Source organism: Sphingobium sp. KCTC 72723, assembly GCF_014280435.1.
Classification (GTDB): Bacteria; Pseudomonadota; Alphaproteobacteria; order Sphingomonadales; family Sphingomonadaceae; genus Sphingobium.
In genome coordinates, this window is the sequence record NZ_CP060388.1 from 2,258,678 (window position 1) to 2,369,630 (window position 110,953).

Genomic DNA, 110,953 nt, shown 5'->3' on the forward strand with positions numbered 1-110,953 from the left:
CGGTCACGGTGATGCCATGATGGGTGAAGCTGTGCGGACGGCGGGCGGCGACGGGCGGCTGGGAAAAATCGGTCATTCAGTGTCCATATATCATCTGGTCTGCGAGCGCTGGCATAAGCGCCTTTGCCTGCTTATGTTGTCGCCTTTGCGGCCTGCGCAAGGGCCGATAGACAAGGAAGCATGAATGTCCACCTATGAAGACCGGCTGAAAGCGCTGCGCGCGCAGTTGGTGCGGGACCGGCTCGATGGTTTCGTCGTGCCGCTGACCGACGAGCATATGAGCGAATATGTCGGTGCCTATGCACAACGGCTCGCCTGGCTGACGGGTTTTCAGGGGTCGGCGGGCAGCGCGGTTGTGCTGCCGGAACAGGCGGCGATCTTTACCGACGGACGCTATACGCTGCAAGTGCGTGAGCAGGTGGACGGCGCGCACTGGGCCTATGAAAGCGTGCCGCAGACGTCGATCGCCGACTGGCTGGGCGTCCATGCGCCGCAAGGCGGGCGGATCGGCTACGACCCGTGGCTGCACACCAGCGCATGGGTGAAGGCAGCGAGCGCGGCGCTGGCAGCCAAGGGCGCGCGCCTGATCGCCGTGGACACCAATCCGGTCGATGCCGTGTGGCCGGACCGTCCCGCGCCAAGCGCCGCGCGGCTGGTGGTGCATGAAGACCGCTTTGCCGGGCGCAATGCGGCGGACAAACGGCAGGCGATTGCCGACTGGCTGGTGGAAAAGCGCGCCGACGCCGCTGTGCTGTCCGCGCTCGATTCGATTGCCTGGGCGTTCAACATTCGGGGCAAGGATGTGGACCGGACCCCGGTGGCGCTGGCCTATGCCATCGTTCATGCCGATGCGACCGCCGACCTCTATGTCGCGCCGGAGAAGATGGACGAGGCCGTGACCCAGCATCTGGGCAATGCGGTGCGGGTCAGGGACGGTGTGAACTTCGCCGCAGCCCTTGCGGATTTCGCCGGAAAAACCGTCGTCGCCGACCCCGAACGGGCAGTCGCGGCAATTTTCGACGCACTGGAGCAGGGCGGCGCGACCGTGCTGCCGCTGCGCGACCCCGTCGTGCTGCCCAAGGCGATCAAGAATGCGGTCGAGATTGCCGGGCATAAGGCCGCGCAGGCGCGCGACGGCGCAGCGCTCAGCCGCTTCCTGCACTGGGTATCGGTCGAAGCGCCCAAGGGGGGCCAGACCGAAATGTCCGCCGCCAATCGGCTGGAAGCGTTCCGCAAGGATACCGGCCTGCTGGAGGATCTGTCGTTCGATACGATCAGCGGCGCGGGGCCGAACGGTGCGGTGGTGCATTACCGGGTCGAGGACAAGACCAACCGGCCGATCAAGACGGGTTCGCTTTATCTGGTCGATTCGGGCGGGCAATATCGCGATGGCACGACCGACGTGACGCGCACGCTGGCGATCGGCACGCCGACGCGCGAGATGCAGGAGCGGTTTACGCTGGTGTTGAAGGGCCATGTCGCTTTGGCGCGGGCCGTGTTCCCGGTCGGAACGCGCGGCGGCCAGCTCGACATATTGGCGCGGCAATATCTGTGGCGCGAAGGTCTGGATTATGCCCATGGCACGGGCCATGGCGTGGGCAGTTTCCTGTCGGTGCATGAAGGGCCGCAGCGGATCGCGACATTCGGCGGCGGCGACGAACCGTTGCAGGCAGGCATGATCCTGTCCAACGAGCCGGGCTATTACAAGACCGGCGAATATGGCATCCGCATCGAAAATCTGGTGCTGGTGGAGGAGCGCGCGGTGCCGGGCGCGGAGAAGGCGATGCTGGGCTTCCAGACGCTGACCTTCGCGCCGATCGACCGGGCGCTGATCGCCACCGACCTGCTGGACGCGGGTGAGCGGGCGTGGATCGACGCCTATCATGCGCAAGTGCTGGGCGTGGTCGGGCCGCAGCTGGAGGGCGAGGCGCTGGCCTGGCTGGAGGCGGCCTGCGCGCCGCTATAGGGCGTTAATCCTTGGGCGATTCGGGCGCGGGGGCAGGTTCACTGTCCCGCGTCGTTTCGCGCGACTGGGCCTTGCGACGGCGCAGATTGTCGCGCAGCGCCTGCGCCAGCCGCGCCTTTCGTTCGTCCTGTGTTTCGCTCATGGAACAGGCCATAAGCAAATTGCATCATCCGCCGCAACCCGCCTTGACAAGGCGAACGCGCGCGGCCATAGGCCCGGCTCCCAGCGCGACGAGTGCTTGTGGACGAGAAACAGAGTGCTGCTGTAGCTCAGTGGTAGAGCGCGTCATTGGTAATGACGAGGTCGGGAGTTCAATCCTCCCTAGCAGCACCATTTCCTCCCCCTCCTGCGATTGCAAACCGGATCGACACGCCGAAAGGCGGCGCAGGACCATCGCCCGCGCCGTCTTTTTATTTTGGAATGGCGCGGGGTGTCAGCGCGGCGGGCGGTTGCCGACCAGTTCGTAGCGATAGCCGTCGGGATCGCTCAGCATCAATATCGCCGGTCCCTGCGCGGTTTGATGCACCGCTTCGACAGGATAGCCCGCCGCTTTCAGCCGGGTAGCGACCGCCGCGACATCGGGCACGCGCAGGACGATCTTGGCCAGCCCATCGCCATGCACGACCGGCGGTGCCTTTCCGGCGCTATCGTCGTGCAGCAGGATGAGGATGAGCGGACCGCGCGGCGTGTCGGCACTCAGCATCACTTCGGTCAGCGGTCCATGGTGCAGCCGCGTCGCCTCCACCAGCCCCAGCGCGGTGCGGTAGAAAGCGATCGCCCGGTCCAGATCCGTGACGCGCAGGCCCGGCGCCATCAGCGTGGTGCCGATGGCGGGCGGCGGCGGCACCTGTGCCAGCACGGGCGTGGGGGCGGCCAGCAAAAGGGCAGCGATAGCGTAGCGGCAGGACATGGTTCTGGCTCCTGTATCAGGCATTTTCGCGCACCGCATCGGCAGGGGTTCCGGTCCCCTTGCCCGACCGCGCCTTCACCTTGTCGAAATCCGCCTCGAACCGGGGGCGCATCGTGCCGCACAGTCGATCCCAGACCGTGGTGTAGCCGCCGAAATTGCCCGTGAAATAACGATGATGCTGGTCATGGAAAGTGGCGGAGATGAACCATTTCGTCGCCCAGCTGCGGTTCCACCAGCGCGGCAGAAATTCATGCCCTGAATGGACATAAAGGCCCATGACGATGTTGGTCGGCACGATCAGCGCGACAGTTGCGTCATGAACCGTGAATATGGCCAGAAACAAAGGCACGAAACCGCCATTGACCAGCGATTCGAGCGGACTGACCGACAGGGTGGTCAGCAGGTTTGGCGATGTGGATTTATGATGGATCTTGTGGACCCAGCTATAGACCGGCTCCTTGTGCATCCAGCGGTGGAGCCAGTAGAAATAGGTGTCGAACAGAATGAAGTAGAGGGCATATTCAAGGCCGATCTGCCACCATGCGGCAGGCGATTGGGCAAAACGGATCGCCCCTGCCGCCTCCAGCGCCGTGCGCAGCGTGCCGAGCAGCAGCCCGGTAATGGCCAGGTTGAGGATGGCGAAGCCCGCTTCATTGCGGAAGACCGTCCATTTGAAACCTTTAGGCTGGATTTTGCGTGCCTTGAAGAAGCCGCTGATGATCCCCGCCGCAATGCCGCTGGCAACGAACAGGCCCAGCCAGAGCGAGAGGAGATGATGGCCGTTGAGCAGTGATGCAAACATGAAAGACTTGTCCCGTCCTGCGCGCCACGCGGCGCAGGACGGGTGCTATCAGATGGCAGGGCGGGGAATTTGTCAGCGGTGACACGAATGCCAATATCGCCGCCCGCTTCCCTTATCGCGCGAAGCTGATGCCGATCCACAGGGTGCGCGGCGTGCCAAGGTCCATCGATCCGCCCGCATTGCGAGTGACGACCGCCTTGTCGAACAGGTTTTCGCCGCGTGCGACGACCGTGACGCCATGGCCGAGCGGCAGGCGCGCGATCGCGTCCAGCGTCAGTGCGTCGGGCAGGACGTCGCTTTGCAGGTCGTCCTCATATTGTTTGGCGACATAGCGCAGCGTGGTGGACAGGGTCGGTCCCTGCGCCGGGCTGTAGGCGATGGTCGCGCTGGCGGCGTGGCGCGGGCTTTGCGCCGGGGTCAGGCCGTCAAATGCCGCGCCGGGCGCGCGCACGCTGCTATGGCTATAGGCGTAGGAGGCCGACAGGCGCAGGTCGCCCAGCGCAGCTGCGGCGGTCAGTTCCACCCCCTTGGCGACGACAGCCTGCACATTGCGGCGCTGGCGCGTGGTGGCGGTGAGCGTCACATTGGCAATGGCGTCGTCCAGCCGATTGTAGAAGGTCGTTGCCGACAAAGTGACGCCGGGCGCAGGCGTCAGGTCGATGCCGATTTCCGCGCCTTTCAGCTTTTCGGGCGTCAGCGCATCATTCGCCTGAGTCGTGATGGGGAACACCACGAAGGGGCGGTAGAGTTCGTTGAGCGTGGGCAGGCGGAAGCCGCTATAGGCCGCGCCGCGCAGGGCAATGGCGTCGCTGGCGCGATAGAGCGCGCCGACCCGGCCCGACACTTCCCAGTCCGCACGATCGGCAAAGGCGCTGGCGGTGGCCGCGCCGGTGGTGGCATTGACCTGCCGATAGAAGCCGTCGCGGATCGACCAGCGATCGGCCCGGACGCCGCCGGTCAGAACAAGATTGCCCAGCGTCCAGTCATCCTCGGCAAAAATGCCGGTGGTCGTCTGCTCGCCGCCTGCATGGCGGCGGAAGGCCACGGGATTGGCGGCGATATTGGCGTTATAGGCGTCCTCAAACATGTCGCCGCTGGCAAAGCGCGTGTCGACGCCGATGCGCAGTAGATGATCCGCGCCGACCGGCGGGCGCAGCTCGATCTTGCCGCCAAGGCCGGTCGAGGGCGTGTTGCGCTGGTCCAGCGACTTGCGGAAAGTGGAGGAGGACATGACCATATTGGCGAAATTGCGCGCCTGAATATAGGCCAGTGCATCCACCTGCCACCGCCCGCGATTGATGTAGCGGATGCTGGCATCCTGTCCCTGACTCATGCTGTCGGCCCCGGCGAAACGCAGCGTCCGGTCATCCTGAAACAGGGTGGCGCGAAATTGCAGTTCGGACGTGGCGGAAATGGGGGCTACCGCGCGCAGGCTGGTGGACCAGCCTTCATAGGCGGCAGGTACGGTGGCGGCGACCCGCTGCGCCTTTGGCGTGGTCTGGAACCCGTCCCCCTTGTCCCACCGGCCCGACAGCGAAACATAGCCGCTGCCAAGGTCGGGCGTGATGCTGGCGGACAATTCGGTGGATTCGCGGCTGCCGTAAAAGGCGCTGGCGGCAAAACCGGGCAACTGGTCGCGGGTAGCGCTGGCCAGTTCAATCGTCCCTGCCACTGCGCCCGCGCCGAACGCACCGATGCCGCCGCCGCGCGTCACCCGGACGACCGACAGGCGATCAGGGACCAGAGCGCTGAAGGGGATATAGCCGAAAAAGGGATCGGCCAGCGGCACCCCGTCCAGCAACAACAGCGTGCGGCTGGACGCATTGCCGCCCAGCGCGCGCAACGTCGCGCCCTGCGCCGAGGGGTTGGCCGATCGGCTGTCGGAACGGCGGAACTGCTGGAACCCGGCGACATCGCCCAGCACGCTTTCGATCCGGCCCGACGCACTGTCCTGCAACCGCTGACGATCGATCACCACCGAACCATAAGCGGGTGTGCCGGGGGGAAGCGACAGACCGGTGCCAGTGACGATGATCGATGGTCCATCGCCCGGCGCTTCTGCCAAGGCAGCGGTGGGTGCGGACAATAATATGGCAGGCAGGATGATATGTTTCATGGCGATCCCCTCAGCGCCCCTCTCTTTATTTTCCACCGCATTTGCAAACGGAAAGGGCTTGTGTCCCTTGTAGGACAGGGCCGCCCCGCCATGACATTGACCCTTGGGTCGAACGCGCGATGGCCAAGAGGATATTCCGGTCCGATCCGATGGGGACGACAGGGTGCAACTGCTGTGCCGGGGCGAAAACCGGCATTGCCTTCTCCTCCCTTGGAACAAGGGGAGCGCGTTGCGGAAGGTCGGCTCCGCCCGCTTCAGTGGCTGATAAGGCCCACCAGCCGCACCAGTTGCGATTCCCGGCTGCACCCGGTTTTTTCGTAGATGCTGCGCAGTTGCACCTTGAGCGTTTCGGTCGACACGCTGCGGGCGGCCGCGATGTCGGGCCGGGTCTGACCCGCTGCCAGCCGGATAGCGATGTCTGCTTCCGCCGGGGTCAGGTTGAATGTCCGCATAAGCAGTTGAACATGGCGGTCGGTCGGCGCGCCGACCCGCGCGATCGCAATGGCGCGCGGCGCGAACGGCAAAGACCATGACTTGGCGGGCAAAGGGTAGAATTCCAGCATGATGCCGACCCCGCCTGCTTCATCACCCAGAGCGACCGGATCAGCCGCACGGCCCGGCGGGTCGATGATCATGCGGATCGCCCGCGTGATCGCACGGCTTTCCTCCGCCCGCTCGCTGGCCAACGCGCCGTCGCGCACGCGCAACCGGCTGCTCGACAGCAGCGCCTGGGCGCGCGGGGTCATGCCCCCGACCCGACCCGCCCCGTCCAACAGCCAGCAGGCGCGGTCCATCGCTTCGAACGTGCCGGACAACAGGGCAAACCCCTGATGCTCGATCGCGCGCTGAAGCCGCACCGCATTGCGGACATGGCCTGAAATATGGCCGAACAGGTCGCGCTGTTCCTGCGTACTGCGCCCGTCCTTGCTATCGCGCAGCAGCGCAAGGCCGATCATCCCCTCCTGCCCGGCGAGAATGCGGGTCTGGCAACCATCGAAAATGTCGAAATCGGCGCAAAGGTCGAGATAGTCCTGACTGCGCAATCCCTGCCGCGCCACGTCATAATGGGCCTCATGGACTATGGCCGGATTGTCGGCCAGCCCGTCGGCGGCGACGCGGAAATTCAAGTCGGGGCTGGACTGATCGATCGTCGCTGTCTTGGCGACGATGCTATCGTCGATATCGCTGATCCAGTTGAAGGCCGCAGCACCGGGGCCAAAGCCGATCAATTGCCCATGACGCGACCCCGTGGCCGCTGCCATCGTCCTGATCGCGCTTTCCCAATTTGCCGGTTCCAATGCAGCGGAAAGAAACAATTCCGCCCAGTCATCGCTATTCTTCGCGAGTGACGCCATGCTCGCAACCCCCAATGCCCCGAACATAGTTCGTTGCGGAAGTTGCTGGGGAAGTCAAATGGTAGGTCGTGGCAACAATTTGAAAATAATGATCCAGATCAGGATTCAGGCTGCTTTTGCCAAAGCCTGTTCGCGCACGGCGCGGAACATGCGGCAAGGCGGAATATTGCGCCATTCCCGGTCGTCATGTACTTCGCCAAACAACGGGTTCAACAAACGCAGCACATAGCGCGAATATTGATAGACCAGAAATGCACCGCCCGGTGTCAAAGCCGCATGGGTTTCGGCGCAAATCGCTTCGCCCACCCCGGCAGGCAGAGTCGAAAAAGGCAGACCCGACAGAATATAGTCGGCATGGGCATGGCCCGCTTCCTTGATGAAGCGGCGAACGTCGGCGGCCGATCCATGCACGACCTTCAATCGCGGGTCGGCGGATTGCGCCTCCAGATAAGCGACGAAATCGAGATTGAGGTCGATCGCCAGCAAGGTCGCGTCGGGATGCAGCCGGTCCAGCACGGCATGGGTGAAGGTGCCGACACCCGGCCCATATTCCACGAACAGCCGGCATTTTTGCCAATCGACCTGATCCAGCATTCGGTTCACCACGGTTGCCGACGTCGGGATGACCGAACCGACCATGCCGGGATGCTTGATGAACTGACGAAAGAACATGCCCCACTGGCCCAGGAAGGGGGTTTTGCCTCCCACCCGACCCGGATTATTTTTCTTTTTCGAGGGAATGGAAGCCATCGTCATCCGTCTGTCTATATGCGTCGATCCGCGTCGCAAATAACGGCGCTGCTGGCAAGACGCTTTACCTGCCAAGACACAAGAATGCGCGGGCCGCCCGTTGGTTCAGGCGACCCGTGCTTTTCCTTCAGAGCCGTTCGCGGCCACGCAACATGCCCGGCGACACGAAACCGATCGGATCGACCTGCATCGCGCTCTGTTTCAGGGTCGCCTGAATCTGCTCATATTCGCGTTCCACTTCCGGTGTGACCGATGCGCGCGTTTCTTCCAGCGCGGCTTCGAAATGGGCCATCGTCACCTTTTCCACCGCCAATGACTGACGCAGCGCGAACAGGCCGGCACGCCGGGCCAGATCCTCCAGATCCGCGCCAGTGAACCGTTCGGTGCGCATGGCCAATATGTCGAGGTCGACATCCTCCGCCAGCGGCATCTTGCCTGTGTGGATCGTCAGGATACGCCGACGCCCCGCTTCATCCGGCACCGGAACATAGATCAGCTCATCGAAACGCCCCGGTCGCAACAGCGCCGGATCGACCAGCGTCGGGCGATTGGTCGCGCCGATCACCACGACCGATTGCAACTCCTCCAGCCCGTCCATCTCGGCCAGAATCGTGTTCACCACCCGCTCCGTCACCGCCGGTTCGCCCAGCCCGCCGCCGCGCGCAGGCACCAGGCTGTCCAGTTCGTCGATGAAGATGACCGTGGGCGCCACCTGCCGCGCGCGGGCGAACAGCCGGGCAATCTGCTGTTCGCTTTCACCATACCATTTGGACAGCAGGTCGCTCGATTTGGTGGCGATGAAATTGGCCTGCGCTTCGCGCGCCACGGCCTTGGCCAGCAAAGTCTTGCCCGTGCCGGGCGGGCCATAGAGCAAAAAGCCCTTGGCCGGGCGGATGCCCAGCCGACGGAAAGCGTCGGGATTTTTGAGCGGCAGTTCGACTCCTTCTTTCAGCCGCATTTGCGCATCGTCCAGCCCGCCAATGTCGGACCAGCCGATATTGGGCGCCTGCACCATGACCTCGCGCATGGCGGACGGCTGGACCCGCTTGATCGCGGACATGAAATCTTCCCGCGTGACGCACAACTCCTCCAGCACATCGGGCGGAATCGTGCCGTCCTCCAGATTGAGGCGCGGCATGAAGCGGCGCACCGTCTCGATCGCGGCTTCGCGGGTCAGCGCCGCCATATCCGCGCCGACAAAGCCGTATGTCATGCGGGCCAGTTCGGACAGGTCGACCTTGTCGCCCAGCGGCATCCCGCGCGTGTGGATGCCCAATATCTCGCGCCGCCCGCGCTCGTCAGGCACGCCCACCACGATTTCGCGGTCGAAACGCCCCGGACGCCGCAGCGCCTCGTCAATCGCTTCAGGCCGGTTGGTGGCCGCAATCACGACCAAATTGGTGCGCGGTTCCAGCCCGTCCATCAGCGTCAACAATTGCGCGACGAGGCGCTTTTCCGTCTCCCCTGTCACCTGCCCCCGTTTCGGCGCGATCGAATCGATTTCGTCGATGAACAGGATCGATGGCGACGCCTTGGCTGCCGCCTCGAATATCTCACGTAGCTTCTTTTCGGATTCGCCATAAGCGGACCCCATGATTTCCGGGCCGTTGATCAGGAAAAATTCCGCTTCCGATTCATTGGCGACGGCGCGGGCCAGCCGCGTCTTTCCCGTCCCCGGCGGGCCGTGCAGCAACACGCCCTTGGGCGGATCGACGCCCAGCCGTTCGAACAATTCGGGGTAGCGCAGCGGCAGTTCCACCATCTCGCGCAACTGGTCGATGGTGTCGGCCATGCCGCCGACATCGTCATAAGTCACATCGGCGCGGCGCGATTCGCGCGGCTCCTCATATTCGGCGCGCAATTCGACTTCGGTTTCGGCGTCGATCACCACGACACCCTTTGGCACGGTCGATACGACCATCAGCCGGATTTCCTGCAACGCATAGGCGGGCGCGGCCAGCATCTGGCGCAATTGGGGCGGCATGTCGCCGGGCGGCACCTGTTGCTGCGCGGCGGTTGCGACGACATCACCCGCTGCCACCGGCCGTTGAAAGAATACGCGCTTCAACGCTTCGGGATTCCCCTGAAGCCGCAAATTATTTTGTGCAGGCGCGAACACGACTCGCTGGGCTGGGCGCGGTTCGATCTTTTCGATCTGGACGAAGTCGCCCGAACCCGCCCCGGCATTGGCCCGTTGCAACCCGTCCAGGCGCAGCACGTTCAGCCCTTCGTCTTCCTTATAGGGTCGCACCACGCGCGCGGATGTCGACCGCTTGCCCACGATCGCGACGACATCCCCTTCTGCCAGCAGCAATTGCGCCATAACGTCGAGCGGCAGCCGCGCCAGACCGCGTCCGGCATCCTCCGGCCGCGCATTGGCGACCTGAATCCTGCGCCCGCTGCTTTCCTGATCGGCCATATCCTGTCCCCACAAATTGTCGCTCCGTAACGAGATAGGGAACGCAGGCGCCGGGAAAAAGGGGGCCGTGCCAACTAGGCGCAAGACAAAAAAAGGGCCGACCCAAAGGTCAGCCCGGAAAGTTTTAGGAGAGGATGCCTGAAAGGCACCTCCTATGTGCAGTGCAGCGGGAAATATTGCAAGTGCGAAAAGAACCACGCAGTTGCATAAAATGCATCTTGCCATTTCCACGAATTTCCTGCTCATAGCGAAGAGGATGCTTGAACCCGGTTTATGTTGCGATCGACAATAAGGTATGACGCGGCGCAGCGCACCGGCACTGGAATTGTGACGAATTATGCGGAGATTACCGCCCCTTACGGCCCTGGAGGCCTTCGTTCAGGTTGCCCGCCTTGGCTCGGTCAAGGCGGCGGCAGAAGAACTCGCGCTCTCCACCCCCGCGCTTAGCCGCCGGGTGCAGGCGCTGGAGCGATTCATCGGCCGCCCGTTGTTCGACCGCAAGCATCAGGCGCTGGAAATCAATGCCGAGGGGCAGAGGCTGCTGGACGACATAGCCCCTGCACTGGATTCCCTTGCTCAGGCGCTGGAAAATATCCAGAGCGGCGGCAACCAACTGCGCTTGCGCCTCGCCGTGATGCCATTGTTCGCGACCCAGCGCCTGTTCCCCCATCTGGGCGCGCTGCGCACGCTGCATCCCCAATTGCATATCGACATCGAAACCACCCCCCATGCCGTCGCACGGCTGGGCGAAGGGCTGGACGCGGCGATCGTGCTGGCCAAGGATATCGACGCAGCGCTTTATGCGCATGAACTCGACCATGACGAAGTCTATGTCATCGGCGCGCGCTCGCTGCTCGCCCCCCCCCATGCGCTGACATCGCCGGAGGAACTGGCGCAGCATACCGTCCTGCTCCACCGCGACATGGCGCTGGCGTTCGACGCCTGGAAGGATGCCGTTGGCCTGCCCGACCTGCAACCGCTGGCGATCGACAATTATGATTCGGGCCAGCTGATGCTGGAAGCCGCAGCGCAGGGGCTGGGCGTGGCATTCATGCACGCCAGCCATTTCAAGGAATCGGGCGATACCCGCCTGGTCCGCCTGTTCCCGACAAAGGTCGAAAGCCCCTATCGCTATTATTTCGTCTGCCGCCCCCGCGCGCTTCAGACCCGTGCCGTGCGGATCTTCCGCGACTGGCTGGTAGCTGCCGATATCTAAGCATTTTTGCGGTCTGCGATTCTTTTCGGCCGCGCTCTTAACCTTGTTTCCTCGCCGCCGTTATAGCGAACATGACCGGGGCCACTTCCTCTTCCGCTAGTCCGCAACACGGACTGACCGACCGTCTGGCACGATGGGCAAAAGGCCTGTCTGGCAAGCCTGAGGAGGAGGAGAACGAACCCGAGCAGCGCCCGCGCGCAGGCACTGCGTCGAGCCGCGAAGTGACACGCCGCCGTCAGCTTTACGACGAAATCGGCAGCTTCCTGTTCGCTCACGACCTGGACCTCACGCCCATCAATTTTTCCGTGGCGCTCGATTATCTGACCGGCGCGAATATCGGCGTGGAAAAGGCGATCAAGGCCGTGCTGATGGAGCGTGGCAAGATTACCAACGGCTGGATGGAAACCGTCGCGGCCGAACAGCGCGCCGACGAAGTGACGCCCGAATCGCTGGCCAACATGCTGGACAAGGTCGAGGAAAATCTGACCCAGTTCACGGGTTTGATGCATGAATCGCGCAATTCGGCCAAGGATTATGGCGCTGCATTGCAGGAACAGGCCAAGGGGCTGATCGAAGGCAGCGAAAATGATCCCGTGCTGGCCCGACTGGTCGGGCTGACCCGGTCGATGGTCGAAAAGACCCGGCAGGTCGAAAACCAGCTGCGCGAAAACCAGAAGCAGACCAAGGCTTTGAAATCGAGCCTGGAAACGGCCCGCCGCGCTGCTGAACATGACCATCTGACTGGCCTGCCCAACCGGCGCGCCTTTGAAGGCGTGCTGCGTGAAGAAGTGAAGGTCGCCAGGGAACAGGGCGAAATGCTCTCGGTCGCCTTTTGCGATATCGACCATTTCAAGAATATCAACGACACCCATGGCCATGACACGGGTGACCGGGTGCTGAAATTCATCGCCGGGCTGCTGACGAAAGCATCCAACGACCGCTGCCATGTGGCACGGCATGGGGGGGAGGAATTCGTCATGCTGTTCCGGGGCAAGACTGCCGCCGAAGCGTGCGAAGCGGTGGACAGCGTGCGCGAGGATCTGGCCACCCGCAGCCTGGTCAATCGTACCAATGGCGAACGCATGGAACGGGTCAGTTTTTCAGCCGGTGTCGCCAATGTGCTGGCGTTCGACGATCCCAGCCGTGCGCTCAAAGCAGCCGACCGCGCGCTTTATCTGGCTAAGGAACATGGCCGCAACCGGGTTTACCTGGCAGCGGAAACGGATTGAGGTTTTTTCGGTTCTGCCGCACCGCACCTGCCCGCTCCCCCACCCGGCCTCCCACAGAATATCCTGAATGGGAGGCCGGGTGGGGGAGCGGGCAGGTGCCGCATCAACGATAGCGCAAAAGTGCCTCAGAAATCCGGTTTCTCATAATGGGCAGGTGGCGTGATGACTTCCATTCGCTCCGACAATAAGGGCCGGAAGGACGGCCGCGATTTGAAGCCGGCATACCAGCGGCGAACCGGCTCATGCCCGGCCCAGTCGATGCCGCCCAGATAATCGGCCACCGACAGATGCGCCGCCGCGGTTATATCGGCCAGGCTAAGCGTGCCGCCCGCCATCCAGCTGCGATGGTCGAGCAGATAGTCCATATAATCCATATGCACATTTGCACGCTTCATCGCCTCGCGCAGGATGCGCGCGTCCGGCGGCGTTCGTTCGATCAGCCGCTTCTTCATCCGTTCGTGCAGCAATGGGCCGACCACGTCGCCATAGAAATTCTGGTCGAAAAAGGCAGTCAGGCGGCGCACTTCCGCCCGTCCGGCGGCAGTACCGGAAATCAACGGAACCTTCTCCACCGTTTCCTCGAAATATTCGCAGATTGCCTGACTGTCGATCAGGGTGATGCCCTTGTCCTGCTCCACCATGACAGGCGTCGTGCCAGCCGGGTTCAGATCCAGAAATTCGTCGCGCATCGCCCAGGGCGATTCGCGCACCAGATCATAACCCACGCCTTTTTCGCCCAGCAGTAGCCGGACCTTGCGGGAGAAGGGACAGAGCGGAAATTGATAGAGAAGCCACATAAGCAATCCCTGTTAGGCGCGCGGGGCCACGGGGGAAAGCGGCAAAATACAGGAAATATTGCCGCACATTTCAGTCATATTGGCCAAAAGGATGGCGACAAACGGCATGATGCGGCCTTTCGGTCCCGCCATAGGGACAGTAGAAGAGACGATAATAATGGTTTCGTGATGGAAAGGATGCCCGATGTCTGACGATTTCTTCCCGGTGCCGGGCGGATGGGCAAAACAGGCGCTGATGGACCGAATCGCGCGCGAGGCGGACTATGACCGCTCGATCGGCGACGCTCATGCCTATTGGCTGGAACGCGCCGCGCGGCTGGACTGGATCACTCCGCCCACGCTGACCAACGAAAGCAGTTTTGCGGAGGCCGATTTCGGCATCAGTTGGTTCGCCAACGGGGTGCTGAACGTCAGCGCCAACTGCATCGACCGCCATCTGGGCGATCGGGCGGACCAGACCGCGATCCTGTGGGAACCCGATTCGCCCGATGCGCAGCCGCGTAGCTTCACCTACGCGCAAGTGCATGAGCAGGTATGCCGCTTTGCCAATGTGCTGAAAGGCGCAGGCGCGAAAAAGGGCGATCGCATCACCGTCTATATGCCGATGGTCCCCGAAGCCGCCTTTGCCCTGCTCGCCTGCGCGCGGATCGGCGCGGTGCATAGCGTCGTATTCGGCGGCTTTTCACCCGAAGCGTTGGCCGGCCGCATCATTGATTGCGATTCTACCTTGGTCATTACCGCCGACGAAGGGCGTCGCGCGGGCAAAGCCGTGCCGCTCAAGGCCAATGTCGATGCGGCGCTGAAGGACTGTCCCGGCGTTACCAAAGTGATCGTGGTACAGGCGACCGGCGGCGCAGTGACGATGGCGCCGGGCCGCGACCTGTGGCTGCATGAAGAAGCCGCGAAGGTCGATGCCGATTGCCCCGCCGAACCGATGAATGCCGAAGACCCGCTGTTCATTCTCTACACGTCGGGATCGACCGGCAAGCCCAAGGGCGTGCTGCATACGACCGGCGGCTATCTGCTGTGGGCGGCGCTGACTCATGAACTGTGCTTCGACTATCGGCCAGGCGAGATTTACTGGTGCGCGGCGGACATCGGCTGGGTCACCGGGCATAGCTATATCGTCTACGGCCCGCTGGCGAACGGGGCGACGACGTTGATGTATGAAGGGGTGCCGAACTATCCGACGCCCAGCCGCATCTGGGAAGTGGTCGACCGGCATCAGGTGCAGACCCTGTTCACCGCGCCCACCGCGCTGCGCGCGCTGATGAAGGAGGGCGATGATTATGTGCGCGCATCCAGTCGCGCCTCGCTGCGCCTGCTCGGCACGGTGGGCGAACCGATCAATCCCGAAGCCTGGCGCTGGTATCACCATGTCGTCGGCGAAGATCGCTGCCCGATCATCGATACCTGGTGGCAGACGGAGACGGGTGCCGCGATGATCGCCCCCATGCCCGGTGCCACTGACCTGAAACCGGGTTCCGCTACCTTCCCCATGCCCGGCGTGGTGCCGCAGATCGTGGATACAGAAGGCACGGTGCTGGACGGCGCGGCGGAGGGGAACCTTGTCATAGCGCAAAGCTGGCCGGGGCAGATGCGCACCGTGTGGGGCGATCATGAACGGTTCTTCCAGACCTATTTCACCACCTTTCCCGGCAAATACACCACTGGCGACGGCGCGCGGCGCGACGCGGATGGCTATTATTGGATCACCGGCCGGGTGGACGATGTCATCAACGTGTCGGGCCACCGCATGGGCACGGCAGAGGTAGAAAGCGCGCTGGTGCTGCACGAAGCCGTCGCCGAAGCCGCTGTCGTCGGCTTCCCCCATGATATCAAAGGGCAGGGCATCTATGCCTATGTGACGCTGAACGCAGGCATTGAGGGCGATGACGATCTGCGCAAGACGCTGGTCAAATGGGTCCGCACCGAAATCGGGCCGATCGCTACCCCGGACGCGATCCAGTTCGCTCCCGGTTTGCCCAAGACCCGGTCGGGCAAGATCATGCGCCGCATCCTGCGCAAGATTGCGGAGGGCGAAGTGTCGGCACAGGCACTGGGCGACACCAGCACGCTGGCCGATCCGTCGGTGGTGGACAATCTGGTCACCAATCGTCAGGCTTGATGCCCAGCCGCGCCAAAGGAACCGTCATGGAACGCTATACCGCCGTCGCCCGCGCCCTGCACTGGACCATCGCGGTCATGATCCTCATCAACCTGTGGCTTGGCTTTGCCCATGATGCGCTGCCCAAGGATTGGGCGGTGATGCCGGTCCACAAATCGATAGGACTGACCATATTGGCGCTGACGATCGTGCGGCTGGTCTGGCGCTTCACCCATCGCCCTCCGGCGCTGCCGATGGCGATGCCGGGGTGGGAGAAGGCAGCGGCACATGCCACGCATCTCGTTTTCTACGCCTTCATGATCCTGGTCCCGCTCACCGGTTGGATAATGACGTCGGCTGGAACGCGGCCGCTCAACTGGTTCTTCCTGTTCGATATTCCCAAATTCGCCGTGACCAAGGGCGACATGATCGTCGGCCTGTCAGGCGAGGGGCATGAGATTATGGGCTTTGCCTGGGCGGCGCTGATCATCGTCCATGTCGGCGCCGCGTTGCGCCACCATTTCGTGCTGAAGGACAGCGTGCTGCGGCGGATGCTGTGACTGCTACGGATGGGAAGCGGATTTTTCGAACACCGTCATGCTGAACTGTTTCAGCATCCATCAAGCCTCACGAAGCCCTGCCCAATCTGGAGAAATGGACCCTGAAACCAGTTCAGGGTGACAGAGAAGATTAGGTCTGATTTTGCTCGACACCGGCCCCTACACCATCTCACCCGTCAGCAGCTTCGGCAGCGCGCCCGATTGCCCGCGTGCTTCGGCCATGAAGCGACCCTTGAGTAATGACGTGCGTTGCACTGCCGCCAGCCCTGCACGCCGCGCCAGTGCAGGCAGGCGGCCGGGAATGTCGAACAGGCGCACCAGTCCGTCCATCGCCACACTGACCGACAGCGAATCCAGCCCGCGCCACCGTTGGTAACGGGCCAATAGCTGCGCGTCGCCGGGGTCGAGGCCCAGACGCTTGCCTTCCACCAGCACTTCGACCAGCGCGGCGACATCGCGGAAGCCCAGGTTCAGCCCCTGTCCCGCGATCGGATGGATGGCGTGGGCGCTGTCGCCGACCAGCGCCAGCCGCGTGTCGGTGATCTGCGCGGCATGGTGGAAGCCCAGCGGGTAGGAAGATCGCGGCCCGGCCAGCGTGATCTCGCCCAGAAAGCCGCCAATGCGCTTCTGCGCTTCGGCCAGGAAGGCGCGTTCCGACAATTTCAGCATCGCCGGTGCCTGATCGGTCGGCACGGTCCACACCACCGCCGATCGCGTGCCGGGCTGCATCGGCAGCAGCGCGAAAGGACCGCCGACATAGAAAATCTCGTAAGCCGTGTTGGCGTGCGGCACAGCATGGTCGAGCGCAGTGACAATGGCGGTATGTTTATATTGCCAGCGGGTGGTGCGGATGCCCGCCGCTTCGCGCGTTGGGCTGTTGCGCCCTTCCGCTGCGACCAGCAGCGCGCCGTCGATCGTAGCGCCGCTTTCCAGCGTCAGTGTGACGCCATCGGCATTGCGATCGACATGGACCGCGCGGTCGGGCTGAAAGCGGGTGAGGTGAGTCGCCGCCTGCGCCGCCTGTTCCAGCGCGAAGCGCAGGTCGCGATTGGGGAACATGGTCCCCATCACGCCATCATCGGCATCCGGCACGAAATCGAGCGCGCCTGGCGCCAGCCCGTCGCTAACCCAGATACGATCGATCGGGCAGCCCTTCCCTTCAAGAAAGGGCGCGACGCCGATCGCCGACAGCATAGCGAAGCTGGTCGAACTGATCGCCGACACGCGCCCGTCGAAACCGGGCGCGCTGCTGTCCACGACATTGGCGGGGTCGATCACGGCACAGCGCAGGCCATGGCCGGAAAGGGCGATGCCAAGGGTCAGGCCGACAAGGCCCGCGCCCAATATCACGACGTCGAAGCGTTCCATGAGCGACTATCTAGGCGTTTGGAAGAGGATTGGGAAGCGGCGGTACGCGCTCACGCCCGAAAGGGCAGGTGCTTTACAGTACCCGCACCCAACCGGCCGGATCGGCGACTGTCCCGCGTTGGATACCCGTCAGCTCGCCGCGCAGCTTTTCCGTCACCAGCCCGCCATCGCCATTGCCAATGGTGAAATCGCCACCGCTGCTCTTGACCGTGCCGATCGCGGTAACGACCGCCGCCGTGCCGCAGGCGAATGCCTCGCGCAGCGTGCCGCTGGCCGCGTCGGCGCGCCATTGGGCAAAGCTGTAGGGTTCTTCGCGCACCTCATGCCCCTGCGCGCGGGCAAGGGCGATAATCGAATTGCGGGTGATACCGGGCAGGATCGTGCCGGTGAGCGGGGGCGTGACGATCGACCCGTCGTCCATCACGAAAAAGACGTTCATGCCGCCCAATTCCTCGACCCACTTATTTTCGGCAGCATCGAGAAACACGACCTGATCGCAGCCATGGCCGATCGCTTCCTTTTGCGCGACAAGGCTGGCGGCATAATTGCCACCGCATTTGGCCGCGCCCGTGCCACCGCGCGCGGCGCGGGTATAATGTTCCGAAACCCACAGGGTTACGGCCTTCTTGCCGCCCTTGAAATAGGCACCGGCGGGCGAAGCAATGACGCAGAAGATATATTCGTTGGATGGGCGCACGCCCAGAAACGTCTCGCTGGCGAACAGGAAGGGGCGCAGATAGAGGCTGCCCTCCCCGGTCGGAATCCAGTCCGCGTCGATCTTCACCAGTTGTTCGACCGCTTCCAGAAACACGTCCTCCGGCAGCGCGGGCATCGCCATGCGTTCGGCCGACTGGGCGAAGCGGCGGGCATTTTCTTCGGGGCGGAACATGGCGATGCTGCCATCTTCCAGCCGATATGCCTTCATCCCTTCAAAGATTTCCTGCGCATAATGCAGCACGGCGCAGGCCGGGTCGATCTGAAACGCTTCGCGCGGGCCGACCGCATGGCTGTGCCACCCCTGCCCCTCGGTATAGCGAATCGTCACCATATGGTCAGTGAACAGGCGTCCGAAACCGGGATCCTCCAGCAGTACCGCGCGCTCGTCCGCCGATAGCGCCTTCTGGCTGCGATTGACGGTAAAACGCGATGTCTGCTCGACGTCCATGATATAGGCTCCTTGGGGATGAGGGCGAGCCTATGTCACAAAAGGACGGGCAAAACAACGTCAACTATACTGTCCCATCAGGCCAGTGCGCCGCCGCTGGCCCCTTGGCGCTGCGATGCCGTCCCGCTATCGCGATGCGATGCACTATTTTTCCGACAATGCGACCCCTGTCTGCCCGCCGGTCATGGCCGCCATCGCCGCTGCCGACCATGCCGACCATGGCTATGACGGCGACCAGTGGAGCGCGCGGGTCGACGGCGCTTTCTCCGACCTGTTCGACACGCCGGTCAGCGCAATATGGGTGGCCAGCGGCACGGCGGCGAACAGCATCGCGCTGGCCTGCCTCTGCCCGCCCTATGGCGGCATCCTGTGTCATGAGGAAGCGCATATCGTCGTCGACGAATGTGGCGCGCCCGGCTTCTTCACCCATGGGGCCAGTTTGATGCCGTTGCCAGGCGAGGGCGCGAAACTGTCGCCGGATGTGGTCGCGCAGCGGCTGGCGGCGATCCGCCCCGACGTGCATCAGGTGCCAGCCCGCGCGATCAGCATCACCCAGGCCAGCGAATATGGCCGCGTCTATACGTCCGATGAAGTCGCGGCGCTGGGCAACATGGCGCGCGCCCACGGCCTTGGCCTTCACATGGACGGCGCGCGCTTTGCCAATGCGGTGGCGCATCTGGGCTGTGCGCCCGCCGATGTGACATGGCGCGCGGGCGTGGATGCGCTGTCGTTTGGCTGCGTCAAAAATGGCGGAATGATTGGCGAGGCGTTGCTGTTCTTCGGCCCGGACCGGCAGGCCCGCGCCGCAGAGGCCGCACGCTGGCGCAAGCGGTCGGGCCATCTGTTCTCCAAGGGTCGCTATCTGGCCGCGCAGATATTGGCGATGATCGAGGGCGATCTGTGGCTGAACAATGCGCGCGCAGCCAATGATGCCGCGCAGGCATTGGCGCAGGCGGTGCCGGACCGGCTGCTGCACCCGGTGGAGGCTAACGAGTTGTTCGTGCGCCTGTCCGCCGTCGACGCCGCGACATTGCGGGCGCAGGGGTTCGACTTTTACGACTGGGGCGAAGGGGCGGCGCGGATCGTCACCAACTGGTCGCAGGATGGCGCCAGCGTCGCCCCGTTCGCAGCGGCGTTGCGGGCGCTCGACCATGAATGAATCCGCCGCGAAGGGCGGGATCATCCTGCCCTTCCTGCTCGTTACGCTGATCTGGAGTTCGACCTGGATCGTCATTCGCGACCAGATCGGCAGCGTGCCGGCAAGCTGGTCGGTCTGCTATCGCTTCGCGCTGGCAGGCGTCGCCATGGCCGCGTTCGCGCACATGCGGGGCGTGTCGCTGCGGATCGGGGGCGCGGGCCTTGTCTATGCCGCGTTGCTGGGAATTGCGCAGTTCGTCCTCAATTTCAATTTCGTCTATCGCGCCGAGCTGACCCTGACCTCCGGGGTCGTCGCGGTCATCTATGCGATGTTGCTGATCCCCAATTCGATCCTGGCTTTCCTGATCTTTCGCCAGCCGGTCAGCCGTGCCTTCATCGCCGGGTCGGCGGTGGCGATGACCGGCATCGCGCTGATGCTGGCCCATGAATATCGTGCGGCCAGCGTTGCGCCGGGCGATGTGCTGACGGGTGTCGCTTTCGCTGTCGCCGGTTTGATGAGCGCGTCCGCCGCGAACGTCATGCAGGGGATGGAGATTGCGCGCCGCCTGCCGATGATCGCGGTGCTGGCCTGGGCCATGCTGATCGGCGCAGGGGTGGATGCGGCCTATGCCCTCGCCACGGTCGGGCCACCGGTGGCGGAGGGTCGGATGGGCTATTGGCTGGGCATAGGCTGGCTGGGCATTGCCGGGTCGGTCGTCACCTTCCCGCTCTACTTCCGGCTGATCCAGCGTGTGGGTGCGGGCCGTGCCGCCTATACCAGCGTGCTGATCCCGGTGATCGCGATGCTGATTTCCACGCTGGTGGAGGGCTATCGCTGGACCGGGCTGGCCGTCGGCGGTGCGTTGCTCGCCGTTGCGGGCATGGCCATCGCGCTGCGGGCAAAGGCAGGATAGACACCCATCCTCCCCTTTAAGGGGAGGCGTCGACGCGAAGCGTTGACGGAGGGGGTCGCCCTCTCGATAGCGGGACACCCCTCCGTCTGACCGGCGGCCATCCACCTCCCCTTTATAGGGGAGGAATGGGAACCGCGGCCCTAACCCCGCAACACGCCACCCAGCTTCTGCGCCGCCTTCACGATGGCTGCGCTGATGCCGTCCAGTTCTTCCTGCGTGAAGCTCTTCTCGCCCGGCTGGAGCGTGACCTCAATCGCCAGCGACTTGCTCCCAGCCTCCACGCCCGGTCCGGTGAATACGTCGAACAGGCGCACGTCGACGATCGCCTTCTTGTCCGCGCCCTTCACCGCCCGCACCAGCGCATCGGCCTCTTGTTGTTCCGGCACGACGAAGGCGAAGTCGCGCTTTACCGCCTGCAAGGCGGGCGGCGCATAGGGCGCGCGCATGAAGCCGGATTTGCGCTTGGCCGGGATCGCGTCGAGGAAGATTTCGCCTGCGACGACCATGCCGGTCAGGCCGAACTGTTTGGCGAGGCTGGGGTGCAGCACGCCATATTCGGCCAGCACCACCTTGGGACCGAGGCGCAACGTACCCGACTGGCCGGGATGATAAGCACCCGATGCTTCCCCGAAGCTCTGGAGATTGGCGACCGGCGCACCAGCGGCGGCCAGCAGCGCCATCACTTCGGCTTTGGCATCGAAGGCGGAAAAGGCCTGCGCCTTGCCCGTTTGCCAGCCGCGCGGGGCTTTTTCGCCCGCCAGCACGAAGCCGACCGTGGCCCGCTCGCCCTGCTTGAAATAGCGACGGCCCAGTTCGAACAATCGCGCCGACGACGCGCCACGATCCATGTTGCGGCGCGTGGCCGACAGCAGGCCGGGCAGCAGCGAAGGCCGCATGACCTTCAAATCCTCGGAAATCGGATTGGCCAGCGTCCAGTCGCCGCCGCCGACGGACGCGGCTTCCTTTTCCGAGAGGAAGGACCAGTTGATCGCTTCGGCCAGACCACGCGCAGCGGCTGTGCGGCGGACGCGGCGTTCGACCAGTTGCTCCGCCGTCGCGGTGGGACGCGCTACGCCCGGCACCCGCGGCAAGGGGGTGGAGGGCACATGATCCAGCCCGACGATGCGCACCACTTCCTCGACCAGATCGGGCCAGCCATCGACATCGCGCCGCCAGCTTGGCACCGTGACGGTCCAGTGGCCCGGCACATGGACGGGCATACCGTCCTGATAATCATAGCGTTCGGCTTCCCCGCTGACGCCGAAGCCCAGGCTTTGCAGGATGCGCTGCTGTTCGTCGGCAGGCACATCGACTCCGGCCAGCGTCAGGCATTGTTCGGGGCGATAATCGAGCAGCCTGGGCTCCAGCGGCGGGCTGCCCGCGCGCGTCGCCTCGCTGGGGGTGCCGCCACACAGATGCGTGACCAGGAAGGTGGCGATTGACAGACCATCGTCAAGGAAGGCCGGGTCCACCCCCCGTTCGAACCGACCACGCGCATCGGACGTCAGGGTCAGCTTCTGCCCCGTCATCGCGATCCGTTCCGGCGTGAAATAGGCACATTCGATCAGCACGTCGGTGGTGCCGTCCTGCGCCCCCGAATGTTCGCCGCCCATGATGCCGCCAATGTCGTGGACGGCTTCATCGTCGGCGATCACGGTCATCGTCTCATCGACCGTGTAGGTCTTGCCATTGAGCGCCAGCACCTGCTCACCAGCCTTGCCCTTGCGTGCGACAAGGCCACCTTTCAGGGTCGCCATGTCATAGACGTGCAGCGGACGGCCCAGATCGATCATGATATAGTTGGTGATGTCGACCAGCGTGCTGATCGGTTTCTGGCCGATGGCCTTCAACTGCTTGGCCATCCAGTCGGGCGACTGGCCATTCTTAACGCCGCGCACAGTGCGCGCATAGAAAGCCGGGCAGCCTTCCGCATCGTCGGTACGCACGTCCGGACCGGGACCGACGCCTTCGATGGTCGGCACGATGATCGCGTTCAGCGTGCCAAGACCCGCCGCCGCCAGATCCCGCGCGATCCCGCGCACGCCCATGCAATCCTGCCGGTTGGGCGTGATCGACACGTCGATGACCGGATCGTTCAGGCCCGCCCAGTCGGCATAGACCTGCCCCACCGGCGCATCTTCGGTCAGTTCGATGATGCCGTCATGATCGTCGCCCAGTTCCAGTTCGCGCGTCGAACACATCATCCCGTTGGATTCGACGCCCCGGATCGCGGTCTTTTTCAGGACCATGCCATTGGCCGGCACCACCGCGCCCTCGACCCCGAACACGCCGATCAGGCCCGCGCGCGCATTGGGCGCGCCGCACACGACCTGCAACGGGTTTCCGTCGCCATGATCCACGGTCAGTATTTGCAGCTTGTCCGCCTGCGGATGACGCTCGGCCGTCAGCACTTTGGCGATCTTGAACGCGCCCAGCTTTTCGGCCGGATTGTCCACGCCTTCGACCTCCAGCCCAATGGCGTTGAGCGTCTTGAGGATCGTGGGCAGGTCGGCATCGGTCGCCAGATGCGTCTTGAGCCAGCTCAGGGTGAACTTCATGCGCCTACGCCTCCGCTCAGCGTGGGCACATCCAGCGCCGAAAAACCATAATGTTTCAGCCAGCGCTGGTCGCCGTCGAAGAAGGCCCGCAAGTCGTTCATCCCATATTTGAGCATCGCGAGGCGATCGACCCCGGTGCCAAAGGCAAAGCCCTGCCACTCGTCCGGGTCCAGCCCGCACGCTTCGATCACCTTGCGGTTGACCATGCCGCTACCCAGCACTTCGAGCCAGCCGCCGTTGGCCGCATCGCCGTCCCCGCCGATGACCCGCTGGCCATTGGTCAGCGTATAGCCGACATCGACTTCGACCGAAGGTTCGGTGAAGGGGAAATAGCTGGGGCGCAGGCGCAGGACGATATCCTCACGCTCGAAAAACGCCTTGAGGAAGGTTTCCAGCGTCCATTTCAGGTGACCGAGCGTAATGCCCTTGTCGATCACCAGCCCCTCGATCTGGTGGAACATGGGCGTGTGCGTGGCGTCGCTGTCGCTGCGATAGACGCGGCCCGGCGCAATGATGCGAATCGGCGGGGGCGTGCCATTCATCATCGTGCGGATCTGGACGGGCGAGGTGTGGGTGCGCAGCAGCATCTTCTGGCCCGCATCGTTCAGGTCGGGGAAATAGAAAGTGTCATGCATCGCCCGCGCGGGGTGGGTTTCGGGAATGTTGAGCGCGGTGAAATTATGCCAGTCGTCCTCAATCTCCGGCCCGGTGGCGACCGAGAATCCTAAGTCCGCGAAGATTTCGGTCAGTTCGTCCATCACCTGACTGACCGGATGCACGCTGCCCTGCGGGCCAAGGTCGACGGGCAGAGTCATGTCGATCCGTTCGGACGCCAGCCGGGCGTCGAGTGCGGCCTGTTCCAGCGCGGCTTTTTTGTCCGCGATGGCAACGGTCACGGCTTCGCGCAAATCCTGAATCGGCGGGCCTTTTTCCAGCCGCTCGTCCGGCGACATCCCGCCCAGCGTCTTGAGCAGGCCAGTCACGACCCCATTTTTGCCCAACGCCCCCACGCGCAGCGCTTCGACGCTATCGAGCGTGTCGGCGGCGGCAATGTCGGCGATCAGCGCGGCTTTCAGATCGGCAATTTCACTCATTGATCGTCATTCCTGAGAAAGCGGCAATATGTGCGGGCCTTAGCGAGGCACGGCGCGCAAGGAAAGGGCTACGCCCGTGCGCCCAGCAACGCTCCGCCAAAGCCAATGAACATCACGCCGGTCCCCCGGTTGAACAGGCGCTGGCGGTTGGCCGGTGCCAGCCAGCGGGCCAGTTTGATCCCGCCCAGCGCATAGACGCACTGCCAGCCCAGTTCGATCACCACGAAGCTGATCACGAGGATGGCAAGCTGCATCCCGAACGGGCGGCTGGGGTCGATGAACTGGGGAAACAGCGCAGCGGCAAAAATGATGAGCTTGGGGTTCGACAGGCCCGTCAACAGCCCGGTCAGATACAGCGCGCGGTCCGACCGCTTGGGAGCTGCACTATCCGCGCCAACCACTGGCGCGCGCCAGGCCTTGATGCCCAGCCAGACGAGATAGGCAACGCCGGCATAGCGCAGCACGTCGAACAGGCGCGGCGATGCTTTGAGGAGTGCGCCCAGCCCCAGCGCCGACGCGATCAGGCACAGCAATATCGCGCTCATCAGGCCCGCCATCGTCGCTGTCGCCTTGCGCGGTCCATGGGCAATGCTCTGCGTCATCACGTGCAGCATGTTCGGGCCGGGCGTGGCGGAAATCAGGAACACGGCAGTGACATAGAGCCACCAGAGATGCAGCGACATGGGACAATCTCCAAGGTCAGCGGAAAACAAAAAGGGCGCCGGAAGCATCTGCCCCGGCGCCCTTTTGACGATCATGCGATCGATCGGGTCAGGCTGCGGGCAGCGCAGCCTTCGCCTGGGCGATGATGGCGCTGAACGCCTCGCCTTCGTGCATCGCAATGTCGGCCAGAACCTTGCGGTCCAGCTGAACACCGGCCAGCTTGAGGCCGTGCATGAACTGCGAATAGGTCAGGCCTTCAGCGCGGACACCCGCGTTGATGCGCTGAATCCACAGGCCACGGAAGCTGCGCTTCTTAACCTTGCGATCGCGGTAAGCGTACTGGCCAGCCTTTTCGACAGCCTGACGGGCGACACGGATCGTATTCTTGCGACGGCCATAATAGCCCTTCGCCTGAACCAAAAGCCGCTTATGCTTGGCGCGGGTGGTTACACCCCGTTTTACGCGTGCCATTGTCCGTTACTCCTTACTTAAGGCCGTAGGGTGCCCAGAGGCGGACGTGAGCCACGTCGGCACTGGACAGCACGGACGTGCCACGGTTCTGGCGAATATATTTCGCGTTGTGGCTCATCAGCCGGTGACGCTTGCCAGCGAAACCATGCTTGACCTTGCCGGTAGCGGTGAACTTAAAGCGCTTTTTTACACCGCTCTTGGTCTTCATCTTGGGCATTTTCGTCTCCTTTTTCAGCGCGACGATTACAGACAGCCCCGGCAGCCCTAGTTAGCCGGGCGGTCCCACTGAATATCGCGAACGGCGCGCATAGGCGGACGCCGACAGAAAGGCAAGCGATTCGGTTTTTTGGGGCGAACCGCACCGGCCCGCACCCCCATCCGGCCACCCACAGCATATCCTGAATGGGCGGCCGGATGGGGGTGCGGGCCGGTGCGGCGCTTCCAATCAGTGGTTGTGATCCGCCACCGCCGCAAGCGCCTCCAGCACATCTTCCAGCCGCGCCGGATCGCCCAGCGCCAGCACATGGCCGTCGCTGTCGGCGTTCAGCGGATCGCCTTTCCAGTCGCACATCAGGCCACCGGCCCCCTCGACCACTGGCACCAGCGCCGCGAAATCATAGCTTTGCAGGCCCGATTCGATGACGATGTCGAGGAAGCCCGACGCCAGCAGGCCATAATTATAGCAATCCCCGCCATAGACCGGACCCTGGCGGGGTGCGCCGCCGGATACCGCCGCGACCAGCGCCATATAGTGCGGCACATCGCCGTCGGCGAACAGATGCGGGCTGGTGGTGGCAATCCCTGCGCCCTCCAGCGCGCGGCATATGCGGGTGCGCACCGGCTGGCCATTGAAAGTCGTGGGCTTGCCCGTCATCCCGGCCCAGCGTTCCCGTGCGATCGGCTGATCGATCACGCCGATGGTCGGCCATCCCCCTTGCGTCAGCGCGATCAGCGTGCCGAAAATCGGCCGCCCGGCGATGAAACTGCGCGTGCCGTCGATAGGGTCGAGAATCCACACCCGCTCGGCGTCTTCACGCACCGACCCATATTCTTCGCCGATGATGCCGTCATCGGGCCGTTCCTTTTCCAGGATCGTGCGGATCGCCGCTTCGGCGGCGCGGTCGGCCTCCGTCACCGGGGACTTGTCCGCCTTGATCTCCATATCGTAGCGGGCGCGGAAAAAGGGGCGGATGGCCGCGCCGGCGGCATCGGCAAGGCGGTTGGCAAGGGCCAGATCGTCACGGGTCGTCATGGCGCTTCGCCTAGCGGTTCTGGCGATGATGCGCCAGCATTGGCATTAAATCTTCGGCAACCTCGACGCGCTAAAGTGGCGGGCGAAGGGAACGCAGATGGCGTTGATCGGCTGGATCGTCAGTTTCATCGGCCTGTTTGCAGGCCTCGCGCTGCGGCAGGACATGCCGATCGGCGGGTCGGATATGATCGCCACGCTGCTGATCGCCCTGTCCGTGCTGGCCTGCCCCATGGTGTGGCGCGGCAAGCCGCTGGGCATCTCACGCGGCCAGCGGATCGTGGCCGCGCTCATCATGATCGTCGCGCTGCCGCTGGTCTTGTTGCCAGCGGGGTAGGCCCACAGTCGAACAGGCTGGACACCGAGAAAGCCCGGTTCGGACGATCCCACGGATCGTCCACCAGCCCATTCTCCTTTCAGTCGAACAGGCTGGACACCGAGCTTTCGTCGGCGATGCGCTTGATCGCTTCGCCCAGCAGCGGGGCGATGGGCAAGTGGCGGATATGCTTGGCGGTATTGACTGCGTCGGTACCCTGGATCGTGTCGGTGATGACCAGTTCCAGCAGTTCGGACGCATCGACCCGCGCGACTGCGCCGCCCGACAGCACGCCATGGCTGACATAGGCGACGACTTCCTCGGCCCCGGCGGCTTTCAGCGCGGCAGCCGCATTGCACAGCGTGCCAGCCGAATCGACGATGTCGTCGATCAGGATGCAGAAGCGGCCTTTCACGTCGCCGATGATGTTCATCACTTCCGATTCGCCCGCCCGCTCGCGACGCTTGTCGACGATGGCCAGGGGGGCGTTGTCGAGGCGCTTGGCCAGCGCGCGGGCGCGCACCACGCCGCCGACGTCGGGCGACACGACCATGACGTTGCGGTCGCCAAAGCGCGCCTGAATATCCGCCGACATGACCGGCGCACCGAACAGATTATCGGTCGGAATGTCGAAAAAGCCCTGAATCTGCCCGGCGTGCAGATCGACCGACAGGACGCGGTCGGCCCCGGCCTTGGTAATCAGGTTGGCGACCAGCTTGGCGCTGATCGGAGTGCGGGGTCCAGGTTTCCGGTCCTGCCGGGCATAGCCGAAATAGGGGACGACGGCAGTGATACGCTTGGCCGACGCGCGTTTCAGCGCATCAATCATGATCAGCAATTCCATCAGATTGTCATTGGTGGGATAGCTGGTTGATTGCAGCACGAACACATCCTCACCCCGGACATTTTCGTGGATTTCCACGAACACTTCCTCATCGGCGAAGCGGCGGACGCTGGCGTCCGTCAGGGGAATTTCAATATAATCGGCGATGGCGGCCGCGAGCGGCTTGTTCGAATTGCCGGTCATAAGCTTCATGGCCAAAACCCCCTGTTGTAAAGCGGCGTGACGAATTGATGACGCTGCCTGGAAAACGCCGTCCCTTTAGCCCCGCATGTCGCCGCTGGAAAGGCGCTTTTGCGCCAGCCGGTAAAATCGACTAGGGGCGCGTCCATGACCGACAAACTCGTGATCGCCCTTGCCCAGATGACCCAGTCTGTGGGCGACCTTGCCGCCAATGCAGACGCGATGCTGCTATGGCGAACGCGGGCCATGGATGCGGACCTGATCGTCTATCCCGAATTGCAGCTGATCGGCTATCCACCCGAAGATCTGGTGCTGAAACCCGCGCTGGTCGATCGCGCCAATAAAGAACTGGACCGGCTGGCGCAGGCGACGGCCGATGGCGGCCCGGCGATGCTGGTCGGCACCGTGGTTGCCGCGCAAGGCGTGTTGTTCAACGTCGTCGCCCTGCTGGAAAATGGGGCCGTGACGCATATCCGGCAGAAGCGCGAATTGCCCAATTATGGCACGTTCGATGAAAAGCGGCTGTTCGCGCCCGGCCCGCTGCCTGCGCCGATCGATTTTCGGGGCGTGAAGATCGGCGTGCCGATCTGCGAGGATATCTGGTTCCCGTTCGTAACCGCGCATTTGAAGGCGCAGGGTGCCGAAATCCTGATCAGCCCCAATGGCAGCCCCTATGAGGTGGACAAGGACGATCGCCGCCTGAACGGCGTGGCGGGGACGCGGGTGCGCGAAACCGGCCTGCCGCTGGTCTATCTCAACCGCGTCGGCGGGCAGGACGAACTGGTGTTCGACGGCGCGTCCTTCGTGATGAACGGCGACCTGTCTATCGCCGCGCAGATGCCCGACTGGGACGAAGCGCTGGTGCTGACCCATTGGGAGAAGCGCGCGGGGCAATGGGTCTGCCTGCCCGGCGATGTCCATATGCTGGATGAGCGGCCCGCCGACATCTACAACGCCATGGTGCTGGGCCTGCGCGACTATGTGAACCGCAACCGCTTCCCCGGCGTGGTGCTGGGCCTGTCGGGCGGGATCGACAGCGCATTGTCCGCCGCCGTCGCGGTCGATGCGCTGGGAGCGGACCGGGTGTGGTGCGTGATGATGCCGTCGCGCTTCACCAGCCAGGACAGTCTGGACGATGCGGTGGAATGCGCGCGATTGCTGGGCGTGCGTTATGACAGCATCCCGATCGAACCGGCGGTCGGGGCGTTCGACACGATGCTGGGCGATGTATTTGCCGAGCGTCAGCGCGACCTGACGGAGGAGAATATCCAGTCGCGTATTCGTGGGCTGACGTTGATGGCGCTGTCCAACAAGTTCGGCCATATGCTGCTGACCACGGGCAACAAGAGCGAGATGTCGGTGGGTTATGCCACCATCTATGGCGACATGGCGGGCGGCTATTCGGTGTTGAAGGACGCCTATAAGACGACCGTGTTCGACCTGTGCCGCTGGCGCAACGAGAATGTCCCGTCGCTCGGCGAAGGCTTTGGCCCCGCTGGCCCGGTCATGCCGGAGCGAGTCATCACCAAGCCGCCCAGCGCCGAATTGCGCGATGACCAGCGCGACGATGACAGCCTGCCACCCTATGAAGTGCTGGACCCGATCCTATATGGACTGGTCGAGGAGGAATTGTCGGTCGAGCAACTGGTCGCGCGCGGCTTCGTGCATGAGACGGTCGCCCGGATCGAGCGATTGCTTTATGTCGCCGAATATAAACGCCGCCAGTCGCCGCCCGGCGTGAAGCTGGGCAGCCGCAATTTCGGCCGCGATCGGCGCTATCCGATCACCAATGCCTTTCGCACGCTGTAAGGGCCGCCATGACTGTCATCACTCGCTTCGCCCCTTCGCCGACCGGCCATCTGCATGTCGGCAATATCCGTGCGGCGCTCCACAACTGGCTTTGGGCGCGCAAGAGCCACGGGCGCTTCCTGCTGCGGCTGGACGATACAGACATTGAGCGGTCGCGTGCTGAATATGCCGATTCGATCCGCGCCGACCTGGCTTGGCTGGGGCTGGAATGGGACGGGGAGGAGAAACAGTCGGAGCGCTTTGCCCTTTACCAAACACGGTTCGAGCAGTTGCGCGCGTCCGGCCATGTCTATCCAGCCTATGAGACGCAACAGGAACTGGAGTTGCGGCGCAAGATACTGCTGGGGCGTGGGTTGCCGCCAGTCTATGATCGCGGCGCACTGGAACTCACGGCGCATCAGGTCGCAGATTATGAGGCCGAAGGGCGCACCCCGCACTGGCGGTTCAAACTGGATCATGACCAGCCGATCGTCTGGACCGACCTGATCAGGGGCGAGCAGCGGTTCGACCCGAAATTGCTGTCCGACCCAGTGATTCGTCGCGCCGATGGGTCATGGCTCTACATGCTGCCGTCAGTGATTGACGACAGCGAGATGGACATATCCCACGTTTTGCGCGGGGAGGATCATGTGTCCAATACAGCGACGCAAATTCAGATGTTTACGGCATTAGGCGCGCCCCTGCCCGCCTTTGCCCATGAAGCATTGCTGACCGGGAGCGAGGGCAAGCTGTCCAAGCGTCTGGGGTCGCTGGGCGTTGCCCATTTCCGCGAGGCAGGGCTGGAACCGGCGGCGATATGGTCCTTGCTGGCGCGGCTGGGCAGTTCCATGCCGATCGAGCCGTTCGCCGATGTCGCGCCGCTGATCGACAGTTTCGACTTTGGCCATTTCGGCCGCGCGCCCGCCCGGTTCGACGAAGGGGAGTTGGCGGCGCTCAACCAGAAGATCGTCCACGCTTTGCCGTTCGATACGGTATCGAAGCGATTGCCCGATGGCATGGATGCCACGGCATGGGACGCGATCCGGCCCAATCTGGAAACGGTCGCGCAGGCGGCGGCGTGGTGGCAGGTCGTGACCGGGCCGATCGACAGGCCCGATAGCGTGGATGAGGATCGGGATTTTCTCGCGGCGGCGCACCAGGCCTTGTCGCAACTGCCGTTCGACGACGGCATCTGGCGGGCGCTGACCGGGCAATTGAAGGACGAAACCGGGCGCAAGGGCAAGACGCTGTTCCTGCCGCTGCGCCGGGCGCTCACGGGGCTGGATCACGGGCCGGACATGGGGCAATTGCTGCCGCTGATCGGGCAGGAAGAAGCGCTCAGGCGGCTTTCAGCGTCGGCATAGTCGCCAGAGCGCGGCCGACCGCCGCTATGCCTTCGGGCGCGGCGGCAAAGCCCATATGGGTGCAATCGACTTCCATCGCCGCATCGCGCTCGCCCGTGCGCCCCTTGGCACATTCGGGCAGGATCACGCCGTCGCGCCGCGACCATAGGGCCATGGTCGGCACAGGCGGCTTTTCTTCGCGGATGCAGGGGAAAGGCGGACGATCGACCGGGCTGCCCGATATCAGTTGATAAAGACGCCAAGCGTGATTGGCGCGCGGATCGCCGGAAAAAGGCGTGCCGAGCGTGATGACGCCGCGGACCTTGGCCGACGCGAACTTGGCATATTCGCGCGCATATAGCCCGCCAAGGCTCCAGCCGACCAGCGTGACCGGCCCGCCATTTTTCTGGGCAATGGCATCGACCCGCTGGTCGATGCGGTGCAGGCTGTCGGCCTTCGGCCCGAAATTGCGGCCCATGCCCCATTCATGCGCATCATAGCCCGCCGCGTTGAGGACGTGGCGCATGGCCTCCATCCGCTGTTCCGACGCCAGCAGGCCGGGGATGAGCAGGACGGCGCGCCCGTCACCGCGCATCTGCCGCGCCAGCGCTCCGGCCTGGGCGCGGGTGCGCGCGGTGTCGAAGGGCAAGGAGAGATTGCCGATCAGATGCTGAAATGTCGGCAATGTTGTCGCACGGGGACCGGCCGCCAGACGACCTTTCCAGAAAGCAGAGACGGATTGCGAATAAGACAGCACGACGAATATATTCCCGGCCCGCAGGCGAAGATGACATTGTCGTGACAAACGCCGGGCGCGTCCATCGGTTTCGTCCTATGCGATGAACAGTTCGTCGCAGGTGCGGCAATCAGGGCGCGAGCGGGGAAGTCTGGACCACGGCAGCGCCCTCGCCCCCGCGCAGGGTGCGGGATTCCAGTATCGCAGCGGTTTCGATAAGGTCGAGCGCGCGGCGCGCCTCCAGATAGCGGCGGGCCAGCTGCATCCAGCGGTCGGCATAGGCACGACCCGGCATCCGTTCCATTTCCGCCAGCGCCGCCGAAACCCGTCCGCCGTCAAGATAATGGACGGCGCGGTCGAAGGCGACTTCCGGGCGGGGCGAGGGCGTGGAGGCGCGGCGGATGGTGACCAGTTCGCGCGCCTCATGTTCCAGCGCCGTCCACCAGCTGGCGTCGGCAGGCGGGGTCGTGACCCGATCGCCCACCTCGACCAACCCGGCGCGCAGGTCCGACAGCGTCACCGGCTCCCGCGCGGCGTTGATGATGGTGGCGACGGCGCGCGGTTGCGCCTGACCGAAACGCAGCCGCAATTGCCCTTCGACATAACCGAGCGGCGATCCGCTATCGAGCGCGCGGCGCGCGGCGAAGGCGACCAGCAGCCCTTCGGCGCGCGCGGCATTGGCCGATGCGGCCTGCGCCTCCACGGTGATGCGGGTCAGCCGTTCTTCCAGTTGAACGACGCGCGCGTCCATCATCTGCGCGGAATCGGCGCTCAGTGCGGGCTGCGCGATCCGGGGGGCGGCCATGGCGGGCAGCGGAGCGGGCGTGGTGGGCAAGGGTTGCGCATCGCCCCAGCGCCGCTGAATTTGCGGCCAGGCCCAGATCGTGATCGCAACGCCAATGGCAAAGGCCAGCAGCATCAGCACAATCAGCGGCAGGATGGAGCGGCGGCGCGCCGGGGGTGGAGCCATGGTCATTGTGCCAGCCCCGTCCTCGTCGCGCATTGTGACCCTTTCGTCCGTCATTGTCCCGTCATTCGCACAAACGAAGGGCAAGGGCCAGCATGTCGTCATCGTCGGGCCGTGCAGGCGCGTGGCGGCTGGCCCAGCCATCGCCGCAGGCCGCCATTGCCGCCGGGCTGATCGCCACGATATGCAGCGCGGCGCGGGCGTGCGCCGGGATATGCTGCGCCAGCCGAACCCCCGCATTGGCGGAGTGGACCAGCAGCACCGTTCCGGGCGTGGCATCGCGCTGCAACGCCGGGCCGGGCGGCAGGCTGGCCATGGTATAGACGGCGATCCGCGCGATATGGAGCGGCCCTGCGTCCATCGGCGCGACGGTGGTGCCGGCAAGGTGCAGGACGGTGCGATGGCCCTGCGCAGCGATGGCGGCGGCGATCGTGCTGCCATCGCCTGCGCCCGCAATAACAGCGACGAAGCCCTGATCCCTTAGCGCCGCTGCCGTTGCCTGCCCCACAGCAAAGGCGGGCAAGGCGCGATATTGCGCCAGCGCAGGACCGGCCAGCCGGGCGGCATTGGCGCTGGTCAGCAGCAGCGCGTCGAAATCATCCGGGGGGGGTGGGGTCCAGTCGACCGGCTGCGGCACGAACAGCGGGTGGAGGCGCACGTCGAAGCCCAGCTGCGCGGCCTTATACGCGGTCCGCCCCGCTCCCGGTTCGGGGCGCAGGATGATGAGGCGCTTCACCCCGGAACCCTCAGCCTTCGAACAGCGACCGCAGCGCCGGGCTGGCCCGGTCGAGCAGGGCGTGGCCCAATGCCTGCGCGGCGTGCGTGTCATGGCGGGCGATGCGGGCTTCCTCCCGCACGGTTTCCTGCCCGTCGGGGCTGATGATTTCGGCGCGCAGGTAGATCTGGTCGCCCTCGATCAGCGCCAGCGCGGCGATGGGCGAATGGCAGGTGCCGCCAAGGGCCATCAGGACGTTGCGTTCCGCCATCACCGCGTCGAAAGTATCGGCATGGCCGATCGCCGCCAGCGCTTCCAGCACGGGCGCATTGTCCGCGAGCGTCTCTATCCCCACCGCGCCCTGCGACGGGGCGGGCAGCATCCTATCGACCGGCACCAGCACGCCCACATCGCCCTGCCCCAGCCGGTCCAGCCCCGCCGCCGCCAGCAGCGTGGCATGGACCTCGCCCGACGCCAGCTTGGCGAGGCGGGTGGCGACATTGCCCCGGAACAGCGTGATCGTGGCGTCGGGGCGCAACCGCATCACCTGCGCCGCGCGGCGCGGCGAGCTGGTGCCGACGACCGGATTGGCGGGCAGCGCGTCGAAACTGTCCGCCCCGACCAGCTTGTCGCGCACGTCGGCACGCGGCAGCATGGCGGCGATACGGAATATATCCGGGCGCAGCGTCTCTACGTCCTTCATGCTGTGGACCGCAAAATCTATCGTGCCATCGACCAGCGCCCGGTCCAGTTCCTTGGTCCACAGCGCCTTGCCCCCGATGTCGGCCAGCGCCCGGTCCTGTATCCGGTCGCCGCTGGTCAGGACAGTGACGACCTCCACCGCGCTGTCGGGCCAGCCATGGGTGGCGCACAAAGCGCGGGCGGTCATGCGGGCCTGCGCCAGTGCCAGCGGCGATCCTCTGGTGCCAAGGCGCAACGGTCGTTGAGACAAAATCATATGCAGCTTGCTCTAATGACCACGGGCATTAGATGGAAGCGGGAATGACGATCATCCTTGGCCTGGAATCAAGTTGCGATGAAACCGCAGCGGCGCTGGTTACGGCCGACGGGCGCATCCTTGCGCATCGGCTGGCCACGCAGGAGGAAGCGCATCGCCCCTATGGCGGCGTCGTGCCGGAAATCGCGGCGCGTGCGCATGTCGAGGCGCTCAGCCCGCTGATCGAAGCGGCGCTGGCCGACGCGAAGATGACATTGGCCGATGTCGATGTGATCGCCGCGACCGCCGGGCCGGGGCTGATCGGCGGCGTCATGGTGGGGTTGGTCACGGGCAAGGCGCTGGCCCATGCGGCGGGCAAGCCGTTGATTGCGGTCAACCATCTGGAAGGCCATGCGCTTTCCCCGCGTCTGGCCGATCCGACCCTGCAATTCCCTTACATGCTGCTGCTGGTGTCGGGTGGCCATTGCCAGATACTGCTGGTGCGCGGGCCGGGCGATTATGCGCGGCTGGCCACCACGATCGACGATGCGGCGGGCGAGGCATTCGACAAGACCGCCAAGCTGCTGGGGCTGGGCTATCCCGGCGGGCCGCAGGTGGAGAAGGCAGCGGCATCGGGCGATGCCAAGGCCGTGCCTTTGCCGCGCCCATTGGTCGGCACGGCGGAACCGCATTTTTCCTTTGCGGGCCTGAAAAGCGCGGTGATGCGCGCGGTCCAGTCCGGCAAATACAGCACGCCCGATATTGCCGCCAGTTTCCAGCAGGCCGTGATCGACTGTCTGGTCGACCGTACCCGCCGAGCGCTGGCTTCCGGCGAGCGCGCAACCGCGCTGGTCGTAGCGGGCGGGGTCGCGGCCAATGGCCCGATTCGCACCGCTCTGGAGCGGCTGGCGGGCGAGCATGACCTGCCCTTCGTCGCGCCGCCCTTGTGGCTTTGCACCGACAATGCGGCGATGATCGCCTGGGCCGGGGCGGAACGCTATGGCGCGGGACTGATCGACGACCTGACATTCCCTGCCCGGCCGCGCTGGCCGCTCGACCCGGCGGCGGAAAAGGCGCGCGGCGCAGGAGTGAAGGCATGAGGGCGGGAGTCATCGGGGCAGGCGCATGGGGGACGGCGCTGGCGCAGTTGCTGGCCGCCGACGGGCGCGCCGTGGCGCTGTGGGCGCTGGAGGCCGATGTGGTCGATGCGATCAATGGCGCGCGGGAAAATCCGCTCTATCTGCCCGGCCTCAAGCTGGCCCCGTCGATCCGCGCGACCTGCGCGATGGCTGACCTTGGCGATTGCGAGATGCTGTTGGTGGTCAGCCCGGCGCAGCATCTGCGCAGCGTCGTGGCACAAGCCCCTGCTGGCGTGCCGCTGATCCTATGTTCCAAGGGGATAGAGGCCGGCACTGGCCTGCTGATGGGCGAAGTGGCCCGGGAAGCGCAGCCTATGTCGCCCATTGCCGTCCTGTCCGGCCCGACCTTCGCCCATGAAGTGGCCAAGGGATTGCCGACCGCCATCACGCTGGCGTGTGAGGATGCCGCGCTGGGCGCGCAACTCGCGGCGCGGATCGCCCGGCCCGCTTTCCGTCCCTATCTGTCCGACGATGTGACTGGCGCGGAAATTGGTGGCGCGGTCAAGAATGTGCTGGCGATCGCGTGCGGGGTTGCCGACGGCGCGGGGCTGGGCCTGAACGCCCGTGCGGCGCTGATCAGCCGGGGCTTTGCCGAAATGACGCGCTTTGGCCTAGCGCGGGGCGCGCGGGCGGAAACGCTGGGCGGGCTGTCCGGGCTGGGCGATCTGGTGCTGACCTGTTCGTCCACCAACTCCCGCAACTTCTCATTGGGCAAGGGGCTGGGCGAGGGGCGCAGCGCCGCCGACCTGCTGTCCAACCGCCGCACCGTGGCCGAAGGCGCGTTTACCGCGCCCGTGCTGCGCGACGCTGCGCGCGCGGCGGGCGTGGAAATGCCCGTGGTCGAAGCGGTATGCGCGCTGCTGGCCGATGCCGCCCCGCTCGGTGCCGTAATCGACGCGCTGCTCGCGCGTCCGTTGCGGCCCGAATAAAGCCGTCGCGCGCCCGCACCATCATGGCTACATTCCAGACAACAGACGGGACGACAGAGGGGAGTCGATTGGCCGCGCAGGTTCCTGCGTCGAAGGACGAGGACGACATCGCCGCCCTGGCCAAGGGCGGGCGGACCAATATATTCGGTTTCCTGCTGCGGCTGGCCGCGCGCCTGCCCTTCCTGTTCATCGCCGGGCGCTGGTATGGCGCAGATGTGCTGGGGCGTTTCGCCTATGCGGTACTGGTGGTCGAATTTGTCGCGCAGCTGGCGACGCTGGGCCTGAAACGTGGGCTGGCGGGCGCATTGAGCCAGACCGAGCGACCCCATGCCCATGTCGTGACCGACGCCATGCTGGTGACGATGGCGGCGGCGATGCTGGGCGCGGGGCTGCTGATCGTCTTTCCGCAGGCGATGTTCCCCAACAGCCCTATCAATGGGCTGGACCGGCTGCTGGCGCTGATCGTCATCGCGGTGGCGGGGTCGGACGTGGCACTGGCGGCGTGCGCCTATAAATTCGATGTCGGCGCGACGGTGCGGGCGCGATCCATTATCGAACCCTGGGCGATCAGCATCGGGGCGTTCGCTTTTTCCTTCTACTCGACGCGCGACGGGCTGATCCTGTCCTATGCCGTGTCGATGATCGCCGCCTTCGTCGCCTCGATCATTCCGATGGTGCGCCATTATGGGCGACCGCGCGGCTGGCGACCCAATCGCGGGCGGTTGTGGCGGCTGGCGCGGCGCAACCTGCCGCTCGCCGCTGCCGATGGCGTGGAATGGGGATCGCGGCGGCTGGACATGGCGATCCTGGGCCTGTTCGTCAGCCCGGCGGTGATCGGCATCTATTATGTCGCGCAACAGGTCGCGTCGCTGCCGCAAAAGCTCAAGACCAGTTTCGACCCCATCCTTGGCCCGGTCATCACCCGCAATCTGGCCGAAGGCAATCTGGCCGGGATCGCCCGGCAGGTCAGCCAGGTCGGTTTCTGGATCATCGCGGCGCAGGCAGGCATCGCGCTGGCGCTGGGCATACCGGGCGAAGCGGTGATGGGGCTGGTCGGGCCGCATTTCGTCGGCGGCACCGGGGCGCTTGCTTTCCTGCTAATGGCCGAAGTGGTGGCCGCGACCGCCGTGGTCAGCGAATCCGCGCTGGTCTATATCGCCCGCCACCGCAACCTGATGATCTCGCTGGGGATGATCGCGTGCCAGGCCGGTTTCAGCTTTGCGCTGATCCTGATCGCGCGCCGGTTCGCCATGCCGCCGATGTGGATCGCCGCCGCGCCTGCGCTGGCGCTATGCCTGGCCCTGGGGATCGGTGCCTTCGTCAAGGCCCGGCTGCTGGCGCGGTTGCTGGATGCGCCGATCAATGCGTGGCGCTGGCCATTGCTGAGCGCGGCCGGGGTCGGCTGCATCGTCGGCGCGGCCTTCGTGGCGTTGCCGCCCCGGCTGGAATGGGTCGAGCTGGTCGTTGGCGTATGGGCGATATTGGGCGCTTATGGCTGCGTCATCTGGCGCTGGGGCTTTGGTTCCGACGACCGCGCGCTGTTCCGCAAGCAGAAGGCGGAATGAGCGCTTCATCCTCCCCCTGTGGGGGAGGTGGCAGCACGCAGTGCTGACGGAGGGGTGTCACCCTATCGAGAGCATGACACCCCTCCGTCTGGCCTGCGGCCAGCCACCTCCCCTGCAAGGGGAGGATCCAAGTCAGGCGAACAGCTTGTCGCGGATCACGCCCAGATCTTCCTCCGGGCGTGCGCCCCAGTGGGCAATGACTTCGGCGGCGGCTGCCGCGCCCAGCGCCAGGGCGTCCTCTACGCTGCGCCCGTCGATATGGGCGGCGAGGAATCCGGCAGCGAAAAGGTCGCCTGCGCCGGTGGTGTCGATGATTTTATCGACCGGCACGCAGGGGGCTTCGTGGCGGATGCCATCGACAATGGCGACAGCGCCGCGTTCACCGCGCGTCGACACCAGCACCGGCACCTTGTCGGCGAAACGGGCCAGCGCCTTTTCGAAATCATCGATCTGGGCGAGCGACTGGATTTCGCCTTCGTTGGAAAAGAGAATGTCGATCTGGCCCTGCTCGATCAATTCGATGAAATCGGCGCGATGACGGTCGATCACGAAATTGTCGGACAGAGTGAAAGCCACCCGGCGACCTGCGCCACGCGCGGCTTCGATCGCGGCGCGCATCGCGGCGCGCGGCTGCTGCGGATCCCACAGATAGCCTTCGAGATAGAGGATGCCCGCCGAACGGATGAGGTCGAGGTCGAGCGCTTCTTCCGGCAGGAATTGCGACGCGCCGAGAAAAGTGTTCATCGTGCGCTGCGCGTCGGGGGTGACGAGGATGAGGCAGCGGGCGGTGGGAATGTCGCCGCTGATCGCCGGGGTGTCGAACCGGATGCCCAGCGCGCGCACGTCATGCGCGAACACGTCGCCAAGCTGGTCGGCATTGACTTGCCCTATGAAACCGCATTTTTTGCCCAGCGCGGCCAGCCCCGCCAGCGTGTTGGCGGCCGATCCGCCGCTGATTTCCTTCGCCTGCCCCATGTCGGCATAGAGGCTTTCCGCCATGGCCGCGTCGATGAGCTGCATCCCCCCCTTGGTCAGGGCATGTTCGGCGAGGAAAGCGTCATCGCTGCGGGCGAGAACGTCGACGATGGCGTTGCCGATGGCGACGACATCGAGCGTAGGGGCAGAAGCGGTCACGCAATATCCTTGTATCTGTAAAAGGCGGGAAGGCGAAAAATTGGCCCGTGTCTATAGGCGTGCGGCAGCGGGTGCAACGGGCCTGATTGACGCGACCAACTGGCGGGTCGATAGTGACGGGATGGTCCTGATCGCTGCCCTGCGTGCCTTTCCGTCGATCTTTCACCGTGCCGCGCTGCGGTTGCTGGTCAAGACGCTGACGCTGACATTGCTGATCTTCGTGGCGCTGGCAGCGGGGGCATGGGCGGGTTTCCATGCGCTGGCGCTGCATTATGGCTGGGGCGGTGGTGGCTTTGCCGAAGCGAGCGCCACGGCGTTGCTGATGGTGGGGGCAGGCTGGCTGCTGTTCCGGGCGACGGCAATGGCAGTGATGGGTCTGTTTGCCGACGACATCATCGAAGCGGTCGAGCGGGATCGCTATCCCCAGGCGGCGCTGGCCGCGCGCCCGGTCGGCTGGGGGCGCAGCGGGCGTTTCGCGCTGGCGTCGCTTACCCGGACCCTGGGCTGGAACCTCATTGCCCTGCCCGGCTATCTGGCGCTGCTGGTGACGGGGGTCGGGACCATCGGACTGTTCCTGATCGTCAACGCCTATCTGCTGGGGCGGGACATGGCCGACATGGTCGAACCGCGCCACCCTGCCCTCCCGCCGCTGTCGCGTGGCAGTCGGTGGCTCATGGGCCTCGCTTCGGCGCTTATGTTCCTGATTCCCTTCGTCAACCTGCTTGCGCCGGTGTGGAGCGCGGCTATGGCGGTGCATATGTTGCTGGGTCGATCGAGGAATATCGCATGACGGTTGGGCGTTGCATGATGGCGGCGCTGATGGCGTTACCACTCGCCGCGTGCGGCGCGGGGACAGTGGTGCCGCGCGCTGGCTATGCGCCTGCGCCCGCCGGTCCGCCGGCCAGCGCCTTCCTGAAGCAGGGACCGCTGATGGGGTCGGACGCGGGCGCGCTGACCAGGATGTTCGGCACGCCCCGACTGGACATTCGCGAAACCACGGTGCGCAAGCTGCAATTTGCCAATGGCCGCTGCGTGCTGGACACTTATCTCTACGCCCCCGCGCGGGGTAAGGAGCCGGTCGTGACGCATGTGGATGCGCGCACCCCGGCGGGCGCGGATGTCGACCCCGCAGCCTGCGCCACGGCGCTTCAGGCCCGGTGAGCCGACAGCTTTTCGATCGCCCATAGCGCCGCTTCGGCGACGACCGGGTCAGCGTCCGCCAGCAACGGTTGCAACCGGGCAATCAGGCGCGGGTCGGCGCTGTTGCCCGCGGCGATGGCGGCGTTGCGGACCATGCGATTGCGGCCGATCCGCTTGATCGGCGAGCCGGAGAAAATCTCGCGAAAGCCCGCATCGTCCAGCGCCAGCAGGTCGGCGATTTCCGGCGCGGCCAGTTCCGCCCGGCCGACAAAGGCGCGGTTGGCGGCGGCAACATCGGCAAATTTGTTCCACGGGCAGGCCGCCAGGCAATCGTCGCAGCCATAGACGCGGTTGCCGATTCCGGCGCGCAGGTCGTGGGGGATCGGCCCTTTATGTTCGATGGTGAGGTAAGAGATGCAACGCCGCGCATCGACCATATAAGGCGCGGGGAACGCATCGGTCGGGCAGGCCGTCTGGCAGGCGGTGCAGGTTCCACAATGGTCGCGTTCGGGCGCGTCGGGGGTCAGCGGGATTTCCGTATAGATCGCGCCCAGGAACAGCCAGCTGCCATGGTCGCGGCTGACCAGATTGCTGTGCTTGCCCTGCCAGCCCAGCCCCGCGCCAGCGGCAAGCGGCTTTTCCATCACCGGGGCGGTATCGACAAAGACCTTGAGCGCGCCGGGTTGCTGTTCCACCAGCCAGCGGGCGAGTGCCTTTAGCGCCTTTTTGACGACGTCATGATAATCCTTGCCCTGCGCATAGACCGAGAAGCGCGCCCGGTCGCCCACGTCCGCCAGCGCCAGCGGATCGCGCCCCGGCGCATAGCTCATGCCCAGCATGATGACGCTGCGCACCTCGGGCCACAGCCCCTGTGGCGAGGCGCGTTCATCCGCGCGGTCGGCCATCCACAGCATGTCGCCATGATGGCCCGCGTCCAGCCATTCGCGTAACCGTGCGCCTGCCTGTGGCGCGACATCGGCGGGCGCGATGCGGCAGGCGGCAAAGCCCAATGTCGCAGCCTGCCCTTTCAGCCGTAGTTCCAAGGTTTCTGTAGGCACGGCCATGGGTCCAGACTATCAGGAGGGCATGAACGGCGACATTCCGGGCCTTGCGCCCGTCCCTGCCTATGCGCTCGAAGGCCATGGGCTTGTCAAGACATTCGGCGATTTTCGCGCGGTGGACGGCGTGGACATCGCCGTGCCTGCCGGGACGATCTACGGCATTCTTGGTCCCAATGGCGCGGGCAAGACCACGCTGTTGCGCACCTTGCTGGGCATCATCGACCCGGACGAGGGGCAGCGCCAGTTGCTGGGCGAGGCGCAACCGCTGCGCATGGCGCGGCAGGTGGGCTATCTGCCGGAGGAGCGCGGGCTGTATCCGTCGATGAAATCGTTCGAGGCGATTGCGTTTATGGGGGCGTTGCGGGGCTTGCCGTTGAAGATCGGACGGCAGCGGGCGCGCGCGATGCTGGAGGGGCATGGCATGGGCGCGGCGGCGGACAAGCCGATTCGCCAGCTGTCCAAGGGCATGGCCCAGACGGTGCAATTGTTCGGCACCATCGTCCACGAACCCCGCCTGATCGTGCTGGATGAGCCGTTTTCAGGGCTGGACGCGATCAATCAGGAAAAGCTGGAGGTGCTGATCCGCGAACAGGCGCAGCGCGGCGTCACCATCGTTTTTTCCACTCATGTCATCGCCCATGCCGAACGGCTGTGCGAACGCATCGCCATTATCGCGAGCGGGCGCATCCGGTTCGAGGGGACGCCCGGCGACGCGCGCGACCGATTGCCGCCGCAGGTGCGGCTGCGCACGCGGGCAAGCGAGGGGCCGTGGCGCGGCGCTCTGCCCGCCGATACGGTGGCGCTGGACGGGGCGTGGCATTTCGCGCTGCCCGATGGCGGGATAGAGCCGTTGCTGCGCGCCCTGCTGGACGGGAACGCAGGGATTGAGAGCCTGTCGATTGAGCGACCCGGCCTGCACGATGCTTTCGTGGCGATTGCGGGCGCAGCCGCTGCGCGCCAGATGGACGCTAAAGTAGACAGCGAGATGGACATATGAACGAGATTTTGCGCGCTGCGCTGGTCATCGCCCGGCGGGACTTTACCGCCGTCGTCCTGTCCCGCACGTTCATCCTGTTTCTGCTGGGTCCGTTGCTGCCGATCGTCATCGGCATGGTGTTTGCCGGCTTCACCGAAAAGATTTCCAGCACCGACCTGCGCCCGTCGGTCGGCATCGCCATGCCCGCCAGCGAGGCCGCACGGCTGGAGGCGGCGCACGCGCGGCTGACCGACCGGATGGGACCGCAGGCGCTGCCCCGGTTGCGGCGGGTGGAGACCACGCCGTCGCCGCGCGCGTTGCTGGCGCAGCCGCGATCGAGCGTGGTGGCGATCCTGTCGGGATCGGTCGCCCATCCCGTGCTGACCGGCAAGGCGGAGGATCTGGACAGGTTGCAGGGCGACCTCAGCCTGATCGCCAGCGCGGCGCAGGCGGAAAGGACGCTGCGGCTGGTGCAGGTGCAGCGGCAGGAAGTCGCCACCAGCCTTGGCGCGCAGTCGCAGGCACGCCTTCAGATCGGGCGGGTGGCGCAGATTGTCATGTTCTTTCTCACCATATTGCTGGCGGGGATGATCCTGTCCAATTTGGTGGAAGAAAAAACTAATAAAATCATAGAGATACTTGCCGCCGCCGTGCCGATCGACGCGATATTCCTGGGTAAGCTGATGGCCATGCTGGCGATGAGTTTCGTGGGCATCGCCTTTTGGGGCGGGACGGCCTTTGCGATATTTCTGGTGCTGAACGGCGGTGCCGCGTCGGCCATGCCTGCGCCCGCAGTCGGCTGGCCGGTCTTTTTCCTGCTGGCTACCGTCTATTTCGCCATGGCCTACACGCTGCTGGGATCGCTGTTCCTGGGCATCGGCGCGCAGGCGGCGACCGTGCGCGAAGTGCAGACGCTCAACATGCCCGTCACCATGGGGCAAATGCTGATCTTCTTCTTCGCCAGCTATGCCGTCGACCATATGGGCAAGGCGCCGGAAATTGCCGCCGCGATCTTTCCGTTCAGTTCGCCCTTCACCATGATCGCGCGCGCGGCGCAGGACGGGGCGATCTGGCCGCATCTGCTGGCCATCGTCTGGCAGGGGGCGTTCGTGGCGATCATCATTCGCGTGGGCGTGCTGCTGTTCCGCCGCCATGTGATGCAGTCGGGCGGGCGCTGGTGGAAAAACCTGTTCAGGACGACGACAGGATAGAAGGAGGAAAAGGGCGCATGAACAGACGACAAGTCCTTGGCGGCGTCCTGACCGGCGTTGCATGTGCAGGTGTGTGGCGGCTTGGCCTTGGCACGGCGGACGCGGCCTATCCCTATGTCCTGACCGATGCGGAATGGCGCAAGAAACTGTCGCCGCTGGCCTATAATGTGCTGCGCAAGCAGGCGACCGAGCATCCCTTCACCAGTCCGTTGAACAAGGAAAAGCGCGCGGGGACATTTGCCTGCGCCGGGTGCGCGCAAAATCTGTTCGACGCCAAGACCAAGTTCGAGAGCGGCACCGGCTGGCCGAGTTTCTATGCCCCGTTGCGCGGGGGCGTGGGGACGAGCCGCGATTTCGATCTGGGCTATCCGCGCACCGAAGTGCATTGCGCGCGATGCGGCGGGCATCTGGGCCATGTGTTCGACGACGGGCCACGGCCCACGGGCAAGCGTTATTGCATGAACGGCGTGGCGATGACGTTCAAGGCCGCCTGATCCGATAGATTTTAAGCGGGCCTTTGGTCGGCAGCGGGTCGAGCCAGCCGGGCGCGTTCCCGCTGGCCAATTGTGCTGCCAGGCCATGGGTGCTGGCTTGTCCATAAAGGCGATATTCGTTCAGGCCGTCACAGGTGACGAGGAAGGTTGCGCTGGTGCGGGTGATGACGTTGCGCGCGCGATCCGGCGAATCGGTGAAGCCTGCGATCACCGCCGTAATGCCCGCTACGTTGCGATGATGGGCAGTGCCGATCACGCCATGGCGCGTCTGCACCAATATGTCGGGACCGATGTCGAGCGGGGCGAACACAGTGGCGGGCGGCAGCGCCCGGAGCGGCGCCAGGACGGCGGCGCTGCGACAGTCGGCACTGGGCTTTTTTGCCGGTTCGGGCGTGGCGGCCCCCGCCACCCATAGCGCCGACAGGCCAGCGGGCGTCAGCAGCACCAGCATGACCGATCCCACGATCCGCACCAGCGCGAAGCCGGACGCCTGCACCCGCGCGAACAGTGTAGCGAGCAGCCAGGCGATGCCCGGCAGGGCAAAGAGATGGGCGACCGACAATGCGCGCATGACCATGACGGCGACGAGGATTGCGCCGGTCAGCAGCAGCGCCAGCGTCAGCCACCGCGCGCGCGCGCTATCCCGCGTGCGCCACGCCGCCAGCAGAGTCGCGCCAAGGCCGAGCAGCGGCGTCAGCAGGATGACGCCACGCATAGACAGGCTCTGTTCCCAGAGCGGGCGGCCTTCCATCACCTGAAGATACCAGAGTTTATAGGCGAGCGGGCCAAGCGAGGCGAAGGGATCCCCCGACAGGCAGGGTCCGCCGGTGACGAGGAACGTCGCCATGGCCGCGCCGCCGCCGATCGCCGCGACAAGGCAGCGACGGGTAGCAGTGTGCGATCCGATCAGCCGGGCCGCTGCGGCAGTGGCCAGCGCAAGGGCGACGAGCGGCCAGAGATAGACGAAGGACAGCGCGTCGCAATAGGCGGCGAACAGCGCCGATGGCCCGCGCAGCAATGCGAGCAACGGCAGCGCCGCACCGCCAAGCATGAGCGCGAAGGCGATGAAGCGGGGCGTCTGATCCTGCGCGATCCAGTGGCGCAGGGCGAAGGTCGCGGCGAACAGCGCGGCATAGGGCAGCGCTTCGCTGGAAATGTTGAGCCAGAGCGCCAGTGCCACGCCCGCAACGACGCCGCCACGCATAACGCGCGGGTCCATCGCGCCGCACAGCGCCAGCGCGGCGAGCAGGATCTGCCAGCCATGATGGTCGATCCGCAACGGCGTGAACTGGACGAGGATGGAGGGCGCGGTGAGCAGGAGGATGACGCCGAGCAGCGCGACGCCCGCCCCTCCCATGCGGCGGGTCGCGGTGAACAGCGTCACGGTCAGGCCGCCGAGCAACAGGAGCGGCGCGAGGATGCAAGCGAGCCGTTCCGCGCCAGCCGCACCGACCAAAGGCCGTAGCAGCAGAGCGAGCGCCGCGACTGGCATATCGACGATCCGCGACCAGTGCATCGGGCCGCCGATGGGCGGGTTCACGCGGTGCTGGCTAACGTCCCAAAAGGCCTGCCCGCCGATCCAGTCGCGAATTTGCGCCAGCCGCATCGCGTCGTCGGGATCGCGGAAAGCGAAGGCGGCATAGTCGCCCCGGAACAGCCACAGCATCGCTGCACTGCACAACAGCCATGCCAGCACCGCCCACAGAGTGGCGCGGCGCAGTTCCGGCCGGGCATCAGGCGCGGGCAAAGACGCCATATTTGCGAATCGCATAGACGGTGAGGAAACTGACCGGCACCGACGCCAGCTTGGCGAGGGCGGGCAGTATGTGCAGCGCGCTCAAGGCGCCGACGATGGCGACCGTGATGCCCATGCCCAGAACCGCGCTGGCGACGAAGCCAGCACATTGCGCATGGGTCGGGCCTGCCCCGGTATCGAACACGAACCAGATGCTGAGGATCCAATGGACCAGCAGGCCCAGCGCATAGCCGCCAAAGGCCGCCAGTATGGGCGGTGCGCCCATCCGGTCGAGCAGCAGGAACAGCCCCATGTCGCTCGCCAAGGCGCAGATGCTGGCCAGCAGATAGCGGGCGAACATCAGGCGCGCGGCCAGTTGCGTCAGGGCGTGCAGCCTTTGAAACACCGGGTCAGGCAGCCTTCAGGCGCGACGGGACGGCGCGGACACTCGCCAGCGCAGCCTGCGCATCGACATCCTGGCCCTCGTCCCCTGCTTCATGATATTCGGCATCTTCGTTCACGGACCACACGTCATGGATGCGCGCGCCCGCCACGATGTTGCGGACGGTCAGCATTGCCGTCATCATCGCATGATCCTGATTATTATAGCGGTGCATACCGTTGCGCCCGACCATGTGGAGCGTGGGATAGCGTTGCTCCAGTTCGGTGCGCATCGCCAGCACATTGGCGGCATAGGCGTCATCATAGACCGGATAGGCCTTTTCCTGCCGCACCACTGCGCCGCCCACGACATCATCGGGGTTGCACAGGCCCAGCAGCGCCATTTCCTTCGTCGCCAGCGCGACCAGATCATCGTCGGTCGCGGACCACAGTCCGTCGCCTTCGAAACAGAAATATTCCAGGCCAACACAGGCCAGCGTCGGGTCCGGCACCATTTCGGGCGACCAGCTGCGGAAATTCTGGATACGGCCGACCTGCACCTTGCTGTCGTGGATATAGATCCAGTTGTCGGGGAAGATATCCTGCCCCTTCACCATCAGCGCCACGGTCAGGAAGTCGCGATATTTCAGGTTCATCGCTTCGGGCAGAGTCGCAGGCAGCGGATGGATGCGCCCCGCCAGTTCGCGCATGGGGGCCGAAGAAATGACATGGGCCGCGTTGATGACGACGTCACCATCCGGTCCCTGCGCCACCAGACGCCAGCCATTGGTCGCCTGATCCTGCTCCAGCCGCTTGAAGCTGTGGTCCATCAGCACCTGATTGCCGCCTTCCACCACGCGGTCGCGTGCGGCTTCCCACATCATGCCGGGGCCAAGGCGGGGGTAGCGGAATGTTTCCAGCAACGTCTTGGTGGCCATGCCGTCATTGGGTTTTTTATTCAGGCCAAGGCTGCGCTTGAGGCCATCGACAACCGCCCCCCAGAGCGACAAGCCCTTGATCCGCTGCGCCGCCCAGTCGGCCGACATTTCATCGCACGGCATCCCCCACACTTTTTCGGTGTAGGTCTTGAAGAAGATGGAAAAAAGCTTGTGGCCGAAGGCGTTGACGGTCCAGTCCTGAAAGGAGCGGACGTTGCGGTTGGGGAACAGGCGGGCCTTGGCGAAGCTGGCCATGCACAGCGTCGAGCGCCAGATGCCCAGATTCCACAGCGCTTCGAACGCGCGCAGCGGGTAGCTGTAGAATTTGCCTTCATAATAGATGCGGCTCATCCGGGGACGCTGGATGAAATCGTCGGGCAATATCTCGTTCCACAGGTCGACCACCTGCTGCGACTTTGAAAAGAAGCGATGGCCGCCAATGTCGAAGCGGAAACCGTCCAGTTCCACCGTGCGGCTGATCCCGCCGACATAGGTCGGGTCTTTTTCGATCACGGTCACGTTCATGCCCTGCTTTGTCAGCAGATAGGCAGCGGTCAGGCCCGCCGGGCCAGCGCCGATGATGGCAACGTCCACAGATCGGTCGGTACGCGGCATGGCAGGCTATTCCCCCGGATGGTCTTTCGTGCCGTCGGGAGTGAAGGAAATCCTCTAAGGACTGGTTAACGGCCGGTAAGGATCGGGACCGGAACGACCGTGCGATGCGCCAACGACAAAGGGCCGCTCCGCAGGGGGTGCGGAACGGCCCTTTGCTCATCCCCTTCGTGCGGGGAACGGCAAGGCGATCAGCCCTGGCGCTGGGCCATGGCGTTCAGGTCGCTGCGGGCGCCGTCGAGCGCTTCGCCAAAGCAGCTGCGATAGTCCTGGGTTACCGGCAGGATCGAGCCATTGACGAAACCGCATACCTGCTTGGCGGCGCGGGTCACGCGATAGTCGGCACGGCGCAGGCCGTTGCTGCTGGCAAGGTTGAGGTCGGCGATCGACACAGTGATGCTGCGCGTTTCGGTGCCGGCGCGGCCATCGACGATCACATCCATGTCGTTGCTGCCCGCACTGGCCATGCCGGGCAGGGCAAGGGCGATAGTGGCGGCAAGCACCACCAGAGTCTTCCGGGTCATCCATATTCTCCTGTCGAACATTTTTCTTTTCTGCCCAACGCCTGACTTGGGCTTCGGGTCCATGCCTAAATAGGCCTGCCCGATGGTTTTGAAAAGAGGCCAGTTGCGCAAAAGTGGCGGAAAACCGTTATTTTGCGGGTGCGAAGAGTTTTTGGTGATGGGCTTTGCCCATGGGTGCCGCACCGGCCCGCTCCCCCATCCGGCCTCCCACAGAATATCCTGAATGGGAGGCCGGGTGGGGTTCAAACGAGTCACGTGCCTCGTTTGAAGGCCGGTGCGGCCAAAAATCCGCTCTTTCGCGGATTTTCAAACAGACTCTCAATGCCGGAAGTGGCGCATTCCGGTGAACACCATGGCGAGGCCCGCTTCGTCGGCGGCGGCGATGACTTCATCGTCGCGGATGGAACCGCCCGGCTGGATCACCGCCGTAGCGCCCGCCTCTACGGCGGCGAGCAGGCCGTCGGCGAAGGGGAAGAAAGCGTCGGACGCGACCGCCGACCCAATAGTGCGCGGTGCGCTCCAGCCTGCCTTTTCGGCGGCATCCTTGGCCTTCCACGCGGCGATGCGCGCGGATTCAAGGCGGTTCATCTGGCCCGCGCCCACGCCCGCTGTGCTGCCGTCCTTGGCATAGACGATAGCGTTGGATTTCACATGCTTGGCCACGGTCCAGGCGAACAGGCAGTCGTCCAGTTCCTGGGGCGTGGGTTCGCGCTTCGTCACGACCTTGAGCGCGTCGCGGCTGATCTGGCCATTGTCGCGGCTCTGGACCAGCACGCCGCCTGCAATCGTCTTGAGTTGCAGGCCAGCGCGCGCCGGATCGGGCAGGTCGCCGGTCAGCAGCAGGCGCAAATTCTTTTTCTTCGCGAATATGGCGCGGGCAGCATCGTCGGCACCCGGCGCGGCGACGACTTCGGTGAAGATGCCGCTGATCGCTTCGGCGGTCGGGCCGTCGAGCGGGCGGTTGACCGCGATGATGCCGCCGAACGCCGACACGCTGTCGCAGGCGAGCGCGGCTTCATAGGCTTCGATCAGCGTATCGCCAGTCGCCACGCCGCAGGGGTTGGCGTGCTTGACGATGACCACCGTGGGCGGGCCGTCGCGAAATTCGCTGACCAGTTCGAGCGCGGCGTCGGCATCGTTATAATTATTGTAGGACAGTTCCTTACCCTGCACCTGTTTCGCCTGCGCGATGCCATTGGCGGACGGGCTGGTGGGCAGATAGAGCGCGGCGGACTGGTGCGGGTTTTCGCCATAGCGCAGCGTGGTGGAGAGCGTGCTGGCGACCGCCAGCGTCTGCGGGAACATCTCCCCCTGATCGGCGAAGGCGAACCAGCTGGCTATCATCGAGTCATAAGCGGCGGTCGCGGCATAAGCCTTTGCCGCGCACATCCGGCGGAAGTCGTAGCTGGTGCCGCCCGCCTTTTCCGCCATTTCCGCGATCAGCCGGGCATAGTCGGCGGGGTCGGTGACGATGACGACGCTTTCATGGTTCTTGGCGGCGGAACGCACCATCGACGGGCCGCCAATGTCGATATTCTCGATGATCTCTTCGCGCTCGGCACCCTTGGCCACGGTCGCGGCGAACGGGTAGAGGTTGACCACCACCAGGTCGATCGCACCGATTTCGTGTTCGTCCATCGACGCGACATGGTCCGGGTTGTTGCGCACCGCGAGCAGGCCGCCATGCACCTTGGGATGCAGCGTCTTGACCCGGCCATCCATCATTTCGGGGAAGCCGGTCAGGTCGGAAATGTCCATGACATCCAGCCCCGCATCGCGCAGCGCCTTTGCCGTGCCGCCAGTGGACACAAGTTCGACGCCATGGTCGCTGAGCGCCCGGCCCAGGTCGATGAGGCCCGCCTTGTCCGAGACGGACAGGAGCGCGCGTTTGATGGTGACGTCGGCGGGGGTTGCGGTAGGGGTGGCAGTCATGGGGGAAAAGGCTTCCTGCTGTTCGGGTGCCGCTTTCAGGCTTGCCGCAGCCCTCTAGTCCCCTGCCGCGCAAAAATACAGCCCCCGATCAGCATCGGCCATAGCGTAAGCGCGCCGACGGCCACGCCTGTCCCCAGCGCCGCCAGCGCCACGAACAACGGGGTCAGGATCGCCAGGCCGATCCGCGCATGAAGCGCGCCATCCCCTTCGCGCCACAACCACAGCGCAGCCAGCCCGGCCATGACGCAATCATAGTCGCTGACATAAAGCGATCCGGTCAGCACGCCCATCACCAGCATGGCCATGGCGCGCGGCGAGGCACCCTCCGCCCGCCATATGCGCACGACAAGCAGCGCGACCAGTGCGCTTGCCACCAGTTGCGCGGCATAGGCAGCGGCCACGCTGGGCCCCAGATGGCGCACCAATATGAAGATGGAGATCATCCGGTGCCAGGTGCCGTCCCCCTGCTCCAATATCGCGGTCTTGAGCATCGCGCCCTGTTGAACATAGGCGAGCCAGGATTGCAGGCCGAACAGGGGCAAGGTGAGCAGGATCAGCATCGTCGCGGTCGCCCCGAACGCCGCGAGCGCGCGATATTGCCGCCCGGCCAGCAGCGCGAGCGGAATGAGCCAGCCCAGTTGCGGCTTGACGACGAATAGCGCCAGAATCGCCCCGGCCAGCACCGGCCGGTCGCGCAGCAGGATCAGTCCCCAGCCCAGAATCGCTGCGGTCCAGCAGCCATTTTGCCCGCTTATCGCGTTGATCATCACCGCCGGCAGGGCAAGCGCGAGCAGTACGCCATTGGCAGGCGACAGGCGCCGCATCGCCATGGCGAACGCCCACCAGCCACCCAGTTGCCACACGACCCACGCCGCGCCGTAGGGCAGCAGCCCCAGCGGCGCGGTAATCACCCACATGACCGGCGGATAGCTGTAGTGATAGAGATGGATCGGCCCGCCGACGATCGCGGTTTCAAAGTCGTGAAAGCGCGCCAGATCGTAGATGAGCGCGCTTTGCCCCGATATGGCCAGCCGCGCCGCCGACCAGAAATTCAGGAAATCCTCGCCAAAGGGATGGCCCGCGCCGTCGGTCATGCCGACCCGCCATTGCCGCGCGATATAGACGCAGAACAGCAGCGCCATGATGACGCACCAGGACCGGGCGATGCGTCGCCATTGCGCCACCTCCACCTGTTCCAATATGCGCAATGGTGCCGACAGCATCATTGGCTCTGGCTAGGGCAAAAGGGTAAACAGGCGTTAAAGGCCTGGATTTGGGACGCTCTACCCCACCCGCTTGAACAGCCAGCCTATGCTCGATCCGCCGGGCAGCGCTTCGCTGGTCACGACCAGTTGCTTTGTCGGATGCGGGCGGCCGTCCGGGTCGACCCACAGGCTGTCCTCCAGCGTCAGCACGCCCGATCCGGTGCGATATTGCCACAGCGCGCCCATGTCGATGCGCAGCAGCGCGGCCTGATTGTCGGCGGTCAGGGTCGGTTCGACACCGGGGGCGAGGTGGAAGCGCAGCAGGACCGGCAGTTTGGCGGGCTTGCGACGGCGTTCGGCGGGGGTGAGCATATCCTCCCCCCGGATTTCCTTGCCATCGCCGCTGACCATCAGCAGGCGGCGGTGGATATAGCCGATGCGGCGGACATAGCCGTCATGCGACAGTTCCACCCGGCTGCCATTGTCCAGTTCCTGCCGGTTCAGTTCGACTTCGGTCACGCCCCGGCCCAGCGTGCCGTCGGGCATCAGCGCGGTGCTGTTGCAATCGTCCAGCACCAGCGTGCTGTGCGCGGCGGTGGTGCGCAGCCCCTGCGCCAGGTCGCGGGGGATCCATGCCCCCTCCAGCCCTGCGCCGCCGCAATTGACGATCAGCCGATGCGGGCCGTCGCTGATTTCGATCGCGCCGGTGGAGGCGCAGCCCGCTTCGGCCAGCCGGGCGACCGGCGGCGGGGCCGCGTCGATCTGCACCACCGTCGCGCCCGCGGCGATCCGTTGATAGCCCCAGTCGCGCGCCTGCCGCAGCGGACGGGCGCGCACACCGCTCGCCTGCACGATGCCCTGCACCGTGGCGGGGGCAATGGCCCCTGCGCCCTGCCAGTTGCCAAGCCCGCCATCGCCATGGGTCAGGCCCAGCAAGGCGGGGACCGCGCGGGCTAGCGCGTCAATCAGCACAGCGGGTCGTGCTTCGCGCCGCACGTCATAGACCGCGCCCAGCATCGTCAGCGCCATGATCGCTTCGACCTGCGCCAGCGGAGATCGCGACACGATGCCGCCATCGGGGTGAAAGCCGGTATCGATGGCGCGGCGCAGCCCGGCCTCGCCGAACAATTTGCGCGCATTGCCGCCGGGGATTAGCATGGAGGCCGCGACGATCGCGCTCCAGGCGACGATGCGGGGCAGGCCCATCGGTGCCTTATCGGCGCTACGATCGAGATGACGGGCGGTGCGGGCGATGCAGTTGAGGACCAGCGAACGATAGACAAGATCGCTAGACGACAGGATCAGCGGCGCATGGGCGGTCCAGAACAGCAGCCGCCAGCCCGCATTGTCGGCGCGCCATGCCGGTTCGCTGGGCGTTTCATGGTGAGTCGCCAGCCATTTGCGCATCACCCCTTCGGCGATCGGCGCGCCCTGTTCGCGCGTGCCGGCCCCGGCCAGATCGCGCAGCCAGGCAAAGCTGTGCAGATGGTCGGCAAAGGCGGGGCCAAGGTCCAGCCGCGCAAAATCGAGCGTATCGAGCGGCTGCTTCTTGCCCCGGAACAGGACATAGCCCGACCGGATCGCCTGCCCGGAGCGCGCATCGCCCGGCACCGCATCGTCCGGCACGGCCAGCAATTTCAGCGGATATTTGCCCTTGAGCTTGCGCCCGTGGATCGGCGTTTTCCAGCTGAGCAGATAGAAATGATTGGCGATTCTCTGCGCCAGCGACAGCCCCTTGTCATCCGCGACGCGGATGAGCCGCTTGCCCTGCTCGATTCCATCGTCGGCCGCCTGCACGTCGGCGTCCGGCGGAGGACCGGGGGAGATGCGCCGGGGCGTGTTCACCCGCCCCGCAACGTCCTGATATTGTCGGCATAGGCAGCCTGCCCGCCCCGGAAGGTGGCGGTGCCAGCGACCAGCACGTCCGCACCCGCCGCAATCGCCTTTGGCGCGGTGGTGAAATCGATCCCGCCATCGACCTGCAAGCGAATGTCGCGCCCGCTCTTGTCGATCATCTTGCGGATCGCCTCGATCTTGCGCAGTTGGTTTTCGATGAAGCTTTGCCCACCAAAACCGGGATTGACGCTCATCACCAGGATGAGGTCGACGTCGTCGATCAGATAATCCAGCATCTTGGCAGGGGTGCCGGGGTTCAGCACCACGCCCGCCTGCACGCCCAGCGACTTGATATACTGGATCGAGCGATGAATGTGCGGACCCGCTTCGGGATGGACGGTCAATATGTCCGCCCCCGCCTGCGCAAAGGCATCCAGATACTGGTCCACCGGCGAGATCATGAGGTGAACGTCGAACGTCTTTTGCGTGTGCGGGCGCAACGCCTTCACCACTGCCGGGCCGATCGTGATATTCGGCACGAAATGGCCGTCCATCACGTCTATATGGATCCAGTCGCAGCCTGCTTCGTCGATGGCGCGCACCTCCTCACCCAGACGGGCGAAGTCGGCGGACAGGATGGAGGGCGAGATGAGAATGGGACGGGTCATTAACCGATCGCCTTAGCCATGGCTTGGCCGTAGGGCAACGGGGATTTGCACCGTCCAGCGATGCGGGCGATTACAGCATTACGAAGATGGTCGGGTCCAGCCTTTTGGAACAGAGCGCGCCATGGGGCAGCAATTGTTTGACCCCGTGCAGGCCCACCACATCGCCCAGATCGTCCAGCACCGGCGCGGCCACCAGTCGCATCGCGCACTGGCCGCCAGCGTCGGCCTGATGAATGTCCACGTCCAGCGTGAACCCGCGCCGATGGCGAATGGCGTAAGTGCGCAACCGCTCCATCGCCAGCCGCGATTCCGGCGCATAGAGCGAGACGGACAAGGCGCGCGGCACCGGAATATGCCGTTCCAGGCCGAATATGTCGTACACCCCCGCCGTCCAGGTCAGGCTGTCATCCTTCAGGTCGCAATGCCACAGGCCCAGCCCCCGTTCCGCCAGCGCCGCATCGTTGCGCGCCAGCGAGGGATCCAGCGCGACGGGGGCCAGATGTTCATGCAGTTCGTACAGCGGCCAGCTATGATGCAGCGGCAAAGGTTCGATCGGACGCACAGCGCACCTTCCAGACGGGGAAAGACCATCCTAAGTGCTTCATGGTTAAGAGTTAGTTCGACCCTTTGGCAAGCCGTGCGATAAAAAATCCGTCCGCGCCGCCGGTATCGGCCAGCGTGTCGGGCAGGGTCCGCAGCCAGCCCTGCGCCGTGGGCGCGATGCCGACGGGCAATTCGTCCACCTGTGCAGGCACAAGCGAGAAATCGGGCCGTGCGGTCAGGAAGCGGGCAAGCTGCTCCTCCCCCTCAGCCTGTTCCAGCGAACAGGTGGCGTAGACGATCCGCCCGCCCGGTTTCAGCCAGTCGGCTGCGCGCGCCAGCAATTCCGTTTGCAGATCGGCAAGGTCAGCGATCTGGCGCGGGCCGATGCGGTACAGCACGTCGGGATGGCGGCGATAAATGCCCGTCGCGGTGCAGGGCGCGTCGAGCAATATCGCATCGACCGGCGCGTCGGGTTCCCAGTTGCGCAGGTCCGCCTGCACCACATCGGCCGACAGGGTGGTGCGGGTCAGGTTTTCCGTCAGGCGCTCCATGCGCTTTTTCGACTGGTCGATGGCGGTGACCTGCCATCCCGCCGCTGCCAGCTGCATCGTCTTGCCACCTGGCGCGGCGCACAGGTCGAGCGCGCTGCGCCCCTCCCCCGCGCCCAGCAACCGCGCCGCGCAGGATGCGGCAATATCCTGCACCCACCACGCGCCATCGGCAAAGCCGGGCAGGTCAGTGATGTTGGCCCCTTCGGGCAGGCGGACATGACCGGGGGCCAGGCTGGTGCCGCCTAGCTGTTCGGCCCAGTGCGCGGTGGCGGCGCTGTCCCGCAGCGACACGTCCACTGGCGGGCGCACGGCATAGGCGCGCGCGGCGGCCTCCACCATCGACGCGCCCCATTGCCCTTCCCAGCGGGCAGCAACTTCGCGCGGCAGGGTCGGCGGATTGGGCAATGCCGGCTGCGCGCGCGTGACTGTGCCGAACACGCCGTGGACCAGCTTGCGCGGGCCGCCATCTACCAGCGGCAGCGCGGTGGCGACCGCGGCATGGGGAGCCGTCCCCAACACCAGCACCTGCACCAGCGCGATGCGCAGCACCATCCGCGCCTTTGCGTCGTCGGGCAGCAATGTTTTCGTCGCGCCGTCGATCAGCGCGTCGAGGTCCGGCAGATGGCGCAGCACTTCGGCAGCGATGGCATGGACCAGCGCGCGGTCGGCCCGGTCGGCCAGCCCCTGACATGCGCCATGCAGCGCGATTTCCAGCGGATCGCCGCGCCGCATGACGGCATCGAGCAATTTGAGCGCAGCCCGGCGCGCGGGCAGGCCGGGGACATCATCGGGACGGGGAGGTTTAGCCATTTGGCTGCGCCTAGTGCATTTCAGGACGATAAAGAAGATGCAAGATCGGCCGGTCGCGGGACAGCGCCCTTGCGCTTGCGCGCGCGCCCGCCCAAATGACGCTTTGCAACAGGCGCGCGGACAATGCGCGCGATTGAAGAAAGGCGGCTTTCATGGGACTTTATAACGGCAAGCGCCCGGCGCATGTCCAGCCGCCCGCGCATCTTTCCAAAAGCCCGCCGGTGCCGCAACCCGACCCGATCGACGCGCCATCGCGGCATCAGGAAGACCTTAGCCCGGTGCGCTATGGCGACTGGGAGCGCAAGGGAATCGCGATTGATTTCTGAACCATAACGGCCCCGACTCCATTCACCGGGGATTTTGCACGCCTGCCGCTGGCCTGTGGCACCCGCACGGGGAGCGCAGTGGCCCCCTATGGTCTTTTCCCCCGCCGCCTGCGCAGCATTGCGCCGAGGGAGAAAAAGAGCGTGGGCGTGCAACTTGTTTCGGACAATCATATGAAAGCGGTGGCGGATTATACGCCGGAGGACGCAGCGCTGCTATGCGCTGTGGGGCGGCTGGTATGCGCCTGGACCATGTTGGAACAAAGCCTGGAGGCCAAGATCGTGCTGTTGCGCGATGCGATGGGCGACGTGCGTACGGTGGGCGCGCGCACCCGGCCGACCATGGCGAAGCTGATGACGGAAATGCGCACGATGGTAGCGATGCGGGACCGGCGCAACGCCGCGGCATTGACCCAGATTGCCGAAATCGAACGCGACATGCAGCGTATCGACCGCTTTCGCGCCTTGATCATTCAGGGATTCCATCATCCCGAACCGGGCGGTTTTACTTGCCGCGATCAAAGAAATGTTCACCAATATGTGACATTGGAAACGCTCAATAGTGAAATAGAGGCACTGGAGGCCGTGGCCAGCCGATTGCTGGCAGTGTGATCTGCCGATCATATCGCTGCCTATCTGCTTGACCTTTTTCGCACGCGCGGCAAACCAGCCTTGAATCTAGGGCAATGGGGTATCAGTCTTGAATAAACCGATTCGCAAAGCCATTTTTCCGGTTGCCGGCCTTGGCACCCGTTTTCTGCCAGCCACCAAATCCGTGCCAAAGGAATTGCTGCCGGTCGTCGACCGTCCGCTGATCCAATATGCGGTCGATGAAGCGCGCGAGGCCGGGATCGAGCAAATGATCTTCGTCACCGGGCGCGGCAAAGGCGCGATCGAGGATTATTTCGACATCGCGTTCGAATGCGAAACCTTGCAGCGTGAGCGCGGCAAGGATCTGTCGGCGCTGGAAGGCACGCGGCTTGCGCCGGGCAATGCGGTATTCCTGCGCCAGCAGGAATCGCTGGGTCTGGGCCATGCCATCTGGGTCGCGCGCGACATTATCGGCGACGAACCTTTCGCCATCCTGCTGCCCGACGAATTCATGAAAGGCACGCCGGGCAATGGCTGCATGAAGCAGATGGTCGACGCCTATAACAAGGTCGGCGGCAATCTGGTCTGCGCGCTGGAAATTCCGATGGAACAGACGCCAAGCTATGGCGTGATCGATCCGGGTGCGCGCGACGGCGTGCTGACGGAAGTGAAGGGGCTGGTCGAAAAGCCTGCCGCCGGGACCGCGCCGTCCAACCTGATCCTGCCGGGCCGCTACATCCTGCAACCCGACGTGATGAAGATATTGGAAACGCAGGAGAAGGGCGCGGGTGGGGAAATCCAGCTGACCGACGCCATGGCGCAGATGATCGGTCGCCAGCCTTTCCATGGCGTGACTTTCGACGGGCGGCGTTTCGATTGTGGATCGAAGGCCGGCTATATCGAAGCCAATCTGGCGCTGGCGCTGGAGCGGGACGATCTTGGCGCGCACATCCGCGCCTTTGCGACGGAAGAACTGGCGCGCTGAGATGCAAAAATCCTCCCCTGCAAGGGGAGGATTTATTGCCGATCAGAACGGCACTTCGTCGTCCAGATCATTGTCGAAATTGGGACCGCCCGCGCCGCCGCGCGCCGCGCCTGAACCACCGCCCGACGAGCGCCCGCCGCCGCCACCAAAGCCGCCGCCGCTGTTACCGCCGCCGAAATCATCATAGCCGCCCGACGAAGCGCCCCAATCGCTGACGCCCTGCTGCGAACGGCCACCGCCGCCGCCGCCCTGACCGCCACCGGGCGCGCCGTCCAGCATCGTCAGGACTGCGCCCGGACCCTGCACCATGACTTCGGTCGAATAGCGGTCATTGCCGCTCTGGTCCTGCCATTTGCGGGTGCGCAACTGGCCCTCGATATAGATTTTCGATCCCTTGCGCAGGAATCGTTCGGCCACGCCGACCAGCCCTTCGCCGCCGATGACGACGGTGTGCCATTCGGTGCGCTCTTTCTTCTCGCCGCTGTTGCGATCTTTCCAGCTTTCGGACGTGGCGATCCGCAAATTGCATATCTTGCCGCCATTCTGGAAGCTCTTGACCTCCGGGTCCGCGCCCAGATTACCGACCAGAATGACTTTGTTGACAGACCCTGCCATGATTCCTCCGAAACCTTTTGAAGCGGCCTCTTATAAGCCCGCAGCGCGCGCCGTCCAGTAAGTCACGCCCGCCGCGACATAGGCCAGCGCGAAGAGATAGCCCAGCATGAACAACGGCCATTTCCAGCCATTGGTTTCGCGCCGCGTGACCGCGATGGTCGAAATGCACTGCGGCGCGAAGATGAACCAGGCAAGGAAGGCCAGCGCAGTGGGCAGCGGCCACTGGTCTTTCAGCCGGTCGCCAAGACTGCGTTCCAACAGCGCTTCGTCGTCGCCCGCGTCGATCGAATAGACCGTGGCAAGCGCGGACACGGCGACTTCGCGCGCCGCCATGGCCGGAATCAGCGCCAGCGAAATGTCGCGGTTGAAACCGATCGGCTCCAATATGACGTTGAGGCCACCGGCGATCCGGCCCGCGATCGAATAATCGACCTGGCTGACCGGGCTGCCGTCCGGCACTTTGGGGAAGGACAGCAGCAGCCACAGGATGACGGTGGAGGCAAAGATGATCGTGCCTGCGCGCTTGAGGAAGGTCACCGCGCGCTGCCACAGGCCCAGCAAAATATCCTGTGGGTGGGGCCATTGATATTTGGGCATTTCCATCAGGAAACCGCCGCTCACCCCCTTGGTCACGGTCATGCGCAGCACGAGCGCGACCAGCATCGCACCGACGATTCCCGCGACATAGAGGCAGAAGAGGACGAAGCCCTGCAAGCCGATGCCGGGGCCAATGTCGCGCGCGGGGATGAACGCGCCGATGATGACGGCATAGACCGGCAGCCGCGCCGAACAGGTCATCAACGGGGCGATCAGGATCGTGGTCAGACGGTCCTTGGGGTCGGCGATGGTGCGAGTCGCCATGATGCCGGGAATGGCGCAGGCGAAGGAGGAGAGGAGCGGAATGAACGCCCGGCCCGACAGGCCGACCTTTGCCATGATGCCATCCATCAGGAAGGCGGCACGGACCATATAGCCGGTCGCTTCCAGCATCAGGATGAAGAAGAACAGGATCAAAATCTGCGGCAGGAACACGATCACCGACCCGACGCCATTGATGACGCCATCGACCAGGAAGGAGCGGACAATGCCGTCGGGCAGCGCTTCGCGGGTGGCGGTAGCGGCTGCTTCGGCCAACCCCTCGATCATCGCGATCGGCGCTTCGGACCAGGCATAGACGGCCTGGAACATCACGAACAACAGCCCCAGCAACAGCGCCAGCCCGAACACAGGATGCAGCGCCACCCGGTCGACCGCAGCGGTCAGGCGGCGCGAGGGGGTTTCGCGCACGATGCCCGCACGCGCGATGCGCCGGGCTTCGGCGCGCAGCGCGTCGAAATCACGTTCCGGCGGCGGGCTATGCACGACATGCGCTGCGCCCAGCATAGCGCCCAGCGCCTCGCGCAGATGATCCAGCCCCCGCTTGCGCACTGCCACGGTGGCGATCACCGGCACGCCCAGTTCGCGCGCCAGCACGGCGGCGTCCAGTTCCAGCCCGTCGCGGGTGGCAAGATCCACCATGTTGAGCGCGACGATGGTCGGCAGGCCCAGCGCGATCAGTTCCAGTGCGAAGCGCAGATGATTGTCCAGATTGGCGGCATCGACCACGATCACCAGCGCGTCGGGCCGTTTTTCGCCTGCCTGCCGCCCCAGCACGACGTCGCGCGTCACCTGTTCGTCCGGGCTGCCGGGGTCCAGGCTGTAGGTGCCGGGCAGGTCGACCAGTTCGACCGGGCAGCCATCGCTCAGCGACAGGCGGCCCGCCTTGCGCTCCACGGTGACGCCGGGATAATTGCCCAGCTTTTGCCGCGCGCCGGTGAGCGCATTGAACAGCGCGCTCTTGCCCGCATTGGGATTGCCGACCAGCGCGACGAGCGGCAGCGCGCTCATGATGCAGCCTCCGGTCCCGTGCGTACCGCGATGGCGGCAGCATGGTTGCGGCGCATGGCGATGGTCATGCGCCCGACCTTGCAGGCGATCGGTCCCCTGCCCCACAGGCCGCCATGGTGCAGCGCTTCGACGCTGGCCCCTTCGCACAGGCCAAATTCACGCAGCCTTTGCCCCTCCGCCGGGGAGAGGGCGGACCAGTCGATGGTGTCGACATAGGCAGGTTGGCGGAGCGGCAAGTCGGTCAGGCGCACGGCAATATATACTCACAGTCAATTGCTGCGAGTGACTATCAATACCGATTGCCAAAGGCCAGCGCGAATCGTGTGACGTTATATTGCGGGGTAGCGCAAGCGTCCGACGAAACGGGCAAGGCTCAGCGTCTCGCCGCCGCCCACGCCCTTGACCTGCGCCTTGAACTTTTCGAAGCGCATCACACCCTCGATCCGCCGGGCCAGGAAAGCGCGTGTGTCGGCATGGCCCTCGCTCTCATCGTCCAGAAACACCAGCAGCGTCGCGGCATAGACCCCGGCCAGCGTCATTCGCTTGGTATAATGGGCCAGGTCCGTGGCGCTATCGCCCGCCGCGCGCCACATCACATCGGCCGCGCGCCAGCCCAGCCGGGCGGCGCGCGCCGTGTTGGTGGGAAAACTCAGGATCGCAATGGCGCGGCGCAGCGCTTCGCGATCGGGAGCCAGCAAAGTGAGCCGCGCCTCGACCAGCGCAATGATCTTTTTGCGGATCGACAGGGTAGCCAGCATTTCGGGCGGCAGCGCGTCGATCATCGCCGCGTCGATGCTGGCGAACCAGGCGTCGATCATGTCCACCGGCCCGTCGGCAAAGGCCAGTTGTGCCACATCGGCGTCCACTTGCCTGTCCGCTGCGGCCATGGCGACCGATTCCTTGCGCCATCCATCGAACGCCGCGTTGCGCGCCAGCGCCGGGGCGAGCAGGGCGCGGATTTCGTCGAGGGTCAGATCCTGTGTCATGCCGCCAATCTAAGAGCGGACAGGCAATCGCACAAGCACCAGCGCAGCGGCCACCGCCGCCGTTCCGGCCATGTCGGTCACGCTCAGCCATTCGCCAAACAGCATCCACCCCAGCACCGCCGACACCGCAGGTTGCAGCAACAGGCTCAACCCCAGCACCAGCGGCGAAAACCAGCCGATCGCATAGGTCAGCAGCCCCTGCCCCACCAACTGGCTCGACAGCGCCAGCACGATCAACGGGGTCCAGTCGCCCGGCATGATCCGTTCGCCCAGCAACAGCGCGTAGGCCAGCAGCGGCGGCGCGCTCGCCACGCTGGACACTGCCAGCACCGACCAACTGTCCAGCCGCCCGCGCGCACCCTGCACGATCAGCAGATAGGCGGTGTAAAGCACGCCCGCGAGCAGGCAGAACAGGTCGCCGCGCAGATAGGCGGGCGACAATTCATAACTGCCCCCCATCATCACCAGCGCACCGATGGTCGCCAGCGCCAGCGCCGCCCCCTGCATCACCGTGGGCCGCTGGCGCAGCACCAGCAAAGCCCAGGCAGGCAGCAACAGCCCGCTCATATTGCCGAACACCGTCGCATTGGCGACTTTGGTATAGAGGATGCCGATATGCCAGGCGGCAAGATCCGCAGCAAAGAACAGACCCGACAGCAGCAGCGCCCACCATTCGCCGCGATTGGGCGGGGTGCGGCGCAGCCCCGGCGCGGCGAGCAACAGCAGGAAGGGCAGCGCCAGCGTCAATCGCCAGAAGGCCGCCGCCACCGGCCCGACATCCGACAGCCGCACCAGCACCGGGCCGAGCGGCAGGATGAGATTAGCCAGGACGAGCGCCGGAAAGGCAAGGCGCGGGATATCTTTCCGCATGTCGGGGGTTGAATGGGCCATCGCGGCTCCCTAGCTGGCTTTGAGCATCAAGTCCCGTTGCATATTGCAACCTTGATCGAAGGAGATTTCATGAGCAGCCTGTTCGATTCCATCCAGATTGGTGACGTTTCCGCGCCCAACCGCATCGTCATGGCACCACTGACCCGTGGCCGCGCGACCCGCGACCATGTGCCGACCCCGATCATGGTCGATTATTATCGCCAGCGCGCGTCGGCGGGCCTGATCATCAGCGAAGCGACCGGCATTTCGCGGCAGGGGCTGGGCTGGCCCTATGCGCCGGGCCTGTGGTCGGACGAGCAAGTGACGGCGTGGCAACCAGTGACGCAGGCGGTGCATGACGCGGGCGGGCGGATCATCGCCCAACTGTGGCATATGGGCCGTCAGGTACATAGCGCGGTGACCGGCGAGCAGCCCGTATCGTCCAGCGCCACCGCCACGGCGGGCGACGCGCACACCTACGAGGGCAAGGCGCCGTTCGAAACCGCCCGGCCACTGAGCGTGGATGAGATTCCCGCGCTGATCGAGACCTATGTCGTGGCCGCGCGCAATGCCATCCGCGCCGGGTTCGACGGGGTGCAGATTCATGCCGCCAATGGCTATCTGATCGACCAGTTCCTGCGCGACAATGCCAATTTCCGCACCGACCAATATGGCGGCAGCGTGGGAAATCGCGTCCGCCTGCTCCGCGAAGTGACGCAGGCCGTGGTCGATGCGATTGGCGCGGACAAGGTATCGGTGCGCCTGTCGCCCAATGGCGATTCGCAGGGTGTGAACGACAGCGACCCCGCGCCGCTGTTCGCCCATGCCGCCGATGTGCTGAACGCGATCGGCATCGCTTCGCTCGAACTGCGCGAACCCGGCCCGGACGGCACGTTCGGCGCGACCGATGTGCCGCGCCTGTCGCCGCTGATCCGCCAGCATTTCAACGGCGTGCTGATCCTGAACAGCGATTATGACAAGGATCGGGCGCAGGCCGATCTGGCCAGTGGCCTGGCCGACGCGATCAGCTTTGGCCGTCCGCTGATGGCCAATCCCGATCTGGTCGAACGGCTGCGCCTCGACGCACCGCTCAACCCGCCGCAGGAAATGGCGACATGGTATGGGCCGGGCGTGGCAGGTTATACGGACTACCCCACGCTGGAACAGGAACGGGCGACGGCGTAACCCGATCAACCCTCCCCTTTTAGGGGAGGTGTCGGGCCGAAGGCCGACGGAGGGGTGTCATGCTATCGATGGGGTGACACCCCTCCACCACCGCTGCGCGGCGGTTCCCCTCCCCTTGCAGGGGAGGATCACTCCAGTCTCTTACGCGCCGAAGCGGTCCCGCAGGGCCAGCATCGCGATGGCCGCCTTGGCCGCTTCGCCGCCCTTGTCCTTTTCGGTCCGCTTCGCGCGAGTCAGTGCCTGCGCTTCATTTTCGACCGTCAAAATGCCGTTGCCGATGGCGATGGCATCCATGCTCAGCGCCATCAGACCGCGTGCGCTTTCGTTCGACACCACTTCGAAATGATAGGTTTCGCCGCGAATGACCACGCCGATGGCAATGAAGCCATCATAGCGGCCGCTTTCCGCCGCCATCGCGATCGCGCCGGGAATCTCCAGCGCGCCCGGCACCGTCACCACCTCATATTTATGCCCCGCATCGTCCAGCGCGGCAGCCGCACCCTCGATCAGCAGGTCGTTGAGATGGTCGTAGAAGCGCGCTTCGACGATCAGGAACTTGGCCATGATATATCCTTTACAGCTCGATCGGACGCTGCCCAACCACGGCCAGGTCATAGCCGTCAAGCGCGATCAGGCTGTGATGGCTGTTGGTCAACAGGATCATGTCATGCACGCCCAGCTCCGCCAATATCTGCGCGCCCGCGCCGTAATTGCGCAATTCGTCCATATCGCCCTGCACGATGCCGGCATGATGATGCAGCATCCGGGTCAGCATGTCGGGTTCGTCGCCGCGCAGGACGACAATGATGCCCGCGCCTTCCTGACCGATGATTTCCATGCTCCTGGCCAGCAATCCGCTGCGCGCGCTTTGCGCCCCGAACGTATCGGACAGCGGCGCCATCTGGTGCATTCGCACCAACGTCGGCTGGTCGGGCGACACATGCCCCTTTTGCAGCACCAGCTGCTCGGTCTGGGTCGCCTTGTTATAGAAGCTCAGCGCCTTCCAGTCGCCGCCCCACTGGCTTTGGAAGGTGGTTTCGGCACGGCGTTCGACGATATGATCGTGACGGCGACGATAGGCGATCAGGTCGCGGATCGTACCGATCTTCATCTTATGCCTGGCGGCAAAGGGGATGAGGTCGTCCAGGCGCGCCATCGTGCCATCGTCCTTCATCACTTCGCAGATCACGCCCGACGGGTTCAGCCCCGCCAGCCGCGCGACATCGACTGCCGCTTCGGTATGGCCGGTCCGCACCAGCACGCCGCCATCCTTGGCCACCAGCGGGAATACATGGCCCGGCGTCACGATGTCCGCCTTGCCCTTCGACCCGTCGATCGCGACGGAAATGGTGCGGGCGCGGTCGGCGGCGCTGATCCCGGTGGTCACGCCTTCGCGCGCCTCGATCGACACGGTGAACGCCGTTTCGTGGCGCGTGCCGTTGTTGCGGCTCATCAGTCCCAGGCCAAGTTCGTCCACCCGCGCCTTGGTCAGCGCCAGGCAGATGAGGCCACGGCCATGCGTCGCCATGAAATTGATCGCGTCCGGGGTCGCCATCTGCGCCGGGATGACCAGATCGCCTTCATTCTCGCGATCCTCGTCATCGACCAGAATGAACATGCGGCCGTTGCGGGCTTCGTTGATGATTTCTTCCGGGCTGGCGAGCGCCGTGCCGCCTTCCCGCTTCAACAGATAGGATTCCAGCTTGCCCAGCGTATCGGCGGTCGGGTTCCAGTCATCCTCTCCCAGTTTGCGCAGCGAATTGGCGTGCAGACCGGCGGCGCGGGCCAAGCCGGATCGGGACATGCCACCATCGGTGACGAGAGTGCGGACGGTATCGAGCAGCGCGGATGACATGGGAAACGACTCCTTCCCCCGAATGGGGCGTGCGCCGTATATCACACTGTGATGTGATTATATCAAGGGGCAATCACATTGCGGGGTCGTGATGCCGTGATTTCCGAGTGGGCGAATGTTCCATTCTCCCTCGCAATCACTTGGTGCGAAGGCTCTGCATCCGGTCGAGATAGCGCGCCAGCACGTCGATTTCCAAATTGAACGCCCGTCCGGCGGGCAGCGCGTCCAGCGTAGTGGCCAGCGCGGTGTGGGGAATGATGTTCAGGCCGAAATGCACGCTGCCATCGGGCTGGTCATCCACGCTGTTCACGGTCAGCGAAATGCCGTCCAGCGTGATCGACCCCTTGGCCGCCAGCGCAGCGGCCAGCGCGGCGGGCGCAGCGATGACCAGGCGGGTCGAATCGCCTTCAGATGTTGCCGACACCAGATGCCCCACGCCATCGACATGGCCAGTGACGATATGCCCGCCCAGTTCATCGCCGACCTTGAGCGCCCGTTCCAGGTTCAGCCGACCCCCTTCGACCCACAGGCCGGGCGCGGTGCGCGCCACGGTTTCCGCCGACAGGTCTGCCGCGAACCAGTCCGCCCCCTTTTCCACCACCGTCAGGCACGCGCCCGAACAGGCGATCGACGCCCCGATCGCGACGGACGCCATGTCATAGCCGCTGCCAATGACGAGGCGCAGGTCGCCGCGCTGTTCGCTGGTGCGGATGGTGCCGATGTCAGTGATGATGCCAGTGAACATGCGTCGAAATCCAAATTTCCGTCCGATATGGGCGAACGGGATGTGTTTGTGGCTGCTCTAAGCGCTCGACACCGCCTCGTAAACCTCCAGCCCGTCAATGCCCAGCCGCCGCTGGTCGATCAACCGCCAGCGGCCATGCGCGGCGGCCAGATCGCCCAGCCCGATGTCGCCGATGCCCGCCAGCCCGGCGCCAATGATGATCGGCGCGCGATAGAGCAGCAGCCGGTCGACAAGCCCTGCGCGCAGGAAAGCCGCCGCCGTTGCCGCGCCGCCCTCCACCAGCAGATGGTCGACTCGGTCGAGCGTGGCAATATCCTGCGGCGCGGCAATCCTCTCCCACCCGTCCGGCGCAGCGTGACGGCTCAGCAGCACGCGGCGCGGCGCACGATCCTGCAACCCCGCGATCCGCACGTCCAGACGCGGCGCATCGGCGCGCAACGTGCCGCCGCCGACCAGTATGGCATCATGCCGCGCCCGTTCCACATGCGCATGGGCGCGCGCGTCCGGCCCGGTTATCCAGCGACTGGTGCCATCGCCCAGCGCGATTCGCCCGTCCAGCGACAGGCCCAGTTTCAGCGTCACATGCGGCCGCCCGCGCGTCTGGCGCAGGACGAAGCCCGCCATCGCCCGCGCCGCGTCATCCGCCATCAGCCCCATTTCCACCGCGATACCCCGGTCGCGCAGCCAGGCTGCGCCCTGCCCGTCGGTGCGGGGATCAGGATCGCGCAGCGCAATCACCACGCGCGCCACCCCCGCCCGCACCAGCAGGTCGGCGCAGCGCGGCCCACGCGGCGAGAGGTGGAAACAGGGTTCCAGCGTGACATAGGCCGTTGCGCCCTGCGCCCGATCCATTGCCTGCTCCAGCGCCTGCGCTTCGGCATGGGGGCGGCCGCCTTTTTGCGTCCAGCCGCGCCCGACCACATGGCCATCCCGCACGATCAGGCAACCGACATTGGGATTGGGCGTGGAAAGGCCGCGCCCGCGCGCCGACAGGGCAATGGCGGCAGCCATATAGCGCCGGTCGTCATGCGACATGCGGGTCGACCCGGATGCGTTCGGCTTTCCGCTCAGGGCTGTTGCGCCCCTTCGGCTGGTTTTGCCCCGGCCACCTGCTCTGCCCCACCGCTCTGCTTCGCCTTGACGAGGCGCGCGTCGAGCAGCGCGTTGATCTGCGTCACCGCTTCCTTGCGCTTGGCATCGTTGCGGGCGGCATCTTCGCGCCATTCGATCCCGACCATGTCGGCGACCTTCTGCATGTCTTTCTGCTTGCGCGAAAGGGCGACTTCGTAGCGGGCCAGATCCATCTTCTGTTGCAGGATGATCGCCGCGTCCGACCGATTCAGATCCCAGCTTTGCACATAGGTGATCTTGTTGCGGGTCGGCATGGTGTTGGTGTTGCCATCGACCACGAACGCCCAGATGATGACATAGGTGATCGCGGCAGACAGGCCCAGCAGCGGCCATTTATGCTGCCGCTGTTCCTTGAAATAGCCCCACAGGTCGCCGACGGCGTGCTTGGGGGAAACGGGACGGGGAAATATCGCCATGCCGCCCCTATAGGACAGTGCGGGCGCGGATGCAAAAATTGTCCATGTCGTTTCCGATCATCGGCGCGCCCTGCCGGGGGCGGGCAAGGGCGCGCCGTCCATCCTATCTGTCGGTCAGCGTGAACCGCACGGTCAGCACCTTGGAAGAAGCCACTGCCACGCCGTCGCGCGTCGCCGCACGGAAACGCCATTTGCGCAGCGCGTGGCGCTGGGTCGCGATCCAGAAACTCTCGTCGCTCGCCGCTATGCGGGCGATGTCGGTCACCTGGCCTTCCGCGCTGATCGACACGCGCACCGTCACTGTCCCTTCCATCTCCTGACGAATCATCGCGCCGGGATAATCGGGCTGGAATGCGGGTAGCGCGCGCGGGTCGATCGCCGCGTCGACCAGGACGGCGGCGCGCGGCGGGTCGGCCGGGGGCAGGATGATGTCAGGACCGGGCTCGACATCCGCGCCGCCCGAATCGGTGCCAGTGACGACAGGATCGCCCATTGGCACCGTCACGACCGGATCGGTCGCGGTCGGCATAGGGTCAGTCGCCCGTGTCCGGCTGGTCGGCTCCGTGACAGGCTCGGTCGGTTCGGGCGGGGGCGCCTTATCCTGCGGCACTGCATAGGTTTCGAACGGGCGCGGCAGCACCGTGTCGATCATTTCCTTGGGGATCAGCAGCCACACACCGATCACCAGCGCATGGACAGCAATCGCGCCGCCGATCCCGACAGGCGATCCGCGCCCGCCGCCATAGCCCGATGGTTCGGCGATGTCCGCCTGCCGCCGCATCCAGCGCCATGCCGTGCCTTGCCGTCCTGTTGCGGCCTGCCCGATCATGGGCTGCCCCTGTGTCGCCTGCATCGCGTTCGTTCGCATCGCTCGACTCCTCTCCCGCCTGTCCGCCTTCGGGCAGTGCATGACATGTTACATCATATTTTTATGATATGTTGCAACATCATTTTTTATCGCCTGCAACAAAGGCGCAGCGTCCCGACATAGGGCGGCAAAGCGCGGGTGCGACATGCCGTGACAGAAGCTGGCCCGGTGCCATATCCTGCCCAGTCGAGGAGTGACGATGCGATTTCCTGTTCCCATGCTGATCGGCGCGCTGATCGTGCCGACGCCCCTGTTCGCGCAACCACCCGCCGGGCATGGCGGTCCGCTGGCGGCCGACAGCGATGGCAATGGCCAGATCAGCCGCGCGGAAATGACCACATGGATCGACGGGCAATTTGGCGGCATGGATTCGGACGGCGATGGCCGCGTGCCGGTGCAGGCGATGCGCCAGATATTGGGCCATGAACGGCAACCACGCGACGCCAGTGCAGCGACAGGCGAAGGCCGGCAATCGCGTGGCCCCGGTGGCGCACCGGGCGGCATGGGCCAAGGCGGCGGCGGCCCCGGTGGCGCTGGCGGCCCACCGCCCGGTGGCCGTCCCCCCGCCGATGCCCAGGCCCGTCGCGCCGAAGCTCCGCCACCCGGTCCGCCCGGCTCCGCGCTGCCATGGCCCGAAGATGGCAATGACGACGGCATGATCGACCATGATGAATTTGCCGCGCCTGCGCTGGCCATGTTTGCGGATATGGACCGCAATGGCGATGGCGTGCTGACCGGCGATGAATTGCCGCCACCCCCGCCGGGCCAGCCGCCCGCGCCAGAATGATTCGATCGGGCCGGGATGCGCCCGGCCTCTTTTATAGGGCCATGTCGATCGCGTGCAGGATCAGGCCGACCAGCCCACCGACCAGCGTGCCGTTGATGCGGATATATTGCAGGTCGCGGCCGACCGCGCTTTCCAGCCGGTTGGTGATCGTCCCCGCGTCCCATCCGCGCACCGTGTCGCTGACCAGCCGCACGATCGCATCGCCATAGCTGGCCGTCGCGCCCACCGCCGCGCGCCGCACGAAGCGGTTGATGACCAGCCGCAAACGCGCATCGTCCAGCAATGTGCCGCCCAGCTGGCGCAGCGCTTCGCCCAACCGCCCGGCCATTGCCTTGCCCGGATCGCGCACCGCACGCAGCAACCCGCCGCGCGCCTGCTCCCACAATCCGTCGATCCACCGCTGCATCGCCGGATTGTCGAGGATTTCGTCGCGGATCTTCGCCGCCTTCGCCTGCATCTCGATGTCATATTGCAGGTCGAAGGCCAGCTTGGCCATCCCCTCCTCCGCCTTCAGGCGCAGGCCATGACCCGGATCGTCGGCCATGTCGGCCAGCATCTTGCGCAGCCCCGACAGGATCGCATTGGCGAGATTTTCGTCCAGCCCCGTCCAGCGCAACACCTTGCCCGCGCGTTCCTGCACCATCTGGCGGATCAGATGTTCATTGGCTTCCAGCGTCTTGTCGGCCCAATGGATGATGCCGTCCATTACCGGGCCATGCCGCCCGTCGCGCATCGCCGCCTCGATCGCCTGCCCCACCAGCGGGCCGACGTTGATGCCGCGCAACCGCTGGCCGATCGCGCCCTTCACCATGCCGCCCAGCCGTTCCTGGTCCAGCGCCTCCAACATGTCGGCGATCAGGCGCGATGCCCCGGCCCGCAACCGCCCGTCACCCGCCGATGGACTGGCCAGAAATCGCCCGGCGGCCGAGGCGACATCCATCGTCCGCATCCGTCGCGCGACGACGGCAGGGGTGAGGAAATTGTCGCGCAGGAAAATCGCCAGCGTGTCGCCGATCCGGTCCTTGTTGCGCGGGATGATGGCGGTGTGCGGGATCGGCAGGCCCAGCGGATGGCGGAACAGCGCCGTGACCGCAAACCAGTCCGCCAGTCCGCCGACCATTGCCGCTTCGGCAAAGGCCTGCACGAAACCGACGGCGGGGTGGAGATGCACGGTCGCCCGCGCGGCGATGAATATCACAGCCATCGCCAGCAGCATGGCCGTAGCGAACATCCGCATCCGCCGGGCGGGATGGGGCAGGCTTTCGCCGATCGACCGGGGGGCGCGAAGCAATGTCATGGCCCCTTAACGGTTACGCGCCCGTTTCGTTCAGGCAAAGCCCAATCACCCGTCTTATTCCGCCGGATGCGGCACGCTTCGCCCTTCGCCGATGTCGTCGCCCTTCTTGTAAGTCAGCAACCCCCGGCCAAGGCGTGGCCCGACCCAGCTTTCGATTGCAATCGCCAGGCTGAACGTCGCCGGCACGATCACCAGCGTCAGCACGGTGGACAACAGCAAGCCGCCGATCACCGTAATGCCCATCGGCGCGCGCCATGCCCCGTCGCCCGACAGCGACAGCGCCGTCGGCACCATGCCCGCGACCATCGCCACGGTCGTCATCACGATCGGCTGGGCGCGTTTATGCCCGGCGTCGATGATCGCCTCGAACTTCGGCACGCCCTTCTCCATCTCCTCCAGCGCGAAGTCGATGACGAGGATGGAGTTTTTGGCGACGATACCCAGCAGCATCAGCAGGCCGATGAACACTGGCATCGACAGCGGTTGCCCCGCGACATGCAGCGCCAATGCCCCGCCCAGCGGCGCCAGCAGCAACGACCCCAGATTGACGAAGGGCGGCATGATTCGCTTATACAGCAGGGTCAGCACCGCCAGCACCAGCAATATACCCGACACCACGGCGACGGCGAAGTTGGTCAGCATTTCCATCTGCCACTTGGCATCGCCCGCGTTGATCTTCTGCACGCCCGGCACCCGGCCTTCATTGATCGCCTTCATCAGCGGCAGGGCGTTCAGCTTGGCTGTCCCCTGGCTGGTGACGATGCCCGGAGCCAGGTCCGCGCCCACGACGATGCGGCGGATCTGGTTGTAACGGCGAATCTGCGTCGGCCCCGCGCCAAAACTGATGTCGGCGACGACCTTCAATGGCACCGTGCCGCCATTCACCGTCGGCACCGGCATATTCTCGATCGTGCCGATGTCCTTGCGGCTGTCCTCCGCAATCGCCACGCGGATCGGAATCTGGCGATCGGACAGAGAGAATTTGGCGCTGTTCTGGTCGATGTCGCCAATCGTCGCGATGCGGATCGACTGGCTGAGCGCGGCTGTCGTCACGCCCATGCTGGCGGCCAGGTCCAGGCGTGGCTTGACGATGATTTCGGGCCTCTGCATGTCGCCCTGCACACGCGGATCGCGCAGTTCGGGGATGCGGGCCATTTCGCCCACCAACTGGTTGGCGATCGCGTCCAGCTTCACCGGATCGTCGGATCCGAACATCAAAATGATGTCACGGCCAAATCCGCCGCCCGACTGCGACTGAAAATTGACCCGTGCGTCGGCAATTGTCTGGAACTGGGGCGCAATCTTGCGTTCCCATTCCACCGACGTCATGGGCCGGTCCTTTTTCAGCGTCAGGAAAATGTCGGCATTGGTGGTTTCGATGTCGGCAAAGGCAGCGTCCACCACCTTGGTATCGGCCGCCAGCATATCGGCCACTCTGCGCGTGATCGCGGTCGTCTGCGCCAATGTGCTGCCCGGCACCGTTTCGATCTTCACCTGGCTGAAATCGGTGTTGGTGACTGGCTGGAACGTCATCGGCAACGTCGCGAACGAAATGATCGTGGCAATGAACGCCAGCGCGCCGAAACCGACCGTCCACATCCGATGGTCGAGGAAGATCGCGGTAAAGCGCCGCCATCCGCCCCGCGCCCGATGGGCGATCGCCTTGCGCTCATCCAGCGACCAGCGCAGCACGCTCATATAGCGGTCCATCAGCCAGCCTTCGCCATGGCTTTCCTCGCCATGGGCCTTGAGGAAATAGGCCGCGATCATCGGGGTGATCAGGCGCGCGACGGCCAGGCTCATCAACACCGACACCACAACGGTCATGCCGAACTGGATGAAGAACTGCCCCGAAATCCCCGGCATCAGGGCAACGGGTAGGAACACTGCGACGATCGCCATGGTGGTCGCCAGCACCGCCAGCCCAATTTCGTCCGCCGCGTCGATCGACGCCTGATAGGCGCTTTTGCCCATGCGCATATGGCGCACGATATTCTCGATCTCCACGATCGCGTCATCGACCAGCACACCGGCCACCAGACTGAGCGCCAGCAGCGAAATGCCGTTGAGCGTGAAGCCCATCATGTCCATGAACCAGAAGGACGGAATAGCCGACAGCGGAATGGCCAGCGCCGAAATCATCGTCGCGCGCCAGTCGCGCAGGAACAGAAACACAATGACGACGGCCAGGACCGCGCCCTCGATCATCGCGGCCATCGCCGAATGATATTGCTCCTTGGTGTAATCGACGCTGGTATAAAGCTGCTTGTAGGTGACCTTGGGGTTTTCCTTGCGCAGCTTGTCCAGCTCCACCATCGCTTCGTCATAGACGGACACGTCGGACGCGCCCTTGGCCTTTTCCAGGCTGAAACTGGTGACTTGCCGCCCGTTCATCAACGCCAGGCTGCGCTGTTCGGCATACATGTCGCGCACCGTTGCAATATCGGCCAGCTTGACCGTGCGCGCGCCGGTGATCGCGATCTGGGTCGCGCCCAGATCCCGCGCGTTGCGGGCGTTGCCCAGCACGCGGATCGATTGTTCCGCTCCGGCAATTTCGGTGCGGCCACCCGCCGCGTTCAAATTCACCTGATTGAGTTGCTGGTTCACCTGCGCCGCAGTGATCCCGAACGCCTGCAATTTCGCGGGGTCCAATATGACGCGAATCTCGCGGCTGACGCCGCCGCCGCGATTGACCGCCGCCATGCCGCTGACGCCCAGCAACCGCTTGGCCACCGTATTATCGACATACCAGGACAATTCCTCCAGCGTCATGTCGGTCGCTTCGGCACTGAAATAGGCGATCGGGCCGCCGTCGATGTCGACGCGGGTAACCTGCGGCTCCAAAATGCCGTCGGGCAAGTCGCTGCGGATCTGGTCGACGGCGTTCTTCACGTCGTTGACCGCGCGATCGACCGGGATGCCGATTTCGAACTGGACGCTGGTGCGTGACGATCCTTCGGACGCGATGGAGGTGATTTCGTCCACCCCGCTGATGCCACGGACGGCGGCCTCGACTCGCTGGGTCACCTGCGTTTCCAGCTCGGTCGGCGCAGCGCCGGGCTGGCTGACGACGACACTGACGACAGGGAAGCTGATGTCGGGATTATTGTTGATGTCCATCCGGCTGAAACTGACCAGCCCCGCCAGCAACAATGCAGCGAACATCACCAGCGGCGTCACCGGGTTGCGGATCGCCCATGCGGACATATTGCGAAAACTCATGACTGGCTTTCCCTCACCGGACGTCCTGCCGCCCCCGTCTGTTCAATGGATGGCGCGCACCGTTCCCGGCGACGCGCCATCGGCTACCGGGCCTTCAACAGCTCCGGCTTGACCTTCTGCCCCGGCGTCAGAAACGCGCCGGCCGATGTCACGATCTTTTCCGTGCCGGCAATCCCGCCGGTCACCGCGACGCCCGCATCGGACACCTGACCGACCGTCACGTCACGCCGTTCAACCATATTCTTGCCATTGACGACATAGACATAGCTGCCCTTGGGGTCGCTTTGCACCGCCGATTCCGGCAGCAGGGGCGCGCTGCCAGACCCGCTGGTGATCGTTACAGCCGCAAAACCGCCGGGCCGGATCGCCGCATGATAGGGAACCGCGATACGCGCGATGCCCTGCCGCGTCTGCGGATCGACCACGGGCGACACTTGCCACACGCGCCCGGCATATTGGTCCTTGCCACCGACCGGGATGACCGTGGCGCTGTTCCCGACGCGCAGCGTAGGCAGGTCGCCCTCCGCCACCTGCGCCAGCAATTCCATTTCGCCATCCTTGGCCATGCGGAACAGCACGCCGCTGCCCGAACCCACAATCTGCCCCGGCTCGACCGCGCGGGTCAGCACCAGGCCCGACGCGGGCGCACGAATGTCCAGCCGCCCGGTGCGGGCGCGCTGTTCGGCCAGCTGGGCGATGGCGACACTGACGCGCGCATTGGCGGCGTCACGGGTCGCAGTCCGCTGATCAATATCGGCAGCGCTGATGAAGCCGCGCCCGACCAGCGCCTTGGCCCGGTCCAGCTGCGCCTGCGCCAGCTTGGCATCGGCGCGGGCGACCTCTACCTGCGCGGCGAGCGAGCGGACCTGCTCCACCTGCACCGACCGTTCGATCACGGCCAGAACCTGTCCGGCGCGCACCCAGTCGCCCGGTTGCACCAATACTCTGGCCACCATGCCGCCTTCGCCGACCACGCCCACCGGCATGTCGACCCGCGCGCCAAGCGATCCGGTCGCGGTCACGGTGCGCGATACGACCGACTGGCCGGGGCTGGTGACGGTCACGACCGGCACCTGCGCGGCCGGGGCCGCCGCCGGGGCATCGCCACCGCGCATGGAAATCCACGCGGCAACGGCGACCAGCACCACCGCCACGCCGCCTCCGATCAGCAACAGGCGCTTGCGCCCCGCCCGCCGATCATCCGCGTCGATTGCGACCGCCGAGTCGCCCACAAATTGGGTTTCGTAATTCATGCCGCTTCCATCTCTCCGGCGCTTCGCCATTCAGCGACTGTGTTATATGAATATAGCACCTGCCTCAACCCCCAATATCATGGCCGCCGGGGCAAGGGCAAAGCGATAATGCGTTGTTGTGGGACGGTGGAAAGCAGCGGGCCATTCGTTGGGCCGGGGGATGGCTTGCCAAAGTCAGCGGACTGTGGCGCTATGCACCACAAGCTCGGAAAAGTGCGGGATGTGGGAGAGGAACGCGCCATGGACTTGCTGGGATGGATCCTCGTTGGCCTGATCGCGGGCGCGATCGCCAAACTGATCATGCCGGGGCGCGACCCTGGCGGATGTATCGTCACGATCCTGCTGGGCATCGCCGGGGCGCTGCTGGCCGGATTCGTCGGGCGGCTGGGCGGCCTGTATGCGCCGGGCGAACGGGCCGGCTTCATTGCCGCCATATTGGGGTCGACCGCGGTTCTGGCGTTATATCGCTGGTTCGCCGCACGGCGCTGATGCGTTAATACCGCATCGGCCCAAACAGCAAAAAAGGCCGCGCTCCCTGTAGAAGCGCGGCCTTTTGCCGGTGTCAGTATCGCTGCGTTATCGCACCGAACCGCGACGAACCAGATTGACGATCGCCAGCAGGACGATCGCACCGACCAGCGACACCAGGAAGCTGGTGAGCGTCAGGCCCGCATTGTTGATCGAACCGCCGCTGAAGATCAGGCCGCCGATGAAAGCGCCCACGATGCCGACGACGATGTTGAGCAGGATGCCCTGCTGCGCGTCGGTGCGCATGACCATGCTGGCGAGCCAGCCAATGATACCGCCGACGACAAGCCACAAAATGATGCCCATGATATACTCCTTGACCTTGACCACGCCCACAGCGGGTTGTGTGCTGCTGGATCAACGGAGGAAGGCGCATGTCGTTCCATCGCGTAAAAATGATTCCGGTCGGGAAACCATCCCCGTCCCGCGTCGTTACAAGGCGTTTTTGTGCCGTTTCAACGCAAAGGGGCCGCCGGATGCGCATCCGGCGGCCCCTTTCATGTCACGCGACGGGTTTGCCCCATGCGCACGCCATCCTCAATATTTCTGCTGCCGCTCGTAAAGCGACTTGTAATATTGGATGCGCGTGACGCGCAGGCCGTGCATACCCGAACGGTCGACCGCACGCTGCCAGCCGGCAAATTCCTCCAGCGTCAGGTTGTAGCGGGCGCATACCTCGTCCACGGTCAGCAGCCCGCCATTGACGGCAGCCACCACTTCGGCTTTGCGCCGCACCACCCAGCGGGTCGTATCCGCAGGCGGCAGGCTGTCCAGCGTCAGCGGCTCCCCCAGCGGCCCGACGACCTGCGCGGGCCGTATTTTCTGGTTCTCGATCATTATAACCCTCAAAAAAGCGGCACTGGCGTTATCGAATATTGTCGTGAAACCCCTTATGCGCGTCAGCCCTGAAGAACGGCTAAAGCGCCACGGTAAACACGACCTTCATCATTTTTGCCCCACAGCTAGACGGCTCGCGATCAACGGATTAAAGCTTCCTGCGAGACGAACGGCTCCGATCACGCCGCCGGAACGTGGCGCGAACATGTCGGCCAGTTCCTGAACCCAGTCTTCACTTCCATCCTGCCCCCGCAGGATGCCCGCCATGGCTTTTGCGGTCGGACTGGCCGCCTGCTCGGCCGCGCAAGCGGCCCGCAGGAACAGCCAGACCGGCACACGTCCGCCGCTGACAGGTTGGGCGCTGGCGGGTTTCAGCCCGCCTGCCCGAAGAAAACTCAGGTCCATGGACAGGCTTCTACGCGGCAATGGATAAGGGTCGGTAAATGGGACTTCATTTTGTCGCATTCCGCGATGCGGCCCGTCGCATCACTCCCCGCATCACTCCCCACTGGCACCCGGCGCGCATCATCCGTATATGCGCAACCATGCAGCCCCAGTTTCAACTCGCAGAGCCGCTGAACGCGCGGCGGATCGTCGTCGCCATGTCAGGCGGGGTGGATTCGTCCGTCGTCGCCGCGCTGGCCGCCAAAACCGGCGCGGAAGTCATCGGCGTCACGCTCCAGCTATACGATCATGGCGCGGCAGTGGGCCGCACCGGCAGTTGCTGCGCGGGGCAGGACATACGCGACGCGCGCGCCGTGGCCGACCGCATCGGCATCGCCCATTATGTGTTCGATTATGAAAGCCGCTTCCGCGATTCGGTGATCGCCGACTTTGCCGACGAATATATGGCCGGGCGCACCCCCATCCCCTGCGTCAAATGCAATATGGGGGTGAAATTCACTGATCTATTCCAGATTGCGCGCGATCTTGGCGCCGATTGCCTCGCCACCGGCCATTATGTCCGCCGGGTCGAGGGCGCGTCTGGCGCGGAACTGCACCGCGCCGCCGACCCCGGCCGCGACCAGAGCTATTTCCTGTTCGCCACCACGCAGGCGCAGCTCGACTATCTGCGCTTTCCCTTGGGCGGCCTGCCCAAGCCAATGGTGCGCGAAATCGCCGCCGAACTGGGGCTGGCCGTGGCGTTGAAGCCCGACAGCCAGGACATATGCTTCGTCCCCGACGGCGATTATGCCAAGATCGTCCGCAAACTGCGCCCCGACGCGGACGAAGGCGGCGACATCGTCCATATCGATGGTCGCACGCTGGGTCGGCATAAGGGGATGATCCATTTCACCGTGGGCCAGCGCAAGGGGCTGGAAATCGGCGGCCAGCCCGATCCGCTCTACGTCATCCGCCTCGACGCGCCGGGCAAGCGCGTGATCGTGGGACCAAAAGCCGCGCTGGCGGTGTCGGGCGCGAGCCTCACCGACATCAACTGGCTGGGCCGCGACTTTGCCGGGCCACTCACCGCCAAGGTGCGCTCTATGGCCAAGCCCGTGCCTGCGCGGCTGGTGGACGGACAGCTTTTGTTCGACGCCCCCGAATATGGCGTCGCGCCGGGGCAGGCCGCAGTGCTGTATGACGGCGACCATGTGCTGGGCGGCGGCTGGATCGAAGCCACGCAAAGCGCGATGGTTGAAATGGCCTGACATTATAAGCCCCTCTCCTTCAGGGGAGGGGTTGGGGTGGGGGCGTGCGGCGAAATCCAGCGTCAAGATTGCCTCCCACCCCCACCCCTTGGTCCCCTCCCCTGAAGGAGAGGGGATAAGAAGACCCCAAATCCTTGCCCTCCCCCCCGCGCCCGGCTAAGGCCCGCGCGTCATGACTCGCACCCTCACCTTCGCCATTCCCAAGGGCCGCATCCTCGATGAAGCGCTGCCCCTGCTCGCCAAAGCCGGTATCGAGCCGGAGGCGGAGTTTCATGACAAGAAAAGCCGCGCCCTGCGCTTCGCCACCAACCGCCCCGACGTGTCGATCATCCGCGTGCGCGCGTTCGACGTCGCCACCTTCGTCGCCCATGGCGCGGCGCAGATCGGTATCGTCGGTTCCGACGTGGTGGAGGAATTCGACTATTCCGAGCTTTACGCGCCGGTGGACCTCGACATCGGCCATTGCCGCCTGTCGGTCGCCCAGCCCGCCGATGACGGGCAAGAGGATGAAGCCGCGATCAGCCATGTCCGCGTCGCCACCAAATATCCCCACCTCACCCGCAAATATTATGAAGCGCGCGGGCTTCAGGCGGAATGCGTCAAGCTGAACGGCGCGATGGAACTGGCTCCCTCGCTTGGCCTGTCGCGGCGCATCGTCGATCTCGTCTCGTCGGGTGCGACGCTGAAAGCCAATGGCCTTGTCGAAACCGACATCATCATGCCGATTTCCGCGCGCCTGATCGTCAACCGCGCCGCCTTCAAGATGCGCTCGGCCGAACTCGCGCCGATGGTGGAGGCGTTTCGTCGCGCCGTGGGGGTCAGGGATGCGGCGTAATTGCAATCACCGTGCTCCCGCGCAGGCGGGAGCCCAGGCCAGAGGACGGAACTGGACTCCCGCCTGCGCGGGAGCACGCTGCGTTTTGACCTCAGGATTGTGTGCATGACCCAGCGCCTCACTACCACATCCCCCGATTTCGCCGCTGCCTTCACCAATCTGGTCGACGCGCGCCGTGAAGCCGACGAAGATGTCTCGCGCGATGTCACCGCGATCCTCAAGGCTGTGCGCGCGGGCGGCGACGCCGCGCTGGCGGATTATACCCAGCGGTTCGACCATCACGACCTCGACGTCACCGGCTGGGCCGTCACGCGCGCCGAAACCCGCGCCGCGCTCGACGCCCTGTCGACCCCGCTGCGCGACGCGCTGGAACTCGCCGCCGCGCGCATCACCGCCTATCATGAAAAGCAGCGCCCGGTGGACAGCGACAGCGTGGACAGCGCGGGCGTGCGCCTTGGCGCGCGGTGGAGCGCGGTCGATGCCGCTGGCCTCTATGTGCCGGGCGGTCGCGCCGCCTATCCCAGTTCGCTGCTGATGAATGCCATCCCGGCAAAGGTCGCGGGCGTGCAGCGCATCGCCATGGTCACGCCGACCCCCAATGGCGACATCAACCCGCTGGTGCTGGCCGCGGCCCAGATTGCAGGGATTGAGGAAATCTGGCGCGTCGGCGGGGCGCAGGCCGTCGCCGCGCTTGCCTATGGCACCGACCGCATTGCCCCCGTCGATGTCATCACTGGTCCCGGCAACGCCTGGGTCGCCGAAGCCAAGCGGCAGCTTTATGGCGTGGTCGGCATCGACATGGTGGCTGGCCCGTCCGAAATTCTGGTCGTCGCCGATGGCAAGAACAACCCGGACTGGATCGCCGCCGACCTGCTCAGCCAGTCGGAACATGACCCGACCAGCCAGTCGATCCTGTTCACCGATGACGCTGCTTTTGCCGATGCCGTGGCCGCTGCGGTCGAACGCCGCCTGCCGCTGCTATCGACACAGGCCGTCGCCACGACCAGCTGGGCCGCCAATGGCGCGATCATCATCGTGCGCGATTTTGAGGAAGCGATGCCGCTGGTCAATCGCCTCGCCGCCGAACATCTCGAACTCGCGGTGGACGATCCCGACGCCCTGTTCGCCAAGGTACGCCATGCAGGCTCCGTATTCCTCGGCCGCATGACGCCCGAAGCGGTCGGCGATTATGTCGCCGGGCCGAACCACGTCTTGCCCACCGGCCGCCGCGCGCGCTTTTCGTCGGGCCTGTCGGTGCTGGACTTCATGAAGCGCACCAGTTTCCTCAGCCTTGACGATGCCGCGATCCGCGCGATCGGCCCGGCGGCAGTCGCGCTGGCGCAAGCGGAAGGGCTGCCCGCCCATGCCGCGTCTGTCTCACTCCGTTTAACATAGAATCCGTTCGCCCTGAGCGCAGTCGAAGGGCTGGGCAGAGCCGAAGGCGAAGCCGCTTCGCTCCGCTCAGCAGAGGGCTTCGACAAGCTCAGCCTGAACGGTTAAGGAAGACATTATGAACGCACGCTCCAAATCCCGCTCTGCCGCACGCCTCGCTGCGGTCCAGGCGCTGTATCAACTGGAAATGGAAGGCACGCCCGTCCATATCCTGCTGCATGAATTCCACCAGCACCGCCTGGGCGCAACGATCGAGGATGTGACCTACACCCCGGCGGAGGAACCGTTTTTCGACGATATCGTCATGGGTGTGGACAAGCGCCGCGACGAAATCGACGCGCTGATCGTCGCGCGCCTTTCCACCGGCTGGAGCCTCGACCGCCTCGACAAGCCGATGCGCCAGATATTGCGCGCAGGCAGCTACGAACTGCTCGCTCGTGCAGACGTGGCCACCGCCACCGTAATCAGCGAATATGTCGATGTCGCCCACGCCTTCTACGACAAGCGCGAAACCGGCTTCGTCAACGGCCTGCTCGACGGCGTGGCGAAGGACGTGCGGAAGTAAAATATCCGTTCGCCCTGAGTCCGGTTCGAAAAGAGACTATCGCATATGATGGCTCGCTCTCCTTCATCGTCACCCTGAACTTGTTTAGCTGCGCTGGCCTGCGGCTCAGGGTCCATTTCTCGTCACGAACAGTCGCTTTTTGGGCCTGATGGATGCTGAAACAAGTTCAGCATGACGAAGTAAAATGGTGTGTATTGCATAGGCGATGCCCCCGGCTCGAACGAGGGGGCAAATGGAGGATGGAGTATGAGCCAGGAATCCCGCTTCCTCACCTTGCTGCGCCTGCTGGCGCATGATCCCGCCGCGCAGGGGTTGCGCGATGATGTCGCGGTCCTGCCCGTGGGCGATACCCGCCTCATCCTGACCAGCGATACGATGGTGGAGGGGGTGCATTACCTGCCCACCGATCCGCCCGCCGACATCGGTTGGAAACTCGCGGCGGTGAACCTGTCGGATCTCGCGGCCAAGGGCGCGCGCCCGGTCGGCTGCCTGCTCAACTATGCGCTGTCGGGCGACGATGGCTGGGACGCGGCCTTCCTCGAAGGGTTGGGCGACGCGCTCGACCGGCACGCCATGCCGCTGCTGGGCGGCGACACGGTGCGGATGCCCGGCGACAGCGCCCGCAGCTACAGCCTGACCGCCATCGGGCAAGCGACCGGCCCCGTCCCCACCCGATCAGGCGCGCAGCCCGGCGACCGGCTCTATGTCACTGGTCCGGTCGGCGACGCAGGCATCGGCCTTGCCCTTGCCCGTGCCGATCCCGCCGCAACCGGCCCGCTGGTCGATGCCTATCGCCGCCCGCGCCCGCGCCTGACCGAAGGCGCTTTGCTCGCCCCCCTGGCCAGCGCGATGATGGACATATCGGACGGCCTGCTGATTGATGCGCAGCGCATGGCACAGGCCAGCGGCGTCGCCATCACCATCGACCATATCCCGCTATCCCCCGCACTGGAAAAAGCGCGCGGGGCCAGCACCGCCGTTCAGATCGCCGCCGCCCGCGCGGGCGACGATTATGAACTGCTTTTCACCCTGCCCCGTGGCACCACGCCCCCCCTCCGCGCCATTCCCGTGGGCCATGTGGCGGAAGGCGCGGGCCTCACCCTGATGATCGACGGCGCGGTCGTCCCGCTGCCCGACCGGCTCGGCTGGGAACATGGCTGACGGATCAGCGCCCCGGAAAGGGCGGAAATTCCAGCGGCGGTCGCGCTGCGCCGGGCGTCCCGCGCGTGACGGCAGCATATAGCGCCAGCCCCGGCCCGCTGAACGCCACTGCGCCCATCGCCACTTGCGTCGCCAGCATCACGCCTGCGCCCCACCACCATGCGCGATGCACCACCCCGGTGCGCCGCTTATCGGCGATCATCCCCGCCAGCGGGAACAGCATCACCGCTGCAAATACGCCCCACGCCGCCCAGGGAATCATCAACGGCATGGGCAACAGCCGCCCCCAGGCTGGTCCGGTCAGCACCGCCATCGCGCAGAACAGCAAGCGGCGGTGCCAGTCGGTTCGCCGTCGCAACCTGATCGCCGCCGTGACCAGCCCGCCGAACGCCAGCACCGATAGGCTGTTCATGAACAGGAAAAAGGCCGGCTGAAAGAAAAACGGCGTCGTCCCCCGTCGCACCATCATCACCGTGGTTGCAATCCCCACCAGCACGATCACCACCGCCCAGCCTGCGCCGATCCAGCCGAGCCGCCGGTGCAGGGCAATCGACCCGCCCGCCACCAACGCGGATTGCAGCACATAAAAGGCCGTCCAGCCGAAAAATATCAATGCATGGGAGTGAACGGTCCATGGCGCGACAAAGCTGGATCGCCCCATCGCCAGTTGCAGCGAAAAACCTGCGACATTGATGAGCGCCATGATGATCGCCATCGTCAGAAAGAAACGATCGTCGCGCGCTATGGACAAGGGCATATAGGCAGTCGCCACGATCATTCCCCCCACATCGTTCGCGGCCACTCTATACTGTGCGCAACCCCGCTACAACGCAGCGGGACACCGAACATCCACCTTGACGCGCGCCTTCCACTCTGTAGCTTCGTTCCACCCTATTCTCAGCCCGGTTGGACCGCTTATGTGCGCGTGCCTGATGCTGATTGACGCGGTGCCTTATGTCGGATCATCCCTGTCCGGCCGCCCGCTCCTGCGCCCTTCGTCTGTCCGTCATTCCCTGCGGAGCAGCCGATGAAAGCCATAACAGGGGGAGAGGAACGCAAATGCAGATTGTCCATATCGCCATAGGGTGCGGCCTGCTGGCCATACTCTACGGCCTTTTCACCAGCCGACAGGTGCTGCGGCAACCGGCGGGCAACGCCACCATGCAGGAAATCGCAGGCGCCATTCAGGAAGGGGCAAAGGCCTATCTGGCCCGCCAATATAGCACCATCGCCGTCGTCGGCGTCGTCATGGCGGTGCTGGTCGCCTTCTTCCTTGGCCTTACATCGGCCATCGGCTTCCTGATCGGGGCGATCCTGTCGGGCGCGGCCGGGTTCATCGGCATGAACATTTCCGTGCGCGCCAATGTCCGCACCGCCGAAGCCTGTCGCGGCACGCTGCAAAGCGGGCTGACGGTGGCGTTCCGCGCTGGCGCGATCACAGGTATGCTCGTGGCGGGCCTCGCCCTGCTCGCGATCAGCGTCTTTTTCTGGTATCTGACCGGACCCGCAGGCTATGCGCCCGACGACCGGCTGGTGATCGACAGCCTCGTCGCGCTGGCATTCGGCGCATCGCTCATCTCCATCTTCGCGCGCCTTGGCGGCGGCATCTTTACCAAGGCGGCCGATGTCGGCGCGGACCTGGTGGGGAAGGTGGAGGCTGGCATCCCGGAGGACGACCCTCGCAACCCCGCCGTCATCGCCGACAATGTCGGCGATAATGTCGGCGATTGCGCGGGCATGGCCGCCGACCTGTTCGAAACCTATGTCGTCACCGTCGGCGCGACCATGGTGCTGACCGCCCTGCTCGTGACCGGGGTGGACAATGCCTTCCTGATGCAGCTCATGGCGCTCCCGCTCGCGGTTGGCGGCATCTGCATCATCACCTCGATCATCGGCACCTATATGGTGCGGCTGGGCGCCAGCCAGTCGATCATGGGCGCACTCTACAAGGGCTTCTGGACCACGGCCTTGCTCTCCATTCCCGCCATATATTATGTCTGTGCGCAGGTATTGGGCGACATGAACGCGGTGTTCGGCGCGGACCTTGACGGGGTTGGCGGCTATACCGGCATGGCGCTGTTCTGGTCGATGATGGTCGGCCTGGCCGTCACTGGCCTGCTGGTGGTCATCACCGAATATTATACCGGGACCAATTACCGCCCGGTCCGCAGCATCGCGAAAGCGTCTGAAACCGGCCATGGCACCAACGTCATTCAGGGGCTGGCGATCAGCCTGGAATCGACCGCGCTGCCTACGCTGGTGATCGTCGTCGGCATCATCGTCGCGCACCAGCTGGCGGGCCTGATCGGCATCGCCTTTGCTGCCACTGCCATGCTGGCAATTGCGGGGATGGTCGTGGCACTGGACGCTTATGGCCCGGTGACGGACAATGCAGGTGGCATCGCCGAAATGGCGCATCTCGACGACAGCGTCCGCGTCAAAACCGATGCGCTCGACGCCGTGGGCAACACGACCAAGGCCGTGACGAAGGGCTATGCCATCGGCTCTGCGGGGCTTGCCGCGCTCGTGCTGTTCGGCGCGTATACGGAGGATCTGAAATTCTACAACGCCGCGCTCGGCCTGACCGAGCCAGTCGATTTCAGCCTTTCCAACCCCTATGTCATCGTCGGCCTGCTGCTCGGCGCATTGCTGCCCTATCTGTTCGGGGCGATGGGCATGACGGCGGTGGGCCGTGCGGCGGGCGATGTGGTGAAGGACGTGCGCGCACAGTTTGCGGAAAACAAGGGCATCATGGATGGCACCAGCAAGCCCGATTATGCCCGCACGGTCGACCTGGTGACGAAGGCCGCGATCAAGGAAATGATCGTCCCCTCGCTCCTCCCCGTCCTCGCCCCGATCTTCGTCTATTTCGCGATCGCGGCCGTGGCGGGCGTCTCCAACGGATTTTCCGCTTTGGGCGCGCTGCTGCTGGGCGTCATCGTCTCCGGGCTTTTCGTGGCCATTTCCATGACCAGCGGCGGCGGCGCATGGGACAATGCGAAAAAATATATCGAGGACGGTCATCATGGCGGCAAAGGCAGCGACGCCCATAAGGCTGCGGTGACCGGCGACACGGTGGGCGATCCCTACAAGGACACCGCCGGGCCAGCGGTCAACCCGATGATCAAGATCACCAACATCGTCGCCCTGTTGCTGCTCGCGGCACTGGCACATGGCGCGGCGTAAGGGCTTGATCATCTTCCTGAAAAAACGATAATCCCGGTTCGACCCCGCCCCGTCCATGCGGCGGGGTCGAACATCGGGGGGAATGCATGAAGGCCGTTTTCGCGTCATTGTCCGCTATTGCGCTGGCTCTTGCCTCGCCCGCTGCCGCCCAACCTGCCGCCCCGACGCCTGCTCCGGCCCCGGCCCCAGCCCCAGCCCCAACCCCAGCATGGACGATCAAGGATTTCGCCGCCCTGCCGATGATGGAGCGCCCCGCTCTGTCACCCGATGGCCTGCACATCGCCAGCCGCGCGGCAGTCAATGGTGCGCAGATGCTGGTGATCGCCGATGTGCAGGAAGGGCCGAACCGCCTGCGCCTGCTGCCGATGGGCGAAAACGACCTCAACTGGTGGAAATGGGTCAATGACGACTGGCTGATCGCGGGCATCGGCAACGAAACCAATGTGCAGGGGATGCCCTGGTATCTCAGCCGCGTCGTCAGCGTGAAACGCGACGGCAGCAAGATCAACATATTGGCCAAGAATGTCGCCGCGCAAAGCGCCGACGACGTCATCTGGGTCGCCCGCGACGGGTCGCCCCGCATCCTCCTGTCCTACCAGACGTCGATCTATTATACCGATCCCGGTTTCTGGCCCAAGGTGGATGAAATCGACATCACCAACGGGCGGATGCACAGCGTCATCGCCCCGCGCCAGCATGTGCGCGGATGGTATGCCGATGCGGGCGGCACCGTCCGCATGGGGGTGGGCTATAATGACGCCACCCGCACCGCCAAACTGCTTTACCGCCCCGACGCCCGCGCCTCCTTCCGCACCGTCGATCGCGCCAATCGCCGCAACGACGAATCGCTGGTGGTGCCTTTGCTGTTCACTGCCGACCCGTCCAGGGCCATCGCCAGCGACGACCGCGATGGCACCGACGCGCTCTACGACCTCAATCTCGCCACGCTCGAACTGGGGCAGAAACTGTTTTCCGCGCCCGGTTTCGATCTGGGCGGGATAGAGGAGGACGCCAGCGGCACTGGCCTAACCGGGGTGCGCTACACGGCGGACGCCCCTGCGGTCCACTGGTTCGATCCCGGCCTCGCCAAGGTGCAGGCCGACATCGACAAGGCGGTGGGCGACCGGCGTGCGCGCATCATCTCCACCAGCCGCGACAATCAGCGCATGATCGTCCATGTCGGCACCCCGGACCAGCCGGGCGTCTATTATTATTACGATACCGCCGCAGGCGCGATGAGCGTGCTGTCGCGGGCCAGCGACCGTTTCGGTGGCAAGACCCGCCTGTCGCCTGTAAAAACCATCCGCTACAAGGCACGCGACGGGCTGGACATCGCCGCCGTGCTGACCGTGCCTGCAGGGCGAGAGGCCAAGGATCTGCCCTTCATCCTGATGCCCCATGGCGGCCCCTTCGCCCGCGACAGCGAAACCTGGGACTGGTGGGTCCAGTTTCTCGCCTGGCGCGGCTATGCCGTGCTGCAACCCAATTATCGCGGATCGTCGGGCTATGGCACCGCCTTTGCCGAAAAGGGCGAGGGGCAATGGGGGCTGTCGATGCAGGACGACCTGAACGACGCCGTGGACTGGGCCGTCAAGCAGGGCATTGCCGACCCAAAGCGCGTCTGCATCGTCGGCGCATCCTATGGCGGCTATGCCGCGATGCGCGCGGCCCAGCGCGACGGCGGCAAATATCGCTGCGCCGTCTCCTATGCCGGGGTATCCGACCTGTCGGCAATGATGCGCTATGACAGCCGCTTCCTCAACCATGGCACCCGCCGCGACTGGATGAAGCAACAGGCGCCCGATTTCGCCGCCGTCTCCCCGGTCAATTTCGCCGCGCAATTTTCCACCCCCATCCTGCTGATGCACGGCAAGAAGGACCGCCGCGTGCAAGTGGCCCAGTCGCGCGAAATGGCCGAAAAGCTGAAAAGCGCAGGCAAGGCGGAAGGGCGCGACTATATCTATGTCGAACAGCCGCTCGCCGACCATTTCTTCTCACGCGAAGCTGATCGCGTGGAGTTTCTGGAGCGGCTGGACACCTTCCTCAAGGCGCATAATCCGGCATAAATCAAACAAAGTTTCATCCAATTACAGTCCATTACCGCCAAGACCCTGCTTGGCTCCGACCGCATCAGCAGCCACCGTCCCCCCATAACAAAGGGGGAACGGAGCAATGCGTCTTAGCTGGCCGGAAATACGGGCGAACGCGGCGCATTTCGCGACCGAATGGCGCGACAAGGGCTATGAAAAGGGCCAGACGCACAGTTTCTACGACGAATTTTTCCGCATCTTCGGCGTCCCGCGCAAACAGGTGGCGGTGTATGAACAGCGGGTAAGGGCGCTCGATCCGGGGCGGTCGAACGGCTTTATCGACCTGTTCTGGCCCGGCACGCTGATCGTCGAACAGAAAAGCATGGGCCGCGACCTGACCCGCGCCATGACCCAGGCGCTCGATTATTATGACTGGCTGCCCGAAAGCCAGCGCCCCCGCCACATGATGGTGTGCGATTTCCAGCGCTTCGAACTGCTCGATCTGGAAACCCGGCGCGAATGGCGCTTCCCGCTGACCGACCTCAAACGCCATGTCGAAGCATTCGGCTTCATTCTGGGCGTCCAGCCGCGCCTGTTCCGTAACCAGTCGCCGGTCAACCGCAAGGCGTCCTAACTGATGGGCCGCCTGCACAATGCACTCGCGGCCGATGGTTATACGGGCCATGATCTGGAACGGTTGCTGGTGCGCCTGCTGTTCATCCTGTTCGCCGACGACACTGGCATTTTCGAGCGCAAGGACCAGTTTCTCACTTTCCTCGAACAGCGCACCAGCGCCGACGGGCGTGACCTTGGCCGCTGGCTGGGCGAATTGTTCCAGACGCTCGATACCCCGCCCGACCGGCGGCAACAGGGGCTGGACCCAGATCTGGCCGAATTTCCCTATATCAACGGCGAATTGTTCCGCGAACGCATCGCCATGCCGTCCTTCGACCATGCCATGCGCACCATGTTGCTGGACGCCAGCATGTTCCACTGGGGCGACGTGTCCCCGGCCATTTTCGGCTCCCTGTTCGAAAGCGTGATCGACAGCGTCACCCGGCGGCGGCAGGGCGCGCATTACACGCCCGAACAGGCGATCCTCAAAGTCATCGAACCCCTGTTTCTGGACGATCTGCGCGCCGAATTTGCCCGCGCCAAAGGGCTGCGGTCGGGCCGGGCCCGCGCCGTGCGCGCGCTGCATGACCGGCTGGGGACGCTTGCCTTCCTCGACCCGGCCTGCGGGGCGGGCAATTTCCTCGTCGTCGCCTATCGCGAATTGCGCGAACTGGAACGGGAGATTTTGAAGGAACTGCTCACCGCCGACGGCAGGGTCGAACTGGTAATGGATGTCGCCGCCCTCTCCAAACTCGATGTCGACCGCTTCTTCGGCATCGAAGTGGACGAATTTCCCGCTATGATCGCGCAGGTCGCCTTGTGGATGACCGACCATATCGCCAATACCCGGCTGGCCGAGGATTTCGGCCAGCATTATGCCCGCATCCCGCTGGTCAAAGCCCCCGGCATCCGCCACGCCGACGCGCTGGAGATCGACTGGAACGATGTCGTTCCGGCGGAGCGATGCACCCATATATTGGGCAATCCGCCCTTCGTCGGCGCGAAATTCCAAACCCCGCAACAGCGCGCACAGGTGCGACGGCTGGCCGACCTGCCCGGCAGCGGCGGCACGCTCGATTATGTCGCGGCATGGTTCATCAAGGCGGCGCGCTATGGCGCGGGCGGCGACACCCGCATCGCCTTCGTCTCCACCAATTCCATCATCCAGGGCGAACAGGTGGCCCAGCTATGGCCGATCCTGTTTCGCGCAGGCGCGGAAATCGCCTTCGCCCATCGCCCCTTCGTCTGGCCGGGCCGTGCGGCGGTGCATTGCGTCATCATCGGACTGTGCGCGCGCGGCGCGGAAGGGCCACAAAAACGCCTGTTCAGCTATGCCGACGCGAAGGGCGAACCGACCGAAACCCGCCATGGCGCGCTGACCGCCTATCTGTTCGACGCGGGCCAGGCCGACCGCCATCTGGTGGTGAAAGAAGAAAGCCGCCCGATCAACGGCGCACGGCGGCTGCTCACCGGATCGAAGCCACTTGATGGCGGCTTTCTTGTCCTCGACGCGCAGGATCGCGCAATGCTTCTGGAAGCCGAGCCGGAGGCAGACGCACTTCTCCGCCCCTATCAGGGGGCGCATGAATTCATCAATGGCTATGTCCGTTGGGTGATTACGGCGTTCAACGCCTCTCCAGACCGATTGCGCAAATTGCCCATGATACGGCAGCGCCTTGCCAATGTGCGTGACTGGCGACGGGCCAGCAACAGCCGCACGACCAGCGCTCTCGCCGACACACCCGCGCAATGGCACGTCACTGTCATGCCGGATGCGCCCTATCTGGTCATTCCCAACACGTCCTCGGAAAGGCGCGACTATATCCCCATTGGCTGGGTGAACGCACCAATCATCCCCAATCAGAAATTGCGGGTTTTACTGGACGCCACGCTCTGGGAATTTGGCCTGCTGACCAGCCGGATGCACATGGCTTGGATGCGCCAGATCAGCGGCCGGATGAAGAGCGACTACATGTATTCCGTCGGCGTCGTCTACAACACATTCCCCTGGCCCGAAGCCGCCGACCCGCAGCGCGCCACCATCGAATCGCTGGCGCAGGCCGTGCTGGACGCCCGCGCCCTGCCGCAGAACGCCACCTCGTCGCTCGCCGATCTTTATGATCCCGACACCATGCCCGCGCCCCTGCGCCGCGCCCATCGCGATCTCGATCATGCGGTGGAACGACTCTATCGCAAAGCCCCCTTCGCGTCCGACCGCGAACGGGTGGAACATTTGTTCACCCTCTACCAGCACATGATCGCCCCGCTGAATGGCAAGCAACGGTAACGCCTTGCGCTTCCCTGAACAAAATAGTTTAAATTCAGTATATTAAACCAATCACGCACCGCTTTCGCCGCTCCCTCTGACCACACCTATGAACGCGGCAAACCTTTGCTTATAACCTGCTATGGTCGTTATGGGCGAACTTAGTCATGTTCCGCTTTTACCCCCTCCCATCTTGCCCCCCATCCCGCCCGCGCCTATAGCCCCGCCCATGACTGCTGAACCCTTGGCCAGGCAGCTTGCCGCGCTGGAAGCGCGCGGGCGGCTGCGGCATCTGATCCCCCGCGCCGGGCGCGATTTCGCCTCCAACGACTATCTCGGCCTCGCTGGCGATCCCATGATCGCGCAGGCCGTGTCCGACGCAATTGCGCGCGGCGTGCCAGTGGGGTCGGGCGGATCGCGCCTGCTGCGCGGCAATGCCCCCGAACATGAAGGGCTGGAGGCAAAGGCCGCCGCCTTCTTCCGCACCCAGGCCGCTTTGTTCGTCGCCAACGGCTTCGTCGGCAATCTGGCGCTGTTCGCCACCCTGCCCCAGCGCGGCGACCTGATCGTCGCGGACGAACTGATCCACGCCAGCGCCCATGACGGCTTCCGCATGAGCAAGGCGACGACCGTGTTCGCCCGCCATAACGACGTGCAGAGCTTTGCCGACCTGATCGCCGGTTTCCGCAAGGAAGGGGGCAAGGGCCGCATCTGGATCGCGGTCGAAACGCTTTACTCAATGGACGGCGACCTTGCCCCGCTGGCCGATCTCGCCAAGCTGGCCGCCACCCATGGCGCGATGCTGGTGCTGGACGAAGCGCATGGCACCGGCGTGTTCGGTCCGGGCGGACGCGGGCTTTCGGCGGGTCTGGACGGACTGCACAATGTCATCACGCTGCACACCTGCGGCAAGGCGATGGGGACCGAAGGCGCGCTGATCTGCGCCCCGCGCCTCGTCATCGACTATCTCATCAACCGCGCCCGCGCCTTCATCTTCTCGACCGCACCGTCGCCGCTGATGGCCGTCGCCGCCTCCGCCGCGCTCGACCGGATAGAGGATGCCAGCGACCTGCGCGACCGGCTCAAGACGCTGCGGCAGGACGCGGCCGAAGCGATCTGCGCCCCGCTCGGCCTGCCCACCCCCCGCAGTCAGATCGTCCCGGTCCTGTTGGGAGAGGACAAGCGCGCCATGGCCGTCGCTGCCGCCTTGCAGGAGGCCGGGTTCGACGTGCGCGGCATCCGCCCGCCCACCGTCCCGCCCGGCACCAGCCGCCTGCGCATCTCGCTCACGCTCAACGTCGGGCGCGTCGATGTCGCCGCGCTGGGCCGGGAATTGCAGCGGATCGTCAAATGACCATCCTCGTCGTCACCGGGACCGACACCGGCATCGGCAAGACCGTGTTCGCCGCCGGTCTGGCAGGCGCTTTGGGCGCGCATTACTGGAAACCGATCCAGGCCGGGATCGACCCGGAAGGCGACAAGGAAACGGTCGCCGCCCTGTCCGGCCTGCCCGCCGCCCGCATCCTGCCCGAAGCCTATCGCCTCACTACCCCTGCCTCCCCCCACCTTGCCGCGCGGATCGACGGAGTGACGATCACGCTCGACCGGCTCGCCTTGCCAAAGGTCGACGGCCCGCTTGTGGTGGAGGGCGCAGGCGGCGTGCTGGTCCCGGTCAGCGACACGCTGCTGATGGCGGACCTGTTCGCTTATTGGGGTCAGCCCGTCATCCTGTGCGCCCGCACCGCGCTTGGCACCATCAACCACAGCCTGCTCAGCATCGAAGCCTTGCGCGCGCGCGGCGTGCCGATCGCGGGCATCGCCTTCATCGGCGCGCCCCACGCGGAGAATGAGCGGATCATCCCGACGCTGGCCAACATTCCCTGCCTTGGCCGCCTGCCCCTGCTCGATCCGCTCGACCCGGCCAGCCTCGCCACTGCTTTTGCGAACAGCATCACGCTTTCCTAAACTTTCAACGGCCGATAATTTTCGACCAACGACATGGACTGCTTTGTTGGACAGGCGTTCAACTCCATGTCAGCATGGATGGTTCAAGCCTTCCATATCCAGCAAAGCCAAGGGACGCTTTCATGAAAACTCTCCTCCTCAGCGCAGCGGCAACCGCCCTCGCGCTCGCTGCCACTTCGGCCCATGCGCAGCAGCCTGCGCCAACCACTGCCGCAGCGGCCAAGCCGACCTATGGCACCTATGGCTTCGACACGGCAGGCATGGATCCTTCGGTGAAGGCCGGCGACGATTTCTACGATCATGCCAATGGCACATGGGCAAAAAACACGCCGATCCCTGCCGACAAGGCGAATTTCGGGGCGTTCAATACGCTGGACGAACTGTCGCGCACCCGCACGCGCGGCATTTTGGACACGGCCCGCAAAGACCCCGGCAGCAAGATCGGCGCGGCCTATGCCAGCTATCTCGACACCGCTGCGGTCGAAGGCAAGGGACTTGCCCCGATCAAGCCATGGCTGGCCGAAATCAAGGCGATCAGGGACAAGGCCGGTTACGCCTCCGCGCTGGCCAAGGCCGCCCGCGCCGGTGTCCCCGGCCCGTTCCGCTTCTATGTGGGGCAGGATGACAAGGATCCCGAAACCTATATCCTGACCATGGGCCAGAGCGGCCTGGGCCTGCCCGATCGCGACTATTATCTCGACCAGAGCGAGAAGATGGCCGCCATCCGCACCGCCTATGTCGCTCATCTGGAACAGATGCTGACGCTGGCAGGCGAAACCGATGCCAAGGCCCGCGCCACCGCGCTGATGGCGTTCGAAACGGATGTGGCCAAAGTCCACTGGACCCAGATCGACAGCCGCGACGCGGACAAAACCTATAACAAGACGACGCTGGCCGACCTGCAAAAGGCCGCGCCCGGCTTCGACTTTGCGACATGGTTCAAGGGCAATGGCCTGACGCCTGCCAGCCTGCTGGTGTCGCAACCCAGCGCCGTGACCGGCGAAGCGGCACTGATTGCCAAGGCACCCATCGGCGTTCTGCGCGACGCGCTGCTACTGCGCAGCCTGCACAAATATGCCGATTTCCTGCCCGACAACATCGCCAACGCCGATTTCGCTTTCTACGGCACCACCTTGTCCGGCACGCCGCAGCGTGAGGAACGGTGGAAGCGTGGCGTCGATTTCCTCAAGGAATCGCTGGGTGAGGAAGTGGGCAAAGCCTATGTCGCCCAATATTTCCCGCCCGAAACCAAGGCGGCGATGGATGTGCTGGTCAAGAATGTGATCGCCGCCATGGGCCGCCGCATCGACGGCCTGCCATGGATGAGCGACACGGCCAAGGCGCGCGCGCACAAGAAGCTGGCCGCCTTCACCCCCAAGATCGGCTATCCCGACAGGTGGCGCGATTATGCGGGCCTGACGATCAAGGGCGACGATCTGATGGGCAATGCGATGCGCGCCGAACAGTTCGGCTTCGACTATAATATCGGCAAGCTGGGCAAGCCGCTCTATCGCTGGGAATGGGGCATGACCCCGATGGAAATCAACGCCTATGCCAATTTCGGCATGGTCGAAATCGTTTTCCCCGCCGCCATCCTGCAACCGCCCTTCTTTGATCCCAACGCCGATCCGGCTGTCAATTATGGCGGCATCGGCGCAGTGATCGGTCATGAACTGAGCCATCATTTCGACGATCAGGGCGCGAAATATGACGAAACCGGCAAGCTCAACCAATGGTGGACCGATGCCGACGTTGCCAATTTCAAGGGGCTGACCGACAAGCTCGTCAAGCAATATGACGCCTATGAACCCTTCCCCGGCGCGCATGTGAAGGGCGCGTTCACGCTGGGCGAGAATATCGGCGATCTGGGCGGCCTTGCCGTCGCGCTCGACGCCTATCACGCCTCGCTGGGTGGCAAGGCGGCTCCGGTGATCGACGGCATGACCGGCGACCAGCGCTTCTTCCTTGGCTGGGCGCAGGTATGGCGGCGCAACTATCGCGAAGCCAATCTGCGCCAGCGTCTGGTGACCGATCCGCACGCCCCGTCGCAATATCGCGCCGACATCGTGCGCAATTTCGACGCCTGGTATGATGCGTTCAAGCCGGAAGCGAGCGGCAAGATCAGCCTGAAGCCCGACGCGCGCGTCAAAATCTGGTAAGCAGGACCAGATGGCGGGAGCGCAACGCCAGCGCTCCCGCTCTTGGCCCGGCACGCGCGGCAGGATAAGGGGCGTGGCATGACCTCTCCGGTATGGCACCCCTTCACCCAACATGGCCTGCATGAGCCGATCCCCCATGTCGTGCGGGCCGAGGGCGCATTGCTGCATCTGGCCGATGGCGGCACGCTGATCGACGGCATATCCAGCTGGTGGGTCACGACCCACGGCCATTGTAACCCCCGCATCGCCGCCGCCATCGCGCGGCAGGCGGCAACGCTCGATCAGCTGATTTTCGCAGGCTACACCCACGCCCCGGCAGAGGAAGTCGCGCGCGGCCTGATCGCCATCGCCCCGCGCGCGCCCGACCAGCCTACCCTTTCCCATGTCTTTTATTCCGACAGCGGATCTACGGCGGTCGAAGTCGCGATCAAGATGGCGCTGGGCTACTGGCATAATCTGGGCCAGCCCGAACGGCACCGCATATTGGTGCTGGAACATGGCTATCATGGCGACACGATCGGCACGATGTCGATGGGGGAACGCGGCGTCTATAATGCGGCCTGGACGCCATTATTGTTCGACGTCGGCACCATCCCCTTTCCCGCGCCGGGCGCGGAGCAGGCGACGTTGGACGCGCTGGAAGCTGCCTGCGCGCTGCGCCCCGCCGCCTTCATCGTCGAACCGCTGATCCTGGGCGCGGGCGGGATGCTGATCTACCCCCCACATGTCTTGGGCGAAATGGCCGCGATCTGCCGCCGCCACGGCGTATTGTTCATTGCCGACGAAGTGATGACCGGATGGGGCCGCACCGGCACGCTGTTCGCCTGCGAACAGGCAGGCGTAGTGCCGGACATCATGGCCGTGGCCAAAGGGATCACCGGCGGCGCGCTCCCGCTCGCTGCCACGCTGGCCACTGCCGCGATCTTCGATGCGCATTGTTCGACCGATCGCGCCCGGCTATTCTACCATTCGTCCAGCTACACTGCCAACGCCATCGCCTGCGCCGCAGCGGCGGAAAATCTCGCCATCTGGCAGGAGGAGGATGTGCTGGGCCGCATCGCCAATTTAGCGCAGGGAATCGCGGCGCGACTCGACACGCTGTCCCGCCACCCCGCCTTCGCCCATCCGCGCCAGCTTGGCACGATCGCCGCGATCGACCTGATTGCCGCGGACGCAGGCTATTTGTCCGACCTTGCCCCCCGCCTGCGCGCCTTTTTTCTGGAACGTGGCCTGTTGCTGCGCCCGCTGGGCAACACTATCTACCTGTTGCCGCCTTATTGCATGGATGCCGGTCAGCTTGATCGCATCTTCGATGCTCTGGCCGAAGCAGGCGATTTTTTCGGTGCAAATGCCTGACTTTCATTTTGCACCATTTGGCGCTATGGCGGCGCGATTTTACGAATTCGGGATATTATGGCAAAAGAAGAACTGCTTGAAATGCGCGGACAGGTTGTGGAGCTTCTCCCCAACGCCATGTTCCGCGTCCGGCTTGAAAATGATCACGAAATCCTCGGTCACACCGCAGGCAAGATGCGCAAGAACCGCATCCGCGTGCTGGTGGGCGACGAAGTGCTGGTTGAATTGACGCCTTATGATTTGACCAAGGGTCGGATCACCTACCGCTTCAAATAAGCCACATCGCGATGCGGCTCATATTGGCTTCTGCTTCCCCCCGGCGTCTGGCGCTGTTGGGGCAAATCGGCGTTGTCCCCGACGCGGTGGACCCGGCCGATTGCGACGAAACCCCGCGCAAGGCGGAATTGCCGCCTGTCTATGCCGCGCGCGTCGCGGCGGAGAAGGCGGCAGTCGTCGCCGCGCGCCATCCCGGCGCACTGATCCTGTCGGGCGACACCGTCGTCGCGGCGGGGCGGCGCATCCTGCCCAAGGCAGAAAGCGCGGATGAAGCGCGTGCCTGCCTTGCCCTACTGTCGGGCCGACGTCATCGCGTGTTGAGCGCGATCACGCTGATAGACGGGCAAGGGCTGGCGCGGCACCGGCTGTCGACCAATATCGTCACGTTCAAACCGCTCGATCAGAGCGAGGTGGACCGCTATATCGCCAGCGAAGAATGGCGCGGCAAGGCCGGTGGTTACGCCATTCAGGGCAAGGCCGCTGGCCTGATCCGTGCGATACAGGGCAGTCACAGCGCCATCATGGGCCTGCCGCTTTACGAAACCCGCGCGCTGCTGAAAGCGGCGGGCTATCCTCTCGATTAGGACAGACTATGGCCGAGTGGCTTTATGAAGAAGGCATTGGCGAGGCCCGCGCTGCGCTGATCGAAAAGGGTAAGCTGGTTGAAGCCCAGATCGAACGCGAAGGCGACGCCGTGCGCGCCGGTGCGATCGCGCAGGGTCGGCTGATCACCACCATCATCCCCAAGAAGCGCGGCATCGTCCGCCTGCTGACGGGTGAGGAAGTGCTGATCGAACCCATTCCGCCCCGCCTTTCGGAAGGCGCGAACCTGATGGTCGAAATCACGCGCGAAGCGATACCGGAGGAAGGCCGCGACAAGCGCGCCAAGGGCCGCACGGCGCAGGCGGGCGCAAAAGTCCACCCCGGTCCCAGCCTGCTGCAACGCATCCGCACCACCGGCGTCCCCGTCGTCCCCTGCCCCGCGCATGAGGAAGACCGGCTGGAAGCCTGTGGCTGGAGCGAATTGATGGAGGAAGCGATCAGCGGCGAAGTCGGCACCGAAGCCGCCGCCCTGCGCCTCTATGTCACGCCCGCCATGCTGCTGATCGACGTCGATGGATCGCTGCCGCCCGCGCAGCTTGGTCCCAAGGGCGCGAAGCTCGCCGCGCAGGCGATCCGACGCATGGGCCTGACCGGTTCCATCGGCATCGACCTGCCGACGATGAACAACAAGGACGAGCGGATGATCGCCGCGGCGCAGATCGACAAATATCTGCCGCTCCCGTTCGAACGCACTGCCGTCAACGGCTTTGGCTTCCTTCAGGTGATTCGCCGCCGCGAACGCACGAACCTGATGGAATTGTTGCGCGAAGACCCCGTCCTGACCGCCGCGCTGGCGCTGCTGCGCCGGGCCGAACGCCATGGTCAGGGCGGCAGCGCGACGATCACCGCCGCCCCCGCCGTCATCGACTGCCTGCACAAACGGTCCGACTGGATCGAGCAACTCGCCAAGCGGCGCGGTGGCACGGTTTCGTTGCAGGCGGACGCAACCCTGACCCTGTCGGGTGGTCATGTCGCCTAAAGCCGCCTCCTGCCCGGTATGCCGCCAGCCCGCATCGCCCGAAAACCGGCCCTTTTGCAGCCCCGCCTGCCGCGACCGCGACCTGTTGCAATGGCTGGGCGAAGGCTATCGCGTACCCGGCCCACCCGCCGAGGAAGGCGCTGAAAAAATCGGCAATTATGGGCTGGACAGCGACGCGGATTGACGACTATAGGCACGCTTCCATCGGGCGGAGCCATCCGCAGTTGGCCGTGCCTGGATAGCTCAGTTGGTAGAGCAAGCGATTGAAAATCGCTGTGTCGGCGGTTCGAATCCGTCTCCGGGCACCACATTCCCCTTCGCCATCATTCGCTGACGGGTTTACAAACCCAGCAAATCAGCCATATTCGGCGATGGTCCTTTCGCTGGCTTTCGCTGTTATTCGCTGACAGCCGGAGATTTTGGGGGCCAGATTGGGGCCCATTTCATGCGTGGCCCCAGGCGACATGGAAATGGCCCCCACGATGGCGTTGACCGACACGGCGATCAAAAATGCCAAGCCCAAGGATAAGCCCTATAAAATGGGTGACGCCGGTGGGCTTTTTTTGTTGGTCCAGCCAAGCGGTGGAAAGCTCTGGCGGCTCAAATACCGTGTCGATGGCAAGGAGAAGAAGCTGGGTCTGGGCACCTATCCCGAAGTCAGTCTGGGTGATGCGCGCAAGGGCCGCGACAAGGCCCGTGAGTTGATAGCCATGGGCAAAGACCCCGGTGTCGAGAAGGTGCGGAAGAAGGTTCAGGATCGCATCTCCGCCGACAACACCTTTGCCACGGTCGCCGCCGAGTTCATCAACAAGCGGACCAAGGAGGGCTGGGCGGAAAACACGCTGGCGAAGGCGGAATATCTGCTGGGCAACCTGAGCCCCGCGATCGGACGGATGCCAGTGGCCGAGATCCTGCCAGCCGATCTGATCCCTGTTCTCAAGCGGGTCGAGGGCAAGGGCAATCTGGAGACGGCCCGGCGGATGCTCCAGTTCGCCAGCCAGGTCTTTCGTTATGCGGTCGCCACGACTCGGCTGACATCTGACCCCACCCGCGATCTCAAGGGCGCGCTGATCGCACCGAAGCCGAAGCATCATGGCGCGATCATCGACCCGGTGAAGGTGGGTGAACTGCTGCGCGCGATCGATGGCTACGATGGCAACTATGTCACCCTCTATGCCTTGAAGCTCTCCCCGCATGTTTTCGTGCGCCCCGGTGAATTGCGTTCGGCCATGTGGAAGGAAATCGACATTGAGGGCGCTGTTTGGACGATCCCGGCCGAAAAGATGAAGATGCGCAAACCGCATCATGTCCCCCTCTCCCGCCAGGCGCTCTCCCTATTGAACGAGTTGCGCGAATTGACTGGCGGCAGGCTCGGTCTGGTGTTCCCGTCGATCCGTTCCACCGCCCGCCCCATGTCGGAAAACACCGTCAACGCGGCGCTCCGGCGGTTGGGCTTCACGGGCGACGAGATGACCGCTCACGGTTTCCGCGCCATGGCTTCAACACTGCTCAATGAGAGCGGGAAATGGCATTCAGACGCCATTGAGCGGGCATTGGCGCATCAGGACAGCGATAATGTCCTGCCGCATACCATCGCGGCGCACACTGGAAAGAGCGCGTCGAGATGGCGCAATGGTGGTCGGATCATCTCGACCAGTTGCGCGCCGGTGCGGCGATCCTGAATTTCCCGACGGAGGGGCGTGGTTGATGTCTGCGGATGAGTCGTTCATTTTCCAGATGGGCGAGCCAGGCGATCGCCTGTGGCTCGGTCGACTTGCCGAGCGCCTCCGTTATCGGGAGGCTCAATATAGGGCGGCGAAGCAAGCTAGCTCGAATCTTGACGAAGACCCTGATCATGTGCGGATAGAGGCAACTGCGGCGGCGACATGGTCGCTACTAGAAATATACGGTGCGCTATCGTCCTTACCTGAGTTTGCGGGTTCCGTGGGACTGCTTCCTATCCAAGACTTGATTGGGGCGCTTGGTGACCTCGCAAAAGGTAACAAGCCTGCGATGCTTATGCCCGCCGCTGGCGTTGGCCTTGGCGTCGACACCTTCAATAAGACTTACGTTAAGAAACAGGCAGTGGCTGGCACTGAAGCACTGAAAGCGGCTGGCTGCTCGATGAAAAAAGCATGCTCGATCGTGGCCAAGGTTTTTGCTGATGCGGGCGTTAAGGGCCGCAAAGGAGGCCGGTTAAGCGCTGGTACTGTCGAGCATTGGGCTGCTGTGATCGAGGGGGATGCCGCAATGGCTTCCCAAATTAGGGATTTCGCGGCTTCTTGGCATGTAGTCGGTAGACCTCTGCCCACCATCGCCGAGGCGACCGAATGGATACGCCGGGTGGCGGCTAGTGCGGCGGTTCAATCTAAAATCTGATTATCCCTCCACGCAATCAGGCGCAGGAGAGGGCCAAACCTGTCAATCGGCGTCCAAACGGGACCCACTATCGGCGTGCAAAAGGGAACCACCTTGCGGCGTTGCGCTGGGGTTGATGCCGGGCGCGGATTTCGCGCTGGCGCTGGCGTAGGGAGGGCGTAGCCCGACCGGAGGCAGCGCCAGCGCGAAGCAATTTTTATGGGGGCTTTTGAGGCTGGGTCAGTTGCGGTGTTTGAAGCGCCAGCTGTCGTTGCCGGTCTCGATGATATCGCAATGGTGGGTGGTGCGATCGAGCAACGCGGTGGTCATTTTGGGATCGCCGAACACCGTGGGCCATTCGCCGAATGCCAGGTTGGTGGTGATGATCACTGAGGTCTTTTCGTAGAGTTTGCTCATCAGGTGGAACAGCAACTGGCCGCCGGAGCGAGCAAACGGCAGATAACCCAGTTCATCAAGCACGACGAGTTCGATGCGGCTGAGTTGGGCAGCGAGTGCGCCGGCCTTGCCGATGCGCGCCTCATCCTCGAGCCGGGTGACCAGATCAACGGTGTTAAAGTAGCGGCCACGGGCGCCTGCGCGCACGACGCTGGCGGCAATGGCGATTGCCAAGTGAGTCTTGCCGGTTCCGGTGCCGCCAACCAGTACGATATTGCGCCTGCCGGGCAGGAATGATCCGGCGTGCAGCGCGCGGACCAGTTCCTCGTTGATAGGCGTACCGTCGAACACGAACGCATCAAGATCCTTGATCACCGGCAGTTTGGCCGCACTCATGCGGTAGCGGATCGAGGCGGCGTGACGGTGGGCGGCTTCGGCGCGCAGCAGATCGGTCAGGATCTCGGGCGTGGTGCGCTGGCGTTGCACGCCAGTGGTTACCGCCTCATCGAACGCGCTGGCCATTCCCTTGAGGCCCAGCGCGCGCATGGCGTCGATCATCTCATGCCGCTGCATTGTGGCCTCGCACCGTATCATAGATCGCGCAATCGGCGCGGGGCGGATGCTTGAGCTTGAGGTCGACCACCACGCTCATTGGCTGATCTGCTGGCGGTTCGCGGCGGCGCGCCAGAATATTGAGGATCACCTCGTCGCTGGCAGCGCCGGTATCGAACGCTTCGCCGATGGCGGCCTCGACAGCCTCCAGCCCATCGGTGGATATGGCAGCAAGCACGCGGACAAAACGGCGATCGGCTTCGTCCCCACTGCCCAGCTTGCGCCGCAACCGGGCCAGCGCTGGTGGCAGCGCCCAGTCAAGGAATGGTGCGCCGTTGCGCAGGGCGCCGGGTTTGTGCACCAGCACCGGCAGATAGTGCCATGGATCGTAAATCGTGCGGTCGCGCCCAAAGCAGCGCGGGTGTTCGGCGACGATCTCGTCCCCCAAGCGGACTATGATCCGGTCGGCATAGGCGCGCACCTGAACCGCACGGCGCACCGTCCGCGCCGCCACAGAATAGCGGTTGCGGTCAAAGCTGATCAGGCATGTGCCGGTGACCGCGTGGCTCGTCTCGTGAAAGCCGTCGAACGGCGACAGCATCGGTTGCAGTACGGGCCGTTCGGCCTCCAGCGCCTGCGCGACAGTCATGTCCTTTTGCTCGGGATGCGCGTGCATCGCGGCCCAGCGCAGACATTCTGCCTCAAGCCACCCGTTCAGTTCCTCGATGCTGGCGAACTTCAGCCGAGGCTGGAAAAAGCGGCCGCGGATCGTCTGGACCTGGTTCTCGACCTGCCCCTTCTCCCAGCCTGCCGCTGGCGAACAGGCGGTCGGCTCGACCATATAATGATCGGCCATGACCAAAAACCGGCGGTTGAACACGCGCTCCTTGCCAACAAAGACCGTCGTCACCGCGGTCTTCATGTTGTCGTAGATGCCGCGCAACGGCACCCCGCCGAAGAACGCAAAGCCGCGGGCATGGGCGTCGAACACCATCTCTTGCGTCTCACGCGGATAGGCTCGCACATACACGGCCCGCGACGCGCATAGCCGCATGTGCGCTACCTTCACGCGCATCGGCTTGCCTGCGATCTCTACATCCTCGTGGCTCCAGTCGAACTGGTATGCCTCGCCCGGCTTGAACAGCAGCGGAATGAACGCGGGCACGTCGCCGCCGGGATCCTTGCGTCGGCCATCCGCCCAGCGCCGGGCGTAGCGCCGCACTGCATCATACGAACCCTCGAACCCTTCTCGCAGCAGCAGATCGTAGATCCGCGTCATCCGCAGCCGGTCACGCCGATGCCGCGCTTCGTTCTCGCTCAGCAGCGTATCGAGCTGCTCCTGAAAGGGTCCGATCCGAGGCAGCGGCTGAACCGTGCGATGATAGTCAAACGCACCTTCCAGAGCATTGATCGCCTTGCGCACCACCTTGCGTGACAGCCGCAGATCCCGCGCGATCTCCCTGATCGCCTTGCCACCTGCGTGCTCGCGCCTGATCCGTACAACTGTCTCCACCACCAACATCCCGATCTCGCCACCTGAAAAACCAGGCTGCTGTCTAAACCATCGGAATGGTGGTTCCCTTTTGGACGCCGATCACCCCGCTAACCGGGTCCTTTTTGCACGCCGATCCACACAGAGAAAGTTGGATCTGCGCGGCCTGGCAGGGCTGCGAACCTTGCTTGAACGTATCTGGGGATCGAAGCTGCCGCCGATCGAGTGAAACGCTGGGGCACTTGCCGTTCGATCGCGTGTTGGACGGCTGTGGTCAGCGCTATTTATATCAACACCTTCACCACCTTCTCCTTCACCTTAATAATGCCTTCCCCCTCTATGCCCTTCCCCTTTATCCCTTTCCATCAACCCTCCTTCGCCTAGCCAGAATCCATTGATTTTTAGAAGCAGAGACTTGTCGGCGGGGCGTCCGATGCTGGGGGAAATCGCGTAGCCGGTGGCGGGTATATTCAGCCGCATTTATCAATAGGTTACGAAGGTTTATTTCCGTTTGTTACTTCCGAGCGTTTCCGTTTCTTGATTCTGAGGGTGCGACAATCTTATCCCCGTGCTCGCAAAACCAGCGTAGGAAGCGGTCGTCGAATAGCGGCCCTTCCTCCTTGATCGTCATGTCGGGGAATTCGTTCAACGCGGACCAGCCACGCCGGGCCGAATCATCGAGCGCGCGCGACACGCCCATACGTTTGACGGAAATCTCCCCTTCGAAGCTGATCCTCATGTTCGCCCTCTCTTTGAACGTGAGGGACGCTTGAGGGTTGGCCCGATCAAACCACATGACGCCGGCATCCAGCCCCTTCATCACATACCGAAACCGGGCCCACTGACCTATTACATTACGTCCGTCCCTGGGTTGGATCAGCATGGTCCGAATGCCATTTGCATCGACCAATGGACCGCCCACGATCCTCGCCAATGTCGCGGCAGCATATTTGCGAAATCTTTCGGCCAGATTGGGCGGGATGTAGAGGTTGATATGAGTGTGAAGGCCGAAGCGATCTCCACGCTCCATGACCCACATGTACGCGGCCCATTCGTCGTTCCGGTCGAACCAGCGCCGGATCGCGTCGAGGAAGGCCGTCTGGTGGCGCAAAACCTCATGATCGCCGCGTATGCCCTGCAATGACCATGTGATGTCCAGGGAGGAGTCGAGCACCCGCCCCAAACAGTTGGCAAAGGCTACGGCGTGATAGGCCTTGTAAAGCTGTCGCGCACGCAACGACCGGCTGACCCCCCACTGCGCCCAGGCATGTTCGTAAGCGCGACGGCTTTGACCGTAGATAATGCCAAGCATCGCAGCATAATGCTTTTCGCCACGGACACCGTTGAAACCACCATTTTCATGCGCAAGGTCAATTCCTCCCTCATGACAATGGCGCAGCCAGCCCTCTCGGTCTGCAAAATCATCACGGGTGAGGGGGCGTTCTTCTTTGTCCATTCAGCAGTTGTGCCGCGATGGGCCTAAAACATCGTAAAACGGGACGGCTGCGCGTTATGTCCTGCTGCCTCCAAGTGAATTCTCCTCGCCTGCAATTCCTGTCGGCATGGAGAACACACCTTGAAACGAACGCACCTACCCATCGTCCCTGATGCGGTCCTGACCCGATACCGGGTGAACGAACCCAACGACAACCGCTTTCGATCCTGCGCCCGCCTGCTCCAAAGCCTGTGGCGCGCCGGGCGTGAACTTCGCATCGGTCGGCACGTCCCGCCCAATGGCGAAAAGCGCTGGCTTGGCTCTCGGATCAGCGACACCGCCGCACGGCGCGGTGGCAACTTCATGTCCCCCGAAATCGCCCGGCTGGTCTGGCTGGAACATGCCTATCGCGAGCCTTGGGCGACCTCGGACGAGCAGCGCCTGTGGACCAACCTCCTGTCCAGCCATCCGCTGGTGTTCAATGCCTTTGGCCCGCTGCGGCTGGACGAATGCCTGGCGACCAACATGCTCCGCGCAATGTTTCCCGATCTGTCGGATGCAACGGCGGAGACAGTGCTGTTCGAGCATTCGCCGGGGCGCGGCTCGGACGACCTGACCGGGGACAACACGGCGTGGGATGCCGCAATCACTTATGTCCGCGCCGACGGTCGCAAGGGCATCATCGCGATCGAGATGAAATACAGCGAGAGCGGCTGGGAGCCTATCCGGGATTTGCGCGCCCGCTATGCCCATCTCCTGCCTGCAACTGGCCTGTTCAAAGACCCGATGGCACCAGAACTGCGGAAACGTCCGATCCAGCAGTTGATGCGAGAGCATGTCCTGCTCCAGGCTGCGATCATGCGGGGCGATTATGCCGAGGGCCGGTTCGTCGTCATCCTGCCTGAACTGAACCAGCCGATGCAGAACGCCTGCCAGCGCTATACCGCGCAATTGGCGCTGCTCTCCGAAGGCAAGGCTCCGTTCTCCACGCTGTCACTGGAGGCGTTCATCGACCTCATGCGGCATCAGGGCGACAAGGACTATGCCGAGGATCTGCACGAGCGCTACTGCCTGTGGGAACGGATCGACGACATCATGGAAGATGCCGTGCCTCCTGAACTGGCGGGAGGCAGCTAAGGCAATGAGCCTTCCCGATCGGCAATTCCTTCTGATCGGGAAGGCTCAGCTTTCAGACTGGCTTGGCGAGCATTTTCTGCGCGCTGGTCTTCACGAAATCAGAGATCGGCCCGGACATCATCTTGAGCATCATGGGAACCGACACGGTGCCGCGCACGACGGCATCCTCCACCACAAGCTGGACGGGAACAGTCTGCCCCATGGCGGTGATCTTCAGGTCCAGCGTGGTGTCCGTCGTCCAGTTGGAAACGACGGTGCCACCGCCTGGGATGTGCTGTTCCAGCTTGGGCAGCCCGGCTTCAATGCGCCGCTTTGCCTCGGTCGCGCCAAGGGTGTGGGGAATGTCGATGTCCATTGGCCGGTCCTATTTCTGAGCGGTTAGACCTAACGCTACCAGTCGGCGGATAGCCTCAGCTCGCGACGGAATATCGGATTGGGTTCTACGCCAATCATCTAGCATCGCCAGCCATTCGGGAGAGACGCGCATCTGGAAGGGCTGGGTCTTTTCTGGAGGCATGTAATCCGTGTAATTACATGGTTGACGCGGGTCAATGCTGCATGTAATTACATTCATGCGGAACAGCGAAAGGATTGGTACTCCCTTCGCCGTCCCTGATCGAAACCCCTGATGAAGAGGGAAGACGACTATGAACACCCTAACGCCCTCGCGGCGCAATGTCATGCGCGCGCTTGCTGCGATCACGACCGGCCTGCCGACGCTGGCCTATGCGACGCCAACACTGGTCTGCATCCCCAGGCCTGATACGACGGCATGGGACAGCCTTGTAGCGGACTATCGCGCCGCCACCTCAGTCATGAACGCGCACCCTTATGGGTCTACCTGCCCTTCGCACCCCGATTATGAGACGCTCTCCGCCGATCATGACCAATATCTTTGCCGCGCTGCCCGATCGCTCGACGCGGTGATGGAATACCCAGTCACCGATAACAGGATGCTGGCGGAAAAGATGGAGATCATGGTCGCGGAGTTCGGCGGCGATAATTTCGTCAGCAGCATTCTCGCCGATGCCCGCCGCCTTTCCGGACGGGGGCTGTCATGAGTTGGATCACCTTCAAGCAGCCGCACCCACTGGATGGCGTCTGGTCGCAGGCGCTGGATGCCGTCCAGAACGCTCAGACTGCAATGGACGATCTGGGGGCAGACTTCACCGATGAGGAATTGGCAGAAGCAGGGGATGCGGTAACTGCTGTCCTGAACGTCGTCTGGGCGCTGCCTGCCCGGAACCTATCAGACAGCCTGATCAAGTTTAGCCTTGCCGGGGTAGAGGATTCTCCCCGCACCGACTGCGACATCGGCGCGATCCTGATTGAGGCCATTGGGCTTTTGGACGCCAGCGTTGCCCGTGGTGAGAAGCTGCGCGGGATAATGCCCGACCTGCTGGAAGGAGTGATCCTATGATCGCCTTGCAGGAACACCCGGCGATCGTCCGCGACGACGTGGCATTCGATCCCGGCCAGTGGCTCACCCGCTATGTCGAACTTGGCGGCGGCTATGCCATGGTTGGGGATACGGTCTGGCTGCATTGGCTGCTGAACGGCGCTGCGGAGGAAGCGGCAATTCTCTCCCATGAACGCATCGTGCGCGGTGACGCTGATCGTCGCAATGCCGTCAAAGCGCTCATCATGGAGCGCGTCAGCCGGGAGATGGTCGAATGATCGCCTATCGCCAGAACTATGCCGCGCTGCAATTCACGCCCAAGCCGAGAAAGAAGGCCATCCGGCGTGATCCCCGTCCGCGCCTGGACACGCCGAAAGGCGCTGCGGCTCCGATACCGTCATTCCTGCTGGAGCGGATTGCCGCCGCCATCAAGATTGGTTCGGTCCGTGAAGCCGACTTTGGACGGATGGTGAACCGCGATCCCAATCTTGTCGGTGATCTCTATGCAGGGCGAAAGGTGCGGTCGGGCACGTTGTCCCGCATCATCGAGACGCTTGATCGGATCGAAGGAGGGCAGGGCAATGGCTAGTCGCGCTGCCGCCGCCGATGGATACAAGCCCCGGCACTATCGCGGCTGGCGTCGGAACCGCGACCGGCGACGCTCGATCGCGGGCGGATCGTTGGAAGGGATGCGGTGATCCCGTCCATGCCGCGCCCGGCGCTTGCCCGTCTTGTTCAGCAGGCCATCGATCGGATGGACGACATCGACGCTGATGCCGACCTTGAGATGAGTGGCGACGAATTCGACGGCTCTCTGGGCGAAGATGATTTCTGCTGCCACGATGCCGGGTCGGCTCCTGGGCCAGGATGCTCGCTTAGCGATGCCGCTGAGGATGAGGATGAGGAAATTGGTTCGGCAGAGCAGGGTCAAGCCGCCATCGTTTCGATCACCCGTGGCAGGTCCACCAAACGTCGTGCTCTTTGACGACGGCTGCTCATCGGGGAAGGAGGACTGAAATGAACGTGCAAATCAAGGCAAGCCGCCCAAAGAACTACGTCCACAATCCGGCGTTCACCCACGTCGAACAGATACCTGACGTTTACGCCCTGGAGGGCACCGGCCCGTGCATGGAGCCGCTGGTAAGAGACGGTGATCTGCTCGTGTTCGATAAGAGGGAGGCGGTCGCTTCAGGGGATACGGTCAATATCTGGTTTCTTCCCGAACATACCAAGGAAGGCGAATCGCAAGGAATGCTTATGCGTCTTGTATGTGGCTTACCTCCTGAAGATGTCAGAGCAGCGCTAATCGGCATGGCCGTCGTGATTGTGGACCAACTCAATCCGGTTCGTCAGTTCCATATTCCAGCCGCACACATCCTCGCGATCCATAAATGCGTAGGTTTCGCTGACATTGATGTTCATGGAAAAGCCCAGGTGCGGCCGCAGCCGTCCCCTCCGCGACAGCCTTTCGATTACGAGTTGACGGACAGGACGGAGGGAGGCTTGGCCACCTGAGCAGGCTAGACGCCCAAAAACACCAAACAGTCTCGCCTCGGCCCCAAGCGGGTCGGGGCGTTTCGGCGTCCCGCCCACGCCGCCATCGCTTCCACGACAGCCTAGCCCTATCCAACAGTTTCACCGACGCACCATGGTGGATCGACATGTACCGCCGGGCATTTCCAAAGCTCGCCTCTGCTGTCGCCGTGCGAAACGACGGATGGGCGCAGCGCGGCGGCATCGATCGTGTCCTCACCCTGGACTGCGGCCGGACCTATACCGTGGACGAGAAAGTCCGCATGGAGGACTGGCCCGACATCCTGTTGGAGCGATGGAGCGACGAGGTCCGACGCATCCCCGGCTGGGTGCAGAAGCCTTTGGCATGCGACTTCATTGCTTATGCCTTCGCGCCATCAGGCGTCTGCTACCTGCTGCCGGTTGTCCCGCTGCAGCGCGCCTGGCGTCAGCATGGTAAGGAATGGATCAGGCGGTACGGAACGCGGCGGGCGCAGAATGTGGGCTATGTCAGCGTGAGTGTGCCGGTGCCGAAGGATGTGCTGCTAATGGCGCTGGCCCAAGCAATGATTGTAACGGCAAACTGAACGCCCCTAGTTCAGTCGCATTGTTGACATGTAAGAGGCCGACCTCTACGGTGATTCAGCATGAGGATCGAATTCGCCGATGCCGACTTGCAGCGCATATGCACCGATGAAGCTCACAAGCTTGGGCTTCCATTTGCGGTGATTCACGCGGCCCGTCGCCGCCTGGTGCAGCTGGAAGCGGCCTTGGATGAGAGGGATCTAAGGAATTTGAAAAGTGTGCACTACAAGAAACTGCAGGGTTGCCAGGATGGAAGGCGAAGCGTCCGTATCAACGATCAGTACCGAATTGTCTTTCGTTTGCTCGAAAATGAGCGGCCGCCGACCATTCAAATTGTCGCTATCGGCGACACGCATTGAGGGAGATCGGAAATGACGATTGCGTCTTGTCTGATTGATGTTCCTCATCCCGGCGAGTTCATCCGGGAGGAACTGGACGCGCGCGGCTGGTCCCAGCGCGATCTCGCATATATTCTTGGCGTGCCCGAGCAGGCCGTGAACCTCATCACTTCTGGCAAGAGAGGCATCAGCCCAGAAATGGCGAAGGCGCTTGGTAAGGCGTTCGATGTCTCTGCCGACTATTTTGCCAATCTCCAGCAAGCTTATGAGATGGCCAATGCTCGTGCGCCTGACCCGGCTGTAGAGCGTCGGGCTAAGCTGCAAAATGCTTTTCCGATCCGGGAGATGATCAAACGCGGGTGGTTGGCGGACACCGACATCGGGCTACTTGAAGCCCAGGTCATGCGGTTTTTCTGCAAGAACGATCTGGCTGATGTCCCTCATATGGCCCACGCGGCGAAGAAGGCGGATTACTCGGAAACCAGCCCATTCCAGTTGGCATGGCTGTTCAGGGTTCGCCAGATAGCCGCCGAAATGGTGGCCCCTGTATATTCAGCCGCCAAGTTGAGGGCTCTTGTGGCGGACCTTCCGCGCTACATGAAGCATGCCGAAGAAATTCGGCATATGCCGCGCCTGCTGGCGGAGTGTGGGGTGCGTTTCGTGATCGTGGAGACATTGCCGAAAGCGAACATCGATGGCGTGTGTTTCTGGCTAGACGACAATGCACCGGTAGTGGGGCTGACTACCCGGCACGACCGCATCGACAATTTTTGGTTCGTGCTGCGCCACGAGCTTGAACATGTGCTCAATGGCGATGGTCGGGGCGAACTGAACGGCGAGCAGATCGATGTTGATCTTGAAGCTGCTGGTGGTCGGGACGATCTTCCCCCCGCCGAACGCAAGGCGAACGCGGCAGCGCAGGATTGCTGCGTTCCGGCGACTGAGCTGGAGTCCTTCTATACTCGGAAATACCCGTACATCGCAGAGAAGGATGTGATCGGGTTCGCTGGCAGGCTTGGGCGACACCCGGGCATTGTCGTTGGCCAGTTGCAAAGACGCATGGATCGATATGATTGGCTGACCCGCCATAAGGTCAAAGTGCGTCAGTTTCTGATGGGTAACAGCGTCGTTGACGGATGGGGCGATGTTGCTCCGGTTTCGCTTTGAGGAGCGGGAATATGCCGACTTACAGAGAGCAACTGCAGCGTGTCTGGCACGAGTTCGAAAAGGAGAACGGTCAGGTTCCTGCCACCGCCCGCGAGGCTGTTCAGTGGGGCGTGCAGAAGCGCATGATCGAAGTGCCCGAGGTCGATCCCTTAGCAAAGCTTGCGGAAGACATGTCCACGGCGCTTCGGGAAGAATATGCGACCGATCGCGAAGGGCGACGTTATCGTGTCAACCATGCCGTCCGCCTGACGCGGGGCGGGGTCCAACACACCTTCTGGGCCATGATGGCTGATGCGCCTCGGGAGCATATGCAAAAGGCATTCATCCAGCGGCGCGAGCAAATCGTAGGTGATTGCGTCCAGCTTTCTACCGACGTGGAAGCATATAATGCCATGCGGTCAGAGCAGGAACCGATCCAGATGCTGCTCGATTTCCGCGACGACGTAGAGGAGCGCCGTTATTGGGATGGCCGCAAGGCTGCTTAGGACGGAGCGAGCGATCTCTCAATCGAACGATCTTGGCGCTCTCCATTTCTCTCGATACGGAGAGCCAACGTTCGCGCCTCTAAAATTTGTAACTTCCGGCGCAGATGCCGAGATCATTCAATGTGTCGTCGAATCCGCGCCTCGGTCGCGGTTCGACGACATGGTAGCGTAGAATGTAGGACTAATTATGCAGATAAAACCCGGTCTTTGAGCAGTTTAGGGAAATGAGCATTTTTCCCCCGCTGGCCTTCAAAGCCGAGGCGCGAATAAATTTCACCGCCGATACCTGGGAGCACATTCCCATGATCATCTTTTTCTGAATCGGTAGCTAGTAACCAATATTCGAATTTATCAGCAATTTCTGCCTCAAACTCGGATGATAGACGCTTTTCAGCACCCTCCAGAATTACAGGTGCCATAATATGAATGCGATCGGGATGCGCATCTTCCAACAGGTGCATCAAGTTTGTTTTGACCACACATGCGCCTGATATGATAGATTTTACGACTAACAAATGGTCGAGATGTGCCGGAAGTGGTTCCCTGTACTCATTTGTAATTGTCGCAACGTCGAGCCACCGTAGATCAGCAGCTTTCTTTCTCGTGTTCCAGAAGCACGC

The 110,953-nt window shown here is 64.2% G+C and carries 110 protein-coding genes, 2 tRNA genes and 1 pseudogene (2 of these 113 cut by a window edge); 56 read left to right on the forward strand and 57 right to left on the reverse strand.

Going from position 1 to position 110,953, the window contains the following annotated elements:
- On the reverse strand, nucleotides 1-76 hold the start of the coding sequence (locus tag SPBM01_RS11155) for a S9 family peptidase (protein ID WP_188061899.1). 1,985 nt of this gene lie to the left of the window's left edge; only the first 76 of its 2,061 coding nucleotides appear in the window; the start codon lies at nucleotides 74-76; the stop codon falls past the left edge of the window.
- 108 nt (nucleotides 77-184) lie between these two features.
- Here SPBM01_RS11155 and SPBM01_RS11160 point away from each other — a divergent pair, with 108 nt between their 5' ends.
- Complete coding sequence (locus SPBM01_RS11160; protein WP_188061900.1) at nucleotides 185-1,966, forward strand: aminopeptidase P family protein; 1,782 nt, start codon at nucleotides 185-187, stop codon at nucleotides 1,964-1,966.
- A 4-nt stretch (nucleotides 1,967-1,970) separates the two neighbouring features.
- Here SPBM01_RS11160 and SPBM01_RS11165 read toward each other — a convergent pair whose 3' ends face one another.
- Complete coding sequence (locus SPBM01_RS11165) at nucleotides 1,971-2,108, reverse strand: hypothetical protein (RefSeq protein ID WP_188061901.1); 138 nt, start codon at nucleotides 2,106-2,108, stop codon at nucleotides 1,971-1,973.
- A gap of 116 nt (nucleotides 2,109-2,224) precedes the next feature.
- Between SPBM01_RS11165 and SPBM01_RS11170 the strand changes: the two genes are divergently transcribed.
- Nucleotides 2,225-2,299: transfer RNA gene (locus SPBM01_RS11170), tRNA-Thr, on the forward strand.
- 100 nt (nucleotides 2,300-2,399) lie between these two features.
- Here the strand turns inward: SPBM01_RS11170 and SPBM01_RS11175 are convergent.
- The 6 genes from SPBM01_RS11175 to SPBM01_RS11200 form a co-directional block, all read right to left on the reverse strand.
- A complete protein-coding gene (locus tag SPBM01_RS11175) occupies nucleotides 2,400-2,876 on the reverse strand; it encodes a VOC family protein (protein WP_188061902.1) in 477 nt (158 codons plus the stop codon).
- A gap of 16 nt (nucleotides 2,877-2,892) precedes the next feature.
- Nucleotides 2,893-3,678: a sterol desaturase family protein gene (locus SPBM01_RS11180; RefSeq protein ID WP_188061903.1), complete on the reverse strand. Its 786-nt coding sequence runs from the start codon at nucleotides 3,676-3,678 to the stop codon at nucleotides 2,893-2,895.
- A gap of 112 nt (nucleotides 3,679-3,790) precedes the next feature.
- Nucleotides 3,791-5,794: a TonB-dependent receptor gene (locus tag SPBM01_RS11185; RefSeq protein ID WP_188061904.1), complete on the reverse strand. Its 2,004-nt coding sequence runs from the start codon at nucleotides 5,792-5,794 to the stop codon at nucleotides 3,791-3,793.
- A gap of 254 nt (nucleotides 5,795-6,048) precedes the next feature.
- Complete coding sequence (locus SPBM01_RS11190; protein WP_188061905.1) at nucleotides 6,049-7,149, reverse strand: helix-turn-helix transcriptional regulator; 1,101 nt, start codon at nucleotides 7,147-7,149, stop codon at nucleotides 6,049-6,051.
- 105 nt (nucleotides 7,150-7,254) lie between these two features.
- On the reverse strand, nucleotides 7,255-7,899 hold the full coding sequence (locus SPBM01_RS11195) for a class I SAM-dependent methyltransferase (protein WP_188065676.1): 645 nt from the start codon (nucleotides 7,897-7,899) through the stop codon (nucleotides 7,255-7,257).
- A 127-nt stretch (nucleotides 7,900-8,026) separates the two neighbouring features.
- Nucleotides 8,027-10,318, reverse strand: coding sequence for a CDC48 family AAA ATPase (locus tag SPBM01_RS11200; protein ID WP_188061906.1), 2,292 nt, complete (start codon nucleotides 10,316-10,318; stop codon nucleotides 8,027-8,029).
- A 337-nt stretch (nucleotides 10,319-10,655) separates the two neighbouring features.
- Here SPBM01_RS11200 and SPBM01_RS11205 point away from each other — a divergent pair, with 337 nt between their 5' ends.
- Both SPBM01_RS11205 and SPBM01_RS11210 read left to right on the forward strand, forming a co-directional pair.
- The gene (locus SPBM01_RS11205) at nucleotides 10,656-11,534 is read left to right on the forward strand and encodes a LysR substrate-binding domain-containing protein (protein WP_188061907.1); all 879 of its coding nucleotides are present in this window, start codon (nucleotides 10,656-10,658) and stop codon (nucleotides 11,532-11,534) included.
- Between the two features lie 71 nt (nucleotides 11,535-11,605).
- Nucleotides 11,606-12,763, forward strand: a complete 1,158-nt coding sequence (locus tag SPBM01_RS11210; RefSeq protein ID WP_188061908.1) for a sensor domain-containing diguanylate cyclase — start codon at nucleotides 11,606-11,608, stop codon at nucleotides 12,761-12,763.
- A gap of 125 nt (nucleotides 12,764-12,888) precedes the next feature.
- Here SPBM01_RS11210 and SPBM01_RS11215 read toward each other — a convergent pair whose 3' ends face one another.
- On the reverse strand, nucleotides 12,889-13,560 hold the full coding sequence (locus SPBM01_RS11215; protein ID WP_188061909.1) for a glutathione S-transferase family protein: 672 nt from the start codon (nucleotides 13,558-13,560) through the stop codon (nucleotides 12,889-12,891).
- Between the two features lie 184 nt (nucleotides 13,561-13,744).
- On the opposite strand from SPBM01_RS11215, the gene acs reads away from it, so the two are divergent.
- The gene (acs, locus tag SPBM01_RS11220; RefSeq protein ID WP_188061910.1) at nucleotides 13,745-15,688 is read left to right on the forward strand and encodes an acetate--CoA ligase; all 1,944 of its coding nucleotides are present in this window, start codon (nucleotides 13,745-13,747) and stop codon (nucleotides 15,686-15,688) included.
- A 26-nt stretch (nucleotides 15,689-15,714) separates the two neighbouring features.
- On the forward strand, nucleotides 15,715-16,227 hold the full coding sequence (locus SPBM01_RS11225; RefSeq protein WP_188061911.1) for a cytochrome b: 513 nt from the start codon (nucleotides 15,715-15,717) through the stop codon (nucleotides 16,225-16,227).
- Nucleotides 16,228-16,386: 159 nt separating this feature from the next.
- Here the strand turns inward: SPBM01_RS11225 and SPBM01_RS11230 are convergent, their stop codons facing one another.
- Together SPBM01_RS11230 and SPBM01_RS11235 are read right to left on the reverse strand one after the other, a co-directional pair.
- Entirely contained in the window at nucleotides 16,387-17,595 is a 1,209-nt protein-coding gene (locus SPBM01_RS11230) for a UbiH/UbiF/VisC/COQ6 family ubiquinone biosynthesis hydroxylase (RefSeq protein WP_188061912.1), read from the reverse strand.
- 73 nt (nucleotides 17,596-17,668) lie between these two features.
- Nucleotides 17,669-18,760, reverse strand: a complete 1,092-nt coding sequence (locus SPBM01_RS11235; protein ID WP_188061913.1) for a branched-chain amino acid aminotransferase — start codon at nucleotides 18,758-18,760, stop codon at nucleotides 17,669-17,671.
- 139 nt (nucleotides 18,761-18,899) lie between these two features.
- Here SPBM01_RS11235 and SPBM01_RS11240 point away from each other — a divergent pair, with 139 nt between their 5' ends.
- Entirely contained in the window at nucleotides 18,900-19,919 is a 1,020-nt protein-coding gene (locus SPBM01_RS11240) for a threonine aldolase family protein (protein WP_188061914.1), read from the forward strand.
- Nucleotides 19,912-20,811, forward strand: coding sequence for a DMT family transporter (locus SPBM01_RS11245; protein WP_188061915.1), 900 nt, complete (start codon nucleotides 19,912-19,914; stop codon nucleotides 20,809-20,811). The genes SPBM01_RS11240 and SPBM01_RS11245 overlap by 8 nt, the downstream gene beginning before the upstream one ends.
- A gap of 140 nt (nucleotides 20,812-20,951) precedes the next feature.
- On the opposite strand, the gene pheT is transcribed toward SPBM01_RS11245, so the two are convergent.
- The 6 genes from pheT to SPBM01_RS11275 form a co-directional block, all read right to left on the reverse strand.
- Entirely contained in the window at nucleotides 20,952-23,369 is a 2,418-nt protein-coding gene (gene pheT, locus SPBM01_RS11250; protein WP_188061916.1) for a phenylalanine--tRNA ligase subunit beta, read from the reverse strand.
- Nucleotides 23,366-24,463 carry a phenylalanine--tRNA ligase subunit alpha gene (pheS, locus tag SPBM01_RS11255; protein WP_188061917.1) on the reverse strand — a complete coding sequence of 366 codons (1,098 nt, stop codon included), beginning with the start codon at nucleotides 24,461-24,463 and terminating at the stop codon, nucleotides 23,366-23,368. The genes pheT and pheS overlap by 4 nt, the downstream gene beginning before the upstream one ends.
- A gap of 68 nt (nucleotides 24,464-24,531) precedes the next feature.
- Nucleotides 24,532-25,146: a LysE family translocator gene (locus tag SPBM01_RS11260; RefSeq protein WP_188061918.1), complete on the reverse strand. Its 615-nt coding sequence runs from the start codon at nucleotides 25,144-25,146 to the stop codon at nucleotides 24,532-24,534.
- Nucleotides 25,147-25,234: 88 nt separating this feature from the next.
- Nucleotides 25,235-25,597 (reverse strand): 50S ribosomal protein L20, encoded by a 363-nt coding sequence (rplT, locus tag SPBM01_RS11265; protein WP_006952270.1) that lies wholly within the window; start codon nucleotides 25,595-25,597, stop codon nucleotides 25,235-25,237.
- Nucleotides 25,598-25,610: 13 nt separating this feature from the next.
- The gene (rpmI, locus tag SPBM01_RS11270; protein ID WP_188061919.1) at nucleotides 25,611-25,814 is read right to left on the reverse strand and encodes a 50S ribosomal protein L35; all 204 of its coding nucleotides are present in this window, start codon (nucleotides 25,812-25,814) and stop codon (nucleotides 25,611-25,613) included.
- Nucleotides 25,815-26,042: 228 nt separating this feature from the next.
- On the reverse strand, nucleotides 26,043-26,849 hold the full coding sequence (locus SPBM01_RS11275; protein WP_188061920.1) for an inositol monophosphatase family protein: 807 nt from the start codon (nucleotides 26,847-26,849) through the stop codon (nucleotides 26,043-26,045).
- A gap of 97 nt (nucleotides 26,850-26,946) precedes the next feature.
- On the opposite strand from SPBM01_RS11275, the gene SPBM01_RS11280 reads away from it, so the two are divergent.
- Nucleotides 26,947-27,183 carry a hypothetical protein gene (locus SPBM01_RS11280; RefSeq protein WP_188061921.1) on the forward strand — a complete coding sequence of 79 codons (237 nt, stop codon included), beginning with the start codon at nucleotides 26,947-26,949 and terminating at the stop codon, nucleotides 27,181-27,183.
- A gap of 79 nt (nucleotides 27,184-27,262) precedes the next feature.
- On the opposite strand, the gene SPBM01_RS11285 is transcribed toward SPBM01_RS11280, so the two are convergent.
- Nucleotides 27,263-28,198, reverse strand: coding sequence for a ribose-phosphate pyrophosphokinase (locus SPBM01_RS11285; RefSeq protein WP_188061922.1), 936 nt, complete (start codon nucleotides 28,196-28,198; stop codon nucleotides 27,263-27,265).
- 135 nt (nucleotides 28,199-28,333) lie between these two features.
- Here SPBM01_RS11285 and SPBM01_RS11290 point away from each other — a divergent pair, with 135 nt between their 5' ends.
- The gene (locus SPBM01_RS11290; RefSeq protein WP_188061923.1) at nucleotides 28,334-29,995 is read left to right on the forward strand and encodes an NAD+ synthase; all 1,662 of its coding nucleotides are present in this window, start codon (nucleotides 28,334-28,336) and stop codon (nucleotides 29,993-29,995) included.
- 8 nt (nucleotides 29,996-30,003) lie between these two features.
- Nucleotides 30,004-31,338 carry a glutamate--tRNA ligase gene (gene gltX / locus SPBM01_RS11295; protein ID WP_188061924.1) on the forward strand — a complete coding sequence of 445 codons (1,335 nt, stop codon included), beginning with the start codon at nucleotides 30,004-30,006 and terminating at the stop codon, nucleotides 31,336-31,338.
- Here the strand turns inward: gltX and SPBM01_RS11300 are convergent.
- The 4 genes from SPBM01_RS11300 to hemC form a co-directional block, all read right to left on the reverse strand.
- Nucleotides 31,313-32,074 carry an esterase/lipase family protein gene (locus SPBM01_RS11300; RefSeq protein ID WP_188061925.1) on the reverse strand — a complete coding sequence of 254 codons (762 nt, stop codon included), beginning with the start codon at nucleotides 32,072-32,074 and terminating at the stop codon, nucleotides 31,313-31,315. The genes gltX and SPBM01_RS11300 overlap by 26 nt on opposite strands.
- Nucleotides 32,075-32,183: 109 nt before the next feature.
- A complete protein-coding gene (locus SPBM01_RS11305) occupies nucleotides 32,184-33,029 on the reverse strand; it encodes a hypothetical protein (RefSeq protein ID WP_410482996.1) in 846 nt (281 codons plus the stop codon).
- A 55-nt stretch (nucleotides 33,030-33,084) separates the two neighbouring features.
- Entirely contained in the window at nucleotides 33,085-33,756 is a 672-nt protein-coding gene (locus SPBM01_RS11310) for a uroporphyrinogen-III synthase (protein ID WP_188061927.1), read from the reverse strand.
- A gap of 10 nt (nucleotides 33,757-33,766) precedes the next feature.
- The gene (gene hemC, locus SPBM01_RS11315; RefSeq protein ID WP_188061928.1) at nucleotides 33,767-34,693 is read right to left on the reverse strand and encodes a hydroxymethylbilane synthase; all 927 of its coding nucleotides are present in this window, start codon (nucleotides 34,691-34,693) and stop codon (nucleotides 33,767-33,769) included.
- A 44-nt stretch (nucleotides 34,694-34,737) separates the two neighbouring features.
- Here hemC and tsaD point away from each other — a divergent pair, with 44 nt between their 5' ends.
- From tsaD to SPBM01_RS11330, 3 genes are read left to right on the forward strand one after another with little or no spacing between them, the layout of a single operon-like run.
- Nucleotides 34,738-35,772, forward strand: coding sequence for a tRNA (adenosine(37)-N6)-threonylcarbamoyltransferase complex transferase subunit TsaD (gene tsaD, locus SPBM01_RS11320; protein WP_188061929.1), 1,035 nt, complete (start codon nucleotides 34,738-34,740; stop codon nucleotides 35,770-35,772).
- Nucleotides 35,769-36,740 carry an NAD(P)H-dependent glycerol-3-phosphate dehydrogenase gene (locus tag SPBM01_RS11325; protein WP_188061930.1) on the forward strand — a complete coding sequence of 324 codons (972 nt, stop codon included), beginning with the start codon at nucleotides 35,769-35,771 and terminating at the stop codon, nucleotides 36,738-36,740. The genes tsaD and SPBM01_RS11325 overlap by 4 nt, the downstream gene beginning before the upstream one ends.
- A gap of 23 nt (nucleotides 36,741-36,763) precedes the next feature.
- On the forward strand, nucleotides 36,764-38,305 hold the full coding sequence (locus tag SPBM01_RS11330) for a lipopolysaccharide biosynthesis protein (RefSeq protein WP_410482997.1): 1,542 nt from the start codon (nucleotides 36,764-36,766) through the stop codon (nucleotides 38,303-38,305).
- A gap of 132 nt (nucleotides 38,306-38,437) precedes the next feature.
- On the opposite strand, the gene SPBM01_RS11335 is transcribed toward SPBM01_RS11330, so the two are convergent.
- On the reverse strand, nucleotides 38,438-39,439 hold the full coding sequence (locus tag SPBM01_RS11335; RefSeq protein WP_188061932.1) for an adenosine kinase: 1,002 nt from the start codon (nucleotides 39,437-39,439) through the stop codon (nucleotides 38,438-38,440).
- A gap of 121 nt (nucleotides 39,440-39,560) precedes the next feature.
- Between SPBM01_RS11335 and SPBM01_RS11340 the strand changes: the two genes are divergently transcribed.
- Together SPBM01_RS11340 and SPBM01_RS11345 are read left to right on the forward strand one after the other, a co-directional pair.
- Nucleotides 39,561-40,229: an EI24 domain-containing protein gene (locus SPBM01_RS11340; RefSeq protein WP_188065677.1), complete on the forward strand. Its 669-nt coding sequence runs from the start codon at nucleotides 39,561-39,563 to the stop codon at nucleotides 40,227-40,229.
- Nucleotides 40,226-40,600, forward strand: a complete 375-nt coding sequence (locus tag SPBM01_RS11345; RefSeq protein ID WP_188061933.1) for a hypothetical protein — start codon at nucleotides 40,226-40,228, stop codon at nucleotides 40,598-40,600. Before SPBM01_RS11340 ends, SPBM01_RS11345 begins: the two co-directional genes overlap by 4 nt.
- Here SPBM01_RS11345 and queG read toward each other — a convergent pair.
- Entirely contained in the window at nucleotides 40,588-41,643 is a 1,056-nt protein-coding gene (gene queG / locus SPBM01_RS11350; protein ID WP_188061934.1) for a tRNA epoxyqueuosine(34) reductase QueG, read from the reverse strand. The two genes, SPBM01_RS11345 and queG, sit on opposite strands and share 13 nt — an antisense overlap.
- 22 nt (nucleotides 41,644-41,665) lie before the next feature.
- On the opposite strand from queG, the gene SPBM01_RS11355 reads away from it, so the two are divergent.
- From SPBM01_RS11355 to msrB, 3 genes are read left to right on the forward strand one after another with little or no spacing between them, the layout of a single operon-like run.
- Nucleotides 41,666-42,637: an ABC transporter ATP-binding protein gene (locus tag SPBM01_RS11355; RefSeq protein WP_188061935.1), complete on the forward strand. Its 972-nt coding sequence runs from the start codon at nucleotides 41,666-41,668 to the stop codon at nucleotides 42,635-42,637.
- A complete protein-coding gene (locus SPBM01_RS11360) occupies nucleotides 42,634-43,827 on the forward strand; it encodes an ABC transporter permease (RefSeq protein WP_188061936.1) in 1,194 nt (397 codons plus the stop codon). Before SPBM01_RS11355 ends, SPBM01_RS11360 begins: the two co-directional genes overlap by 4 nt.
- A gap of 17 nt (nucleotides 43,828-43,844) precedes the next feature.
- Nucleotides 43,845-44,321: a peptide-methionine (R)-S-oxide reductase MsrB gene (msrB, locus tag SPBM01_RS11365; RefSeq protein ID WP_188061937.1), complete on the forward strand. Its 477-nt coding sequence runs from the start codon at nucleotides 43,845-43,847 to the stop codon at nucleotides 44,319-44,321.
- Here the strand turns inward: msrB and SPBM01_RS11370 are convergent.
- The 10 genes from SPBM01_RS11370 to SPBM01_RS11415 all read right to left on the reverse strand — a co-directional run bounded on the left by SPBM01_RS11370 (nucleotide 44,308) and on the right by SPBM01_RS11415 (nucleotide 56,056).
- Nucleotides 44,308-46,077, reverse strand: coding sequence for a hypothetical protein (locus SPBM01_RS11370; RefSeq protein ID WP_188061938.1), 1,770 nt, complete (start codon nucleotides 46,075-46,077; stop codon nucleotides 44,308-44,310). The two genes, msrB and SPBM01_RS11370, sit on opposite strands and share 14 nt — an antisense overlap.
- Nucleotides 46,055-46,417: a GtrA family protein gene (locus tag SPBM01_RS11375; protein ID WP_188065678.1), complete on the reverse strand. Its 363-nt coding sequence runs from the start codon at nucleotides 46,415-46,417 to the stop codon at nucleotides 46,055-46,057. Before SPBM01_RS11375 ends, SPBM01_RS11370 begins: the two co-directional genes overlap by 23 nt.
- A 49-nt stretch (nucleotides 46,418-46,466) precedes the next feature.
- On the reverse strand, nucleotides 46,467-47,990 hold the full coding sequence (locus tag SPBM01_RS11380; RefSeq protein ID WP_188061939.1) for an NAD(P)/FAD-dependent oxidoreductase: 1,524 nt from the start codon (nucleotides 47,988-47,990) through the stop codon (nucleotides 46,467-46,469).
- Between the two features lie 188 nt (nucleotides 47,991-48,178).
- Complete coding sequence (locus tag SPBM01_RS11385; protein ID WP_188061940.1) at nucleotides 48,179-48,511, reverse strand: UrcA family protein; 333 nt, start codon at nucleotides 48,509-48,511, stop codon at nucleotides 48,179-48,181.
- 318 nt (nucleotides 48,512-48,829) lie between these two features.
- Nucleotides 48,830-50,443 (reverse strand): bifunctional phosphoribosylaminoimidazolecarboxamide formyltransferase/IMP cyclohydrolase, encoded by a 1,614-nt coding sequence (purH, locus tag SPBM01_RS11390; RefSeq protein ID WP_188061941.1) that lies wholly within the window; start codon nucleotides 50,441-50,443, stop codon nucleotides 48,830-48,832.
- Between the two features lie 35 nt (nucleotides 50,444-50,478).
- Entirely contained in the window at nucleotides 50,479-51,669 is a 1,191-nt protein-coding gene (locus SPBM01_RS11395; RefSeq protein ID WP_188061942.1) for a glycosyltransferase family 87 protein, read from the reverse strand.
- 57 nt (nucleotides 51,670-51,726) lie between these two features.
- Nucleotides 51,727-53,493: a heparinase II/III family protein gene (locus SPBM01_RS11400; protein WP_188061943.1), complete on the reverse strand. Its 1,767-nt coding sequence runs from the start codon at nucleotides 53,491-53,493 to the stop codon at nucleotides 51,727-51,729.
- The gene (gene rpe / locus SPBM01_RS11405) at nucleotides 53,490-54,152 is read right to left on the reverse strand and encodes a ribulose-phosphate 3-epimerase (RefSeq protein ID WP_188061944.1); all 663 of its coding nucleotides are present in this window, start codon (nucleotides 54,150-54,152) and stop codon (nucleotides 53,490-53,492) included. Before rpe ends, SPBM01_RS11400 begins: the two co-directional genes overlap by 4 nt.
- A 70-nt stretch (nucleotides 54,153-54,222) precedes the next feature.
- Nucleotides 54,223-54,714 (reverse strand): diguanylate cyclase, encoded by a 492-nt coding sequence (locus tag SPBM01_RS11410; RefSeq protein ID WP_188061945.1) that lies wholly within the window; start codon nucleotides 54,712-54,714, stop codon nucleotides 54,223-54,225.
- A 52-nt stretch (nucleotides 54,715-54,766) separates the two neighbouring features.
- Nucleotides 54,767-56,056, reverse strand: a complete 1,290-nt coding sequence (locus tag SPBM01_RS11415; RefSeq protein WP_188061946.1) for an RsmB/NOP family class I SAM-dependent RNA methyltransferase — start codon at nucleotides 56,054-56,056, stop codon at nucleotides 54,767-54,769.
- Nucleotides 56,057-56,208: 152 nt separating this feature from the next.
- Between SPBM01_RS11415 and SPBM01_RS11420 the strand changes: the two genes are divergently transcribed.
- The 3 genes from SPBM01_RS11420 to SPBM01_RS11430 all read left to right on the forward strand — a co-directional run bounded on the left by SPBM01_RS11420 (nucleotide 56,209) and on the right by SPBM01_RS11430 (nucleotide 57,955).
- Nucleotides 56,209-56,382: a DUF1674 domain-containing protein gene (locus tag SPBM01_RS11420; RefSeq protein WP_188061947.1), complete on the forward strand. Its 174-nt coding sequence runs from the start codon at nucleotides 56,209-56,211 to the stop codon at nucleotides 56,380-56,382.
- Between the two features lie 171 nt (nucleotides 56,383-56,553).
- On the forward strand, nucleotides 56,554-56,991 hold the full coding sequence (locus SPBM01_RS11425; protein WP_188065679.1) for a hypothetical protein: 438 nt from the start codon (nucleotides 56,554-56,556) through the stop codon (nucleotides 56,989-56,991).
- 88 nt (nucleotides 56,992-57,079) lie between these two features.
- Nucleotides 57,080-57,955, forward strand: a complete 876-nt coding sequence (locus SPBM01_RS11430; protein WP_188061948.1) for a UTP--glucose-1-phosphate uridylyltransferase — start codon at nucleotides 57,080-57,082, stop codon at nucleotides 57,953-57,955.
- A 42-nt stretch (nucleotides 57,956-57,997) separates the two neighbouring features.
- Here the strand turns inward: SPBM01_RS11430 and ssb are convergent, their stop codons facing one another.
- The 5 genes from ssb to SPBM01_RS11455 form a co-directional block, all read right to left on the reverse strand.
- Complete coding sequence (gene ssb / locus SPBM01_RS11435; protein ID WP_188061949.1) at nucleotides 57,998-58,570, reverse strand: single-stranded DNA-binding protein; 573 nt, start codon at nucleotides 58,568-58,570, stop codon at nucleotides 57,998-58,000.
- 30 nt (nucleotides 58,571-58,600) lie between these two features.
- A complete protein-coding gene (gene feoB, locus SPBM01_RS11440) occupies nucleotides 58,601-60,457 on the reverse strand; it encodes a ferrous iron transporter B (RefSeq protein WP_188061950.1) in 1,857 nt (618 codons plus the stop codon).
- Nucleotides 60,454-60,708, reverse strand: coding sequence for a ferrous iron transport protein A (locus SPBM01_RS11445; RefSeq protein WP_188061951.1), 255 nt, complete (start codon nucleotides 60,706-60,708; stop codon nucleotides 60,454-60,456). The genes feoB and SPBM01_RS11445 overlap by 4 nt, the downstream gene beginning before the upstream one ends.
- Before the next feature lie 78 nt (nucleotides 60,709-60,786).
- Entirely contained in the window at nucleotides 60,787-61,443 is a 657-nt protein-coding gene (locus SPBM01_RS11450) for a COQ9 family protein (RefSeq protein WP_188061952.1), read from the reverse strand.
- A gap of 9 nt (nucleotides 61,444-61,452) precedes the next feature.
- On the reverse strand, nucleotides 61,453-62,334 hold the full coding sequence (locus SPBM01_RS11455; protein WP_188061953.1) for a DMT family transporter: 882 nt from the start codon (nucleotides 62,332-62,334) through the stop codon (nucleotides 61,453-61,455).
- Nucleotides 62,335-62,403: 69 nt separating this feature from the next.
- Between SPBM01_RS11455 and SPBM01_RS11460 the strand changes: the two genes are divergently transcribed.
- The gene (locus tag SPBM01_RS11460; protein ID WP_188061954.1) at nucleotides 62,404-63,498 is read left to right on the forward strand and encodes an alkene reductase; all 1,095 of its coding nucleotides are present in this window, start codon (nucleotides 62,404-62,406) and stop codon (nucleotides 63,496-63,498) included.
- 141 nt (nucleotides 63,499-63,639) lie between these two features.
- Here SPBM01_RS11460 and ribH read toward each other — a convergent pair whose 3' ends face one another.
- From ribH to SPBM01_RS11490, 6 genes are all read right to left on the reverse strand, one after another.
- Complete coding sequence (gene ribH / locus SPBM01_RS11465) at nucleotides 63,640-64,062, reverse strand: 6,7-dimethyl-8-ribityllumazine synthase (RefSeq protein ID WP_188061955.1); 423 nt, start codon at nucleotides 64,060-64,062, stop codon at nucleotides 63,640-63,642.
- 10 nt (nucleotides 64,063-64,072) lie between these two features.
- Nucleotides 64,073-65,353, reverse strand: coding sequence for a 3,4-dihydroxy-2-butanone-4-phosphate synthase (ribB, locus tag SPBM01_RS11470; protein ID WP_188061956.1), 1,281 nt, complete (start codon nucleotides 65,351-65,353; stop codon nucleotides 64,073-64,075).
- A gap of 136 nt (nucleotides 65,354-65,489) precedes the next feature.
- On the reverse strand, nucleotides 65,490-66,098 hold the full coding sequence (locus SPBM01_RS11475; RefSeq protein WP_188061957.1) for a riboflavin synthase: 609 nt from the start codon (nucleotides 66,096-66,098) through the stop codon (nucleotides 65,490-65,492).
- Between the two features lie 57 nt (nucleotides 66,099-66,155).
- Nucleotides 66,156-67,109 carry a bifunctional diaminohydroxyphosphoribosylaminopyrimidine deaminase/5-amino-6-(5-phosphoribosylamino)uracil reductase RibD gene (gene ribD / locus SPBM01_RS11480; RefSeq protein WP_188065680.1) on the reverse strand — a complete coding sequence of 318 codons (954 nt, stop codon included), beginning with the start codon at nucleotides 67,107-67,109 and terminating at the stop codon, nucleotides 66,156-66,158.
- A gap of 56 nt (nucleotides 67,110-67,165) precedes the next feature.
- Nucleotides 67,166-67,645 (reverse strand): hypothetical protein, encoded by a 480-nt coding sequence (locus tag SPBM01_RS11485; RefSeq protein WP_188061958.1) that lies wholly within the window; start codon nucleotides 67,643-67,645, stop codon nucleotides 67,166-67,168.
- Between the two features lie 103 nt (nucleotides 67,646-67,748).
- On the reverse strand, nucleotides 67,749-68,426 hold the full coding sequence (locus tag SPBM01_RS11490; RefSeq protein WP_262504434.1) for an energy transducer TonB: 678 nt from the start codon (nucleotides 68,424-68,426) through the stop codon (nucleotides 67,749-67,751).
- Nucleotides 68,427-68,712: 286 nt separating this feature from the next.
- Here SPBM01_RS11490 and SPBM01_RS11495 point away from each other — a divergent pair, with 286 nt between their 5' ends.
- The gene (locus SPBM01_RS11495) at nucleotides 68,713-69,300 is read left to right on the forward strand and encodes a hypothetical protein (protein ID WP_188061960.1); all 588 of its coding nucleotides are present in this window, start codon (nucleotides 68,713-68,715) and stop codon (nucleotides 69,298-69,300) included.
- Between the two features lie 31 nt (nucleotides 69,301-69,331).
- Here the strand turns inward: SPBM01_RS11495 and SPBM01_RS11500 are convergent, their stop codons facing one another.
- From SPBM01_RS11500 to SPBM01_RS11510, 3 genes are all read right to left on the reverse strand, one after another.
- Entirely contained in the window at nucleotides 69,332-70,597 is a 1,266-nt protein-coding gene (locus SPBM01_RS11500) for a DUF445 domain-containing protein (protein WP_188061961.1), read from the reverse strand.
- A gap of 54 nt (nucleotides 70,598-70,651) precedes the next feature.
- Nucleotides 70,652-73,819, reverse strand: coding sequence for an efflux RND transporter permease subunit (locus SPBM01_RS11505; RefSeq protein WP_188061962.1), 3,168 nt, complete (start codon nucleotides 73,817-73,819; stop codon nucleotides 70,652-70,654).
- A gap of 83 nt (nucleotides 73,820-73,902) precedes the next feature.
- Nucleotides 73,903-75,072: an efflux RND transporter periplasmic adaptor subunit gene (locus SPBM01_RS11510; RefSeq protein ID WP_188061963.1), complete on the reverse strand. Its 1,170-nt coding sequence runs from the start codon at nucleotides 75,070-75,072 to the stop codon at nucleotides 73,903-73,905.
- Between the two features lie 240 nt (nucleotides 75,073-75,312).
- Between SPBM01_RS11510 and SPBM01_RS11515 the strand changes: the two genes are divergently transcribed.
- Nucleotides 75,313-75,561, forward strand: a complete 249-nt coding sequence (locus SPBM01_RS11515) for a GlsB/YeaQ/YmgE family stress response membrane protein (protein WP_188061964.1) — start codon at nucleotides 75,313-75,315, stop codon at nucleotides 75,559-75,561.
- Nucleotides 75,562-75,648: 87 nt separating this feature from the next.
- Here SPBM01_RS11515 and SPBM01_RS11520 read toward each other — a convergent pair whose 3' ends face one another.
- The 3 genes from SPBM01_RS11520 to SPBM01_RS11530 form a co-directional block, all read right to left on the reverse strand.
- Nucleotides 75,649-75,906, reverse strand: a complete 258-nt coding sequence (locus SPBM01_RS11520) for a GlsB/YeaQ/YmgE family stress response membrane protein (protein ID WP_188061965.1) — start codon at nucleotides 75,904-75,906, stop codon at nucleotides 75,649-75,651.
- 231 nt (nucleotides 75,907-76,137) lie between these two features.
- A complete protein-coding gene (locus SPBM01_RS11525) occupies nucleotides 76,138-76,437 on the reverse strand; it encodes a DUF1153 domain-containing protein (protein ID WP_188061966.1) in 300 nt (99 codons plus the stop codon).
- A 108-nt stretch (nucleotides 76,438-76,545) separates the two neighbouring features.
- Entirely contained in the window at nucleotides 76,546-76,842 is a 297-nt protein-coding gene (locus tag SPBM01_RS11530; protein ID WP_188061967.1) for a hypothetical protein, read from the reverse strand.
- Nucleotides 76,843-76,982: 140 nt separating this feature from the next.
- On the opposite strand from SPBM01_RS11530, the gene mnmA reads away from it, so the two are divergent.
- The 5 genes from mnmA to thiL all read left to right on the forward strand — a co-directional run bounded on the left by mnmA (nucleotide 76,983) and on the right by thiL (nucleotide 82,042).
- Complete coding sequence (gene mnmA / locus SPBM01_RS11535; RefSeq protein ID WP_188061968.1) at nucleotides 76,983-78,089, forward strand: tRNA 2-thiouridine(34) synthase MnmA; 1,107 nt, start codon at nucleotides 76,983-76,985, stop codon at nucleotides 78,087-78,089.
- A 172-nt stretch (nucleotides 78,090-78,261) separates the two neighbouring features.
- Nucleotides 78,262-78,924 (forward strand): ATP phosphoribosyltransferase, encoded by a 663-nt coding sequence (gene hisG / locus SPBM01_RS11540; RefSeq protein ID WP_188061969.1) that lies wholly within the window; start codon nucleotides 78,262-78,264, stop codon nucleotides 78,922-78,924.
- A 105-nt stretch (nucleotides 78,925-79,029) separates the two neighbouring features.
- On the forward strand, nucleotides 79,030-80,319 hold the full coding sequence (gene hisD, locus SPBM01_RS11545; protein ID WP_188061970.1) for a histidinol dehydrogenase: 1,290 nt from the start codon (nucleotides 79,030-79,032) through the stop codon (nucleotides 80,317-80,319).
- A 115-nt stretch (nucleotides 80,320-80,434) separates the two neighbouring features.
- Entirely contained in the window at nucleotides 80,435-80,881 is a 447-nt protein-coding gene (gene nusB / locus SPBM01_RS11550; RefSeq protein ID WP_188061971.1) for a transcription antitermination factor NusB, read from the forward strand.
- Nucleotides 80,882-81,127: 246 nt separating this feature from the next.
- On the forward strand, nucleotides 81,128-82,042 hold the full coding sequence (thiL, locus tag SPBM01_RS11555; protein ID WP_188061972.1) for a thiamine-phosphate kinase: 915 nt from the start codon (nucleotides 81,128-81,130) through the stop codon (nucleotides 82,040-82,042).
- 4 nt (nucleotides 82,043-82,046) lie between these two features.
- Here the strand turns inward: thiL and SPBM01_RS11560 are convergent, their stop codons facing one another.
- A complete protein-coding gene (locus tag SPBM01_RS11560) occupies nucleotides 82,047-82,820 on the reverse strand; it encodes a hypothetical protein (RefSeq protein ID WP_262504135.1) in 774 nt (257 codons plus the stop codon).
- Nucleotides 82,821-83,101: 281 nt separating this feature from the next.
- Here SPBM01_RS11560 and SPBM01_RS11565 point away from each other — a divergent pair, with 281 nt between their 5' ends.
- From SPBM01_RS11565 to SPBM01_RS11630, 15 genes and pseudogenes are all read left to right on the forward strand, one after another.
- A complete protein-coding gene (locus SPBM01_RS11565) occupies nucleotides 83,102-85,228 on the forward strand; it encodes a sodium-translocating pyrophosphatase (protein ID WP_188061973.1) in 2,127 nt (708 codons plus the stop codon).
- Between the two features lie 86 nt (nucleotides 85,229-85,314).
- Entirely contained in the window at nucleotides 85,315-87,294 is a 1,980-nt protein-coding gene (locus SPBM01_RS11570) for an alpha/beta hydrolase family protein (protein ID WP_188061974.1), read from the forward strand.
- Nucleotides 87,295-87,400: 106 nt separating this feature from the next.
- Nucleotides 87,401-87,892 (forward strand): type IIL restriction-modification enzyme MmeI, encoded by a 492-nt coding sequence (locus SPBM01_RS21755; RefSeq protein WP_223177687.1) that lies wholly within the window; start codon nucleotides 87,401-87,403, stop codon nucleotides 87,890-87,892.
- A gap of 3 nt (nucleotides 87,893-87,895) precedes the next feature.
- Nucleotides 87,896-90,160, forward strand: a complete 2,265-nt coding sequence (locus SPBM01_RS11575) for a class I SAM-dependent DNA methyltransferase (RefSeq protein ID WP_223177688.1) — start codon at nucleotides 87,896-87,898, stop codon at nucleotides 90,158-90,160.
- A gap of 208 nt (nucleotides 90,161-90,368) precedes the next feature.
- Nucleotides 90,369-91,493, forward strand: a complete 1,125-nt coding sequence (locus SPBM01_RS11580) for an 8-amino-7-oxononanoate synthase (protein ID WP_188061975.1) — start codon at nucleotides 90,369-90,371, stop codon at nucleotides 91,491-91,493.
- Nucleotides 91,490-92,104 carry a dethiobiotin synthase gene (bioD, locus tag SPBM01_RS11585; RefSeq protein WP_188061976.1) on the forward strand — a complete coding sequence of 205 codons (615 nt, stop codon included), beginning with the start codon at nucleotides 91,490-91,492 and terminating at the stop codon, nucleotides 92,102-92,104. The genes SPBM01_RS11580 and bioD overlap by 4 nt, the downstream gene beginning before the upstream one ends.
- Nucleotides 92,105-92,226: 122 nt before the next feature.
- Nucleotides 92,227-94,263 carry a M13 family metallopeptidase gene (locus tag SPBM01_RS11590; RefSeq protein ID WP_188061977.1) on the forward strand — a complete coding sequence of 679 codons (2,037 nt, stop codon included), beginning with the start codon at nucleotides 92,227-92,229 and terminating at the stop codon, nucleotides 94,261-94,263.
- Between the two features lie 78 nt (nucleotides 94,264-94,341).
- A complete protein-coding gene (locus SPBM01_RS11595) occupies nucleotides 94,342-95,619 on the forward strand; it encodes an adenosylmethionine--8-amino-7-oxononanoate transaminase (protein ID WP_188061978.1) in 1,278 nt (425 codons plus the stop codon).
- Between the two features lie 57 nt (nucleotides 95,620-95,676).
- Entirely contained in the window at nucleotides 95,677-95,895 is a 219-nt protein-coding gene (gene infA / locus SPBM01_RS11600) for a translation initiation factor IF-1 (protein WP_003049127.1), read from the forward strand.
- A gap of 11 nt (nucleotides 95,896-95,906) precedes the next feature.
- On the forward strand, nucleotides 95,907-96,479 hold the full coding sequence (locus SPBM01_RS11605; RefSeq protein ID WP_188061979.1) for a Maf family protein: 573 nt from the start codon (nucleotides 95,907-95,909) through the stop codon (nucleotides 96,477-96,479).
- Between the two features lie 8 nt (nucleotides 96,480-96,487).
- Nucleotides 96,488-97,477, forward strand: a complete 990-nt coding sequence (locus SPBM01_RS11610) for a ribonuclease (RefSeq protein ID WP_188061980.1) — start codon at nucleotides 96,488-96,490, stop codon at nucleotides 97,475-97,477.
- Nucleotides 97,467-97,661 carry a DNA gyrase inhibitor YacG gene (locus SPBM01_RS11615; protein ID WP_188061981.1) on the forward strand — a complete coding sequence of 65 codons (195 nt, stop codon included), beginning with the start codon at nucleotides 97,467-97,469 and terminating at the stop codon, nucleotides 97,659-97,661. Before SPBM01_RS11610 ends, SPBM01_RS11615 begins: the two co-directional genes overlap by 11 nt.
- Before the next feature lie 48 nt (nucleotides 97,662-97,709).
- Nucleotides 97,710-97,785 (forward strand) — tRNA-Phe (locus SPBM01_RS11620).
- A 174-nt stretch (nucleotides 97,786-97,959) separates the two neighbouring features.
- Nucleotides 97,960-99,185: pseudogene (locus tag SPBM01_RS11625) on the forward strand (tyrosine-type recombinase/integrase).
- Nucleotides 99,185-99,856: a hypothetical protein gene (locus SPBM01_RS11630; protein ID WP_188061982.1), complete on the forward strand. Its 672-nt coding sequence runs from the start codon at nucleotides 99,185-99,187 to the stop codon at nucleotides 99,854-99,856. Before SPBM01_RS11625 ends, SPBM01_RS11630 begins: the two are co-directional and overlap by 1 nt.
- 219 nt (nucleotides 99,857-100,075) lie before the next feature.
- On the opposite strand, the gene istB is transcribed toward SPBM01_RS11630, so the two are convergent.
- The 3 genes from istB to SPBM01_RS11645 form a co-directional block, all read right to left on the reverse strand.
- The gene (gene istB / locus SPBM01_RS11635; RefSeq protein WP_188061983.1) at nucleotides 100,076-100,804 is read right to left on the reverse strand and encodes an IS21-like element helper ATPase IstB; all 729 of its coding nucleotides are present in this window, start codon (nucleotides 100,802-100,804) and stop codon (nucleotides 100,076-100,078) included.
- Nucleotides 100,791-102,305: an IS21 family transposase gene (gene istA / locus SPBM01_RS11640; RefSeq protein WP_188061984.1), complete on the reverse strand. Its 1,515-nt coding sequence runs from the start codon at nucleotides 102,303-102,305 to the stop codon at nucleotides 100,791-100,793. Before istA ends, istB begins: the two co-directional genes overlap by 14 nt.
- Before the next feature lie 484 nt (nucleotides 102,306-102,789).
- On the reverse strand, nucleotides 102,790-103,731 hold the full coding sequence (locus tag SPBM01_RS11645) for a hypothetical protein (protein WP_188061985.1): 942 nt from the start codon (nucleotides 103,729-103,731) through the stop codon (nucleotides 102,790-102,792).
- Nucleotides 103,732-103,851: 120 nt separating this feature from the next.
- Here SPBM01_RS11645 and SPBM01_RS11650 point away from each other — a divergent pair, with 120 nt between their 5' ends.
- A complete protein-coding gene (locus SPBM01_RS11650) occupies nucleotides 103,852-104,847 on the forward strand; it encodes a PGN_0703 family putative restriction endonuclease (protein WP_188061986.1) in 996 nt (331 codons plus the stop codon).
- Between the two features lie 52 nt (nucleotides 104,848-104,899).
- On the opposite strand, the gene SPBM01_RS11655 is transcribed toward SPBM01_RS11650, so the two are convergent.
- Nucleotides 104,900-105,202, reverse strand: coding sequence for a polyhydroxyalkanoic acid system family protein (locus SPBM01_RS11655; protein ID WP_188061987.1), 303 nt, complete (start codon nucleotides 105,200-105,202; stop codon nucleotides 104,900-104,902).
- A 292-nt stretch (nucleotides 105,203-105,494) separates the two neighbouring features.
- On the opposite strand from SPBM01_RS11655, the gene SPBM01_RS11660 reads away from it, so the two are divergent.
- The 10 genes from SPBM01_RS11660 to SPBM01_RS11710 all read left to right on the forward strand — a co-directional run bounded on the left by SPBM01_RS11660 (nucleotide 105,495) and on the right by SPBM01_RS11710 (nucleotide 110,333).
- Nucleotides 105,495-105,908, forward strand: a complete 414-nt coding sequence (locus tag SPBM01_RS11660; protein WP_188061988.1) for a hypothetical protein — start codon at nucleotides 105,495-105,497, stop codon at nucleotides 105,906-105,908.
- Nucleotides 105,905-106,267 (forward strand): hypothetical protein, encoded by a 363-nt coding sequence (locus SPBM01_RS11665; protein WP_188061989.1) that lies wholly within the window; start codon nucleotides 105,905-105,907, stop codon nucleotides 106,265-106,267. The genes SPBM01_RS11660 and SPBM01_RS11665 overlap by 4 nt, the downstream gene beginning before the upstream one ends.
- Nucleotides 106,264-106,524: a hypothetical protein gene (locus tag SPBM01_RS11670; RefSeq protein WP_188061990.1), complete on the forward strand. Its 261-nt coding sequence runs from the start codon at nucleotides 106,264-106,266 to the stop codon at nucleotides 106,522-106,524. Before SPBM01_RS11665 ends, SPBM01_RS11670 begins: the two co-directional genes overlap by 4 nt.
- Nucleotides 106,521-106,835, forward strand: coding sequence for a hypothetical protein (locus SPBM01_RS21900; RefSeq protein WP_262504136.1), 315 nt, complete (start codon nucleotides 106,521-106,523; stop codon nucleotides 106,833-106,835). The genes SPBM01_RS11670 and SPBM01_RS21900 overlap by 4 nt, the downstream gene beginning before the upstream one ends.
- Before the next feature lie 165 nt (nucleotides 106,836-107,000).
- Nucleotides 107,001-107,231, forward strand: coding sequence for a hypothetical protein (locus tag SPBM01_RS11685; protein WP_188061991.1), 231 nt, complete (start codon nucleotides 107,001-107,003; stop codon nucleotides 107,229-107,231).
- 32 nt (nucleotides 107,232-107,263) lie between these two features.
- Nucleotides 107,264-107,761, forward strand: coding sequence for a hypothetical protein (locus SPBM01_RS11690; RefSeq protein WP_188061992.1), 498 nt, complete (start codon nucleotides 107,264-107,266; stop codon nucleotides 107,759-107,761).
- A gap of 146 nt (nucleotides 107,762-107,907) precedes the next feature.
- Nucleotides 107,908-108,345 carry a hypothetical protein gene (locus SPBM01_RS11695; protein WP_188061993.1) on the forward strand — a complete coding sequence of 146 codons (438 nt, stop codon included), beginning with the start codon at nucleotides 107,908-107,910 and terminating at the stop codon, nucleotides 108,343-108,345.
- A 60-nt stretch (nucleotides 108,346-108,405) separates the two neighbouring features.
- The gene (locus tag SPBM01_RS11700) at nucleotides 108,406-108,702 is read left to right on the forward strand and encodes a type II toxin-antitoxin system RelE/ParE family toxin (RefSeq protein WP_188061994.1); all 297 of its coding nucleotides are present in this window, start codon (nucleotides 108,406-108,408) and stop codon (nucleotides 108,700-108,702) included.
- Nucleotides 108,703-108,714: 12 nt separating this feature from the next.
- Complete coding sequence (locus SPBM01_RS11705) at nucleotides 108,715-109,848, forward strand: HigA family addiction module antitoxin (RefSeq protein ID WP_188061995.1); 1,134 nt, start codon at nucleotides 108,715-108,717, stop codon at nucleotides 109,846-109,848.
- An 11-nt stretch (nucleotides 109,849-109,859) separates the two neighbouring features.
- Nucleotides 109,860-110,333 carry a hypothetical protein gene (locus SPBM01_RS11710; RefSeq protein ID WP_188061996.1) on the forward strand — a complete coding sequence of 158 codons (474 nt, stop codon included), beginning with the start codon at nucleotides 109,860-109,862 and terminating at the stop codon, nucleotides 110,331-110,333.
- 185 nt (nucleotides 110,334-110,518) lie between these two features.
- Here SPBM01_RS11710 and SPBM01_RS11715 read toward each other — a convergent pair whose 3' ends face one another.
- Nucleotides 110,519-110,953 carry the 3' portion of a hypothetical protein gene (locus SPBM01_RS11715; RefSeq protein ID WP_188061997.1) on the reverse strand. It continues 270 nt past the right edge of the window, so the window shows 435 of its 705 coding nt (coding positions 271-705); its start codon lies beyond the right edge, outside the window; the stop codon is at nucleotides 110,519-110,521.

Coding starts and splice junctions, on each gene's coding strand:
- SPBM01_RS11285 (WP_188061922.1), bottom strand. CDS start 28,198: ATGAAGCTTATGACCGGCAATTCGAACAAGCCGCTCGCGGCCGCCATC.
- SPBM01_RS11605 (WP_188061979.1), top strand. CDS start 95,907: ATGCGGCTCATATTGGCTTCTGCTTCCCCCCGGCGTCTGGCGCTGTTG.
- purH (WP_188061941.1), bottom strand. CDS start 50,443: ATGACTGCCACCCCTACCGCAACCCCCGCCGACGTCACCATCAAACGC.
- SPBM01_RS11305 (WP_410482996.1), bottom strand. CDS start 33,029: ATGACCATGGCTCCACCCCCGGCGCGCCGCCGCTCCATCCTGCCGCTG.
- SPBM01_RS11375 (WP_188065678.1), bottom strand. CDS start 46,417: ATGTTCGCCCGCTATCTGCTGGCCAGCATCTGCGCCTTGGCGAGCGAC.
- SPBM01_RS11385 (WP_188061940.1), bottom strand. CDS start 48,511: ATGACCCGGAAGACTCTGGTGGTGCTTGCCGCCACTATCGCCCTTGCC.
- SPBM01_RS11290 (WP_188061923.1), top strand. CDS start 28,334: ATGACCGACAAACTCGTGATCGCCCTTGCCCAGATGACCCAGTCTGTG.
- SPBM01_RS11160 (WP_188061900.1), top strand. CDS start 185: ATGTCCACCTATGAAGACCGGCTGAAAGCGCTGCGCGCGCAGTTGGTG.
- SPBM01_RS11630 (WP_188061982.1), top strand. CDS start 99,185: ATGTCTGCGGATGAGTCGTTCATTTTCCAGATGGGCGAGCCAGGCGAT.
- SPBM01_RS11340 (WP_188065677.1), top strand. CDS start 39,561: ATGGTCCTGATCGCTGCCCTGCGTGCCTTTCCGTCGATCTTTCACCGT.
- SPBM01_RS11590 (WP_188061977.1), top strand. CDS start 92,227: ATGAAAACTCTCCTCCTCAGCGCAGCGGCAACCGCCCTCGCGCTCGCT.
- SPBM01_RS11595 (WP_188061978.1), top strand. CDS start 94,342: ATGACCTCTCCGGTATGGCACCCCTTCACCCAACATGGCCTGCATGAG.
- rpe (WP_188061944.1), bottom strand. CDS start 54,152: ATGACCCGTCCCATTCTCATCTCGCCCTCCATCCTGTCCGCCGACTTC.
- SPBM01_RS11175 (WP_188061902.1), bottom strand. CDS start 2,876: ATGTCCTGCCGCTACGCTATCGCTGCCCTTTTGCTGGCCGCCCCCACG.
- SPBM01_RS11500 (WP_188061961.1), bottom strand. CDS start 70,597: ATGACATTGCTTCGCGCCCCCCGGTCGATCGGCGAAAGCCTGCCCCAT.
- SPBM01_RS11490 (WP_262504434.1), bottom strand. CDS start 68,426: ATGCGGCGGCAGGCGGACATCGCCGAACCATCGGGCTATGGCGGCGGG.
- SPBM01_RS11565 (WP_188061973.1), top strand. CDS start 83,102: ATGCAGATTGTCCATATCGCCATAGGGTGCGGCCTGCTGGCCATACTC.
- SPBM01_RS11245 (WP_188061915.1), top strand. CDS start 19,912: ATGAATGAATCCGCCGCGAAGGGCGGGATCATCCTGCCCTTCCTGCTC.
- thiL (WP_188061972.1), top strand. CDS start 81,128: ATGAGCCAGGAATCCCGCTTCCTCACCTTGCTGCGCCTGCTGGCGCAT.
- SPBM01_RS11165 (WP_188061901.1), bottom strand. CDS start 2,108: ATGAGCGAAACACAGGACGAACGAAAGGCGCGGCTGGCGCAGGCGCTG.
- SPBM01_RS11505 (WP_188061962.1), bottom strand. CDS start 73,819: ATGAGTTTTCGCAATATGTCCGCATGGGCGATCCGCAACCCGGTGACG.
- SPBM01_RS11615 (WP_188061981.1), top strand. CDS start 97,467: ATGTCGCCTAAAGCCGCCTCCTGCCCGGTATGCCGCCAGCCCGCATCG.
- SPBM01_RS11690 (WP_188061992.1), top strand. CDS start 107,264: ATGAACGTGCAAATCAAGGCAAGCCGCCCAAAGAACTACGTCCACAAT.
- SPBM01_RS11380 (WP_188061939.1), bottom strand. CDS start 47,990: ATGCCGCGTACCGACCGATCTGTGGACGTTGCCATCATCGGCGCTGGC.
- SPBM01_RS11415 (WP_188061946.1), bottom strand. CDS start 56,056: ATGGCTAAACCTCCCCGTCCCGATGATGTCCCCGGCCTGCCCGCGCGC.
- SPBM01_RS11495 (WP_188061960.1), top strand. CDS start 68,713: ATGCGATTTCCTGTTCCCATGCTGATCGGCGCGCTGATCGTGCCGACG.
- SPBM01_RS11425 (WP_188065679.1), top strand. CDS start 56,554: ATGAAAGCGGTGGCGGATTATACGCCGGAGGACGCAGCGCTGCTATGC.
- SPBM01_RS11670 (WP_188061990.1), top strand. CDS start 106,264: ATGATCGCCTTGCAGGAACACCCGGCGATCGTCCGCGACGACGTGGCA.
- SPBM01_RS21900 (WP_262504136.1), top strand. CDS start 106,521: ATGATCGCCTATCGCCAGAACTATGCCGCGCTGCAATTCACGCCCAAG.
- SPBM01_RS11510 (WP_188061963.1), bottom strand. CDS start 75,072: ATGAATTACGAAACCCAATTTGTGGGCGACTCGGCGGTCGCAATCGAC.
- SPBM01_RS11575 (WP_223177688.1), top strand. CDS start 87,896: ATGGGCCGCCTGCACAATGCACTCGCGGCCGATGGTTATACGGGCCAT.
- hisD (WP_188061970.1), top strand. CDS start 79,030: ATGACCCAGCGCCTCACTACCACATCCCCCGATTTCGCCGCTGCCTTC.
- ribD (WP_188065680.1), bottom strand. CDS start 67,109: ATGGCTGCCGCCATTGCCCTGTCGGCGCGCGGGCGCGGCCTTTCCACG.
- acs (WP_188061910.1), top strand. CDS start 13,745: ATGTCTGACGATTTCTTCCCGGTGCCGGGCGGATGGGCAAAACAGGCG.
- SPBM01_RS11180 (WP_188061903.1), bottom strand. CDS start 3,678: ATGTTTGCATCACTGCTCAACGGCCATCATCTCCTCTCGCTCTGGCTG.
- SPBM01_RS11395 (WP_188061942.1), bottom strand. CDS start 51,669: ATGATGCTGTCGGCACCATTGCGCATATTGGAACAGGTGGAGGTGGCG.
- nusB (WP_188061971.1), top strand. CDS start 80,435: ATGAACGCACGCTCCAAATCCCGCTCTGCCGCACGCCTCGCTGCGGTC.
- SPBM01_RS11665 (WP_188061989.1), top strand. CDS start 105,905: ATGAGTTGGATCACCTTCAAGCAGCCGCACCCACTGGATGGCGTCTGG.
- SPBM01_RS11475 (WP_188061957.1), bottom strand. CDS start 66,098: ATGTTCACTGGCATCATCACTGACATCGGCACCATCCGCACCAGCGAA.
- SPBM01_RS11325 (WP_188061930.1), top strand. CDS start 35,769: ATGAGGGCGGGAGTCATCGGGGCAGGCGCATGGGGGACGGCGCTGGCG.
- pheT (WP_188061916.1), bottom strand. CDS start 23,369: ATGAAGTTCACCCTGAGCTGGCTCAAGACGCATCTGGCGACCGATGCC.
- istB (WP_188061983.1), bottom strand. CDS start 100,804: ATGCAGCGGCATGAGATGATCGACGCCATGCGCGCGCTGGGCCTCAAG.
- SPBM01_RS11420 (WP_188061947.1), top strand. CDS start 56,209: ATGGGACTTTATAACGGCAAGCGCCCGGCGCATGTCCAGCCGCCCGCG.
- SPBM01_RS11185 (WP_188061904.1), bottom strand. CDS start 5,794: ATGAAACATATCATCCTGCCTGCCATATTATTGTCCGCACCCACCGCT.
- SPBM01_RS11230 (WP_188061912.1), bottom strand. CDS start 17,595: ATGGAACGCTTCGACGTCGTGATATTGGGCGCGGGCCTTGTCGGCCTG.
- SPBM01_RS11275 (WP_188061920.1), bottom strand. CDS start 26,849: ATGACGACCCGTGACGATCTGGCCCTTGCCAACCGCCTTGCCGATGCC.
- infA (WP_003049127.1), top strand. CDS start 95,677: ATGGCAAAAGAAGAACTGCTTGAAATGCGCGGACAGGTTGTGGAGCTT.
- hisG (WP_188061969.1), top strand. CDS start 78,262: ATGACTCGCACCCTCACCTTCGCCATTCCCAAGGGCCGCATCCTCGAT.
- SPBM01_RS11195 (WP_188065676.1), bottom strand. CDS start 7,899: ATGGCTTCCATTCCCTCGAAAAAGAAAAATAATCCGGGTCGGGTGGGA.
- queG (WP_188061934.1), bottom strand. CDS start 41,643: ATGGCCGTGCCTACAGAAACCTTGGAACTACGGCTGAAAGGGCAGGCT.
- gltX (WP_188061924.1), top strand. CDS start 30,004: ATGACTGTCATCACTCGCTTCGCCCCTTCGCCGACCGGCCATCTGCAT.
- tsaD (WP_188061929.1), top strand. CDS start 34,738: ATGACGATCATCCTTGGCCTGGAATCAAGTTGCGATGAAACCGCAGCG.
- SPBM01_RS11240 (WP_188061914.1), top strand. CDS start 18,900: ATGCACTATTTTTCCGACAATGCGACCCCTGTCTGCCCGCCGGTCATG.
- SPBM01_RS11345 (WP_188061933.1), top strand. CDS start 40,226: ATGACGGTTGGGCGTTGCATGATGGCGGCGCTGATGGCGTTACCACTC.
- SPBM01_RS11190 (WP_188061905.1), bottom strand. CDS start 7,149: ATGGCGTCACTCGCGAAGAATAGCGATGACTGGGCGGAATTGTTTCTT.
- SPBM01_RS11205 (WP_188061907.1), top strand. CDS start 10,656: ATGCGGAGATTACCGCCCCTTACGGCCCTGGAGGCCTTCGTTCAGGTT.
- ssb (WP_188061949.1), bottom strand. CDS start 58,570: ATGGCAGGGTCTGTCAACAAAGTCATTCTGGTCGGTAATCTGGGCGCG.
- hemC (WP_188061928.1), bottom strand. CDS start 34,693: ATGATTTTGTCTCAACGACCGTTGCGCCTTGGCACCAGAGGATCGCCG.
- SPBM01_RS11225 (WP_188061911.1), top strand. CDS start 15,715: ATGGAACGCTATACCGCCGTCGCCCGCGCCCTGCACTGGACCATCGCG.
- SPBM01_RS11210 (WP_188061908.1), top strand. CDS start 11,606: ATGACCGGGGCCACTTCCTCTTCCGCTAGTCCGCAACACGGACTGACC.
- SPBM01_RS11525 (WP_188061966.1), bottom strand. CDS start 76,437: ATGATCGAGAACCAGAAAATACGGCCCGCGCAGGTCGTCGGGCCGCTG.
- SPBM01_RS11455 (WP_188061953.1), bottom strand. CDS start 62,334: ATGGCCCATTCAACCCCCGACATGCGGAAAGATATCCCGCGCCTTGCC.
- SPBM01_RS11520 (WP_188061965.1), bottom strand. CDS start 75,906: ATGGGCATCATTTTGTGGCTTGTCGTCGGCGGTATCATTGGCTGGCTC.
- SPBM01_RS11710 (WP_188061996.1), top strand. CDS start 109,860: ATGCCGACTTACAGAGAGCAACTGCAGCGTGTCTGGCACGAGTTCGAA.
- SPBM01_RS11530 (WP_188061967.1), bottom strand. CDS start 76,842: ATGGACCTGAGTTTTCTTCGGGCAGGCGGGCTGAAACCCGCCAGCGCC.
- SPBM01_RS11485 (WP_188061958.1), bottom strand. CDS start 67,645: ATGGCGATATTTCCCCGTCCCGTTTCCCCCAAGCACGCCGTCGGCGAC.
- SPBM01_RS11610 (WP_188061980.1), top strand. CDS start 96,488: ATGGCCGAGTGGCTTTATGAAGAAGGCATTGGCGAGGCCCGCGCTGCG.
- rplT (WP_006952270.1), bottom strand. CDS start 25,597: ATGGCACGCGTAAAACGGGGTGTAACCACCCGCGCCAAGCATAAGCGG.
- feoB (WP_188061950.1), bottom strand. CDS start 60,457: ATGAGCGCGCTGCCGCTCGTCGCGCTGGTCGGCAATCCCAATGCGGGC.
- SPBM01_RS11645 (WP_188061985.1), bottom strand. CDS start 103,731: ATGGACAAAGAAGAACGCCCCCTCACCCGTGATGATTTTGCAGACCGA.
- ribH (WP_188061955.1), bottom strand. CDS start 64,062: ATGGCCAAGTTCCTGATCGTCGAAGCGCGCTTCTACGACCATCTCAAC.
- SPBM01_RS11685 (WP_188061991.1), top strand. CDS start 107,001: ATGGACGACATCGACGCTGATGCCGACCTTGAGATGAGTGGCGACGAA.
- SPBM01_RS11200 (WP_188061906.1), bottom strand. CDS start 10,318: ATGGCCGATCAGGAAAGCAGCGGGCGCAGGATTCAGGTCGCCAATGCG.
- SPBM01_RS21755 (WP_223177687.1), top strand. CDS start 87,401: ATGCGTCTTAGCTGGCCGGAAATACGGGCGAACGCGGCGCATTTCGCG.
- SPBM01_RS11260 (WP_188061918.1), bottom strand. CDS start 25,146: ATGTCGCTGCATCTCTGGTGGCTCTATGTCACTGCCGTGTTCCTGATT.
- SPBM01_RS11215 (WP_188061909.1), bottom strand. CDS start 13,560: ATGTGGCTTCTCTATCAATTTCCGCTCTGTCCCTTCTCCCGCAAGGTC.
- ribB (WP_188061956.1), bottom strand. CDS start 65,353: ATGTCATCCGCGCTGCTCGATACCGTCCGCACTCTCGTCACCGATGGT.
- SPBM01_RS11580 (WP_188061975.1), top strand. CDS start 90,369: ATGACTGCTGAACCCTTGGCCAGGCAGCTTGCCGCGCTGGAAGCGCGC.
- SPBM01_RS11330 (WP_410482997.1), top strand. CDS start 36,764: ATGGCTACATTCCAGACAACAGACGGGACGACAGAGGGGAGTCGATTG.
- SPBM01_RS11695 (WP_188061993.1), top strand. CDS start 107,908: ATGTACCGCCGGGCATTTCCAAAGCTCGCCTCTGCTGTCGCCGTGCGA.
- bioD (WP_188061976.1), top strand. CDS start 91,490: ATGACCATCCTCGTCGTCACCGGGACCGACACCGGCATCGGCAAGACC.
- SPBM01_RS11360 (WP_188061936.1), top strand. CDS start 42,634: ATGAACGAGATTTTGCGCGCTGCGCTGGTCATCGCCCGGCGGGACTTT.
- SPBM01_RS11460 (WP_188061954.1), top strand. CDS start 62,404: ATGAGCAGCCTGTTCGATTCCATCCAGATTGGTGACGTTTCCGCGCCC.
- mnmA (WP_188061968.1), top strand. CDS start 76,983: ATGCAGCCCCAGTTTCAACTCGCAGAGCCGCTGAACGCGCGGCGGATC.
- istA (WP_188061984.1), bottom strand. CDS start 102,305: ATGTTGGTGGTGGAGACAGTTGTACGGATCAGGCGCGAGCACGCAGGT.
- rpmI (WP_188061919.1), bottom strand. CDS start 25,814: ATGCCCAAGATGAAGACCAAGAGCGGTGTAAAAAAGCGCTTTAAGTTC.
- SPBM01_RS11560 (WP_262504135.1), bottom strand. CDS start 82,820: ATGATCGTGGCGACTGCCTATATGCCCTTGTCCATAGCGCGCGACGAT.
- SPBM01_RS11660 (WP_188061988.1), top strand. CDS start 105,495: ATGAACACCCTAACGCCCTCGCGGCGCAATGTCATGCGCGCGCTTGCT.
- msrB (WP_188061937.1), top strand. CDS start 43,845: ATGAACAGACGACAAGTCCTTGGCGGCGTCCTGACCGGCGTTGCATGT.
- SPBM01_RS11700 (WP_188061994.1), top strand. CDS start 108,406: ATGAGGATCGAATTCGCCGATGCCGACTTGCAGCGCATATGCACCGAT.
- SPBM01_RS11450 (WP_188061952.1), bottom strand. CDS start 61,443: ATGACACAGGATCTGACCCTCGACGAAATCCGCGCCCTGCTCGCCCCG.
- SPBM01_RS11235 (WP_188061913.1), bottom strand. CDS start 18,760: ATGGACGTCGAGCAGACATCGCGTTTTACCGTCAATCGCAGCCAGAAG.
- pheS (WP_188061917.1), bottom strand. CDS start 24,463: ATGAGTGAAATTGCCGATCTGAAAGCCGCGCTGATCGCCGACATTGCC.
- SPBM01_RS11355 (WP_188061935.1), top strand. CDS start 41,666: ATGAACGGCGACATTCCGGGCCTTGCGCCCGTCCCTGCCTATGCGCTC.
- SPBM01_RS11570 (WP_188061974.1), top strand. CDS start 85,315: ATGAAGGCCGTTTTCGCGTCATTGTCCGCTATTGCGCTGGCTCTTGCC.
- SPBM01_RS11515 (WP_188061964.1), top strand. CDS start 75,313: ATGGACTTGCTGGGATGGATCCTCGTTGGCCTGATCGCGGGCGCGATC.
- SPBM01_RS11705 (WP_188061995.1), top strand. CDS start 108,715: ATGACGATTGCGTCTTGTCTGATTGATGTTCCTCATCCCGGCGAGTTC.
- SPBM01_RS11655 (WP_188061987.1), bottom strand. CDS start 105,202: ATGGACATCGACATTCCCCACACCCTTGGCGCGACCGAGGCAAAGCGG.
- SPBM01_RS11370 (WP_188061938.1), bottom strand. CDS start 46,077: ATGGCGTCTTTGCCCGCGCCTGATGCCCGGCCGGAACTGCGCCGCGCC.
- SPBM01_RS11280 (WP_188061921.1), top strand. CDS start 26,947: ATGGCGTTGATCGGCTGGATCGTCAGTTTCATCGGCCTGTTTGCAGGC.